Here is a 111,331-nt window from a genome sequence, read left to right on the forward strand (position 1 = left end):
GGTCCATCAGGTGACGAGCCCCGAAGCGGTGCGCCGCGTGCTGGTGGAGAACAACGGCAACTACGTGCGCGGCCCGCTCTACGAGCAGTTCGGCGTCGTCATGGGCAAGGGGCTGCTCACCACGGACGGCGAGTTCTGGCGCGGCCACCGCCGCGCGGTCCAGCCGGTGTTCCTCAAGAACGCCGTCACCGACATCATCCCCAACATCGTCCGCGCCACCACCGAGATGCTCGACGAGTGGGAGGGCAAGGCCGCCCGCGGCGAGCCCGTGGACCTGATGACCGAGATGCTCCGCCTCACCCTCGTCACCCTCAGCCGCTCGCTGTTCGCCTACGACATCAAGCCGTCGTCGCGCGTGCTGAAGCTCATCGTCGACGACGTGGTCGAGGTGATGTTCCGGCGCGGTACGGCCTCCGAGATGCTGCCCTCCTGGCTGCCCACCGACCGGCAGCGGAAGATCGCCCGCATCCACCGCGTCTTCGACCGCATCGTCGCCGACGTCCGCGCCGGCTACGCGCGCACCGGCCAGGGCCCGCTGATCTCCCTGATGGAACAGGCGGAGGACCCCACCACCGGCAGGCCCTGGACCGACCGGCAGATCCGCGACGAACTCCTCACCATCTACCTCGCGGGCCACGAGACCACCGCCGTCTCGCTCTTCTGGACCCTGCTCGCGATCGCCGAACACCCCCACGTCCAGGAGGAGGTGGACGGCGAGATCGGCCGCGTGCTCGGCGGCACCCTGCCGGACGCGCAGAGTGCCGACGGCCTCGCGTACACAAAGACGGTGGTGGACGAGAGCCTCCGGATGCACCCGCCCATCTGGATCTTCCCGCGCGCCGCGGTCGCCCCGGACACGCTCGACGGCTACGGCATCGAGGCGGGCTCCTCGATCCTGCTCTCGCCGCTGGTCTCGCACCACAACCCGCGCCACTGGGACAACCCGATGGCCTTCGACCCCCAGCGGTTCACCCCCGAGGCCGTCAAGGAGCGCCCCCGCATGGCGTACTTCCCCTTCGGGGCGGGCCCGCGGCAGTGCGTCGGCAACTTCATGGCCCTGCTCGAACTGCGCACCATCGTGGCCATGATCAACCAACGCTTCCGGATCAGCCGCATCCCGGGCGACTCCCTCCAGTACGGCTCCCCGGTCATCTCCCTCCGCCCACTGCGCGACGTCCTGGTCCACGTACACTCCCGCGACGTCAAAGCCACGCCCTCCACGAAGGGGAGCGCGCCACTGACCTGCCCGGTGCGGCACTGATCCCACGGGACGGGGGTCTGGGGGCGGAGCCCCCGGAAACGGAGCGTCACCCGCACCCGCGCACGAACAGGCGCATCAGACCCTGGAACCCGTACACCCCCATCCCCGGCGCCCCCAGCACCCCCGCGTCGACCAACGACTCCAGCAGCTCCTCCGCCTCCCGCACGCCCACCCCCAGGCACGCCGCCGCCGACTCCGGCGAGATGTCGGCCGCGTCCGTCCCCGCGAGCGCCCGCAGCGCCCACGCCCGCTCCGCGCCGAGCCGGTCGCGGTCGTCGGCGTACGCCGACTTCAGCGCCGCCCCGCCGGACTTCAGCTCCGTGAAGAGCCGGCCCTCGTCCGCCAGCCGGTCCGCCAGGTGTGCGACCGTCCACGCGGGGCGTTCCACGAGCCGCGCCGCCGCGCTGCTCAGGGCCAGCGGGAGCCGCCCGCACAGCTCCGCGAGCCGCGTCCAGTCGTCGTCGGGCGCCGTCCGGCGCCTGCGGCCCGAGGTCAGGGCGAGCAGCTCCCCGGCATCGGCGGGGGAGAGCACGTCGAGGGGCAGGTGATCGGTGACCAGCGGCACCGGCAGCGGTCGCCGGGCGGTGGCGATCACCCCGGCCGTGGGTGCCCCCGGGAGCAGGGGCGACAGCTGCGCCGCCGAGGCAACGCCGTCCAGGATCACCAGGATCCGCCTGCCGACCAGCAGCGAGCGGAACGCTGCGGAGCGCGCCTCCAGTCCGTCCGGGATGTCGCCGACACGCATCCCGCACGAGAGGAGGAACTGCCCGAGCACCGCCGCCGGTTCGGTGAGCGGCCCGTCCAGCCGGGCGTAGAGCTGGCCGTCGGGGTAGTGCTCCGCCACCCGGTGGGCCACGTGCAGGCCCAGCGCCGTCTTGCCCACCCCCGCGATGCCGGACACCAGGCACACCGGGACGCCCTGCCGGGCGGGCGCGGTCAGCGCGGCGGCCATGGTGGCGGCGGGCGCGTCCCGGCCGGTGAGATGCCGCAGGGCGGGCGGCAGCTGACCCGGGCGCACCATCCGCGGGCGCCCCGGCCCCGGCCCGCCGCCGGGGGAGTACAGCGGGGTGGCGCGCGGCTCGTCGTCGCGGTCGCTGTTGAGGATGCGCCGGTGCAGCTCCCGCAGCTCCGCGCAGGGCTCGATGCCGAGCTCGGCGACGAGCGCGCGGCGCGCCTCGGCGAACGCCCGGAGCGCGTCGGCCTGCCGGCCCGAGCGGTACAGCGCCCGCATCAGCAGGGCGTGCAGGCTCTCGCGCAGCGGGAACCGCCCGACCGCCGCCGAGAGTTCGGAGGTCAGCGCGGCATGCCGGCCGAGCTCCAGCTCCAGGGCCCAGCGCTCCTCCATGACGCCGATGCGCTGTTCCGCGAGGATCGGCCGGTTCTCCTGGGCCCAGGGGCCCGCGATGCCGCTGAGCGGTTCGCCCCGCCACAGCGACAGGGCCTTCTCGAAGAGCCCGGCGGCCCCGTGGAGGTCGCCGAGCTCGCGCCGCTCCCGCGCCTGGTCGACCGCGGAGGCGAAGGCGTGCACGTCGACGCCCCCTTTGTCGATGCGCAGTTCGTAGCCGCCCTGCCCGGAGGTGAGGACGCTGGGGTGGGTACGGGGGGTGCGCCCGGGCTCGAAGACCTTGCGGAGCCTGCTGGCGTAGGTGGAGACCAGGCCGGACGCGCACCCCGGTGGACGCTGGCCGTACATCCCGTCGATGAGCCGGTCCCTGGGCACCGGCCCGCCCTGGGCGGCGAGCAGCGCGAGCACGGTGCGCTGCTGGGGCGTTCCCAGGTCTATCTCCGCCTGCCCGCGCCAGGCGCGGACCGGCCCGAGAAGGCTGATGCGCAGGTCGTCGCAGGGGGCTTCCGTCGCGCGGCCGCCTCGTTCACCATTGCGGGGGTCCACGGCACCGAAGAGACGGGCGCCGACGGTCGGGGTCACTCGGACATTCACCATGGACCGGTCATATCCATGGGCGATCGACAGTTGATGAATGGACGGGTGTCCTATACATACGGCTGTCCACGACATACGGCCGTCCAAGCGCCGCCCACCGTACCGCCCCGGGGCCGGGCCGCTCGCGCCACGGCAGTGCCGCCCGTCACGCAAGCTTCACCTGCCGTCAGCCCGGCGGCGACCCGTACGCCGCCCGCGCCTCGGGGCCGGCCGCTACGGTCCGGTCATGACGGAAATCGACCCGCGGCGCACCGCACTCGTCCTCGTCGACCTGATGGAGCGCCTCGTGGCGCTGCCGCTCGCGCCGCGCGGCGGTGACGAGGTGGCCCGGACGGCGGGCGCGCTCGCGCGGCGGTTCCGGGCGGCGGGGGCGCCGGTCGTCGTCGTACGGGTGGAGCGGCCGGGCACCGCGGAGCAGCCGCCCGGGAGCGCGCTGCTGCCGGGGGTCGCGGAGCCCGGCGACATCGAGGTCGTCAAGCGGACCGTCGGCGCCTTCCACGGCACCGGTCTGGACGCCCGGCTGCGCGGGCTCGGGGTGCGCACGGTCGTGCTCGCCGGGATCGCCACCAACCTCGGGGTGGAGTCGACGGCCAGGTCCGCCGCCGATCACGGCTACGAGCTGGTCTTCGTCGAGGACGCGATGAGCGCCCTGACGGCCGAGGAGCACCGGGCGTCGGTGACCTTGGACATGCCGCGCCTGGGCACGGTGGTCACCGCGTCGGAGCTGAGGGTGGCGGGGTGAGACCGGGGCCGGCTCAGCCGGTCGCGTCGTCGCCCAGCATCCGGCGGAGCAGGTCGCGCAGCACCGTGCGCTCCTGTGCCGACAGGCCCGCCAGCGGTTCGCGCGCGAAGTTCAGCGACTCGCGGAGCCGCTCGGCCGTGGCCGTGCCCTCCGCCGTGGCGGCGGCGAGCTTGACGCGCCGGTCGTCGGGGTCCGGGCGGCGCTCGGCCAGCCCGCGGGACTCCAGGCGGTCCACGATCCCGGTCACATTGGACGGCTCGCAGCGCAGCTGCTGGGCGATCCGCCGCATGGGCTGCGGCTCGCCGGCGAGCAGGGCAAGCACCTTCGCCTGGGCTCCGGTGAGGGAGTGCCGGGCGGCCGCCTCCTCGTACTCCTCGTGGTAGCGCGCCACGACGGTCGCGATGAGGTCGACCACTTCGCGGGTCAGTGCGTCGGTTCGGGGGGCCATGGGCTCCAGAGTACTCCGTTGCTTGACAACATGAAATATCGAGGAGCATGGTTGTTTCAGTTGCTGAAACATTAGGAGGCCGCCTTCCATGTCCGCATCCCCCGTCACCGGTCGTGAATGGCATCTCGTCGCCCGCCCCCACGGCTGGCCGAAGCCCGAGGACTTCGCACTGCGCGAGACGGAGATCGCCGAGCCCGGCGAGGGCCAGATCCTGGTGCGCAACATCCACCTCTCCGTCGACCCGTACATGCGCGGCCGGATGAACGACGTCAAGTCCTACCTCCCGCCGTACGGGCTCGACCGCCCCATGGACGGCGGCGCCGTCGGTGAGGTCGTCGCCTCGAACTCCGACGCCTTCGCGGTCGGCGACCACGTCCTGCACGGCCTCGGCTGGCGCGAGTACGCGGTGGTCGACGCCAAGCAGGCCGTCAAGGTCGACCCGCAGGTCGCCCCGCTCTCCACCTACCTCGGCGTGCTCGGCATGCCGGGCCTGACCGCCTACGCCGGCCTGGTCGAGGTCGCCTCCTTCAAGGAGGGCGACGCCGTCTTCGTCTCCGGCGCGGCGGGCGCGGTCGGCAGTGAGGTCGGCCAGATCGCCAGGCTCAAGGGCGCCTCGCGCGTCATCGGCAGCGCCGGTACGGACGAGAAGGTCAAGCTCCTGACCGAGGAGTACGGCTTCGACGCCGCCTTCAACTACAAGAACGGCCCCGTCGCCGAGCAGCTCCGGGCGGCCGCCCCCGACGGCATCGACGTCTACTTCGACAACGTCGGCGGCGAGCACCTCGAAGCGGCCATCGACTCCCTCAAGCTGCACGGCCGGATCACCGTCTGCGGCATGATCGCGCAGTACAACGCCACCGAGCCGACCCCCGCCCCGCGCAACCTCACGTCGGTCATCGGCAAGCGGCTGCGCATGCAGGGCATGCTCGTCGCCGACCACCGCGACCTCCAGCCGCAGTTCGTCCAGGAGGTCGGCGCCTGGATCCGCTCCGGCGAGCTCAAGTACCGCGAGACGGTCGTCCACGGCATCGAGCACAACGTCGACGCGTTCCTCGGCATGCTGCGCGGCGAGAACACCGGCAAGATGATCGTCACCCTCGACGCCTGAGCCTCCCCCCACTCCCTTTAAGGAACTCCCATGCCCGTTCAGCCCGTAGAGGTCCTCTACACCGCCGTCGCCACCGCCGAGAACGGCCGTGACGGCCGCGTCGCCAGCGACGACGGCAAGCTCGACGTCGTCGTCAACCCCCCGAAGGAACTGGGCGGCAGCGGCGCCGGCACCAACCCCGAGCAGCTCTTCGCCGCCGGCTACAGCGCCTGCTTCCAGGGCGCGCTCGGCGTCGTCGCCCGCCAGGAGAAGGCCGACATCTCCGGCTCCACCGTCACCGCCGAGGTCGGCCTCGGCAAGACCCCCGACGGCGGCTTCGGCATCAAGGTCGCCATCTCCGCGACCATCCCGAACGTGGACGAGGCGCGCGCCCGCGACCTGATCGAGAAGGCCCACCAGGTCTGCCCGTACTCCAACGCGACCCGCGGCAACATCGAGGTCACCCTGACGGTGGCCTGACCGCCGCCGCGACGGCGCTCCAGCCGCACGCCCCGAGCCCCGGCCGCGAAGGCCGGGGCTCGGGGCGTTTTTATGGGTCGGGGCCTCCTCAGCCCGTGAACCCCGGCACCACCAGGCCGGATTCGTACGCGATCACCACCGCGTGGGTCCGGTTCTGCGCGCCGAGCTTGGTGAGTACGTTCCCGACGTGCGTCTTCACCGTCTCCAGGCTCACCGTGAGCGATTCCGCGATCTCCGGGTTGGACAGGCCGGTGGCCATCGAGCGCAGCACCTCTTCCTCCCGTCCCGTCAGCGCCGCCTTCGGCAGCGCCTCGGCGGAGTCCAGAGGGCGGGCGGCGACCATCCGGCGCAGTGCCGCCGGGAAGAGGATCGCCTCCCCCGCCGCCGCCACCCGCACCGCCTCCGCGATCTGCCGGACCGGATGCCGCTTGAGCACGAACCCGCTGGCCCCCGCGCCGAGCGCGGCGGTGACGTAGCCGTCGTTCTCGAAGGTGGTGATCACCACGACCTTCGGCGGTCCGGACGCCTCGGCTTCGGCGAGGAGTTGCCGGGTGGCCTCGATCCCGTTGCGGCGCGGCATCCGCACATCCATCAGGACCACGTCCGGCCGCAGCAGCCGCGCCCGCTCGACCGCCTCGACGCCGTCGGCGGCCTCCCCGACCACCGCGATCCCCGGCTGCGCCGCGAGCAGCATGCGCAGGCCGCTGCGGGTCACCTCGTCGTCGTCCGCGATCAGGAGGGTGACGGCCGCGCTCGCCTCAGGGCCGATCATGCGTGCAACCGTACCGGCAGCCGGACCGCCAGCCGCCAGTGCCGCGGCCCGTACGGACCGGCCTCGATCTCACCGTGCAGCAGCCGCACGCGCTCGGCCAGCCCGGGCAGGCCGTGCCCGGACGTCGGGAAGGCACCCGGGCCCGCGCCCGTGGCCCCGGTCCGGTTGACCACACTGAGCTCCAGCCCGTCCGGCGCGACCGCCACCCGGACCTCGATCGGAGCGCCCGACCCGTGCCGCAGCGCGTTCGTCAGCCCCTCCTGCAGGATCCGGTACGCCGCCCGGGACAGCGTCCCCTGGACCAGCGCCAACTCGCCCGACAGCTCCGGCTCCACCACCGCGCCCGCGTGCCGCAGCCGGTCCAGCAGCTCGGGCAGGTCGGCCAGGGTACGGGTCGGCGCCGTCTCCGCCTTCTCCTCGCGCAGCACGCCCAGCACGTAGTCCAGGTCCTCCAGCGCGGACCGGGCCGACTCCTCGATGCTGCGCAGAGTGGCCCGCGCCGCCACCGGGTCGGCGGAGAGCATCTCGCCCGCCACCGCCGCCTGGATTGTGGTCGCGGTCAGCGTGTGCCCGATCGAGTCGTGCAATTCGTGGGCCAGCCGGTTGCGTTCGGCCAGCCGCAGCTCCCGCTCGGCCGCCAGCGCGAGCCGCTCCGCCGACGACGGCCCCAACAGCCTGGGCGCCAGCCACCGCAGCGCGCTCGTCACCGCCGCGCACAGGGCCGCCGCCGACAGCACGCAGCCGAGCGCCGCCACCCAGCTCGGCCAGCCGCTCTCCGGCCGCACCGTCCAGCCGTTCACGCTCAGCCCCGCCTCGGCACCGGCCCAGCCCCCGGGGAGCAGCAGGCCCGCGATGAGCAGCGCGATGGCCACCTGCGCCCCCGCCCACCCCAGCGCCACGTGCAGCAGCAGCCACAGAGGAGTCCGCAGACGATCGGGAGAGGCCGGCCCGTCACCGGTCGGGCCCGCACGCCGGCGCCCGCCCACGGGGTCCGGCAACGGCACCCCCAGCATCCGCCGGGCGCACGCGATCAGCACCCGCCGCGTGGTGCGGGCCAGCCCGATCACGCCGATCAGTACGGCCCAGACCAGCAGGGTCAGCACGTACCGCACCCCCACCGGAGCGGATGGCCACGCCAGTGCCGGAAGCGTCGCGAAAGGCAGCAGCGGCAGGCTCGCCAGCGCGCCGCAATAGGCGAACAGCGCACCCGAATACGTGGAGCCGCGCAGCAGCGGCCGGATTCCCCTGATCATGATCAGGCCAGTATCGCCGGACAGCCGACCGGCGGCCTCCCTCGATCGGGGGAGCGTTTTCTCCCGCCTTCCCGCGATGTGCGCACCGGCCCCCGGAATTCACAATCGCCTCCTGACCAGTCGACGGGAGAACGGCCGATGAACACTCAAGAGATACAGACATCGAAGAACGGCCTGGCCACGGCCGCCATGGTGCTCGGCATCACCGGCCTGCTCACCTCGGTCGTCGTCATCGGCGGCCCGCTCGCCGTCATCGGCCTGATCCTGGGCATCGCCGCCCTGATGACGTCCGGGCGGACCGGCGCCGGCCGGCACAAGGCCGTCACCGCCGTGGTGACGTCGTCCCTCGCGATCGTGGTGTCGGGACTGGTCGCCGTCTTCATGGTCTGGTACGCGAACAAGACGCAGGAGTGCTATCGGCCCGACAGCCTTCACGAATACACACAGTGCGTCCGCCGGCACCTCACCGGAAAATGACCGGCTGCCCATCCTCCCCGGTAAGGACGAGCACCATCGTGCGAAACACCCGAACAGCTCCTCTTCTGGCCGTCGGCATCGCGGCGGCTTCCCTTTCGGCACTGACACCCGCAACGGCCTTTGCCACATCCGGTTCCTCTGCCACCAGGAATCCCCTGCGGCAGGAGCTCAAGTGGCAGCGCTGCGACGCGAACAGCCCCGACACCTTTCAGTGCGCCACGCTCGAAGTGCCGCTGGACTACAGCGATCCCGGTGGCAAAAAGCTCGACATCGCGATATCCCGGCTGAAGGCGAGCAGCGAGAAGGAACGCCGCGGCATTCTGCTGCTCAACCCCGGTGGTCCCGGCGGGCCGGGTCTGGATCTGCCTGTCGACCCGGGACTGAGGATCCCCGGAGAAGTGCGGCGACAGTACGACCTCGTCGGATTCGACCCGAGGGGCGTCGGACGGAGCTCTCCCGTCACCTGCGGCCTGACCGCGGACGAACAGAGCGAACACCCTTACAAGGACGGGACCTTCGCGAAGGACGTGGAGCGGGCACGCACGGTCGCCGAGAAGTGCCGGGCCGAGGCCGGTGACAGGCTGCCGCACCTCACCACCCGCAACTCCGCCCGCGACATGGACGCCATCCGTGCCGCGCTGGGCGAGAAGAAGATCTCCTACCTGGGGATCTCCTACGGCACCTACCTCGGCGCCGTCTACACGCAGATGTTCCCCCAGCGGGCCGACCGGTTCGTACTGGACAGTGCGACCGATCCCGCGCGGGTCTGGCGGGGAATGCTCCAGGACCAGGCGAAGGCGGCCGAGCGGGCTTTCACGCGATGGACCGAATGGACGGCCGAGCGGCACAAGACCTACGAATTGGGCAAAACCCCGGCCGAGGTTCGCAAGACCTTCTGGAACCTGATCGCGCAGGCGAACCGCGAGCCCGTCCCTTTCGAGGGGGCGACCTTCACAGGCGACGACATCCGCGCCAACAGCCGCGCCCTGTTCCACGTCCGGAAGGGCGCGGAATGGATCGCCGGGCTGAAGAACGCGGCCGGGAGCAAGAGCCCCGACTCCTCCGGCACGCCCGAGGAGGCCGACGACAACTACGCTTCCAGCGCCTGGGCCGTCATGTGCGCCGACACCCGCACCTGGCCGCACGGCCCCGAGCAGTACCGCCGCGACGCGATCCGCGACAAGGCCCGGTATCCGCTGTACGGCGACTTCGCGTCCGGCATCACGCCGTGTGCCTTCTGGAAGCCCGGCAGCGAGCAGCAGACCACGATCGACAACAAGGTCGGCGCACTGATCACACAGAACGAGTGGGATCCCCAGACACCCCTCCCCGCCGGCCGGGCCATGCACCGGGCCCTGCGCGGCTCCCGGATGCTCACCGTCGCCGGCGGGGAGGGACACGGCGTCCTCTACGCGCCCGGCGGCAACTCCTGCGCGGACGAGGCCGCCACGGCCTACCTGACCACGGGCAGGCTCCCGGACAAGGACGTGACCTGCCGAGTGCCGGCCGGGTCCGGGTGAGTTCGGATTCCGGGGTTGAAGTGGCTCGACTGTCGGCGAAATGACCCACGCGCTCGCCTCCGGCATGGACAGCGGGTGAGCATCATCCTTAGCGTCGTTGGCAGACGGCCCGACCGAGGCCGGACGTCAGGGGAGTTGGGCGCATGACGCTTACGCGGCTTACGGGTAGCGGTGACAGTGCGGAGAGGTGCAACCTGCCTGTGCTCTTGGACGGTGACGAGTGGCGAGCCAAGTTCCGAGACTTCCGAACGGAAGCATGGAGGCTCGAAACGCTGCCGGTATATCGGGTGCCGGATGAGGAAGAGGAAGTCCGGGAATTCCTCGCTGGTGGCCGGATCGACCCTCACGCCTACTCGGACGAGTACACGGACGACCTGAAACGGATCCGCAATGAGGGGAAGACCAAGGGTCGGGTCCACATCGTGACCCGGCCACTGTCGGACTACCTCCGGTACGAGTTCATGTACTACGAGCCTCACGTCCTGGCAGGCGAGGAGATTCGCATCCTGGATGTGACCGACCGGGAAAACCCGCTCCCCGACGTCCAGGACTTCTGGATGTTCGACCGGTCAACGGTCGTGCTCATGAACTATGAGCCGGATGGAACACAGGTCAACCGAGAGGTGTTCGAAGGCGACCCGGAGCCGTTCCGGGAAGCGCAGCGAGTTGCCCTGGCCGAGTCGGTGCCGTTCTCGGAGTACGTGAAGAAGCTTGACCTTTGATCCGGAACGGCCGGGGACTGTCTGGTGGGTCGTGTGCCCGCACCAACGACGGGGCGCCGCCCGGGCGGCGGTCGGGTCCGGGCCGTCACCTGTTCCTGGCGGACCACCGCTGGTAGCCGCCGTCGTTGCACCCGGCGGTGACGAGCCGGCCGTCCGGTCCCGCGTCCAGACACTGGTCGGCGCGATTGGCGATCATCGAGAACTGGTTCCACAGCTTCGCGCCGATGCCGCCGCTTCTGCGGTCACGCCACCAGATCGACTCGTAGCCCGCGTCGCAGGGCCACGCCCCGACGGTGTCGTCGTTGCTGGAGTTCATGCCCAGGCAGGTGTTTCCCTGGCCGTTGTACACGTATTGGACGTAGTCGTTGCCGAGTTCCTTCTCGTAGAAGGAGTTCGCGAGGCCGTTGTTGCAGGACCCGGCGTACATACCGCCGTTGTTGAAGGTGAGGCAGTGGCCGGTCGCCAGCTGCTGGACGTACACGTCGGGGCGGTCGGCGTGCGCCGTGCCCGACAGGACGAAGGTGAGTGCGGATCCCGCCGCGACCGTGGCGAGGAGTCGGGACTTGCTCGTGGCGATCCTCATGCTGATGACGCCGTCCCTTCCGGAAGTCGGTGAACCGGCTGTGCGGATGGGTCGAACCGGCCCATCCGGACCGAGGCGAGAGCACAGTAGCGCGTGGGTCGCTCAAGGGGCCAGGGAGCGGGAGAGGCGTCTGTGGCAATGGCCGTACTCGCCGTCTTCACCTCGGGCGTGAGCGGTCTCGGCGGTGTGGCGAACGCCTGCGCCTGACACCCTGACCTTGGTCGGTCGTACGGCGCAGGCTGAGGAGAGAACCATGTCAGGTGTATGCGAAAAGCCCGTTGGTGAGGACAGCCCGACCTCGGTGAAAGAGGCGGTCGGGTATGGCGCGCTCAACGTGCTGTTGTTCCTGATGCTTTCCTATCCGGGCGCGTCCTTCCTGCGGGAGCTCCTGGGATGGCGCGGCGTGGCGATCTCGCCCCTCCTTGCCGCTCTCGTCGTGTGGCCGGTCTCGGTCCTCGTCGTCTACACCGAGCCCCGGGCTCAAACCCGGCCGTGGTGGTCGCGGATAGAGAAGGCGTGGCGGTGGGCGGGCGCGGTGCTCTACGCCTGTCCGCCTCTGGTTCTGGCGCTTACGTTCCCCTTGGCGGTGGGCCGCGGCCTGCCTTCGGGAATCCCCACGCTGATCTCCCTCTCGCCGCCGATCGCTCTGGTGGCCTTCTTCATCCTGCGCAGGCGGTGGCGCGCTCGCCGAAATTTGCGATCCGGGTAGCCTTGCCTGTGTGAGAGACGTACGTGCGAACGGGCCCATGGGATTCCGGTAGCCCGTCAGGAACTACCTGGCGGTGGCTACCGACGGAGTATCCGTGGCACGCACCGCTCATCACCTTCCCCCTTCACTCGGCAACAGCGTTCCGCCCGACCGTGCTTGGCGTTCAGTAATCCTCTTCGACCTCCGCTACAGCTCGCGCAGCGTCGCCGAGGCCGCGCGCGACTCCCGGAGGGTCCGGCCGCAGGTCGTGCGGCGCGTGGTGGAGCGGGTGGTCGGCCTTAGAGGCTGCCGGCACGGCTGCCCTTGGCTAGGACACGGTCTTAGCTAAGCCGATACTCCCCAGCCGAAGCACAGGGGCAGGGTTTCCGGCCCGACATTCCCGAGCGGGGGCCTCCAGGTGACGGGTCCGGCGATGCGAGGTGAGCCCAGCCGACTGGTGAGCACGGTGAGGGCTTCGGTGAGTTCGGTATGGCCCAGCATTGCGCCGGGGCAGTAGTGCGGGCCGCCGCTGAAGACCAGGAGCGGTACCTCGCGCTTTACGCTGATGTTGAAAGTGTCGCCGTCGGGGAATACACGGGGGTCCCGGTGGGCGGGGTGCACGCCCAGGTAGATACTGGTTCCGGCGGGGATATGCAGGCTTTGGTAGCACAGGTCCTCGACCGCGGTGCGGGGGGTGCCGATCGCCCCGGTGGTGGGGCAGTATCGCAGGACCTCGTCCACCGCCTGCTCCGCCAGTTCGGGGTGTTCTTGCAGCAGCGTCCACTGCTCAGGGTGGCGGGCGAAGGCGACCATGGCCAGGGACAGCTGGTGGCTTACCGTGTTGGACCCGGCGCCCAGCAACTGGACGACGAGCGTCCGCAGCTCGCCTTCGTCCAGGCCCCCGTCCTGGTGTGTGCGCAGGAGGTGGGAGAGCACAAGGCCGCCGCCCGTCTCCTTCGCCCGCTCTCGGATTAGCGTCTCGACGTAGCCGGACAGCCCGGCCAGGCTCTCCTCCACGACAGGCAGCAGACTGGGATCGCAGTCGAGCGCAAAGATCAGACTGATGTCCTTGGACCGGCGCCGGATGAGGCCGTAGTCCTTGAGCGGGATCCCCAGCAGGTGGCAGATCACCGTGAGCGGCAGTGGATCGGCAAATGCCTCTACGAAGTCGCATGGCCCGGCGGCAGCGAGTCTCTCCGCCAGTCTCTCCGCAGTTGTGCGGATGAACGGCCGCAACTCGGCAACCCTGGGCGCCGCGAACCGCCTGGTGACCAACCCTCGCACTCGATGGAGGTCTGCACCGCTCCGACTCTGCACCGTCAGGGCAGCTGCGTCATGGAGCGGCCCGCTGGTCCTCCCGGCCCGCTCCACTACAAGGCTCATGTCCGAGATCAACCGCGGGTCGCGGAGCAGTTCAGCCGCCTCGGCATACCGCAGGACCAGCAGCCCTACGGGAGTACGGGCCGCCCAGCATTCCTCCCGCGCCGCCGCCACCACGGGATCCTCCCACGTGAAGCCGACGGCGGTAACATCCACAAACGGCAGATCCTCTACGGAGGAACGAGCCTGAGTTGGGAAAGACATCGCCGTCCTCCTCTTACCTCTCCCCGTAACCGCGAGCGGGGGAGTTTCCTTGTCACTGATCCCCGGAAGGCGTACCCCGATCAGGCTCCGCAACCGAGCTCTGCCCGGCACCCGTAATCCCTACGGAGGAAGAGAAACAGGCATTCAGATGAGGCGGGCTCGTCGGTCCAGCGATGTGTCTGAGCCCGAATCCACCGGCTGATCTCTGCGGTGAGAGAGTACTGGAACGAAGAGATGCCTTGTGACCTGCGATGATGGGGATTCCTACGTCTCCATCAAGCACAATCAGCAAGGCATCTCGTAAGTGCAGTCCTCTCACGGCTCCTCGGGCGTCTCGGTCGCGTTCGACGAGTCCAACCTGGTCGCGAACGCCGGGCTGGTGTCACTGGTCCGGCTGGCCGAGCGGCGCGGTCTGCCCGATCTGGTCGCCGACCGGCTGCGGATCACCAGTGTGGCCAACAGTGCAGGCGCGATGAACAGGCTGTTCGCCGGGGTCCGCGCGCCTTCCATCCTGGGCAGCTTCCTGCGCGCGTTCACCCACGCCCACGTCCGCCAACTCCACGCGGTGCACCGGGAGTTCCTGGCCCGCCTGGCCCACTCGACGCCCCTGCTGCCCGGTGTCGGACAGGTCGCTTTCGTGGATGTCGACCCGACCCACCGGCGCGTGTTCGGGTACGCCAAGCAGGGTGCCAAGGTCGGACGACTGAAGGGGCAGTGGACCTTGCATCCGATCCTGGCCACGCTCTCGACGCCGCTGGCCCGCCCCGTGATCGCGGCGGTCCGCCTGCGCAGGGGCAAGGCCGCCGACGCTCGCGGCGCCGGCCCGTTCACCGGCGAGGCCCTGGCCGCGGCCCGGCAGGCCGGCGCGACCGGCACTGTGGTCGTCCGCGCGGACAGCCAGTTCCACAACGCCGACGTGACGGCAGCGTGCCGGAGGGCGGGTGCCGCTTCTCGCTCACGGTGCGGATGAACCCGCACGTCGCCGCCGCGATCAGCGCCATCGACCAGGACGAGTGGACGGCGATCCGCTACCCGGACGCGTTCGTCGACCCGGACACGGGCGAACTGGTCTCCGACGCGGAGGTCGCCGAGGTCCAGTACACGGCGTTCACCGGCCGCAAGAAGGCCGAGCACGTCACCGCCAGGCTGATCGTGCGCCGGGTCCGCCGCCTGAACGCGCAGGTCGCGGCCGGGCAGGGCGAGCTGTTCACCGCCTGGCGCTACCATCCCGTCTTCACCGACAGCCCGTTCGAGATGCTCCAGGCCGAACTCCAGCACCGCCAGCACGCCACGATCGAGCAGGTCATCGCGGACGGCAAGAGTGCCGCGCTGGCCCACCTGCCCTCCGGCGACTTCCAGGCCAACGCGGCCTGGCTCACGCTCCGGGCGATCGCCCACAACCTGCTGCGGGCCGCCGGAGCCCTCGCCGGAACCTTCCACGCGAAGGCCATGACCGCAACCCTGCGCGCGCACCTGATCCACGTCCCGGCCCGAATCGCCCGCACCGCACGGAAGTTGGTTCTGCATCTTCCGAAGCGATGGCCCTGGCAGCACGCGTTCGTCGACCTGTTCACCGCCGCCCACGCACCACCGGCCAACTGACTGACCCGCCCCACCATCTGCCCGCGAGGGCCCGAGCCCCCTGAACCCGTGGAAGAGCTGGGCAGACCAGCGGGCACCGCACGCCCTCAAGCAGAGCAGAGCCCCGAAGCACGCGAAACGATCACTCCGGAATCACGCCGATGGATTCGGGCTGAGTGCCTCCGGGCCGGTAGCGGGCGACCTGTTGGCCCCATGCGGCGCTGCCACGAATGCCGTTTTGTGTACCTGCACCTCACGCGATGCCTCGCACAGCCCAGCCAGCCTCTGGCCGCATTTCCCCTAGCGGGGGCGTCGTGTGGCTCCCTCTGATTCACCCAAACAGCGCGGCCGAACGTGCTTGCGCTCAATTGCTGTAGGTGAATGGGAATATCACGCTTCCCCTTGAGGAGGAGTTTCTCATGCACCCTTACAGCCGGGGCGACGTCACTCCACCCTCGGGCGCCGCTCCGGTGGCGCTGGTGACTGGCTCATCGTCTGGTATTGGGGCCGCAGTGGTCAAGCGTATGGCTGCTGCCGGGATGCGGATTGTGGTGAACTCCGCGACCTCCGTCACAGCGGGGGAAAAATTGGCGGCTTCACTGCCTCAGGCCATCTATGTGCAGGGCGATGTGTCCGTCCACGAGGACACTGTCAGGCTGGTCGGGGCAGCGATATCCGAGTTTGGACACCTGGACATCCTGGTGAACAACGCAAGCACGACGCGATTCGTCCCGCTACACGATCTGGCGGCGGCAAATGCGGAGATCTGGCGGGAAATCCTCGCGGTAAATGTAATCGGGACATGGCAGATGACAGCGGCGGCATCCCCGTACCTGAAAGCCGCAGGAGCCGGCGCTGTCGTGAACATCACCTCGCAAGCTGGTGTGACGGCCAACGGCAGCTGCGTCCCGTACGCCGTCAGCAAAGCTGCGGTAAACCACATGACGCGTTTGCTCGCCAGAGTCGTCGGCCCGGAAATCCGGGTGAACGCAGTGGCTCCCGGCCTGATAGACACCCCCTGGTATTCCAGCCCGGCGGGTCAGGACTACTTTCACCAGGCCCGGAAGCACATCGAAGCCAGCGCCCCGCTGCGGAGAATCGGTACCGCAGAGGACGTGGCCGAGGCCGTCTTTGCTCTCGCGACCGCACCTTACATCTCCGGCGAGGTGCTTTTGGTGAACGGAGGCGGACATCTGGTCTGATCGCCAGAAATAACCACCCAATTCAGCCGGATGGGAATTCTATGATTGACCCGGAGATATTCGGCCACAATAAGCAAGAGTTCATCGAGGACCCCTACCCGTTCTACGCACAGATGCGCAGCAACCAGCCGATCTTCCGGTCGCCCCGGTTCGACGGCGCATGGATGCTCTTCCGACACCGCGACATGATCCGGCTCGCCATCGACCCGAGGCTTTCCAGCTCCCGAGCGCGGTTGCCTGCCGCCAAGATCCCTGTTCCCTGTCGTGCCGAGTTCGAGGACATGTTCACCGCGTTCGAGCGATGGATGGCCTTCAAGGACGGCGGCTGCCACAGGCAGCGGCGTCGGCAGGCGGTCTGGGCGCTGGCCTACCTCACGGAGGAACACCTCACACCCCTGGTCCGGGAGGTGGCAGGCCAGCTCCGGCAGCAGCTCAAGGCTGAACCGGCCGTCGACGTCATGGGGAGCTTCGCCGAACCCCTGCCCGCTCTGGTTATCGCGGAACTTCTCCGAGCTCCTGCCTCCATGGCGCCGGTGCTCAAGGGGTGGGCGGACGACATCGCCGACCTGTACGGCTCCACGGATCTGCGAGTCGAGGACATCCGCAGGATCCAGGGCAGCGCCCTGCACCTGCTGGACTACCTGCGCAGCCTTGCCACCACCGGCGACCCCGCCAGCATCCTGGCCCACATCCAAGCCCATAGCGTCGACGGCTACCGTCCCAGCCAGGACCAGGCCATAGCTCTGTGCATCCAGCTTATGTTCGCCGGCATGGAACCCACCCGCTACCTCGTCGGCAATGCTGTGCGGGCCCTGAACCAGCACCCCGGTCAGCTGGACTTGCTGCGACGGCAACCAAACCTCATGCCAGGAGCCGTTGATGAGTTCCTGCGCTACGACACTCCCGTGCAGTTCACCGCCCGCACGGCGGCCACGTCGTTCACGTACGAGGGACATCGCATCAGCGCCGGCGATCCGGTGCTGTTCTACACAGCTTCGGCGCACCGGGACCCTGAAGCATGGGACCGGCCCGACGACCTCGACATCACCCGCAGCCCTAATCCACATCTCGGGTTCGGCCGGGGCCCCCACTACTGCCTGGGCTCCACCTTCGCGCGGGTCGTCTGCCAGGAAGCACTGAGCGTATTGCTCGACGAATTCCCTGTCCTGCAGTTGCACAGGCCACAGGCTCTGGACTGGAACACCAACCTCGGATTCCGCGGCTACCGCTCGCTCTATCTCACACGGGGCGACCCGGTCATGGCCGCAGCACCGTAAAAGTCACCTCTTGTGGCCTTTATCGGCTTCCTGCCGCCGACCGCGGACGGATGCCCAGGAGCTCGTGCAACTGCTGCTCGGCCTCGGCCACGCACTCGCCGTCTTGGCCCAGCACCGCGTATCTCCACACGCCCTCTTGAATATGAGCGTCGGTGGTGAGGATGACTCGTGCCGGTGCGTTGTGATCGCCGAGCCCCGCCCTGTCAAGTCGGCGCACTGCCGTCTCGAAGCTCAGATCAAGACGCCCGCGCCGGGTGTCGCAGCGCCAGTGGCCGAAGCCACCCGGGGGACCGAGCCGCCGGGCCAGTTCCGCGACGTGTGTCGCGCCCGTTCGCCGCACGTTGGCCTCGGTGACCACGTATGAGTCACCCAACAAACCGCAGTCCAGACCGAACACCCCCCGGTAGCTGTACCCGTGAAGCCAGTCACCCACCATGAACGCCGCTTTTACCAGCCTCTCCTGCACCGGACGGTCGGCAGCCGGCGTCACCATTCCCGCCCAGCTGAGGTCCTCGACCCGCTGGTCACCGCCGAAGAGTTCAGACGGACCCTCGTCTGTGACCAGCATCTGCACGCTGGGCACTGCGTCAAAGGGAAGAAACTCCTCGAACACCCAGCCGTTGCAGCGCTCCGGTTGCCCCACCAATGCCCGCGTCAACTGGTGTGCGACGGGCTCGGCAGCATCTGCATGGATGACCGTGCTACCCCACCCACCCCCCGAGAGGTCGGGTTTCACGATTGCCGACTGACGATTCTGTAGGAATTCGCTCAGCTTCGCGACCAGTTCGGCCGCCGTCGCAGCCTGCCCTCCAGCCGCGATGGGGAGTCCGAGGGACTGGACGATCCGCCGAAAGTTGATCTTTGAGTTGAGCAGCCGGACCGCCTGGAGGGCCGTCTCGTCGGGAGGAGTCGAGTAGGGAAGTACGGGCATGTCCGATGCTCTGGCAAACGACGTCAGTCGCCGGTCCAGAATGCTCGGTGACAGCACGGCTCGAGCAGTGATCAGATCGAGTATCCCCAGCTCCGCGGCAAGGTCCAGCGCATGAACACCGCGGACCTCAAAAGGGGCAACAACGTCGACATCGGCCCGACCTCTGAAGGTGAGGCCAAGGACGCTTCCCACATAGTCCAAGAAGGCAGGGCTGCAAGGAGCACACGTCACCACGCAGTCTCCGGCCGCCGCCTGCCACAGCTCCCGAGTGGTGAGAGCGGCAATCTCGTGGAGGAACTCCGGCGTGGGGCCATCGAGAACCGAATGACTGACCGTATTCACTAGAATCGCCCTACTCGTACCCCTTCGCACGCGCAGCACCTCTCACGGTCTCACGGCTAAGCAATTTCCTTACAACAGCACCGCCAACTCCTTGGCTCGCGCGCCGAAATGATTCTCCGTCACACCTGGCACCACGACTGGTCAAGGACACACCCGATCATCAGTCACATGATCTGCCGCTGTAATGGTTAGTGCATCATCTCGCAACGTAGCAAAACAGCATCTGACCAGCTGCCCTGACCAGTGCGTGGGGGAGCGCCGGCCGGGGCACGGAACGGCTCTTGATCCGGGGGCTTGGGTGCCAACACGCGAGAACCCCACCCGCACGCCTCGGGGAGAGCCTGCCGGGCCGCCTGGACGTTGGACGATGACGAAGCTGCCATGACTCAGACGGGCCGATACCTCTCATGCGGAGTAGCCCGCTCCCACACGGCCTCGAACGCGTCAGCGCACAGCTTCACCACGCCGGGGTCATCAAAGGGTTCCGGGCCGGCGGAGGAACCCTCACCCGTGAAGTGATTGAACTTCCCGTGCGCACCGTCGAACACCCAGAAGTCGATGCCGGGCAGGGCAATGTCAGAGGCGCGACGACGGGGCAGCCAGCGCACCTGTTCGCCACCAGCGAGGTTCACCGGGCCGGTCACGTCGTACTCGAACCGGCAATAGTCCGACAGCGGTTCGCTCACGATACGAGCACGGCGTACCACCACCCCTCGCGCTGTCGCCTGCTTCATCAACTCAGTCCACCCCTGGTACTTGGCCACCGCTTCGGCGGTCCGCCCTTGTTGCCAGGCGATGAACCCCGGATCGTCCCGAATGTAGCTGTCCCTCATCTCCAGGTGGACAGCGCTCCGGGTGACGCCGGACCACTCGTCCTCAAGTGTTGCGGGCACTGCTCTCCTCGCTGTCCGGCTGGGGGATGTACTGCAACTTGACCTTGGGCAGACGGATGATCGTCTCGTGGTCGGGAACATCCGTCCCGTGACCGGGGATGGAGCCGCCCAAACGACGAAAGGGCCCCCGATCTCTCCCAGCCGGAACGGCCGGGGGCCGGGACGGGGCGGCTACCGCGACGGCGGGTCGAACACCCAGGGCTCGCTTTGGCTCGCGTAGCTCCGAAGCTGCGGTAACGACGTCAGAGCAGGTGATCGGCCTTGCCGGCTTTGATGTCCCGGATGAACGTGCGGAGCGCTTCGCGGGTGTCGGTGAGGTAGTGGTCCTCGGCGCAGTTGATGGCGATGTACGCGTTGCCGACGCCGTCGGTGCCTATCCGGAAGCAGTTGTTTCCGTCTCCGCAGAAAGGGTCTTCCCAGGCAATGTCGGGCACAGGTGCCCCCTCTCAGAGCAAATGGTCGGCCTTGCCCGCCTTGATCTCGTGGATCAGGGTGCGGAGCGCTTCGCGACTGTCGGTGATGTAGCGCTCCTCGGCGCCGTTCACCGCGATGTAGGCGTTGCCTGCGTCGTCGACGCCTATCCGGAAGCACGCGCTGGCCTCGGCGCAGAACGGGTCTTCCCAGGTGATCTCGGGCATGGGGGGTTCCTCAGAGTTGTCGAGCGATGTCGTGGATGAACCGGCGCGACGCCTCTGGATCCAAAGCAAGTCGTTCCATCCAGTCCAACTGATCACGGTACTTGGCGAGCTGGGCCTCGACATAGACAAATTCCGGGCCGTGCGTGCTGTCGATCTGAACAGTGTCGAGAGCCGGCACGGCCCCCTCGGCATACACCAGCGTCTGGCCCGATCCGGGGAAAGCCCCGCTGGCCACCGGTAGTACGCGCAGCACGATGTGGCTGAGCTCCGACATGTGCATCAGGTGTTCAAGCTGAGCGCGTACCACCGTCCTGCCGCCGAACTGCATGCGCAGCGCCGCCTCGTGAACGACGCAGTGGTACTCAGGGGGATCGTCCTGCATGAGCACCCGTTGCCGTTCCATCCTGTGCACCATCCGCAGCTCAAACTCGCGTTTGGGCAGCGGCGGGACGGCGACGTCGAAGATGGTGCGAGCGTGGTCGACGGTCTGCAGCAGACCGGGGATGTGTACGGTGTGCGCCGTCCGGAGCCGTGCGGCGTTGGCCTCCAGCTCCGCGATGTCGAGGAGACCGCCAGGGAGCGCGCCCCGATATCGCTCCCACCAGCCGGGGCTTTCCGGCTGTGCCAGTTTGGTGAGGGCGGTGACGTACGTGTCGTCGGAGCAGTCGCAGTGGCAGGCCCAACTGCGCAGTCGGTCAGCGCTGATGTTCCGCAGCCCACGCTCCATGTTGGAGATCTTGCTGCGGTCGACGCCCAGAAGCGAGGCGACGGATTCGGCGCTGACGCCCGACGCGACGCGCATCTTGTGTAGCTCCAAGCCGACGCGCTTCTGCCGCTCCGTGGGCGATGTCCTGGCGACCATGGCTTCCCTTCACGTTCGTGATGGGCAGCAGTCTGCCGCCTGCCAACACACACCATCCACCGATGGGGGCAATTTTGCCGATGGAGTCGCCAATTAGCCCCGCGCTTCGCTAACTTCAGTAGCGCGCCGCTTACGCACCGTGTGAGCCGGAAGCGCGCGCTGCCCAACACCCAAACCCCCCAACCCCGGAGCCGCCGTATGCCCATCGGCCTCTGCCCCCTCATCCTCCAGCCCGCCCCCAAGGCGGCGCACCCCCCACTGCCACCCGAAAAGCTCGCGTACAGCTTCACCGTCCCCGGTGAGCCCGAAGCCGTCGGGATCGCTCGCGACAACGCCCGTACGTCACTGCGCGCCCACGGGCTCAAGGACATCGAGGTTCCGGCGCTGCAGATCGTCGGTGAACTCACCGCCGCCGCAGCGCACTTCGCGCCGAGCCAGTCGCTCTATATCTCTCTCCGATGGCGCGAGGGCAGCCTCCGTACCATCGTTTGGGACCCTCACCCCCGCACGCACCACGACCCCGACGACACCAGGACGTGCGTGTCCCACCGCACGCGGCTGCTGCTGCTCCTCGGCTGTGTCGTGCGGGAGTGCGAGGGGACGTGGGGGCTCTCGGAGCCGGGGGAGACGAGCGAGGGTACGCGCGTGTGGGCCGATATCCCTCGTGCCGGGGCCACTTCCTACGCGCTGCGGCAGTTCTGAGGCGTCGCGCCCGCCCCGCCGGGACGGGCGCGTACGGCTCACTCCGTGCTGTCGGGGTGGGAGCGCAGGCCCACGCCCAGGACGCCTTCCCAGTGGGTCAGTTCCTCGACGAGGGGGAGGGCCGAGCCCTTGCCCTCCAGGCTCAGGACGACGCCGGCCTCCTTGATCTTGCCGCGTTCGCGGTTGTCGCCGCGGTCCTCGGCCTCCGCCTCGACGTGGACGTCGGTGACGCGGAAGCCGCGCTTGGTGCACAGCTCCAGGACGCGGCCGAGCAGGCCGCGGCGCGTGCGGTAGGAGAGGCGGAGCTCGACCGGGCCGACGTCGGGGGCGACCGACATCCGCTTCGTGATGACCGGGAAGCCGCGGACGACGAGGAAGTGCACGACGGTCGCGGCGACGCCGAGCAGGGGGAGCCCGCCGCCGCAGGCCATGCCGACGGCGCAGGTCAGCCAGATGGTGGCCGCAGTGGTGAGGCCGCGTACGGCGTCGCGGCGGACGAAGATGAGGCCGCCGCCGATGAAGCCGATGCCGGAGACGATCTGCGCGGCGACGCGGGACGGGTCGAGGCCGACGCCGGGGACCCCGGCCACGGCGTTGAAGCCGTGGATCGAGACCTCCATGAACAGCGCGCTGCCCACGCCGACGAGAGTGTGGGTGCGCAGCCCGGCGCTTTTCTGCTGTAACTCGCGTTCCAGCCCGACGAGGGAGGAGAGGAGCAGGGCGATGCCCAGCTCCACGAACTGACGGACCCCTTGGCCGCTGCTCGTATCGAAGAGCGGCGGCACGGCGATGTACTCGGCTATTCGCATCCGTCAATTGTGGCCTGAAATCGCCGTTGGGTGTGGCCAGTTGACGCCCCACTATCGCCCATGCCCGCGCAGTGGTTGTGTTCTGGCCCATGAGACCCAATGAGAAAGTCCTGATGTCGCTGGGAGCCGCGCTGCTGGTGTGCGTGGCGTCCCCGTCTCCCGCTCTCGCGGCCCCCGCTGCCGCCCCACAGGTCACGGTCGAGGAGCAGCGGCTCCCCGGTCCCGTGCCGCAGGAGATCCTGCGGCTGAGCGGGTTCGCCGACGTGGCGCCGGGTTTCGGCCGTGACCTGGCGGCGGCCCGTACGCCCGCGCAGGCCGGGCGCGTGGCCGTACGCGACGGGCAGCGGCTGTGGCGGCGCGCCGTGGACCGGGCGCAGGGGCGGGGCCCGGCCGGGGGCGAGCTGAGCCGGGACGACGACCGGCCGCTGTACTGGGCGCGGCTGGGCATGACGCGGACGCTCCGGGAGTGGAAGCCCGCCTTCTCTTTGTCCGGAAAGCAGCGCACGGAGCTGATCGACAAGGTGGAACGGTCCTCGCGCGGCCAGGACTCGATCGACCTGCCGCCGGGGCCCGGCGTGAAGCGCGTGCTGATCACCGGCTTCGACCCGTTCCAACTGGACGCCGACGCGCGGCGCTCGAACCCCTCCGGCGCGGCGGCGCTCGCCCTGGACGGCACGACGGTCCGGACCGCCGACGGCCCGGCGCGCGTCGAGGCGGTCGTCTTCCCGGTGCGCTGGGCGGACTTCGCGGACGGCACGGTCGAGCGGACGCTGCTGCCGTACTTCCGGCCCGGTCCGCGCCGCGTGGACCTCTTCACCACCATCAGCCAGGGCCGACCCGGCCGCTTCGACGTCGAGCGCACCAACGGCGCGTGGCGCGGCGGCTCCCCCGACAACGCCGGTGTCTCCCGTACGGAGACCGTGCCCGTACCGCCCGGCGTCCCCACCGTGCGCCCGCAGCCGCAGTGGACGTCGACGACCCTGCCGTACGCCGCGATCACGGCGACGCGGACCGGGCCGTACCCGGTGTACGACCACACCGCCGTCACCGAGATCCCGGCGGGCGGCACGGCCCCCGTCGTACGGCCGGACGGGCCGACGCCCGGATCCACGGCCCGCGAGGGCGGCGGGGGCGACTACCTCTCCAACGAGATCGCCTACCGCGCGACCCTGCTCCGCGACGCGGTACGGCTGCGGGTGCCGGGCGGCCATCTGCACACGCCGGTGCTGGAGTTCGGCGCGGGCAACACCGACCCGGCGAACGGGCGGGTCAGCGACCCCGAATTCGTACGGAACCGGCTCGCGATCATCGCGCAGACCCGGTCCGTGATCGCGGTGGCCGCGGGCGGCGCGGTTCGGCCATGATGGCCGGATGATCATCGCAGCAGCGCAGTTCCCGGCCCGGGCGCTCGACATCGAGGCCAATGCGGCCCGGATGGCCGGCTTCGTCACCGAGGCCGGCGAGCGGGGCGCCTCGGTCGTCGTCTTCGCCGAACTGGCCGTGACCGGCTACGAACTCGGGGCGATCGTGGCCGGCCAGGACCGCCTGACGACCGCCCCCGACGACCCCCGCCTCGCACCGGTCCGCGCCGCGTGCCGGGCGGCCCGCGTCACCGCCGTCGTCAACTGCGCGGGGCGCACGGAGGCGGGCCCCACGATCAGCTCGTACGTCTACGGGCCGGACGGCGAACTGCTCACCCGCTACGACAAGCAGCACGTGACCGACTCGGAGACCGCCGAGGGCTTCGTCCGGGGCACGGTCGACGGCTCCTTCACCCTCGACGGCGTCGGCTTCGGCCTCGGCATCTGCTACGACGCGCACTTCCCCGAGGCCGGGGCCTGCGCGGCGAAGGCGGGGTGCGGGGTGCTGCTGCTCAGCTCGCTCTACGGCGAGAGCGGGCGGGAGGCGTGGCCGACGGTTTTCCCCGAGCTGGCCCGGGCCAATGGTCTGTATGTGCTGCTGGCGAATCACTCGGGGCGGTCGGGGCCGTATGAGGGCTGCGGGCTGAGTGGGGTGTGGGGGCCGTCCGGGGCGGTTGCCGCGGTGGCGGCGGGCCGGGAGGAGGGGCTGGTGCTGGCGGAGGTGAGCGCCTGACTTCTCCCCGGCCCCGCCCCTTCCCGGCTGTGTCGATTTGCGGCTCCGCCGCGTGGGGGAGGCTCCGCCCCGGACCCCGGGTCAGGACTTCGCCGTGGCCCGTACGCCGAAGTGGACGTAGCGGCTGCCGTCCGCCAGCGCGTAGAAGACCACCGGGATCCAGCCGTCCTTCGCGCTGCGGCGCCCCGCGAAGACCGTCTTCGCCGGGGTGTCCGAGACCGGGGTCAGGTGCCAGACGAGGGGGTCGAAGGTGCCCGCCAGCCCGTCGGCGCCCTCGTACGTCAGCTGCAGGACGCCCTCGTCGGAGGGGCGGTCGGTGATGGTCATGAGGAAGCCCTCGCGCCGGTACGCGCCGGTGAACGGCTCCGTCCGCACGGCGGGCGGCTGCTCGGGCGGCCCGAACGCGGGCATGGTCACCCCGGCGAGCTCGGCGGTCAGTTCGCGGCAGAGCGCCTCGAAGACCTTGGGCGCGGCGCCGCCGCCGTTGGTCAGGAGGGCGATGGCGAGGCCCTTCTCGGGGATGGCGCGCAGATAGGCGAGCTGCCCGAACGTGCTGCCGTCGTGGCCGAAGCCGCGCGCGCCGTCCCACTCGAACAGGCCCCAGCCCAGGCCCCAGTGGGCGCCGAGGAACCACTGGTCGGGCATCTCGACCTCGCGGTTGAGCATGGCCGCCACGGCCGCGGGGGAGAGCACCCGGGTGCCGTCCGCCGCCGTGCCGCCGTCGACGAACATCCGGGCGAAGCGGACGACGTCGGCGGCGGTGGCGCTGATCCCGCCGTAGGGGCCGGCGGAGCGGGGCAGCATGTTCCACATCGGGGTGGGGACCGGGTCCTCGCCGGGGTCTCCCATGTGTCCCATCGCGGCCCGGAAGCGCAGCACTTCCTCGGGCAGGGTCATCGTGCGGTCGAGCCCGAGCGGGGTGAGGAGCAGCTCCTTGAGCGCCTCGTCCCAGGTCCTGCCGGTGACGACCTCGACGATCCGGCCGAGGATGTTGTAGGCGGTGCCGGAGTAGGACATGGTGGCGCCGGGCGGGTTGGTCATCCCGACGTGCCGCGCGGCCTCGACGTAGCGGGCCAGGCAGTCGTCGCCGCGGCCGCTGTCGTGGGCGAAGTCGCCCTCGATGCCGCTGGTGTGGTTGAGCAGCTGGCGCGGCGTGACCGTACGGGACGCCTCCGCGTCGGCGACGGCGAAGTCCGGCAGGACGTCCGCGACGGGCGCGTCCAGGTCGAGCTTCCCGGTGTCCGCGAGCAGCACCGCGAGGGCCGCGGTGTAGCCCTTGCTGATCGAGCCGATCTGGAACACCGAGTCGGTGGTCGCCTCGACGCCGGTCCGTGTGTGCAGGATGCCGCTCGCCAGCTCGTGGATCTCCCCGTCGGCCAGGACGGCCAGGGCGGCGCCGGGGATGCGGTGGGCGGCGAGGAGCTCGTCGAGCCGGGCCTGCCAGCGGGCGGTGTCGAAGCCCTCGGGGGCGGCCACGCCCAGTGCGCGGTTCACGACGCGGTCCACCTCGCGGTTGGTGCGGTCCATGAGCTTCGCCACCTCTTCGTCCACGAGCCTCGTCACCTCCCGGTACACGTTCTTCACCTCCTCGTCCACGACCCTCGACACTTCCTGGTACACGTTCTCGGGCATGACGTCTCCCCCAGAGGTGACTCGGTGCTGAACTCGGTGTTGAACTTCGGTGCCGGTCTCGGGTGATGCGGCCGGTGACTAGTCGGCCTGGCGCGGCCGCCTGCCGACGAGCCCGGCCAGGGAGGCCATGGTCGTCCGCGGGGGCTGCCGGAGGTCGCGGTCGGGGTTGATCAGGCGGCCGGCCAGGGAGCGGACCAGGAGGCCGAGGACGAAGCCGTACGCCGTCACCATGCCGTGCCCGTTCTCCTGGGCGAACCACATGCCCAGGCCGAGCACGGGCGCGCCGATGGCGAGCAGCATGTTCTTGCGCTCGCCGCCGCGCAGCAGGAGGGCGGCGGACAGCGTCGCGGCGAGGAAGTACGTCGCTCCCGAACTCCCGGCGAAGTTGCGGGGGTCGGTGCTGCCGCCGGTCTGCCCGAAGAGCGCGTCGATGTGCTCCGGCAGGAGGATGCCCGCGGCGAACAGGCCCACCATCAGGGGGCCGCCCCAGAACCACTCCGCGAGGGCCGCGATGACGGCGAGGGTGGCGATGTTCCAGGCCCCGCCGAGGAGGCCGCCGTTCTGCATGAAGACCGAGGTGACCACGCGCCACCAGCCGGACCTGGACGGGTCGCTGTCGAAGGCGTCCATCGCGCCCGACCAGCAGAGCTGCGTCACGACCCCGGCGAGTGCTATCCCGGTCAGCCCGACCGCGGCCCAGGGGACCCGGCGCCGGGTCACGGTGTCCTGCCCGACGAGGGCCAGACCCCCGTTGAGCATCAGAACCATCAGTGCCGCCGTGGTCACGTTGAACAGCAGTGCGCCCATCGCCACCAGCCCCCCTCGAACTCCGTGTGGATTGTGCTGGACACGACATTAGCCGGGTCCACGGCAAGATTCAAACACTGTTTGAAAATTACCGCTAGGGTGAGTTCCATGAAGCTGACCGCAGACCGGATCATCGACGCGGGCATGGCCGTGTTCGCCGAGTCCGGATACCACGGGTTGTCCATGCGACAGGTGGCGGAGCGCCTCGGGGCGCACGCCGGGAGCCTCTACTACCACGTGCCCAGCAAGAGCGCGCTGCTCCAGCTGATGGCGGACCGGGTATCCCGGCAGGCGTACGACGCGGGCAGCGCCGCACTGGCCGCCCTGCCCGGACAGGCCGACTGGCGCGACGAGATCGAGGCCCAGGCAGTGACCCTGCGCCAGACCCTCCTGCGGCACGCGGGCGGGGCCATCATGTTCGCCGACAGCCCCAAGGTGCTCAGCGCCGGAGCACTGTCGCTGATGGAACGCCTGCTGCGCACCTTCGGCGCCGCCGGCCTGCCCGACGCCCACCTCATCGTCGCCGCCGACACCCTGCTCAGCCACGTCACCGGCTACGTACTCCAGGAACAGAGCGAATCCCCCGCCGTCCCCACCGACCCCCAGCACATCGCCGACCTCCACGAACGCTTCCCCAAGACCGTGTCCGCCGCGACCGCGTACGACCAGGACGAGAAATTCGTCCGCAGCGTACGACTGCTGTGCGCGGGCATCGGAACGCTGATCGAGGCGGGCCGTTCCTGACAGCGCACCACTGGAGACCTTCCGCCCCCTCGGCGACCCTGGACGTCCGGCAACTCCCCGCCACCCGCAGCAGGAGGGCCTCATGTCCGACGACCGAGCCCGTACAGCCGCCGTGGAAGCCGCGCTCCGCGCGCTCGGCCTCGACGACAAGGCCCGGCTGCTCGCCGGGGACGGGATGTGGACGCTGCCCGCGATGCCGCGCATCGGGCTGCGGGCGCTCGTCATGTCGGACGGGCCGGTCGGGGTGCGCGGTGTGCGGTGGACCGCCGGGGATCCCTCGCTCGCGCTGCCCAGCCCCACCGCGCTCGCCGCCACCTGGGACCCCGAGCTCGCCCGCCGCGCGGGTCGCGTGCTCGCGCAGGAGGCGCGGCGCAAGGGGGTGCACCTGCTGCTCGCGCCCACCGTCAACCTTCACCGGTCGCCGCTCGGCGGGCGGCACTTCGAGGCGTACAGCGAGGACCCGTATCTGACGGCGGAGATCGGCACCGGCTACGTCCTGGGCGTGCAGGACGGCGGCGTCGGCGCGACGGTGAAGCACTTCGTCGCCAACGACGCCGAGACCGAGCGGTTCACCGTCGACAACCGCGTCCCCGAACGAGCCCTGCGCGAGCTCTATCTGGCCCCCTTCGAGGCCGTCGTCGAACGGGCCCGGCCCTGGGCCGTCATGGCCGCCTACAACCAGGTCAACGGCGTCAGCATGACCGAGAACCACCACCTCCAGAACGAAGTCCTGCGCGAGGAGTGGGGCTTCGACGGCTGCACGGTCTCCGACTGGCTCGCCGCCCGCGACACCGTACGGGCCGTCCGCGGCGGCCTGGACATCGCCATGCCGGGGCCGCGCACGGTCTACGGGCCCGCGCTCGCGGCCGCCGTGCGGGCGGGCGAGGTGCCGGAGGCGCTCGTCGACGCCGCCGCGCGCCGGGTGTTGCTGCTCGCGGCGCGCGCCGGTGTGCTGGACGGGGCACCGGCCGCCGTCACCCGGCCACCCGCGCCCCTAGACGGCGAGGCCCTCGCCCGGGAGATCGCCCGCCGCTCCTTCGTCCTCGTGCGCAACGAGGTCGTGGACGGCGCGCGCGCCCTGCCCATCGACCCCGCCCGCACCCGCCGCGTCGCCCTCCTCGGCGGCGCCGCGCGGGACGCCCGGATCCTCGGCGGCGGCTCGGCGCAGGTCTTCCCCGCCCGGGTGGTGTCGCCCCTCGACGGGCTGCGGGCCGCGCTCCCCGACGGCGTCCTCGCCTACGCGCCCGGCGCCGATCCCGGCGCCGAACTCATGGTCGCGGGACAGGGATTCAGCCTCACCGCCGTCTGCCGGGACGCCGCCGGCCGGGTCCTCGGCCGGGAGGAGATGGCGGACGGCGCCGTGCAGTGGGCCGGCGACCTGCCGGACGGCGTCACGCACGCCGCCCTGCACACCGTCGAGGCCATCGGCACCTTCACCCCGCGCGAGAGCGGCCCGCACTCCTTCGGCACCAGGGGGACCGGCGGGTTCCGGCTCACCGTGGACGGGCGGGTCCTCTTCGACGGCACCCAGGCCACCGGCCCGGACGCCGACCCCTTCGAGGCATTCCTGGGCGCGCCCGTACCGCGCGGCGAAGTCGCCCTGGAAGAGGGCAAACCGGTCGACATCAGCCTCGTGCACACCGTGACAAAACCGGCGAACGCCCCCATAGAAGCCGTGGCGTTCTCCCTCCTTCACCGTGAACCCCGGCGCGATCCGGACGCGTTGCTGGCGGAGGCCGTGGCCGTCGCGGCCGCCGCCGACGCCGCCGTCGTGGTCGTCGCGACGACCGAGCGCGCCGAGAGCGAGGGCTTCGACCGCACCACCCTCGCCCTGCCCGGCCGCCAGGACGAACTCGTCGCCAGGGTCGCCGCCGTCAACCCCCGTACCGTCGTCGTGGTGAATTCCGGCGCCCCCGTCGAATTGCCCTGGCGGGACGGAGTCGCCGCCGTCCTGCTCGACTGGTTCCCCGGCCAGGAGGCGGGTACGGCCCTCGCGGACGTGCTCCTGGGGGCCGAGGAGCCGGGCGGCAGGCTCCCCACCACCTGGCCGGCCCGCCTCGCGGACGCCCCGGTGACGGAAGTTGACCCACGTGAGGGTGAACTTGCTTATGGGGAAGGTGTGTTCATCGGATACCGTGCCTGGGAGAAGGCGCGGGCGGTCCCGGCTTACGCCTTTGGCCATGGCTTGGGCTACACCGACTGGTCGTACGAGGCGCTGGACATCCGGAGCGAGGGTACGGATGACCCGGTGGCCACGGTCCGCGTGCGCAACACCGGCACGCGGTTCGGCCGGGAGGTGGTCCAGATCTATCTCGCCGCCCCTCGGGGCGGCGAGGTGGAACGCCCGGTCCGTCGACTGGCCGGTTTCGCCTCGCTGGAGGCGGCGCCGGGCCGGACGGCGGAGGCGGCCATCGCCCTGGACCCCCGCGCCTTCGACGTGTGGGACGAGGCCGCGGCCGCCTGGCGGCGCCTCCCCGGCACGTACACCGCCGAGGCCGGCCGCAGCATCGCCGACCGCAGGCTGACCGCGCCCGTGCGGATCGACGGCCCGGCCGTCTGACACCGCGGGACCCGGCACGGACCGGGGCGGGGCCACCTGACCGGCCCCGCCCCTTCTCCGGTTTCTACGCGCTCACGCCGGTGGCCGCGCCGCCGTGATCGTGCGGTACGCCATGTCCGCCAGCTGCCGCTGACCGGACTTGCTGGGGTGGAACCAGTCCCACTTGCTCAGCTCCTCGCCCGTGAAGCCGTAGTCGTGCACGGAACCGTCGTAGCGGCACAGCCTGTCCCGGCGGCAGACGTCCGCGAGGACGGCGTTGTACTCCCCGACCCGCTTGTCGACCTGCGCCCGCCGCTCGGCCGAGGCCGCGTCCTCGGCGCCCGCGTCGCGCAGCATCGAGGGGCAGACGCCCAGATTCCAGACCGCCTTGGCAAAGCCGTTGGTCCGCCCCTGCGACCACAGCCGCTTCAGGTCCGGGACGGCGGCGACGTACAGCTGGGACGTGGGCAGGGCGGTGCGCAGCTCCTTGACCGACTGCTCGAAGTCCGTGCGGAAGGTGTCCACCGGCGTCATCTCGCCGACGTCGGAGCGGCACGCGTCGTTGGCGCCGAGCAACACCGTGACCAGCTGCGGCTTGTTGTCGACGGCGGCCCGCATCTGGGCGGGCAGATCGGACATCCGGGCACCGGTCTTCGCGTGGTTCCAGCTGCTCGTCTGCGGGGAGGCCAGCAGGCGGCGGGCGAGGCTGTCGACCTGGGTGCCGGTCGCCCAGGAGGCGTCCGGGCAGTCGGAGAGGATGGAACAGGCGTTGAAGCCACGGGTGATGGAGTCGCCGAGGGAGGCGATCGACTCGGGCCGGGTCTTCCACGCCGGGGCGGGGCTCGCGCTCGGCCGCGCCTCGGGCTCCGCGGCGGCGGAGCCGCCCTTGCCGTCGTCACAGCCGGTGACGAGGAGGCCCGCCACGGCCATGGCCGCGGCGGCCCGCACGGCCCCGCGCACCTTCCGTCCCGCGCTGCTCCGCATGGCTTCGTCCCCTCCGGCCGGGTGGATATCGGTACGGGTCCGACGGTACGTCACCGGAGGGGTGCCACCGCACGGTAGCTTTTCCCCGGGGGTGCTCGGGCAGGGCCCGGCAGATTCGCGCTCCGGTTATCGCCGTTTGGACAACACGTCACATCCTGTCCCTTTTCAGGAGATTTGCTCCCGATGGTGTTTACTGTTGGTAACCTCGCGAGCTGGTGCAGGAGTGGCCCTTGGGGCAGAATGTCTGTTGCTGTCCCAGGCGGGATCGGTACGGGTGCGAGGCCGCTGGGGAAGGCGAACCTCGAACCGCACTGGAGGTCCCGGTGACGACACGTGGAGTTCTCTACGTGCACTCCGCGCCGCGCGCGCTGTGCCCGCACGTCGAATGGGCCGTGGCGGGCGTGCTCGGCGTCCGCGTCACGCTCGACTGGATCAGACAACCCGCCTCACCCGGCACCTGGCGTGCGGAATTCTCCTGGCAGGGGCAGGTCGGCACCGCTTCCAAGCTCGCCTCCGCGCTGCGCGGCTGGCACCTGCTGCGCTTCGAGGTGACCGCCGAGCCGTGCGCGACCGCCGAGGGCGAGCGCTACAGCTCCACGCCCGAGCTCGGCATCTTCCACGCGGTCACCGGCATCCACGGCGACATCCTCATCCCCGAGGACCGGCTGCGGGCCGCGCTCGCGCGCGCCGGCCGGGGCGAGAGCAATCTGGCGGCCGAGGTGGCGAAGCTTCTCGGCAAGCCGTGGGATGACGAACTGGAGCCGTTCCGGTACGCGGGCGAGGGTGCGCCGGTCAGATGGCTGCACCAGGTGGTGTGACCCGGGGGGTGCCCCCGTGCGGGCAACGGCGCGCTCTTGCGCTCGAGCATGCTCCAGCGCCTAGCTTCGGGCCATGACCGAAACCACCTCAGTCACCGTTCTCGGTACGGGAATCATGGGCGCCGCCATGGCCCGCAACCTCGCTCGCGCCGGTCTCGACGTACGCGCCTGGAACCGCAGCCGGGAGAAGGCCGAACCGCTCGCCGCCGACGGAGTGCGCGTCACGGACAGTCCCGCGGACGCCGTGCGGGGCGCGGACGTCGTCCTCACCATGCTCCACGACGGGCCCGCCGCCCTGGAGGTGATGCGGGCCGCGCTGCCCGGTCTGCGGCCGGGGACCGTCTGGGTCCAGTCGACGACCGCGGGGCTCGACGGCTTCGACACCCTCACCGGCTTCGCCGACGAGCACGGCCTGGTCTTCGTCGACGCCCCGGTCCTGGGCACCAAGCAGCCCGCCGAGGCCGGGAAGCTGACGGTCCTGGCCGCCGGGCCCGCGGCGGCCCGTACGGTCGTCGCGCCCGTCTTCGACGCCATCGGCGGCCGTACGGTCTGGGCGGGCGACGACGCCCCGGCCGACGCGGCCACCCGGCTCAAGCTCGTCCTCAACAGCTGGGTGCTCACCGTCACCCACGGCACCGCGGAGGCCCTCGCCCTGGCCGAAGGGCTCGGCGTCGACCCGGCGGGCTTCCTGGACGCGGTCGAGGGCGGCCCGCTCGACATGGGCTATCTGCGGGCCAAGGCGGCGCTCATCCTCGGCGGCGGGTTCACCCCGCCCAGCTTCGCCACCACCACGGCCGAGAAGGACGCCCGGCTGATCGTGGCCGCGGGGGAGCGGGTGGGTGTGCGGCTGGATGTGACCGCGGCGGGCGCGGAGCGCTTCCGCAGGGCCGGTGAGCAGGGCCATGGTGACGAGGACATGGCCGCTTCGTATTTCGCCAGCTTCGACCGCTGACCGGCGGGAAAAGCGGAGCGGCCCGCCTCCGGAGGAACCGGGGGCGGGCCGCTCGCGCGTACGGGCGCGGGATCAGACCGAGCGGAGGGCGAGGACCACGTTGTGGCCGCCGAAGCCGAACGAGTTGTTGATCGCCGCGATCGGGCCCTCCGGGAGCGGGCGGGGCTCGTCGCGGACGATGTCCGCGTCGATGTCCTCGTCCAGCTCGTCGACGTTGATCGTCGGCGGGGCGATCCGGTGGTAGAGGGCGAGGACGGTCGCGACCGTCTCGATGCCGCCGGCGCCGCCCAGCAGGTGGCCGGTCATCGACTTGGTGGCGGACACCGCCACGTGGTCGAGGTCGTCGCCGAGGACCTTGCGCAGGGCCTTGATCTCGGCGGCGTCGCCCTGCGGGGTGGAGGTGGCGTGCGCGTTGAGGTGCACGATCTCCGAAGGCTTGAGGTCGCTGGAGTCGAGCAGGTTCTGCAGGGCAGCGGCGATGCCGCGGCCGGTCGGCTCGGGCTGCGCGATGTGGTGGCTGTCCGCGGACAGGCCCTGGCCCAGCACCTCGCAGTAGACCCGGGCACCGCGCCGCGCGGCGTGCTCGGCCGACTCCAGGATGACGACGCCCGCGCCCTCGCCGAGTACGAAGCCGTCACGGCCCTTGTCGTACGGGCGGGAGGCCTTCTGGGGCTCGTCGTTGTTCTTGGACATCGCCATCATGTTGGCGAAGGCCACGATGGGCAGCGGGTGGATGGCCGCCTCGGTGCCGCCGGCGACGACCACGTCGGCACGGCCGGTGCGGATCATCTCCACGGCGTAGCCGATCGCCTCGGCGCCGGACGCGCAGGCGCTGACCGGGGTGTGCACGCCCGCCTGGGCGTTCACCTCCAGGCCGACGTTGGCGGAGGGGCCGTTGGGCATCAGCATGGGCACGGTGTGCGGGGAGACGCGGCGGACGCCCTTCTCCTTGAGCACGTCGTACTGGTCGAGCAGGGTGGTCACACCGCCGATGCCGGAGGCGATGACCGTGCCGAGCCGCTCGGGGGCGATCGCGGCGTCCTCGCCCGCCTTGGCGGTGAAGCCCGCGTCGGCCCACGCCTCACGGGCGGCGATCAGCGCGAACTGCGCGGACCGGTCCGTCTTGCGGGTGAGCGGGCGGGGCAGGACGTCCTCGGGGTCCACGGCCGCGCGGGCCGCGATCCGGACCGGGAGCTCGGCGAAGCGCTCGCCCTCCAGGGGCTTGACGCCCGAGCGCCCGGCGAGCAGGCCTTCCCAGGTCGATGCGCTGTCGCCACCCAGCGGTGTGGTTGCGCCGATACCGGTGACGACCACGGTGCGATTGGTCGGGTTCACAGGGATTCTGTCTCCACGTGTAGAGGTGCTGGATCCGCCACCGCCGGGGTGGCGACGAACGCCTGGATCAGGCCTGGTGCTTCAGGATGTAGTCGGCAGCGTCACCGACGGTCTTGAGGTTCTTGACGTCCTCGTCCGGGATCTTGACCTCGAAGCGCTCCTCGGCGGCCACGACGACCTCGACCATGGACAGCGAGTCGACGTCCAGGTCGTCGGTGAAGGACTTGTCCAGCTTGACGTCCTCGACCGGGATGCCCGCGATCTCGTTGACGATCTCGGCGAGACCCTCGAGGATCTGCTCCTGGGTGTGAGCCATTGCGGCGCTCCTTCTATGTGCGGTGAAACTGCGTTATGGAAAAACTGCTGCTGAGGTGAGGGGCCGAGCGGCGACAGCCGCGCGGATTCTCGCCTAGGGGAGGGTAACGACCGTCGCGGCGTAGACGAGACCCGCCCCGAACCCGATGACGAGCGCGGTGTCCCCGCTCTTTGCCTGCCCCGTGGCCAGAAGTCGCTCCATGGCCAGCGGAATGGAGGCCGCGGACGTGTTGCCCGTGGTCTCCACGTCACGCGCGACCGTGACGCTCTCCGGCAGTTTGAGGGTCTTCACCATCGAGTCGATGATCCGCATGTTGGCCTGGTGCGGGATGAAGACGTCCAGGTCCTCCGGGCTGACGCCGGCGTCGTCCAGCGCCTGCTGGGCGACCTTCGCCATCTCGAAGACGGCCCAGCGGAAGACCGCCTGGCCCTCCTGGGTGATCGCGGGGAAACGGATCTCCTCCAGGGTCTGGCGGACCTCGTCGCCGTCGCCGCCGGGGAGGGGCGTCGTGCGGTACTCGTCCCAGCCCACGGTCTGCTTGATCGTGTGGGACTTGTCGCCCTCGGATCCCCAGACCGTCGGGCCGATCGCCGGCTCCTGCGAAGGGCCGACGACCACGGCACCCGCACCGTCGCCGAACAGGAAGGCCGTCGCGCGGTCCTCCAGGTCCGTCAGGTCCGACAGCCGCTCCACGCCGATGACCAGTACGTATTCGGCCGAACCCTCGACGATCAGGCCCTTGGCCAGCGTCAGTCCGTAGCCGAAGCCGGCACAGCCCGCGGAGATGTCGAACGCGGCGGGCTTGCCCGCGCCGATCTTGTGCGCGATCTCGGTGGCGATCGCCGGGGTCTGCTTGAAGTGCGAGACGGTGGAGACGATCACGCCACCGATCTGCTCGGGGGTGATGCCCGCGTCGGCGATGGCCTTGCCGGCCGCCTCGACCGACATCGCGGACACCGTCTCCTCGGGGCCCGCCCAGTGCCGGGTGGCGATGCCCGAACGGGACCGGATCCACTCGTCCGAGGAGTCGATGTACTTGAGGATCTCCTCGTTCGGAACCACTCGCGTCGGGCGGTATCCGCCCACGCCGAGGATGCGCGCGTAGGGGGCGCCCTTGCTGGGCCTGATCTTCGCGGTCATGCTCTCGGGGCTCCTTATTCGGCCGTGGTCGCGGCGGCGGTGGCGTACTCGGCGATCAGCTCGCGAGCCGCGTCCAGGTCGGCCGGGGTCTTGAGCGCGAGAGTCCGCACACCGGGCAGCGCGCGCTTGGCGATGCCCACGAGGGTGCCGCCGGGCGCGAGCTCGATGATCGCGGTGACGCCGAGCTCCTTGAAGGTGTCCATGCACAGGTCCCAGCGGACCGGATTGGCCACCTGGCCGACCAGCCGCTGCACGACCTCCGTGCCGGAGGCGACGACCGCGCCGTCCTTGTTGGAGACGTAGCGGGTGTGCGGGTCGGCGGGGGACAGCTCCCGCACGGCCGACTCCAGCACCTCGACGGCCGGGGCCATGTGCTCGGTGTGGAAGGCGCCTGCGACCTTCAGTGCGACGACGCGCCGGGTGCCCTCCGGCTTGTCCTCGGCGAGCGCGGCGAGCTGCTCCGCGGTGCCGGCGGCGACGATCTGGCCCGCGCCGTTCACATTGGCGGGCGTCAGGCCGAGCTTCTCCAGGTGCGGCAGGACGACGTCGGCGTCCCCGCCCAGCAGGGCGGACATGCCGGTCTCCGTCACGGCGGCGGCGTCGGCCATCGCGAGACCGCGCTTGCGCACGAGCTCCAGCGCGGCCCGCTCGGGGAGGACCCCGGCCAGGGCGGCGGCGGCGAGCTCGCCGACGCTGTGCCCCGCGGTGGCGCCCACCAGGCGGGCGAAGTCCTCGGCCGTCGGGAACAGCTGCCGGGCCGAGACCAGCGCGGAGGCCACCAGCAGCGGCTGGGCCACGGCGGTGTCACGGATCTCGTCCGCGTCGGCGTTCGTGCCGTAGTGGACCAGATCCAGGTCGATGGCGGCCGACCACTCACGGAGTCGGTCTTCGACACCGGGGAGGTCGAGCCAGGGGTTCAGGAAGCCGGGCGTCTGAGCGCCCTGGCCGGGGGCGACGAGTACGAGCACCCTCACACTCTCTCTCGTGGACGGCCTCGGCCACCGGTGGGGACAGGGACCAAGAACCGTCAGGGGAATTGTTGATGTCCAACAAAAGCCTAGAGCGGGGACTCCGCGTCTGCCAGGCGCCCCAGGATCAGCGCGACTCGGAGTGTGAAGGCCGAACGCACATCGGAGGGTGACCATCCGGTGACGTCCGTCACACGTCGGAGGCGGTATCTCACGGTGTTCGGGTGGACGAACAGCATCCGGGCCGCACCCTCAAGGCTACTTGCCTGCTCCAGATAGACGCTCAGGGTCTCCAGCAGGGCCGAGCCCGCTTCCTCGAGCGGTCTGTAGATCTCCTCCACCAGTTGCTCACGCGCGGTAGCGTCCCCGGCCATCGCGCGCTCCGGCAGAAGATCATCGGCGAGCACCGGCCGGGGGGCGTCCGGCCAGGCGGCGCACGCCTTCAGCCCCGCCGCCGCGGCCTGCGCGGAGCGGTTGGCCGCCAGCAGGTCCGACACCACGGGACCGGCCACCACCGGGCCCGCCGCGAACGGCCCGATCAGGGCCTTCGCCGCTTGCAGCGGGTTGTCCGAGCCGCCCGCGATCACCACCAGCCGGTCCCCGAGCACGCCCGTCAGGACCTGGAGCTTCGCGTGCCGCGACGCCCGCCGGATCGCCTCGACCGTCAGCTCGCTGTCCCCGTCGGGCGCCGTACCCAGCACCACCGCGACATGCGAGGGCGAATTCCAGCCGAGGGCCGCGGCCCGGGACAGGGCGCCCTCGTCGGCCTCGCCCGACAGCACCGCGTTGACCACCAGCGACTCCAGCCGGGCGTCCCACGCTCCGCGCGCCTCCGCGGCCTGGGCGTACACCTGAGCGGTGGCGAAGGCGATCTCCCGCGCGTAGACGAGCAGGGCCTCGCGCAGCACCGACTCGTCGCCCGGCGCGGCCACCTCGTCGATCGCCGACTCCATGACCTCGATGGTCGTGCGGACCATCTCCACGGTCTGGCGCAAAGTGATCGCCCGCGTCAGCTCGCGCGGGGCCGTGCCGAAGACGTCCGTGCTGATGGCCTGCGGCGTCTCCGGATGCCGGAACCACTCGGTGAACGCCGCGATACCGGCCTGGGCGACCAGGCCGATCCAGGAGCGGTTCTCCGGGGGCATCGCCCGGTACCACGGCAGCTGGGCATCCATCCGGGCGATGGCGGCGGCGGCCAGCGTGCCGGATGACTTCTCCAGACGGCGGAGGGTGGCGCTGTGCGGATGCGGGATGTTAGCGGCGGGTTCAGGCACGGGGACAAGCCTGCCTTATTCGGGTGCCGAGCGGGGTCGCCGGGCTACGGTAGCCCGATGACGCACGTGCGACGCGCCGTTCAACGAGCAGGTGAACGCTTCCTCGGCGGCGATCCGGAGGCCGGGATCGAGACCTGGCACGCGTTCTCCTTCGCCGGGTTCTACGACCCCGACAACGTCCGGTTCGGGCCCCTCGCCGCCTGCAACGAGGAGCGCCTCGCGCCCGGCGCGGGCTTCGCCGAGCACCCGCACCGCGACGTCGAGATCGTCACCTGGGTGGTCGAGGGCGAACTCACCCACGAGGACTCCACCGGCCACCGCGCGGTCGTCCGTGCCGGGGATCTCCAGCGGTTCAGCGCGGGCTCCGGGGCGCGGCACTCCGAGCGGAACGAGGGGGCGGTGCCGCTGCGCTTCGTGCAGATGTGGCTGACGCCCTCGGAATCCGACGGCGAGCCGTCCTACGAACTGCTGCCGCAGGTCCCGGACGGCGCGTATCCCCTGGCCGGGGCGGAGGCGGTCCTGCACGTGCGCCGGCTCGCGGCGGGGGAGCGGGTGTCCGTGCCGGACGCGCAGTGGGTGTACGTCCATGTCGTACGGGGTTCCGTGCGGGTGGACGGGGATGTGGTGGGGGAGGGGGATGCGATGCGCTTGTTCGAGGCGGTGGGGGTCGAGGCGTTCGCCGTTGACGCGGCCGAGCTGCTGTTCTGGGCGATGCACGCGGAGCCCCACTTCGGCTGACGCTTCTTCCTCGGCCCCCTGGGTGCGGGTTCGTTGCCGCCTGCGGCGGGGGCGCCCTGCGGGCGCGTCCTCAAACGCCGGACGGGCTGACAGCCAGCTCCGCCAGGACCGCGTCCGTCAGGGGTGGCCACGCCTGTGTTGCCCAAGGGCCGAAGGGGCGGTCCGTGAGGGCGACGCAGGCCGCGTTCGCCGTCGGGTCCACCCACAGGAACGTGCCCGACTGGCCGAAGTGGCCGAATGTGCGGGGGGAGGACGACGCCCCCGTCCAGTGCGGGGACTTGCCGTCGCGGATCTCGAAGCCGAGGCCCCAGTCGTTGGGGCGCTGGTGGCCGTAGCCGGGGAGGACGCCGGTCAGGCCGGGGAAGGCCACGGTCGTCGCCTCGTCCAGCGTCTGCCGTGACAGCAGCCGCGGAGCCTGGAGCTCCGCCGCGAAGCGGGCCAGGTCGTCGACGGTGGAGACGCCGTCCTTGGCGGGGGAGCCCTGGAGGTCCGTCGCCGTCATGCCGAGCGGTTCGAGCACGGCCTGCCGCAGGTACTCGGGGAAGGCGATGTCCGTCGCCTTGGCGATGTGGTCGCCGAGCACCTCGAAGCCCGCGTTGGAGTACAGGCGCCGCGTCCCCGGCTCGGCCGTCGGCCGGTGTTCGTCGAAGGCCAGCCCGGAGGTGTGGGCGAGCAGATGGCGGACCGTGGACCCGGCGGGGCCGGCCGGCTCGTCCAGCTCGATCGCGCCTTCCTCGACGGCGAGCAGCGCGGCGTACGCGGTGAGCGGTTTGGTCACGGAGGCCAGGGCGAAGCGGTGCGCGGTCGGCCCGTGGGCCCCCGCGAGGCTGCCGTCGGCCCGTACGACTGCCGCAGCAGCGGTCTCCACCGGCCAGTTGTCGATCTTCCGCAGGCTCTCCATGGGTGCGAGCCTAACCCGGTCAGGATTCCCCCAAGATCTCGCTTGCTTGGAGTGCACTCCAACTCTCTAGCGTTGTCCGTGTCGCAAGGGCTTTTCGACCGCGAACGGCCCGCGATGCGAGGGGGATCCGTATGACCGTTCTGGACCACGCGCCGGGAGAAGTGCAGGACCGGGCCGTGCCGTGCCGGCCGGGCCCGCAGCCCGGCCGCCCGCAGGGCCGCGACCGCTACACGATCAGCGAGGTGGCCGAGTACACCGGCCTGTCCGCACACACCCTGCGCTGGTACGAGCGGATCGGGCTGATGCCCCACGTGGACCGTACGCACACGGGTCAGCGCCGCTACACCGAGCGCGACCTGGACTGGCTGGACCTGGTCGGCCGGCTGCGGCTGACCGGGATGCCGGTGGCCGACATGGTGCGGTACGCGCAGATGGTGCGCGAGGGCGAACACACCGTCGCCGCCCGCGAACGGCTGCTGAGCGCGCACCGCGACGACGTACGGCGCCGCATCGCGGAGCTGCGGAGCACGCTCGACGTGCTCGACTACAAGATCGACATTTACGCCGACGCCCGACGCCGGGCGTCCGAAGGGGTCTGAACGCTGATGAGCAGCAACGACACGATCACCACCGCGAAGCTCGGCACCGGTGGCCCCGAGGTCGGAGTGCAGGGCCTCGGCTGCATGGGCATGAGCTTCGCCTACGGACCGACGACCGACGAGGCCGAGGCGCGGGCGACGCTCGAGCGGGCGCTCGAACTGGGCGTCACCCTCTTCGACACGGCCGACATCTACGCCTTCGGCCGCAACGAGGAGTTCATCGCGCCCTTCGTCCGGGCCCACCGCGACCGCATCACGCTGGCCACCAAGTTCGCCATCGTGCGGCGCGAGGACGACCCCTCGTACCAGGCCATCCGCAACGACCGCGCCTACATCCGCGAGTCGGTCGAGGGCAGCCTGCGCCGCCTCGGGGTCGACCACATCGACCTCTACTACATGCACCGCCGCAACCCCGACGTGCCCATGGAGGAGAGCGTCGGCGCCATGGCCGAGCTGGTGGCCGAGGGCAAGGTGCGCCACCTGGGTCTGAGCGAGGTGACGGGCGCCGAACTGCGCGCCGCCCAGGCCGTGCACCCGATCGCCGCCGTGCAGCAGGAGTGGTCGCTCTTCAGCCGCGACGTCGAGGTGAGCGTGGTGCCCGCGGCGCGCGAGCTGGGCGTGGCGCTCGTGCCGTACTCGCCGCTCGGCCGCGGCTTCCTGACCGGCTCGTTCGCCGACGCGGAGAAGGAGCTGTCGAGCGACGACTGGCGGCGCAGGCAGCCGCGCTTCACGGGCGACAACGCGGCGGCGAACGTGGCGCTGCTGGAGCCGGTGCGCGCGGTCGCCGAGGCGCACGGGATCACGCTGGGTCAGGTCGCCCTGGCGTGGGTGCAGCAGCGGGCCTCGGTGCACGGCCTGACGGTCGTTCCGATCCCGGGCACGCGCAAGCGGTCCCGGCTGGACGAGAACACCGCCGCCACCCGGATCGTGCTCACGGAGCAGGAGCTGGCGACCCTGGAGCCGATCGCCTCGCAGGTGGCGGGCGACCGCTACCCCGACATGTCCTTCACGGCGGTCGGCCGGGAGTAAGCGGTCGGCCGGGAGTAAGGGGCCGGGGCTGCGCCCCGGTCAGCGGTCCCCCGGGGCGACCAGCCCCGATTCGTACGCGAAGATCACGGCCTGCGCCCGGTCGCGCAGGCCGAGCTTCGCCAGGACCCTGCCGATGTGCGTCTTCACCGTCTGCTCCGCCACGACCAGGGACGCCGCGATCTCCTGGTTGGAGAGCCCGCGCGCGATGAGTTCGAGCACCTCGGTCTCACGCGGCGTCAGACCGTGGAGGCGCAGCGAGGGATCCCGCCGCCGCGCGGGCCGTTGCTGTGCGAAGTCCGCGATGAGACGGCGGGTCACCGAGGGGGCGAGCAGCGCCTCGCCCGCGGCCACGACCCGTACCGCGGAGATCAGATCGGCCGGCGGCGCGTCCTTGAGGAGGAAGCCGGAGGCGCCCGCGCGCAGCGCCTCGTAGACGTAGTCGTCGACGTCGAAGGTGGTCAGCATCAGCACCTTCGGCCGGTGCACCACCCCCGTCGGCGGGTCGAGGAGCTGCCGGGCGGCCTCCAGGCCGTCCATCTCCGGCATCCGGACGTCCATCAGGACCACGTCCGGGTGCGTGCGGCGGCTCAGCTCCACGCCCTGCCGTCCGTCGGGCGCGTCACCGACGACGTCGATGTCGGACTGCGCGGCGAGGAGCGCGGCGAAGCCCGCCCGCACCATGGCCTGGTCGTCGACGATGATCACCTTGATGGTCATGCGGTGGGTGTTTTCCTTTCGGAGCGCTGCTCGGGGGCGGGGGCGGGGCGACGGGAGGTGTCAGTCGAGCCCGGCGAACGGCAGCCGGGCCGCCACCCGGTAGCCGCCCTCCGGCAGCGGGCCGGTGTCCAGCGAGCCGCCGACCAGGCGCACCCGCTCCCGCATGCCGACGAGACCGTGGCCGGTGCCGGAGGACTCCAGCGGGGCGTCCGGCTTCGCCGCCGCTTCGTTGACGATCAGGACCATCAGGCTTTCCGCGTCCACGGACACCGACACCCGGGTCGGCGCGCCGGGCGCGTGCCGCACCACATTGGCCAGGGCCTCCTGCACGATGCGGTACGCCGAGAGGTCCACGGCCTGCGGCAGGGCGGCTGCGGCCGCGGCCACGTCCGGGGCGACCGTGAGCTCCACGGGCAGCCCGGACCGTACGGTCGCCTCGACCAGCTGCGGGATGCGGGTCACCCCCGGCTGCGGCGCGCGCTCGCCGCCGGGCTCCTCGCCGCTGTCCTCGCTGCGCAGGACGCCAAGCAACCGCCGCATCTCGGTCAGCGACTCCCGGGCGGTCGCCGCGATCGCGGTGAACTCCTCGCTCGCCGCGGGCGGCAGTCCGGCGATGCGGTACGGGGCGCTGTCGGCCTGCACGGTGATCACCGACATGTGGTGGGCGACCACGTCGTGCAGCTCGCGGGCGATGCGGGTGCGCTCCTCCAGCAGGGTGCGGCGGGCGCGCTCGGCCTCGCTGATGTGCTCCTGCTCGGCCAGCGCCCGCCGGGCGTCCCCCCGCCCGCGCAGCGCGCCGCCGAGCACCAGCAGGATGCCGCCGAGCACCTGGAGCGTCACCCATACGGCGGAGCCGCGCCCGGGGCAGAAGCTCTGGAAGGCCAGGCCCGCCGCCCCGGTGAGCCCCCAGGCGGCGGCCAGCGTGCGGGGCCGCTCGCGCAGCGCCAGCGCGAGGAACAGCAGCAGCATCCCGATGATCACCATCGGCGTCCACGGCCAGGGCCGGTCCGCGTTCGGCGGCACGGCGAGCAGCGCCGCCGCCCCCGCGACATCGCCGAGGAACGCGATCGCCCACGCGAGCAGCGGCCGCTTCACGGCGATGAACAGCGGCCCGACCTGGACGAACGCGAGCACCGTGGCGACACCGGGGTTCAGGCCGTATTCCCTGGTCAGGACGGTGGCGGTGACGGGCAGCAGGATCGCGGTGAAGAGGGCGGCGACGGCGTACGGCAGGAGGCGTACCCACCGCCTCCTGGCCTGGCCGAGGAGGGCGGCGGGGGGCTGTGGCGTGAAGAGATCGCGGGCGAAGCGGAGCGGTTGGATCATGGCGCTCTCAGCGTAGGCGCCGAGGGGCCGCCGGGACGTCACACCGGGGTGTGGACCCGGGCGTCATACCCAGGTATCAGCCGGCGCTTCACAGTTCGGCCAGCAGCTGTGCCTTCTTCGAGCTGAACTCGTCGTCGGTCAGGAGGCCCGCGTCGTGCAGCGCTCCCAGATGGCGGATCCGGTCCGCGATGCCGCCGGGGTCGGGGCGGGCGGAGGGCAGGCGCAGCGCGGCCACCGGGGTGGTGGACCGTACGGCCTCCAGGACCGCCGCCGCGAAGGGGAGGGATTCGTGGACGAGTCCGTAGCCCATGCCGAAGACGACCGCCGCCGGGTCCTGGTCGGCCTCGCCGGGGTACTCGTCCGGTGCCTGGCCGCGCCGCACCAGCCGCAGGCAGCCGCCCGCCGCGTCGGGTGAGCGCCACTCGACGCCCGACAGCTCGTCGAGGGGGAAGCGCTGGTCGCCCGCCTTCCACTTGGCGGAGGACGCGCCCGTCCAGAACCAGCGGAAGGCGACGGCCGCGCCGTCGAAGGACGCCTTGCCGTCGTATGCCTTGAAGGACAGGGGCGGGGCGGGCGCGGCCACCAGGTGGCGCTCGGCGGGGTCGGCGGCGCAGGGGCCGAGCGCGGACCGTATCTCGTCGGCGTAGTACCCCGCGAGGGCATCGCGCTCCGCGGGCAGCACCAGGCGGTAGGGGTCGCAGCCCTCCTTGAGCTGGCCGGCGGCCGCGTCCATCAGCGGGTCGGCGCCCGGTCTGGGCACAGCGCGCAGCACCACCGTGCCGCGCTTCCCCGGGACCTGTTCGACGGCCGCGAGCGCCTCGTAGGGGACGCGGCGCTCACCGAGAGCCTGGAGCAGCTTCGGTGTGCGGATCCCCCGTTCGAAGCGGATGAGCACGGAGTCGGTGTCGAACTCCCAGGCGGCGTGGAAACCGGCCAGCACATCACCCATGCGGCTCATCGTATGCGGCGGTCGGCCGCGCGTCGCTACGCGCGTCAAAGTGACGTACGGCCGTCCGGTCGGTGTCCGTCCAGGGACGGCCGGGCGCGGCGGACCCGTGGGAGCCCACTACGCCAGGTCGTCCGCGCAGCCGCTGGACGCCTTCGCGCAGCTGACCGCGGAGGGGAGGCCGACGCCGATGCCGGCGAAGTTGGCCAGGCTCGTCGTGCCGGGTTCGAAGTAGCCCGCGTGGCCTTCCGCCCCGCGCGAGGACAGCAGCCGCGCGCCGAAGCCCGCGGAGACCGGGTCCGCGCCGTGGCCGAGGCCGCCGACCTCCAGGTGGGGGACGCCCTGGATCCAGTCGTCGGGGTCGCGCATCGCCCATATCCGGGCGCTGGTGCGCAGCTCGGAGACGTGGTCGGCGCGCATGCCGGGGCTGCCCGCGACGGCCACGTCCGTGACCCGGGGCGACATGTCGCGGACGGCGACGCCGCACACCACGGAGCCGTAGCTGTGGCAGAAGAGCGAGACGGGCGCGCTGCCGGGCAGCGCCCGCACGAGCGCCCGCAGGCGCAGCGCGCCCTCGGTGGCGAGCTTGCCGGTGGCGGCGTCCATGCCGACCCCGGCGGGGGAGGTGTAGTCGGCCCAGGCGATGACGGCGGTCCGGGTGCCGGGGCTCGCCTTCCGCTCGGCGGCGTAGAGGGAGCGGGCCATGCCGACGGGCGCGGTGTACGCGCGCTGGGTCTTCTCGAAGGTGAGGACGTTGGTGTCGACGCCCGGCACCACCACGGAGACGCGCTCGGCGCGGTCGAGGTCGCCGGTGACCTCGGCGACCCGCCCGGCACCCGTGGGGTCGAAGGCGAGGATCTGCCGTCCGCCGTCCATCAGCGATTCGAAGCGGTGCATCCGGCGTTCCGCGTCCCGGCGCCCGGCGGGGGTCAGGTCGTTCTCGCGCATGCGGTGCTTCTCGACCTTGCGTGCCTGGTCGAGGGCTTCCCGGTTGGCGCGGTAGCGCAGGGTGAGCGGGGCGCCGTCGAGGTTGCCGACGACGAGGGGGTAGCGGTCGGCGAGCCGGTCGCGCTGGGCGCCGGTGAGGGAGCCGAAGAAGCGGGCCAGGGCGTCGGGGGCCGCGTCGGGGCGGGGGAGCGGGTGCCCCGCTATGGAGCCGTGCAGCCATGCGCTCAGCGCCGCCGTCCGCACGTCCTCGCCCGCTCTGTGGCTTCTGACCGCCGTCCAGCCGGTGGTCGCGAGCATGATGAAGACCACGGCCAGTGCGAGCAGTGCGCGCCACACGGCGGCCGTGGTCGTCCACGGGGCGGAGGGGGAGCCGAGCTCCGGGAAAGAAGTCACCGCCGAACACCCTAGGAGAAACCCGGCGCCGACCGTGAAGTCAGTGAGCCATCTCACGTTTGAAACGAGGGTGATTGTGGACTCGTTTGTGCTTCTCGATCAGTTGCGCCAGTTCTCCGCCAACGCCGGTCCCAGCTGGTCGAGATAGCGCGTGGTGATCTTCCGGAGCTCCTCGAGACCGGCGTTGCCGCGCTCGCCCCAGAGCTTGCCCGTCACCCGCATCACCCCGCCGAACGCCGCCACCAGCACCTGGGGTCTGGGGTCGGTCCGTACGTCCAGGCCCTCGCGCCGGGCGATCTCTTCGGCGAGCTCCTCCTCCAGCCGGGCCAGGCGGTGCAGATGGGCGGCGAAGAGCTGCGGGGTCGACTCGATCATCCGGTAGGTGCGCATGTGCAGTTCGAGCGGGACGACCGACTCGATGGCCTCCCCGACGCTGTCCCAGGAGGAGAGCACGGCGTTGCGCAGCGCGGTGAGCGGCGCCTCGGTGGCGGGCCGCTCGCGCAGCCTGGCGAAGAAGAAGGACTCCACCGAGTCCTGCACCGCCAGGGCGACCTCCTCCTTGTTCGCGAAGTAGCGGAAGAAGGTGCGCTGGGAGACGTCGGCGGCGTCGGAGATCTCGTCGACGGTCGTGCCGTCGAAGCCCTTCAGCGCGAACAGCTCAAGGGCGGAACGGATGAGGGTGTCCCGGGTGCGGCGCTTCTTCCGCTCGCGGAGCCCGGGCGGTGCGGCGCGGCCCGTCCCGTCCTCGATCGTATGCATCGAGCCTCTCCTCACACAGCGTTTTGGCTGCTCAGGATAGCTGTGACCGATCTGGCAGCGGCCGTCTCATGAAACCGCTGGTCAATTGTCAGAGGCTGCCATAATCTCGAAATATGACGTCTCAGACCACCGTCGCCGACGCGACGCCGGGTCTCGGACCCCGGAAGGGGTTACGGGGCCATCCCTGGCTGACACTGCTTTCCGTCGCGATCGGCGTGATGATGGTCACGCTCGACGGCACCATCGTCGCTGTCGCGAATCCCGCCATCCAGAAGGACCTCGGCGCCTCGCTCGCCGACGTCCAATGGATCACCAACAGCTATCTCCTCGCCCTCGCGGTCGCCCTGATCACCGCGGGCAAGCTGGGTGACCGCTTCGGTCACCGGCTGACCTTCCTCATCGGCACCACCGGCTTCGCCGCCGCCTCCGGTGCCATCGCGCTCTCCGACACCGTCTCGATGATCGTCGGCTTCCGGGTGCTCCAGGGCCTGTGCGGCGCCCTGTTGATGCCGGCGGCGCTCGGCCTGCTGCGGGCCACCTTCCCGGCCGAGAAGCTCAACATGGCCATCGGCATCTGGGGCATGGTCATCGGCGTCTCCACCGCGGGCGGCCCGATCCTCGGCGGCGTGCTCGTCGAGCACGTCAACTGGCAGTCGGTCTTCTACGTCAACGTGCCCGTCGGCGTCATCGCCCTCGCCCTCGGCCTGATCATCCTCAAGGACCACCGCGCCGAGAAGGCGCCCAAGTCCTTCGACCTGCCCGGCATCGCGCTGCTCTCCACGGCGATGTTCTGCCTGGTGTGGGCGGTCATCAAGGCACCCACCTGGCAGTGGGGCGACTCCAGGACCCTGACCTTCCTGGCCGCCTCGCTCATCGCCTTCGTGCTCTTCGCCGTGTGGCAGACCAGGGTCCGCGAACCCCTGCTGCCGCTCGGCCTGTTCCGCTCCGTGCCGCTGACCGCCGGCACGATCTTGATGATCCTGATGGCCTTCGCCTTCATCGGGGGCCTTTTCTTCGTCACCTTCTACCTCCAGAACGTGCACGGGATGAGCCCGGTCGACAGCGGTCTGCACCTGCTGCCGCTCACCGGCATGATGATCGTCGGGGCCCCCACGGCCGGCGCGGTCATCACCAAGATCGGGCCCCGCATCCCCCTGGTCGTGGGCATGCTCTTCACCGCGGCCGCCTGCTTCGGCACCGCCACGCTGGACACCGACTCCGGCACGGGCGTGATGTCGCTGTGGTTCGCGCTGTTCGGCCTCGGGCTCTCGCCGGTCATGGTGGGAGCCACCGAGGTCATCGTCGGCAACGCCCCCTTGCAGCACGCAGGTCTGGCCGGTGGCCTCCAGCAGGCCGCGATGCAGGTCGGCGGGTCGCTCGGCACGGCGGTGCTGGGCGCGGTCATGGCCGCCCGCGTCGACCATCTGCTGCCCGGCAAGTGGACCGCCGCCGGACTGCCCCCGGTCACGCACGAACAGCTGTCGGCGGGCTCCGACCTGGTCGCGATCGGCATCGCCCCGGTGCCACCGGGGACGGAGGCCGGGACCGCGCAGAAGATCACGACCGTCGCGCATGACACTTTCGTGTCAGGCATGAGCCTGTCGTTCACGGTCGCCGGAGTCATCGCGCTGGTCGCCGCCGCATTCGCCCTGTTCACCAAGCGTGGCGCGAACGCGGATGCCGCGGCGGGCGCCGCCGCGATCTGAGAATCCCCCCGGCCGCCGCTCCCTCGTGCCGTCTTCCCCTATCAGGGCCCCGCTCGCGGGGCCCTCTTGGCAGCGGCCGACCGGCGCGGACAAGATCGACGCAGCACGTCACCGATAACAGGGAGTGATGCATATGCGTACGATCCGTTTCGCCGCCCTCGCCGTGGGCGCCGCGGCCGGACTGGCCCTGGTGAGCGGGCCCGCCGCGACCGCGTCCCCGGCCGGGCGCCCCGGCGACTGCGCCGCCGGGCAGCTGTGCCTGTGGTCGAAGACGGACTACCACGGCGTGCGGACCACGAGCGAGCTCTCCAGGATCGGCATCGAGAGCTGTGAGACGTTACCGGCAGGGCCCGGAGCGGCCTCCTTCGTCAACCGCACCGGGCGCCCGGTCACCACCTACCAGAGCGCGACCTGCGCGGAGACCGGCGAGTTCGCCACCTACCCCTCGGGCTCGTACGTGCCGGAGTCCCCGTACGTGGTCCGTGCGTACAAGGTCTGGGAGAACTGAGCAGACAGCCGTGCCCCGGCAGGCGAGGCCTGCCGGGGCACGGGAAACGCTGACGCTGCCGACGACTACGCGTCGCCGCCCGCGGCGCCCGGGTCGGCCGCCGTGACGTCGAGGAGCTGGTAGCGGTCGACGGCCTGCTTCAGGGCAGAACGGTCGACCTTGCCCTCCTTGGCGAGCTCGGTGAGCACCGCGAGGACGATCGACTGCGCGTCGATGTGGAAGAAGCGGCGGGCCGCGCCACGCGTGTCCGCGAAGCCGAAGCCGTCCGCGCCCAGCGACTGGTACGCACCCGGCACCCAGCGCGAGATCTGGTCCGGAACCGCCCGCATCCAGTCGGACACGGCCACCTTCGGGCCCTCGGCACCGGCGAGCTTGGACGTCACGTACGGGACGCGCATGTCCTCCTCGGGGTGCAGGAGGTTGAACTCCTCCACCTCGATGGCGTCGCGGCGCAGCTCGTTCCAGGAGGTCGCCGACCAGACGTCCGCCTTGACGTTCCACTCGTCCGCGAGGATCCGCTGGGCCTCGACGGCCCACGGCACGGCCACGCCGGAGGCGAGGATCTGCGCCGGGATCGCGCCCTTCTCGCCCGCCTGGTAGCGGTAGAGACCCTTGAGGATGCCCTCGGCGTCCACGTCCGCCGGCTCGGCCGGGTGCTGGATCGGCTCGTTGTAGACGGTCAGGTAGTAGAAGACGTCCTCGGCGTTCTCGCCGTACATCCGGCGCAGACCGTCCTTGACGATGTGCGCCATCTCGTAACCGAACGCGGGGTCGTAGGAGACGACGCCCGGGTTGGTGGACGCCAGCAGCTGCGAGTGGCCGTCCGCGTGCTGGAGGCCCTCACCGGTCAGCGTCGTGCGACCGGCGGTGGCGCCCAGGACGAAACCGCGCGACAGCTGGTCGGCCATCTGCCAGAACTGGTCACCGGTGCGCTGGAACCCGAACATCGAGTAGAAGACGTAGACCGGGATCAGCGGCTCGCCGTGCGTCGCGTAGGCGGAGCCCGCCGCGATCAGCGAGGCCGTGCAGCCCGCCTCGGAGATGCCGTCGTGCAGCATCTGGCCGGTCGGCGACTCCTTGTAGGCGAGCAGCAGCTCGCGGTCCACGGACTCGTACTGCTGGCCGAGCGGGTTGTAGATCTTCGCGGACGGGAAGAACGCGTCCATGCCGAAGGTGCGGTACTCGTCGGGGGCGATCAGCACGAAGCGCTTGCCGATCTCCTTGTCCCGCATGAGGTCCTTCAGGATGCGGACGAACGCCATGGTCGTGGCGATCGACTGCTGCCCGGAGCCCTTCTTGGCGGTCGCGTAGACCTTGTCCTCGGGGAGGACCAGCGGCTTCGCGCGCACGACGCGGCTCGGCACATAGCCGCCCAGCGACTTGCGGCGGTCGTGCATGTACTGGATCTCCTCCGAGTCGCGACCCGGGTGGTAGTACGGCGGCAGGCCGGACTCCAGCTCCTTGTCGGCGATCGGGATGTGGAGACGGTCCCGGAAGCGCTTGAGGTCGTCGACCGTGAGCTTCTTCATCTGGTGGGTCGCGTTGCGGCCCTCGAAGTTCGGACCCAGGGTCCAGCCCTTGACGGTCTGCGCGAGGATCACGGTCGGCTGGCCCTTGTGCGCCTTGGCCGCCGCGTACGCCGCGTAGATCTTCTTGTGGTCGTGACCGCCGCGGCCCAGGTGCAGGATCTGGTCGTCGGACATGCCCTCGACCATCTTCCGCAGCCGCTGGTCGTCGCCGAAGAAGTGCTCACGGATGTACGCACCGGTCTCGGTGGCGTACGTCTGGAACTGGCCGTCGGGGGTGCTGTTGAGCTTGTTGACCAGGATGCCGTCGCGGTCCTGCGCCAGCAGCGGGTCCCAGGAGCGGTCCCAGACCAGCTTGATGACGTTCCAGCCGGCACCGCGGAACTGGGACTCCAGCTCCTGCATGATCTTGCCGTTGCCGCGGACCGGGCCGTCGAGGCGCTGCAGGTTGCAGTTGACGACGAAGGTCAGGTTGTCCAGGCCCTCGCGCGCGGCGATGGACAGCTGGCCGAGCGACTCCGGCTCGTCCATCTCGCCGTCGCCCAGGTAGGCCCAGACGTGCGACTTGGAGGTGTCGGCGATGCCGCGGGCCTCCATGTAGCGGTTCATCCGGGCCTGGTAGATCGCGCCGAGGGGGCCGAGGCCCATCGAGACGGTCGGGAACTCCCAGAAGTCCGGCATGAGCCGCGGGTGCGGGTAGCTGGACAGGCCGTAGGGGGCCTTGGACTTCTCCTGGCGGAAGGCGTCGAGCTGCTGCTCGGACAGTCGGTCCAGGAGGAAGGCGCGGGCGTAGACACCGGGGGAGGCGTGGCCCTGGAAGAAGATCTGGTCGCCGCCGTCGCCTTCGTCCTTGCCGCGGAAGAAGTGGTTGAAGCCCACGTCGTACAGCGACGCCGAGGAGGCGAAGGTGGCGATGTGGCCGCCGACGCCGATGCCCGGGCGCTGGGCACGGGAGACCATCACGGCCGCGTTCCACCGGGTCGCGTTGAGGACCTTGCGCTCGATCTCCTCGTTGCCGGGGAAGAACGGCTCGTCCTTGGTGGCGATGGTGTTGACGTAGTCCGTGCTGCGCATCTCGGGCACGGCCACGCGCTTCTCGCGGGCCCGCTCGATCAGGCGAAGCATGAGGTAGCGGGCACGTTCCCGGCCTCGCTCATCGACGGCTGCGTCGAGCGAGTCGAGCCACTCCTGGGTCTCTTCGGGATCGAAGTCCGGGACCTGGCTGGGAAGGCCGCCAATGATGATCGGGTTGCGATCGGATCCGGAAGCCACGCTGTTCCTTCGGTGTTCGGGTCGTGCTCAGCACGCGGTCAACTACGGTCTGCTGCTCTGTCGCGTCGGCTCCCATCGTGGACCGCGGCGACGGAAACGTCATCTCTACCGGGCGGTAACCACCACTTCATGAGACGACGTGTCAAGGGGTGGCCGAGTGGGGGCGGCCAAATCGCAACCATACGCTCCCTTTGGGAGTCGTCCGCGTACGGCCGTTCGGGCCTGTGGGCCGTAATCACACGGGGCAACTTCCCAAACCCGGCAGAATGCTGTGGCATGAATCACCCGCCCGTGCTCTTCCATGGTGGAGGTTGCGGTGGGAGAGCCGCTTCCGTCACCGTTTCGGCGGTCTCGGCGGCCGGGTACTTGCGCGAACGGTCCGGCACGTGTGGACTACGGCCAATGACTCGCGTATGCGGGGAACACAAGACACTTTCTCGAAAGATGACAGGAGGCAATAAGTGAGCGCGACCGCGGACCACGCGGAGGAGCGGACCAACCCTGCCGCCAGGCTGGGTTTCCAGCCCGGACAGGTGGTCCAGGAGATCGGCTACGACGACGACGTCGATCAGGAACTCCGCGAGGCCATTGAGGAAATCACCGGCCAGGATCTGGTCGACGAGGACTACGACGACGTGGCCGATGCCGTCGTCCTGTGGTTCCGCGACGAGGACGGCGACCTGACGGACGCGCTCGTGGACGCCATTGGCATGCTCGAGGACGGCGGGGACATCTGGCTGATGACCCCGAAGACCGGCCGCGACGGCTACATCGAGCCGAGCGACATCAACGAGGCGTCGCAGACCGCGGGTCTGAGCCAGACCAAGAGCATCAGCGTGGCCAAGGACTGGACCGGCACCCGCATGGTCGCCCCCAAGCGCTAGCGCCGGCCTTCGCAGAACCGCACCGCGCCCCCCGTCAGCACCGCTGCCGGGGGGCGCGCTGCGTGCGCCGGGGGCGCGGTGACAGACTGGCCGCACCACCCCGCCGGTGGCCGGGGCCGCCGAGGGAACGGGCCCCGGGGCCGGCACCCGTCGAGAGAGGGATGCGAACCCATGGCGATCGAGGTCGGCACCAAGGCTCCGGACTTTGCGCTGAAGAACCAGCACGGCGAGACCGTCCGGCTCTCCGACTTCCGCGGTGAGAAGAACGTCGTGCTGCTCTTCTACCCCTTCGCTTTCACCGGCGTGTGCACCGGTGAGCTGTGCGCCCTGCGCGACGAGCTCCCGAAGTTCGCGAACGACGACGTCCAGCTGCTGGCCGTCTCCAACGACTCGCCGTTCTCGCTGCGCGTCTTCGCCGAGCAGGAGGGCCTGGACTACCCGCTGCTCTCCGACTTCTGGCCGCACGGCGACGCCGGCCGCGCCTACGGCGTCTTCGACGAGGAGAAGGGCTGCGCGGTCCGCGGCACCTTCATCATCGACAAGGAGGGCGTGGTGCGCTGGACGGTCGTCAACGGCCTGCCGGACGCACGCGACCTGAACGAGTACACCAAGGCGCTCGCGGCTCTCTGATTACCTCGCCGAACCCTTATTCGGCGTTTTTCCCCGGCCGCCGGACCCGGTGCGCGACCCGGAACACGGCTCGGAGCGGAATCGCGGATTCCGCTCTGAGCGCACCCGGCGTGCGGGACCCGTGCGAGAAGCCTGTAATCGGTGGGAACCGGTCACTAGGATTCAAACGTTGATCGGATGCCATCGCACAAACGGGGGCGCAGGCCCTGCCCTCCCCCTCGAACCAATGGAGGATCCGTGGGAGTCAGTCTCAGCAAGGGCGGCAACGTCTCGCTGACCAAGGCGGCCCCCAACCTGACCGCGGTCATCGTCGGTCTCGGCTGGGACGCCCGTACCACCACCGGTACGGACTTCGACCTGGACGCCAGCGCACTGCTGACGAACGACCAGGGAAAGGTCGCCAACGACCAGAACTTCGTCTTCTTCAACAACCTCAAGAGCCCCGACGGCTCCGTCGAGCACCAGGGTGACAACCTCACCGGTGAGGGCGAGGGCGACGACGAGGTCATCAAGGTCAACCTGGCCGGCGTGCCCGCCGACGTCCACAAGATCGTGTTCCCGGTCTCGATCTACGAGGCCGAGGGCCGCCAGCAGAGCTTCGGCCAGGTGCGCAACGCCTACATCCGCGTGGTGAACCAGGCCGACAACACCGAGCTCGCGCGCTACGACCTCAGCGAGGACGCCTCGACCGAGACCGCCATGGTCTTCGGCGAGCTCTACCGCAATGGTGCCGAGTGGAAGTTCCGCGCCATCGGTCAGGGGTATGCCTCGGGTCTGCGCGGTATCGCCCAGGACTTCGGCGTCAACGTCTGACCGACACTGCCGCACGGCGTCCGGCGCCGCACGCCTCGCACCCTGGTTCCGCCGGGGTGCGTCGGCGTGCGGCGCCGGACGTGCATCGGACACCGTTCAACTCGGGGAGGAAGCAGGATCATGGGCGTCACGCTCGCCAAGGGAGGCAATGTCTCCCTCTCCAAGGCCGCACCCAATCTCACCAATGTCACCGTCGGTCTCGGCTGGGACGCGCGCTCCACCACCGGAGCCCCGTTCGACCTCGACGCCAGCGCCCTGCTCTGCGCCTCGGGCCGGGTCCTCGGCGACGAGTACTTCGTCTTCTACAACAACCTCAAGAGCCCCGAGGGCTCCGTGGAGCACACCGGCGACAACCTCACCGGTGAGGGCGAGGGCGACGACGAGTCCATCCTGGTCGACCTGACCAAGGTCCCGGCCGCCTGCGACAAGATCGTCTTTCCGGTCTCGATCCACGAGGCCGACCTCCGCGGCCAGAGCTTCGGCCAGGTCAGCAACGCCTACATCCGCGTCGTCAACCAGGCCGACGGCAGCGAGCTCGCGCGCTACGACCTCAGCGAGGACGCCTCGAGCGAGACCGCGATGATCTTCGGCGAGGTCTACCGCTATGGCGGCGAGTGGAAGTTCAGGGCCGTCGGACAGGGGTACGCGTCGGGTCTGCGGGGCATCGCCCTAGACTTCGGGGTCAACGTTTCGTAAAGCCGCGCGCGGCGCGGGGGAACCCCTTAGCGAAGGATTGGGTAGCCAGTGCTCCTGAAAACCTTTGGCTGGTCGTTCGCCATCACGGCGGCGGGACTGGCCTTGGCCGGCGTTCTCTGGGGGTGGCAGGGGCTGGCGGTCGTCGCGATCCTCTCCGTCCTGGAGATTTCGCTCTCGTTCGACAACGCGGTCATCAACGCCGGAATCCTCCGGAAGATGAACCCGTTCTGGCAGAAGATGTTCCTGACCCTGGGCATCCTCATCGCCGTGTTCGGCATGCGGCTGGTGTTCCCGGTCGTCATCGTGGCCATCACGGCGAAGCTGGGGCCGATCGAAGCGGTCAAGGTCGCCCTTCAGGACCATGAGCGCTACGAGTCGCTCGTCACCAGCGCCCACCCGGCCATCGCGGCCTTCGGCGGCATGTTCCTGCTCATGATCTTCCTGGACTTCATCTTCGAGGACCGGGACATCAGGTGGCTGGAATGGCTGGAGAAGCCGCTCGCCCGCCTCGGCAAGCTGGACACCCTCTCCATCGTCGTCTCGCTGGTGGTGCTGCTCGTCGCGGCCACCACTTTCGCCACGGCGGTGCCGGTCCACGGCGGTGAGGGCACGGTCGACAAGGCCTCGACGGTGCTGCTGGCCGGCATCGGCGGCCTGGTCACCTATCTGATCGTCGGCGGCGTCTCCGGTTTCTTCGAGGACCGCCTGGAGGAGGCCGAGGACGACGACGAGGAAGAGGGCGCGCAGAGCCCCGCGAAGAAGAGCGGCAACGGCGCGATCGTCGGTCTCGCCGGCAAGGCCGCGTTCTTCATGTTCCTCTACCTGGAGGTCATCGACGCGTCGTTCTCCTTCGACGGCGTCATCGGTGCCTTCGCCATCACCAACGACATCTTCGAGATGGCGCTGGGCCTCGGTATCGGCGCGATGTACATCCGTTCGCTGACGGTCTTCCTCGTCCGCAAGGGGACCCTCGACGACTACGTCTATCTGGAGCACGGCGCGCACTACGCGATCGGCGCGCTCGCTGTCATCCTCCTCGTCACCATCAAGTACGAGATCAACGAGGTCATCACCGGCCTGATCGGCGTGGTGCTGATCGGCCTGGCCTTCTGGTCCTCCGTGGTGCGCAACCGCCGCGCCCTGGCCTCCGGCGACGGCTCGGGAAGCAAGGCCGAGGTCTCCTCCGGGGTGTGACTCCGGCACATTTGAGGAACGCTCTGATCGGGGCGGCCGTGAGGGACACCTCGCGGCCGCCCCGCGGCATTTTCGGCTCACTCGGGGTGGGGGGCAGGGCAATGGCAATCTGGGACAAGCTCTTCGGCAACTGGGGGCGTGCGGGCGAGCAGCAGTTCGACTTCGGCGGTGCCAATGGCGCGGTCGAGCTGACCAAGCGGCACCCCACGTTCTCGCTCACCAAGCAGGGCGCGGTCACCGGCAACCTCCGGGTCAACCTCTCCTGGCGGATGCGGACGACCTCGGCCTTCGACGAGAGGGGCACGATGGGGGACGGGCTGCGCCACCCGCTGCGCAAGTTCCGGCCGGAGATGGTGCAGGCGCAGGGCCCCGCCTTCGTCAACGTGGACCTGGACCTCGCCTGCATGTACGAGCTCCAGGACGGCTCCAAAGGCGTGGTGCAGCCCCTCGGCACGATACTGGGCAGCCTCAACAGCCCGCCGTACGTCCAGCTCAGCGGCGACGACAGGTTCGGCTCCGGGTCCGGCGAGACGATCTACGTCAACATGGACCACCGCGCGGAGATCAAGCGACTGCTGATCTTCGTCTATATCTACGACGGCACCCCCGCGTTCGACCGTACGCACGCGATGGTGACGCTCTATCCCGGCAACGGCCCCCGGATCGAGATCCCTCTCCACGAACGCGCCCCCGAGGCCCGGTCGTGCGCCGTGGTGATGATCGAGAACAACAAGGGCGAGATCACGCTGCGGCGCGAGATGAAGTACGTCTACGGCTTCCAGGCGGAGCTGGACCGGCTCTACGGCTGGGGTCTGCAGTGGGGGCGCGGCTACAAGTCGAAGGTGTGACGGCGGGAGCGGCCTAGCGGTTCGGCTGGAACTGCGGGCCCTGCGGCGGCAACCGGAACCCGGGGTCCACCACGCTCCGCTGCTGCGGATAGCCGTACGCCGGCGGTACGGACGGCGGCACGGACGGTGGCGGGGGATACCCGTACCCCGGCTGGGGCACGGCCACGGGCGCGGGCGGGGTCGCAGGCCGGGGCTCGGCCGCCCGCGGGGCGGACTCCTCGGACTCCTCGACCGAGATGCCGAATTCCGTGGCAAGACCGACCAGCCCGGAGGCGTAGCCCTGGCCCATCGCCCGGAACTTCCAGCCCTCCCCGCGCCGGTACAGCTCGCCGCAGATCATCGCGGTCTCGGAGCCCGTCTCCGGCTGCACCTCGAAGAGCGCCACCGGCTCCCCGTCGGGCGCCCCGGCGTCGTACAGCAGCACGCACAGGTCCCGCACGAGCCCAAAGGGGCCGCCGTCCGCCGAGGCGGCCAGCACGATCCGGTCCACCGAGGGCTCCAGCGCCGCGAGGTCGGCCTCCACGGAGTCCGTGGCGCCCTCGACCAGCCGCTTCTTGGCCAGGTGGCGGACGGCGCCGGAGGGGTGGCGGGGCTGGTTGTAGAAGACGAAGTCCGCGTCCGAGCGCACGCGGCCGCCGTCGCCCACCAGCAGCGCGGAGGCATCCACGTCCGGAATGCCCGGGCCGGGGGTCCAGCGCAGCACGGCCCGTACGTTACGGGCGTCCAGCGGGATGTTCGACCCCTTCAGCATGGCGTGCGTCATGCCCGCAATCCTGCCTTCCCGTAGCGGCCGCGGACAACGCAGGGGCGGCCTGGGCCGTTCAACCATGCGGAGGGCCAGATTTTCATGCACTTGGGGAACTCTTGACCCCCTCCTGGACGTACGATAATCGGCCACGCTTTTCGCTGGACGGGCCGGCGGAAGCCGTGGCACACGGGGAGAGTAATGAGGCATTTCGAGCACCTTGCGCCCTCGGTGCGGAATGGGCTGTTCCATAGACAGCCCGCCGCCTTCGACGCGCACTCCCCGGCCGCCACGCTCGCCGTCGCCCTCGGCGCCACGCTCTACAGCCCCGCCACCCGGCCCGCCCTCGCCGAGGACGTCGTCAAGCAGGCCGAACGCGGAGTGGTCTCCATGGTCCTCTGCCTGGAGGACTCCATCGGCGACGCCGACGTGCCCCGCGCCGAGGAGAACCTCGTCCGCCAGTTCGCCCGGCTCGCCGACCTCGCCGCGACCGGCCGGAAGCTGCCCCTGCTCTTCATCCGGGTCCGCGAGCCCGACCAGATCACCGCCCTCGTCCGCCGCCTCGGCCCGGCCGGGCGGCTGCTGTCCGGCTTCGTCCTCCCGAAGTTCACCGAGGAGCGCGGCATCCCCTTCCTCGAAGAGCTCGCCGCCGCCGAAAGCGACTGCGGGCGGCGGCTGTTCGCCATGCCCGTACTCGAATCGCCCGAGCTGCTCCACCTGGAGACCCGCACCGGGACGCTCTCCGGCATCGCCCGCACCGTCGAGAAGTACCGCGACCGGGTGCTGGCCCTGCGGCTCGGTGTGACCGACTTCTGCTCGGCGTACGGACTGCGCCGCGCGCCCGACATGACCGCCTACGACGTCCAGCTAGTCGCCTCCGTCATCGCCGACGTCGTCAACGTCCTCGGCCGCGCGGACGGCAGCGGCTTCACCGTCACCGGCCCCGTCTGGGAGTACTTCAGGGCGCACGAGCGGATGTTCAAACCGCAGCTGCGCCGCACGCCCTTCGCCGGCCCCGCCGAGGAGCTGCGCACCGCGCTCATCCAGCACGACATGGACGGCCTGCTCCGGGAGATCCAGCTCGACCGGGCCAACGGCCTCCAGGGCAAGACCTGCATCCACCCCTCCCACGTCGCCCCCGTGCACGCGCTCTCCGTCGTCAGCCACGAGGAGTTCAGCGACGCCGAGGACATCCTGCGGCCCGAGCGCGAGGGCGGCGGAGTGATGCGCTCCGCCTATACGAACAAGATGAACGAAGTGAAGCCGCACCGGGCCTGGGCGGAGCGCACCATGCTCCGCGCCGAGGTCTTCGGTGTCGCGCGGGAGGACGTGAGCTTTGTGGAGCTGCTGGGCGCGAGCGTCGGGACGGCCGCGTGATGTGGTCGGGGAGCTGGGTCGAGGACCGGCTCGGCGTCGGTCTTGAGGGTGACCCCTCCCTCCGGGAGCTGCTGGGCCTGGCCCTGCGGCGCAACCCCAAGCGGGCCCACCTGCTGGTGTCCCACGTGCTCGGCAAGCACGTGCCCGTGGCGCCGTCCGCGGTCCACGGCTCGGGGGCCGGGCTCGGGCGCCGGGTCCGCGAGCTCCTCGGCGACGCCGACGCGGCGCGGGCCGTCGTCCTCGGCTACGCGGAGACGGCCACCGGCCTGGGCCACGCCGTCGCCGACGGCCTCGGCCTCGCGCCCTATCTGCACTCCACCCGGCGGCCCGTCCCGGGCGTGACCCCGGTCGGCGGCTTCGAGGAGGAGCACAGCCACGCCACGTCCCACCTGCTGCTGCCCGAGGACCCGGCGCTGCTGTCGGGCGACGGCCCGCTGATCCTCGTCGACGACGAGTTCTCCACGGGCCGCACGGTCCTCAACACGATCACCGCGCTCCACGCGCGCTTCCCGCGCGAGCGGTACGTGATCGTGGCCCTGGTCGACATGCGCGGCCCGGCCGACCGCGCGCGCCTGACCGGCTTCGCCGCGGAACTGGGCGCCCGCGTGGACGTCCTCGCCCTCGCCTCCGGCACGGTACGGCTCCCCGCCGGGGTGCTGGAACGGGGCCAGGCGCTGGTGGCGGAGCACGAGTCCGCAGGCGCCGCGCCCGCACCGCTCGGCAGGGCAGGGCACGCCACCCCGCAGCGGGTCGAGCTCGGATGGCCCGCCGGTGTGCCCGACGGCGGCCGGCACGGCTTCACCCCCGCCCACCGGTCCCGGCTGGAGGCCGCGCTGCCCGGCATGGCCGCCCGGCTCGCCGAAGCCCTCCCACGAGACGCCCGCCGCGTGCTCGTCCTCGGCAACGAGGAGCTGATGTACGCGCCGCTGCGGCTCGCCTGCGCTCTGGAGGAGGCGCTCGGCGGCTCCGCGGATCATGCGCACGGGCGCATCGGGACGGCGAGCGGCACCGCCACCGGCGTCGACGTGCGGTTCTCCACCACTACCCGGTCGCCCGTGCTCGCCGTCGACGACCCCGGCTACGCCATCCGTACGCGCATCGGCTTCCCCGCCCACGACGACCCCGCCGACGGACCCGGGCCCCGCTACGCGTACAACGTCGCGGGCGCCGGCTTCGACGCCGTCGTCGCCGTCGTCGACTCCCATGGCGACACCCCCGAACTCCACGCCCCTGGCGGCCTGTTGGATGCCCTCGCCCCGCACACCGGGCACGTCCTGCTCGCCGTCGTCCCCTCCCGCACCCCCGAGGCTGCCCCGGCCATGCCAGAACCGCTGCGCGGTCCCGCCTTCTCCTCCTACGCCCCCGAGGACGTCGGCTGGCTGCTCCAGGACCTCTCCGAGGTCACCCTCGAAGCGCCCACCGAGGAGCGCGAGGAGGCGATCCAGAGCGGCGGCGCGCACTACGCCGAGTCGCTGCCCGTCGAGTACCAGCCCAGCGCGGAGTACCAGGCGCTGTTCCGCGCCGCGCTCGACGCCTCCGCGTCCCGCATGGCGCGGGCCGTCGGCGTCGTCACCGAGACCGTGCTCGCCGAACGCTCCCCGCGCCCGGTGCTGGTCTCGCTGGCCCGCGCGGGCACCCCCGTCGGCGTGCTGATGCGCCGCTGGGCCCGGCACGCGTACGGCCTCGACCTGCCGCACTACGCCGTCTCCATCGTGCGCGGCCGCGGCATCGACCGCACGGCCCTGCGCTGGCTGGCCGCCCACCACGACCCTGCCGACGTCGTGTTCGTCGACGGCTGGACGGGCAAGGGCGCGATCACCCGCGAACTCGCCGACGCCCTGGCCGGCTTCGAGGGCTTCGACCCCCGCCTCGCGGTCCTCGCCGACCCCGGCCGCTGCGTGGAGACCTACGGCACGCGCGACGACTTCCTCATCCCCTCCGCGTGCCTCAACTCGACGGTGTCCGGCCTGATCTCGCGTACGGTCCTGCGCTCCGACCTCGTCGGCCCGCACGACTTCCACGGCGCGAAGTTCTACCGCGAGCTCGCGGGCGCCGACGTCTCGCGCGACCTGATCGAAGCCGTCGCCGCGCGCTTCCCCGACGCCCGGGAGCAGGTCGCCCTCGACGCGAAGGACATGGCCGCCGCCGACCGCACACCCACCTGGGAGGGCTGGGCCGCCGTCGAGCGCATCAGCGAGGAGTTCGGCATCCACGACGTCAACCTCGTCAAGCCCGGCGTCGGCGAGACCACGCGCGTCCTGCTGCGCCGCGTCCCGTGGAAGATCCTCGCCCGGCGGGGCGCGGGCGCGGACCTCGGCCACGTGCGGCTGCTGGCCGCCCAGCGCGGCGTCCCGGTGGAGGAGGTGGACGGCCTGCCGTACAGCTGCGTCGGCCTGATCCACCCCCGCTACACCCGCGGCGCGACCGGAGCGGACGGCACGGCGGTGGCCGCCCCGTGACCCTCCTCGTCGCCAGCGACCTCGACCGCACCCTCATCTACTCCGCCGCCGCGCTCGCCCTCGGGACGCCGGACGCGGAGGCGCCGCGCCTGCTCTGCGTCGAGGTGTACGAGAGCAGACCCCTCTCGTACATGACGGAGACCGCGGCGGGACTGCTCGCCGGCCTGGCCCGTACCGCCGCCTTCGTGCCCACCACCACCCGGACCCGCGCGCAGTACGGCCGCATCCGGCTGCCCGGCCCCGTACCGGAGTTCGCGATCTGCGCCAACGGCGGCGAGCTGCTCGTACGCGGCGAGTCCGACGCCGGCTGGCGGCGGGGTGTGGAGCGGACGCTGGCTGCCGAGTGCGCCCCGCTGGACGAGGTCCGCGCGCACCTGGTGCGCACCGCCGACCCGGCCTGGCTGCTCAAGGAGCGCACGGCCGAGGATCTTTTCGCCTACCTCGTCGTGGACCGGCCGCTGCTGCCCGGCGGCTGGGTCGAGGAACTCACCGAGTGGGCCCGCGCCCGCCGCTGGTCGGTCTCGCTCCAGGGCCGCAAGCTCTACGCCGTGCCGGAGCCGCTCACCAAGAGCGCCGCGGTCGCCGAGGTCGCCCGCCGCACGGGCGCGTCCGAGGTGCTCGCCGCCGGTGACTCCCTGCTCGACGCGGACCTGCTGCTCGCCGCCGACCGCGGCTGGCGCCCGGGCCACGGCGAACTCGCCGACGCGGGCTGGACCGCACCGCACGTGACCGCCCTGGAGACGCGGGGCGTGCTGGCCGGTGAGGAGATCCTGCGGGCGTTCGCAGGGGCGGCGTAATCTCGTCGGGAGTCCGGCCGTTGGCCGTTTCCGCCCCCGAGGAGCCTCACGTGACCGATTTCAAGGGCATCCGGATGACCCCCGAGCTGTACGAGTACGTGCTCGCCCACAACCCGCCGCTCCTCCCGTCGCAGCGGGCCCTCGTCGACATCACCCGCAGCGCGCTGCCCGGCGTCGCCGTCAAGCAGATCGCCCGGGAACAGGGCCCGTTGCTGGCCTTCCTCGTCCGGCTCACCGGCGCCCGGCACATCGTGGAGGTCGGCACCTTCACCGGCCTCTCGGCCCTGTCCATGGCCCAGGCGCTGCCCGCAGACGGCAAGTTGATCACCCTCGACATCTCCGAGGAGTGGACGGCCTACGCGCGCGACGCGTGGCATGGGGCGGGCGTCGCTGACCGCGTCGAGCTGCGGATCGGCGCCGCGCTCGACTCGCTGAAGGCCATGCCGGACGAGGCGCACATCGACCTGGCCTTCATCGACGCCGACAAGGAGGGCTACATCGACTACTGGGAGGAGCTCGTGCCGCGGCTGCGCCCCGGCGGGCTGATCGTGGCCGACAACGTCCTCTTCAGCGGGCAGGTCCTCACCCCCGGGACCTCGCGCACGGGCGCGGCGGTCGACGCGTTCAACGAGCACGTGGCCGCCGACAAGCGTATGGACTCCGTCATGCTGGCGGTCGCGGACGGCCTGACCCTCTCCCGCCGGGCCGCCTGACGGCGCGCCCCGTCAGCCGCAGCAACCGCCGCCGCAGCAGCCACCGCCACCACCGGCCCGGGGGGCGGGGGTTGCCGCGGCGGCGCCGGTGACGGCGACGGTCGACAGCAGCTTCACGGTGTCCGCGTGGCCTTCGGGGCAGGTGGCGGGGGCGGATGACTCGGCCATCGGGCGGTTGAGCTCGAAGGTGTCGCCGCAGGCTTTGCAGCGGTATTCGTAGCGAGGCATGTGCGAAGGATAACGGGCGGGTTTCCGGCCCGGTCCTGCTTCGCCCGAAGCGGCTGCGCCGCTTGTCCTTTCAGCGGCTGCGCGCTTCCCTGATGTCCTGGACCACGCGCGCCGCGGCCGTCCGTACCGCCTCCGTTTCCAGCAGGAAGTGCCACCAGTCGGGATGGCGGCCTTCGAGGCCCGCGACCGCCCGGTCCAGGCGGGCCACCGCCTCGTCCAGCGGGCGCGCGTGGCGCGGGTCCGGCGTGCTGCGGCCCGCCATGGCGAGCCGCTGCGCGTCCCGTACGGCGAAGCGGGTGCGCTCGACCTCCTTGCGGTGGTCGGACGACACCTCGTCCAGCCGCCGCAGCCGGTCACCGGCGGCGGAGACCGACTCGTCGGTGGTGTTCAGCAGGGCCCGTACGGTCGAGAGGCCGGCGAGCGCGTCCGGCCAGCGCTGTGCGTCGCGCGCGGTCTGCGCCTCCCGCAGCTTCGCCTCGGCCTGGGCGACGGCGCGCTCCGCCTCCTCGGGCACCCGCTGGAGGTCCTGCCAGCACGCGGCGCTGTAACGGCGGCGCAGCTCGCTGAGGACGGGGCCCACACCGGCGGCGCGCGTGGTGATCGCCTGGGCGCGGGTGCGCAGCGACACGAGCCGCTTGTCGAGGTCCGCGGCCTTCTGCGGCAGGCCCTCGGCCTCGCCGCGGATCACCTCGGCCTCGCGTTGCACCCGCTCGGCGCGGGCGACGGTCTCCTGTACGCCGTGCTGCCCGGCGCCCTGGTTGAGCTTGGTCAGCTCGGGGGAGAGGGCCACGAGCCGCGCGGCCAGGTCGTCGGCGCGCAGGCCCGAGGCCCGTACGGCGTCGAGCGCGTCGCTCGCGGCCAGGAGCTGCTGCCGGGCCCGCTCCACGGCGGGTGCGAGCCGTGCGAGCCGGTCCTCCGCGGACCCCAGCAGCGGCCCGAGGCCCGCCCCGAACCGCTCCAGGTCGGCCTTGACGCGCAGCAGCTCGTCCTTGGCGCGGGTCAGGTCCGTACGCGCGCGGGCCGCCGACGCGGCGTCCAGGTCGTCGCGGTCGAGGTCGTGGGAGTCGACGGCGGTGATGTAGGCGTGCGAGACCTCGTCGATGCGCTGCCCGAAGGCCGCGAAGTCGGCGGCCGCCTTGCGGGCGGCGGGCGAGGAGTCGACCGCGGTGATCGTCTCGATGGAGATCCGCAGGTCGCGCTGGGCGGTGTCCAGCTCGTAGAACGCCGCGGCCGCCGCGTCCTTAGCCGCCTGCGCGTCGGCCCGCTGCCCCTCGCCGCGGCCCCGGCCCCAGCGGCGCGTGCCGCCGCCGGCGAAGGACGCGGGCAGCGCCGCGGCGAACAGCACCACGGGAAGCAGCGCGAGCCCGGCCGTCTCCCGGGCCACGGCGGCCACCGCCGCCACGGTCCCACCGGCCCCCGGGGAGCGGAAACGGCGGCGTGCCGGTCGTACGGACTGCGCGATGGTCGCCGTCACTTGCCCTCTCCCGATGGATCGCCCCTGGCCCGGATGCCATTCTCCCACCCGCCGGGGACGAACACACCGGACGGTCAGCCCGCCGTGACGACCTTCACCTCGCCGTTGTCGCTGCGCGCGGAGACCGTGTGCCGGCTGGCGTCGTCGCGGGGAACGTCCACCTTCGTACCGCCGTTGTCGCTGTGCGCGTCGACCTTGTACGGGGCGCGGGGGAGCTCGATCCGGGTGCCGCCGTTGTCGTTGGTGGTCTCCACCCGGTCCGGGACCTGCTTCAGCGCGATCCGGATCGCCCCGTTCCCGGAGCGGGCCCTGACCTGGCGGGCCGTGCTGCCGGTGGCGGTCACGGCGCCGTTGGAGCTGGAGAGGTCGAGGGCGCCGCCGGAGTCGGCGACCCGGACCTCGCCGTTGTCGGAGGCGATCTTGAGGTCCTTGTCGAACCCGCTCGCCGTGACCCCGCCGTTCTTCTCCTTCACGGTGACCTCGACCCCGCGGGGGACCTCGATCCTGTGCTTCGAGCGGCAATCGGAGCTGATGCCCGAGCAGTGCATGCGCAGCTTCAGGGTGGACCCGTCCATCGCCCACGAGGTCTTCGAGGTCCCGCCGACGGTCCATCCGGCGAACCACCGGGTCACCTTCACGTCCTTGCCGTCGCCGGGCACCAGCTCCAGCTGCGAGTCGTCCGAGTCGACGGTCAGCTCCTGCCCGGAGAACGCGAACGCCCGGTCCTCAGGCTTGGCGTCGCCCAGGTCGGAGCTCCCGCACCCGGCCACGGCGACCCCGGCGAGCAGCACGCCACCGGCGACGAGGGACAACCGGGCGGCGGAACGCGTACGGGAACGGGCTTTCACGATGACTCCGTAAGGGCGGGTCGGGGCGCGGACGCCCATCACGCTACGGAGCGATCACCGCGCCCGGTATGAAGCCCGCTACCGGATCCAGGGTGGGGATAACCCCCGCGCCCCCTCCGCCCTGGTTTGTGAGGACCGGCCTCTTGCCATGTACTCTGTCTATTCGTTCCCGGGCGCATAGCTCAGCGGTAGAGCGCTGCTCTTACAAAGCAGATGTCGGCGGTTCAAATCCGTCTGTGCCCACCAGCGCGAAGACCCCCAGTCGATCACGGCTGGGGGTCTTCGGCATCTCCCTGGCGGTCGCCAGACCCGGCGGACCGGGCCCGAAGTCAAGACCGTCTCAACTCGGCCGCCGCATTGAAGGCCCTGGACATGCAGGCGAACCCCGAGACGGTGGTCAACCGCCTGCTGCCCAGTGATCACTCCAGGGAAATCGAGCCTGGCGGCTCTGCGAGCTGAGTCCCGGTCCTGTACGGGTTTCAGGGTCGCGAACACCACGCTGCGGCCCTGCCGTCCTGGTCCCAGGGCAGGACGCGCGCCACCGCCAGTCATGCCTGCCATGACGGCGGACCCGCCCTTGGCGTAGAAGTTCGTGCAAGTCGCTGGCGCGTTCAAGGTGAACCGGCGCAAGCTCGATCACGTCGAACGCCACTCCGGACATAGGAGGCACGGTATGGCTCTGCACAGGTTGGGCAAGGACCCCGAGAGCCCGGACGGCAAGTCGCCCACGGTGTACTACGACGACCAGACGGACAACTACGTGCTTCAGGGGTGGCGCGTCCTCGACGGGGAGAGGCTGGCCCAGATGAACATCCCCGATCATGAGACTGTAATCGAATTCCCGCGACGGATGATGCAGTTCTTCCCGGAGGTGAGCGGTGGCAGTACCGACGCTTGAGGAACTCCTGCGCCGGTGCGAGCGGTCCGCCGTCCATCTGGAGATGCGCGACGGCTACATGCGCGACGATCCGATGTTCGTAGCGTGGCAGGACGGGCACCGGGACGATCAGGGCGACCGAGAGTCGTGGTGGCGCCCATGGCTGACCCTCATCGAGGAGACCACAACCCGCGGTGTGGAGGTGCGCCGAGCCCGCGTCGTGAGTGAACCGGTCTCCGACTACGTGCAGTTCGAGTACGACGTCACATTCTCCAACGTCGCGGCAGGCGAGCAAGTTCGCTGGCTGCCTCGCCGTCGCGCCACTGACCTTGCCTTGCCGGGCAATGACTTCTGGTTGCTGGACGGCACCACGGTCATGGTCAACCACTTCGGCGGGGACGGGCAGTTCACGGGCGAGGAAGTCATCACCGAACCTGCGCTGATCAAGCTCTGCGCATCGGCTTTCGAAGCGGTGTGGGAGCGGGCGGTGCCCCACGAGGAATACCGGCCGGCCTGACCGTCACATGTCCTCATCGTCCAGCGTTCAGCAAGCCAGGCAAGCACTCGGCCAGCGCCTGCGCGAGGTCCGGAAGGATTCCGGTCTGACCGCGCGGGCGCTGGCCGCGCTCGCGGGGTGGCACGAGTCGAAGTGCTCCCGCATCGAGCATGGCCGCACCCCGCCCTCTGATGCCGATATCAGGGCCTGGACGCTGCACTGTGGGGCACAGGAGCAGGCCGCCGACCTGATCGCCACTGCTCGCAATATCGAGGGCATGTATGTGGAATGGCGGCGCACGGAGCGAACGGGACTGAAGGGCGCGCAGGAAGCCGCCCTGCCGCTCTTCGAACGAACCCGCCGCTTCCGTATGTACCAGTCATGGGTGGTCCCTGGCCTGCTACAGACAGCCGCCTACACCACAGCCGTGCTGAATACGATCGTGAACCTGCGGCAGACACCGGACGATGTAGCTGAAGCGGTGGCCGTCCGCATGGAACGGCAGCACGTTCTGCGATCAGGCCACCACAGCTTCGCCGTCCTCGTGGAGGAATGGGTGTTGCGGACCATGATCGGAGACACCGAGGTCATGGCTGGACAACTGGGGCACCTGATTTCTGTGGCTTCATTGCCGTCGGTAAGCCTGGGTGTCATCCCCATGGGCGCCCCGCGCGGTTCCGGGTGGCCGGTCGAGTCGTTCACCATGTACGACGACGACCAAGTGAACGTCGAGCTGGTCTCGGCACACTTGACGATCACCCAGCCGCGAGAGGTTCGTGACTACACGACGACGTTCAACGAACTCTCTGCCATCGCCCTGTACGGGGCCCCGGCAAGATCAATGATCACAGCGGCTATCGACTCTCTCGGGTGATCCGGCGGGCGATCACCACGCCCTCTGGCCGGTTCGGGTGCATCGTGTACGCGCGGGAGCTGACGGCCCCCGGGGAACCCTCCTGGGGCAACCGATGACGCCCCGGCCGAGCGCTGCCCGCGAGGCACTGTCCCGGGCGTTCGGCGCGCACGGCACTGACGGTGTGCTCGTGATCAGCCGGGACCTGGGCGAGACGGCCGATGGCCCCGACCCCACCACGGCACGCCAGATGTTCCCGGCCTGCGGCTGCCCCAGGTGCCGCACAGACCACCGCCCCTGCCCCGGCATCCACGTCTTACGCACTGACGAGGAGACACAGGCATGAACGGCGACGTCCCCGAGCGCCCCCAGGTCAGGGGAGGTGTCGTGTTGAGCATGGCGGGCGGCCCGCTGCCTGAGCGGTCCGGCGCGATCCGTCGAACAGCGCCCGGGCGCGGTACACATTCAGTACACATGAGGCCGCTTCGTCTGTGCCCACCAGCGGCATCCACGGATGACATCGAAGGCCCCCGGGTCACCCCCGGAAGAGGGCGGTGCCCCTGGCGTCGAGCCAGGACTGGTAGGCCGGGCTTCGCGTGGCCGCCTCCTCGTACGCCGCTTCCAGGTCGGTGAAGAGTGCGTCCAGTTCGGGGAGCGGGAGGGCGCACGCGCGGGCGGCGAGGGAGAGTTCGGCGGTCAGCGGGTCGCCGTGGAGGGGGCGGACGACCGTGCCGGGGGCCGGCTCGGCCGTGGGCTGGCAGGGGCGTACGGCCTCGCCGGAGGCGACCAGGTCCGCGGCGGTGGTGTTGTCGCGGACGTGGATCAGCCGGGGGTCGAGCCCGGTGGCGGCGAAGGCCCGGCACAGGGCGGCCCACTCGTGGTCGGCGGTCGGGTCCACGATCCAGGATTCGTCGGCGAGTTCGGCCAGCTTCACCACGGGCCGCCCGGCCGCCGGGTGCCCGGCGGCGAGGGCGACGAACTTCGGTTCGCGCGCGGTGAGCACGCGCCGCTCGACACCCGCGGGCACGGCCAGCGGGAAGCCCTCGGTCTCCTGCACGAAGGCCACGTCGAGCTGGTTGGTGGCGAGCAGTTGGAGAAGAGTGTTCGCCGATACCTCTATATGGATGGTGATATCCGCATCGGGGAACCGGGCGTGGATGCGGCGCAGCCACCCCGTCACCACCCGGCTGCCGACGCTGCCCACCCGCAGTCGCTCACCACCCGCGCCCACGGCGGCATTTCGCGCGGCCGTCACCAGGGCGGCCATCTCGGCGACGATGGGCCGCGCGCGGAGCAGGACGGTGTGGCCGAGCGGGGTGGGGCGGCTGCCCGTCTGGCCGCGGGTGAAGAGGAGGCCGCCCACGGCCCCCTCGATACGCCGGAGTTGAGTGGTCAGCGAGGGTTGTGTCATGCCGAGCTGGAGCGCGGCCTTCCGCACACTTCCGGTGTCGGCGATGGCGCAAAGCGCACGGAGGTGCCTGACCTCGAGCTCCACGGGGGGAGCATAACTGCACCTCGCACGTCACACCAGACACATCGGGGGGCAGGGTAGGTGATTGGACGGAGCTATGGCCGGTTGGCATCATCCGTACCACTGATAACTCGTCAGAGACTTCCCGGGACCAACAGTTCACCCGATGCGCCCCGGCCGACCCACCACCATTCGGTCAGGGCTCTCGGAACGAATGGAGTCCCCCACATGAATCGCTCCACCATGGTGCTCTCGGCCGCCCTCGGTCTCGGTCTGGCGGCGGCGCTGTCCGTCCCGGCCACCGCGGTGCCCGTGACCGAAGGATCGCACACCGTCACCAAGTCGTCCTACGTCGGCTCGGCGGCCGAGCAGGCGGGCAACAAGGCCTTCTTCGAGGCCGTGATGAAGTCCGCGAAGGCCAAGGCCGCCAAGTCCCCGGGCCTGCAGACCGTCACGGTCACCTACGACCCCAGCAACGCGCCCAGCTTCCAGCAGGAGATAGCGAACGCCGCGCAGATCTGGAACAGCTCCGTCCGCAACGTCCAGCTGCGGGCGGGCGGCAACGCCGACTTCTCGTACTACGAGGGCAACGACTCCCGCGGCTCCTACGCCCAGACCGACGGCCACGGGCGCGGCTACATCTTCCTCGACTACCAGCAGAACCAGCAGTACGACTCCACCCGCGTCACCGCGCACGAGACCGGGCACGTCCTCGGCCTGCCCGACCACTACCAGGGCCCGTGCAGCGAGTTGATGTCCGGTGGCGGCCCCGGCCCGTCCTGCACCAACCCCTACCCGAACTCGCAGGAGAGAAGCCGGGTCAACGCCCTGTGGGCCAACGGCCTGACGGCCTTCGACAAGGACGCCTTCACCAAGGTCCACTGATCGTCCGGGGTCCGGTGACCTCCGACACATGATCATCCAGCGGTCCGGCTCCCCCGTGGAGCCGGGCCGCTGTGCCCTTCCCGGGCGCCGCCCGCCCGCGAAGGGCGCATACTGAGGACAATGACGAAGCCAGCAGCGCACCGACGGTTCCTGCCCACCAGCCCCTTCAATGCTCCCGTCGCCCCAGCCCCGGTGAAGCGGTTCACCGTGGGGGACCGGGTGACCCACGACCGCTACGGCCTCGGCCGGGTCATCGGTGTCGAGGAGGACGTCGCCGTGCTCGTCGACTTCGCCTCCCGCCAGGAGCGCATCCCCGGCCCGTACACCAAGCTCACCAAGCTGTGAGCGCGAGTACGGCCGCCTTTGCGTACCCGCCCGCATAGGACGCGGCCGGGACGCCTTCGAGGCGGCCGCCGACGCGCTGCTGTCCTGGGGCATGCACCGGGCGATGCCGGGAGTGCGGATCACCGCCGCACCGCCGGCATCGCCCGGCGCCAGCGCGCCCGAGTCCCTGGCCGTCGGGTCATAAGGACGCTCATACGGATGCGGAATGCGGGCCTCGGCCCGGCGCCCTGGCCGGGTACGGCCGGAGCCGTAGCGGGCCCTACTGTGCCTGTGCCTCGCGGTGGCGGGGGTGCTTCATGACGAACGCCGCGCCCAGCCCGGCCGCGAAGAGGGCGAAGAAGGAGACGGCCGTGCCCAGCCAGCTGGCTCCCAGCCACTGGCCGCCGAAGTAGCCGAGGCTCACGCTGTACGCGGCCCAGGTCAGACCCGCCAGCGCCGACCAGGGCAGGAACTCCGCCACCCTGCGGTGCATGACCCCCGCGCCGAGGCTGACGACCGACCGCCCGGCGGGCGCGAAACGCGCCACGACCACGAGCGGACCGCCGCCGCGCAGCAGTGCCGTGCCGAGCTTGGCCTGGGCGGCGGTGAGGCGGCGGGAGCGGGCGATGGCGCGGTCGAAGCGGTCGCCGCCGCGCCACGCGAGGCGGTAGGCGACCATGTCGCCGAGCACGGAGGCGGTCGCCGCGCACATCACGAGTGCGAACATCTCGGGGAAGCCCGCGTGACCCCGGGCGGCGTCACCGACCGCGTCGGCGGCGGAGCCCGCGGCCGTGGTGGCGGCGGTGATCACCAGCACGCCGCTGGGCAGCACGGGAAGAAAGACGTCGAGGAGCACGGACAGCCCGACGATCACATAGATCCATGGGGTGTCGGCCAACGACCCCAACTGCTCCAGCACGTCCTGATCTCCCGGTACGGTCCCCCGCCGCGACGTCGCAGGGAGCGGCAGGGGCGGCCTTCACAACCGCACAGCGTACGCCTGGGGCTCCTGTGACATGTGCGCGGGGCCGGTGATGTTGTTTGAATCACGTGCCGGAGTTGTGCCGGTGTGTGCCGAACGGAAGGCGACCCGGGGGCCCGGCGGCGAGGCCGGACCCCCGGACGGATCACTGCTCGCGGCGGAAGAGGCGGTCCAGGGAGACCGCGCCGGGGCCGGTGAAGACGATCAGCAGGAACGCCCACGCGAACATCGCGGACGCCTCGCCGCCGTTCTGGATCGGCCACAGGGCCGTGCTCTGGTGCACGTTGAAGTACGCGTACGCCATCGAGCCGGAGGAGATCAGGGCCGCGCTGCGGGTGCCGACGCCCAGCAGTACGAGGATGCCGCCGACGAGCTGGATGACGGCCGCGTACCAGCCGGGCCAGGTGCCGGCCGCGATCGTGCCGCCGTGGCTGCCCGCGGCACCGCCGAGGATGCCGAACAGGGACGCCGCGCCGTGGCAGGCGAAGAGCAGGCCGACCACGGCGCGGAACGCCGAGAGGACGTACGGCCGGGCGGCGTCGAGCCGCTCGGTGAGCGTGATGGCCTGGGCCGTGCCGCCGGCGGCGGAAGTCGTGGCCGAGGGGGACGGAGCGGTCGTGGGGGGCATGGGGAGTGCTCCTCGTGTCGGGGACAGGAAACGACGAGGGGTACAGGTTAGGTTCGCCTAATCGTTACTTGCAAGTTCAAGCTCTTGATTCGTTGTGCCCGAGGGCAACCCGCAACACGTGCGCAACACGGCCCGCGCCACCGCGTCGGCGTCCGCCAGCGTCACCGAATTCACACCCGGGCGGGCGCCCGCGGCCGTCACCCAGCGCACCCCCTCCGTCGGCACGCCCACCGCGAACCGCCGCGGATGCGCCCGTCCCCGCGCGTCGACCAGCCGGTACGGGCTCGGCGTGACGTCCAGCCCGCCCGTCACATGGCCGTCCACCCGGTGCGCCCGGCACTGCCCCGTCCGCAGCAGGCCGGCCAGCAGCGCGTCCCCGGTGCGCCGCACGTCCGGCGCCGGCAGGCGCGCCTCGACGACCGTCGTCACGGACACCGCGGAGCCGGGCACCGCCACCGACCGCGCACCGAACCCCGGCCCGCCGCCGGGAGCCCCCGTCGTCACCTCCAGGCCCGGCCCCAGCACCTCCAGCACGCCCGCCTCGATCAGCGCGGCCGTCTCCTCGATCCGGCGGCGGGGCGGGCCGATCGACAGGAACGCGTTCAGCGGCGTGTACCAGCCGTCGAGGTGCTCCCGGTGCGAGGCGCCCGTGAGCCCTCCGTGGTCGACGATCTGCCGCAGCTCGTTGCGCAGGTCGCGCAGCACGTCCAGGGCCGCCTTGACCGGGTCGCGGACATTGCCGCCGCGTGCCCGTTCGGCGTCCCGGCGCAGATGCGCCAGCAGCCAGGCGCGGAAGTCCGCGGGCCCCTCGAAGCGCCGCCCGCCGTACGGACGGGCCACCGCCGCCCAGTCCCAGCGGTCGGCGGGCCCGATGCCGAAGCCGTCGAGCACCTCCCGTACGCCCTGCGGATCCCGGGCGAGCGCCGCCGCGAGGAAGCGGTCGCGGAACCGGGCGACCGGCAGCCCCCTGCCCGCGAGCAGTGTCGCGTAGTGCACCGCCTCGACCTCGGCGGCTACCAGCGGCCACACCTCGCCCAGGAAGTCCGGTGCGGCGCCGGACGCCGCGCGCTTGCGGAACCCGTCGACGACCTCCGGCGTCAGCAGCAGCGGGGTGTGCCGGGTGTACGGGCCCTTCTGGTTGTCGCCGCGCGCCTGGTACGGCACGCCGCGCCGCGACCCCGCGTACAGCCGCGGCTCCCGCCCCGACGGGCGGTAGACGAGCCCGCCGCCGCGCGGGGCGAAGCTCCCGCCGCGGCCGGTGGTGAGCAGGGCGAGGTGGTCGAAGAAGTTCAGCCCCAGGCCGCGCAGGAGGACCGCCTCGCCGGGGGACACCCCGCCGAGATCCACGTCCGCGGGGTTGGCGGGCGGGACGTGACGCAGGCCGTGGCGGGTCGCGTACGCCGACAGGCGGGCCTCCTCCCCGGTCGCGACCGCCGGCAGATGCCCCTGGGCGAGGACCACGGCCGAGAGCCCGCGCAGCGTGCGGCCGGTGTCGAGGGTGAGCGCCTGGAGCGGCGGCCACTCCTCCGCCGGGTCCTCCGTCAGGCATACGGCCCTCGCCCGGTGCGTCAGGACCACCACGTTCTCCGGCGCCGTCCGCACCGTCCTCGCGAAGGCCCACGCCAGATAGCGCCCGTAGCACGCCCGCGTCGGATAGTCGTCCGGCCCGACGGCCCCGCCCGCCCACTCGTGCAGGCTCGGCCCCGGCCGCACCGGCCCCGCGCACTCCACGCTCGCGTCGGTGAACACCGTGACCTGCGAGGCCACGGTGTTCATCAGCAGCCCCGCGGGCTGGTCGGCTCGCCAGACGCTCCCCGCCCCCGGCGGCGCGGGGTCCACCACGTGCACGGTCAGCCGGGCGCGCGGGGCGAGTTCGGGCACCGAGGCGCAGATCCGCTCCAGCACGCCGGTGCCCCGGGGGCCCGCGCCGACGACGGCTATCGCATGGTGCGCCACGGTGCTCTCCCGGGGGCCGAGGGCGAGAAGATCGGCCCATCATGGCCTCGGGGTGCGGCCCGTCGAACGGATTCCTCAATTCACCGGAACCGGGTCCGTGTGTAGTGGTTGACTTCCCCCTTACGAGTGAACCGTGCGTGGTGCCGCGCGGGGTGGGGAAGTCCTCGGTCTGTCCCTCAACTTCCCTGCGCTGAAAAGGAGTCCGCATGCGGCGACTCATCGCTGTCGTCCACGGGGTCGCGGCATGGTTCGGCTTCTCGGCGCGGTCGTGAGGGCGGATCCGCGCCGGAAACCTCCCGTCAGCAGCCGTTGAGCACGCGCTCCATCGCGCCCTTCTCGGCCGAGTCCACGCTCAGCTTGTAGTAGTGCTTCACCGTCACCCACATCTCCACGTACGTGCACCCGTAGGACTTCAGCGGCGGCATCCACTGCGCCGGGTCCTTGTCGCCCTTCGCCTGGTTCACGCGGTCCGTGACCGCGATGAGCTGAGGCCGGGTCAGGTCGTTGGCGAAGGCCTGTCGCTGGGCGGTGGTCCACTTGTCGGCGCCCGAGCGCCACGCCTGCGCGAGCGGCACGATGTGGTCGATGTCGAGGCTCTGCGCGTCGGTCCACGTCGCGCCGTCGTACGCGGAGGTCCAGGTGCCGGACACCGCCGCGCACTTGGCGTCCTGTTTCACGTTCTCGCCGTCGCGCTTGAGGACGACCTCACGGGTGTTGCACTGTCCGGACTGTGTGATCCAGTGCGGGAACTTCGCGCGGCTGTAGCCGTCCATGGACCCTTCGGGCTGGACGGTGAGCTCGCCCAGGTACGTACGGGCCGTCGCCGCGTCGGCCGGTGCGGGCGGGGCGGCCTGTGCGGCGGGTCCGCTGAGGACGAGCGAGCCGACGAGCGCGGCGAGCCCGCCCGCGACGGCCGCACGACGCGCGTAGACGTTCCGCAGGGAAGTGGGGATGCGCATTCCGGGCATGGGAACTCCCTTGAGGTGGGGGTGGCCGGTGAGGTGCGGCCAGGATGTCGACGGCCGGTGTCCGGGGGGTGTTGGCCAGGTAACAGCGTGACGACGCGGCCATGTCAAAGCAAGGGGTTGCGAACGTGAAGTTCGCCCTGACGGTGCGCCATGCACGGGAGCCCGAAGGCGAGTTCACCCGGGTCAGGGGCCGGACGGCGGACCCGTACCGCCCGCCGTCGCGGGTGCGTACGGCCCGACCACCCGGCACGGCCTAGGGTGGCCGCGTGCTCGCCGCCGCCGCTCTCCTGCCCGTCAACGCCACCCTCGGGGTGGTCCTCGCCGTCCTGCTCGTCGCCGCCGTGGGCGTTGCCGCCCTCGCCCGGCTGGCCGACGGGCGGGAGCGCGGCTACGCCCGCGCGATCGCCGTCGCCGGACTGCGCGCCGCCGTCCAACTGGCCGCCGTCTCCGCCCTGATCGGCTGGGTCGTCCACGCGCTGCCGCTGCTCCTGTGCTTCGTCCTGCTGATGTTCGCCGTGGCCGTACGGACGGCCGGGCGTCGCATCACGGACAACGGCACCTGGTGGTGGGCGGCCGCGCCGATCGGCGTGGGCGTGCTGCCGGTGGTCGTGGTGCTGCTGCTCACCGGGCTCGTCCCGCTCAAGGGCATCGCCCTGATCCCGATCACGGGCATCCTCATCGGCGGCGCGCTGACGGCCACCGTCCTCGCGGGCCGCCGCGCGCTGGACGAGCTGCGCACCCGGCACGGCGAGGTCGAGGCCGGCATGGCCCTCGGCCTGCTCGACCGCGAGGCGCGGCTGGAGATCGCCCGCCCGGCGGCCTCCGACGCCCTGCTGCCGGGCCTGGACCAGACGCGCACCGTGGGTCTGGTCACACTTCCCGGCGCGTTCGTGGGCATGCTGCTGGGCGGGGCCTCGCCGACGCTCGCGGGGGCGGTGCAGCTGTTCGTCCTGGTCGCCCTGATGGCCGTGCAGGCGGTGGCGGTCGCCGTCACGCTGGAACTGATCGCGCGGGGGAGGCTGCACCGGGACGGGGGCCGGAGCGAGGGCCGGGGCGGTCGCCGGTGGCCCGGCTTCAGGCGATCACGTACCCTGAACGGAGCAGAAGGGGAGTAGCTCTTCGCCGGACCGTCGACATACTGCTGGGTTCATCCCAGCCGGCGCCCGGAGGCAGACGGGAAATCTTCCGTAGGCCAGCGAGACCTTCGGCCGCAGTGTCCATGACGCTGCCGTGCCGAAGCGACCCCTGAATTCCCGCAGGTCTCTCGGTACGGCAGTCCGAACCGATCGAGGAATCGCCCTGTGTTCAGCTTCACCGTCGCCGCCCTGGTCTTCGGCGTGATCTTCCTTGCCGAGCTCCCCGACAAGACGGCCCTCGCCTCCTTGATGCTCGGCACCCGCTACCGCGCCTCGTACGTCTTCGCGGGCGTCGCCGCCGCCTTCCTCGTCCACGTCGTCCTGGCCATCGCCGCGGGCAGCCTGCTGACCCTCCTCCCGCACCGGATCCTCCAGGTGATCGTCGGCCTCGCCTTCCTCGCGGGCGCGGCCGTCCTCCTCTTCAAGAAGGACGACGACGAGGAGGAGATCGCCAAGCCCGCCGACCAGTCCTTCTGGAAGGTCTCCGGCGCGGGCTTCATGCTGATCCTCGTCGCGGAGTTCGGCGACCTCACCCAGATCATGACCGCGAACCTCGCCGCCCGCTACGACGACCCCGTCTCGGTCGGCATCGGCGCGACGCTGGGCCTGTGGGCGGTGGCGGGCCTGGGCATCGTGGGCGGCCGCACGTTGATGAAGTACGTACCGCTGGCACTGATCACGAAGGTCGCGGCGCTGGTGATGCTGGCGCTGGCGGGGTTCAGCCTTTATGAGGCGGCGGTGGGGTGATCCGCTCAGCCCTCGCCGAGGAGATTGGTGATCAGCTTCCGCAGCCGCCCCTCACGGACGACCGCCACGCCGTGGACGAGCTGGGCGCCGTAGACGACGGCCGTCCCGGCGGGCGGCGCGCTGGTCCAGCGGGTGCGGGGGACGCCGCTCAGCGCGGCGGTGGCCTCGGGCCCGGCGTGGTGCGATATCTCGCGGGCGAAGCGCGTGCCGGGCACGAAGCTGCTGCCCGGCCCCGCGACGCGCTCGGTCCACAGCGCGTCGGAGGAGGCCGTCTCGACGTAGAACTCCCCTCCGCGTTCGGCCTCTTGGAGGTGAAAGGCGACGCGCGCGACCCGCTGCGGCCGCGCGTCGGGCTCGCCCACGCCGTGGAGGTGCGGCTCGATGCTGTCCCCAGGGCCGAGGTCGTGGTAGTCCCACGGCGTGGCGCCGGCCACGGACGGGAACACCCGGCGTATGGCGGGCAGCGCCCGTTCGATGCCGACGGCCAGGATCTCCTGGACCTCCTCGGGCGCGACCAGGCCGTCGCTGGGCCGGGCGGGCGCCCAGCCGGTGGCCACGAGGTGCTCGTCCAGGAGCTTGGTGAGCCGGTCGCTCTCGTCGGGGGTGAGGAAGCCTTCGACGGTGTGCACAGCCAGGGTCTCGGTCATGTGGATCACGGTTGGACTCCTCTCGTCGCGCGCGTCATTCGCGGAGAACGGTGCCTCGCATTCCAGCGCGGAACGGCCGGGCTGCCAAGGGCCGCGCCGGACGAGCGGAGGCAAAGGGGGCGCACGCGGGCACAGTCGTGGGTGCCGTCGTTCGTGACGAGCCTCTTCGGTCGGTTCGCGGATTGCCCGGTTGAGCGGGCTCGTTGTCACGGCTTCGTCGCGATTGATGGCTTGTCACGGTGACCGTTGCGGAGTCGTACTTCCGCGAAAGGTTCCCACTCGTACATCTGGTGGTCGCGGTTGAGGACGATGAGCTCAACGCTCTCGATACGGGCGGTCGCGGGCTTCGTGACGACTCGTGAGAGGGCGTCGACCACGGGCTGCACCAGGCCGTCGGCGTTGCTGTAGGCGATGGTGACGTGCGGGACGAAGCCGTCCTCCGGCTCCGGCACGTCGGACCTGACGTCACCGATCGCCCCGCGCAGGGCTCGTCGCACGTCTGCCGGAGGCCGGGCGGGCGAGGCCTCCCAGCGGATCGCTTCGGGTGTGATCCCGGGGTGGTGCAGCGTGAGGTCGAAGGCGGGGTGCCCGTCCAATCTCCGAGCTGCCGCGTCGACGACGGCTCGCGCGTCTTTCTCCGGCACCTCGTCGGTGAACCCGAGCCCTTGGGTCGTCAGATGCAGCCACTGATCCGGTACCGGGTCCAGCCCGGGGAGGTTCCGGAGCCCTCGGCGGTAGTCGGCTGCCAGCCGGTGCACATCGGTGGCGTCCCGGAACGTGAAGTGCCACGTATAGAAGCGCCGGCCCACTCGCCAGCCGGGACGCCACCACCAGTGGTCGGCCATGCGGTCGTCGCTCATGGCCCGGATCCAAGCAGCCCGGACCTCGTCCGGCGAGAGGGCGTGCTCCTGTTCAATGCGTGCGCGGGCGGACGGGCGCGCGGGTGGCTGCCTGCCGGGGCCACCACAAGCCCCGGCAGGCGGGCAGCGCGAGCCCGAAGAATGCCCCGCACTGCGCGCACCAGGGCAACCCGTTCTCGGGGTCGGTGGGGCAATCGGCGGCGCAGTGTGGGCACTTCTCCATGGGACCTGCTCTCGGAATCAGGCGCTCAGGTCGAACTCTCCGGCTTTCACAGCGTCGGTGAGCGTCCTCCACGCATCCGCTGTCATCGTGACGATGGTCTCGGGCCGCTCGCTGTCGCGCAACGCCACCACGCCTGGCACATTGACAGCGATTTGAGGGCAGTTGTTGACCCTCTTGTCTCGGCAGGCCGACGCGCTCACGAAGGTGAAGTCGGGGCGGTGGCTCATGTGCCTGTCCTTTCGCTGAATGGCGGGGAGTTTTTCCGCGTGGCGCGCACTGAGCCGAAGTGCGCGCTGATCTCGGTGCGGACGGCCTGTACGCGAGCGGCGTCACCGACGTGTTGCGCCCACTTCAAGGCGTTGTCGAGTACGACGCATTCGGCGCAGGCGGGCTTCGGCGGTCTGGGTGCGGCGGAGGGTCCGCCGCTGAGCGGCTCGGAGACGGCGGGGACTCGCGTGGTGGTACCAGCACCAATGAGTTCTGACCGCCGGGGCCTTCTTGTTCTCGCACCGCTGGGAACGTCGGGTGCGCGAGCCGTCCACCGGCCACAATGATCACGTTGGGTAGCGGCTCAACTGCGAAGCTACTAACAGTTTTTCTGCGAGTCAAGAGAATCTGCGACTACCCTCACTTCGAGTGTTCTGGGAACCTTGGTGCGACCCGAGGGGAGAGTGGGCATGGCCGCAGGCTTTGGGCTGGTCGTACGTTTCACGCTGCATGACGCCGACGCCGCACGCGGTTTCGACGAGTTGGTGGCGCGGACCTTGGAGGGGATCCGGACGTGTGAGCACGGCACAGTGGTGTATGTGAATCACCGCGTGACGGGGGAGCCGAACGTGAGGGTCTTCTATGAGCTGTACGAGGACCGGGCGGCGTTCGACAGTCATGAACAACAGGCGCACACCAGGCACTTCCTCGAGGAGCGCGAGAAGTTCGTCGCCGACACGGAAGTGACATTCCTGGAACAGATCGACGGAAAGGTGTGAAGGGGCCGGTGAGACCCGAAGGGCGGCGTGTGTTCGGCGCGCGGGTGGCGGAGTTGCGTGTCCGGCGCGGCCTGACCCAGCGGGAACTGGCCGACGCCATCGGCCGTACGGCCAGCTGGCTGTCCCAGGTTGAGCGTGGCGTCCAGCCCGTCAACAGACTGGATGTCCTGCACATGCTGGCCGACGGCCTCGGAGTGCCACTGCACGAGTTGCGTCCCGACGCGCCGCCATCGGATCAAGCGGATGAGTCGGCTCCTGAGCCGAATGACCTCGACCGCGCCCGGCTGCTGATCTCGGGCCACCCGGCTCCCGGCACCCTCCTCGACTCCGGGAGTCCGTACGAGGGCCCCTCGTTCGCCGAACTTCGCTCTGCTGTTGACGACGCTTGGTCTCTTGCGCACGGTGACCGGTTCGCGGAGTTGAGCGCATTGCTCAGCTCGCTCATCCCTCATGTGGAACGCGCGGCACGGGCAGTGGAGGAGCGCGACCGTGCTGAGGTGTACGGCTTGCTGGCCCGCGCCTATCAAGCGCTTTCGGCGGCTTTCGTCCGTCAGAACGAGCCGGACGCGGCTTGGGTGGCGGCGGACCGTTCCATTGCCGCCGCGGAACGGTCCGGCCATGTGATGGGCGTCTTCGCGGGAACCTTCCGGCTTGCCCACGCCTTCGTCAGGCTCAAGCGCTACGACCAGGCCGAACATACGGCTCTGTCCGCCGCGAACGCGCTCGGAGCGTACGCGGCGCGCACCGAGGCGCCCTTGCCGGAGGTGCTCTCCCTGCTGGGTTCCTTCCAGCTCGCACTTGCCCTCGTGCATGCACGAACAGGCAACCGTGCGGACGCCCGTCGCGAGACGGCGAACGCCCGTCGAACGGCCGGGCTCCTCCGGGAGGACCGCAATGACCACAACCTGGAATTCGGCCCGACGAACGTCGAGGTCCAGGCGGTCTCCATTGCTGTCGACTTGGGGGATGCCGGTGAAGCGCTCGACATCAGCGAGCGCTTGGACGCCTCCGGTCTCTCCGCGGAACGTCAGGCGCGCCTTGCGCTGGACGTCGGACGAGCGCACGCGCAACTGCGGCATGTGGAAGAGGCGCTCACCTGCTTCCTCGGCGCTGAGCGGCTGTCTCCCGAGATGGTCCGCACGCATGTGGCGGCAAGGGCGGCGATCCGGGACCTGATGCTGATAGTCGGCCGCACGGCCTCTCCTGAGCTGCGGGCGCTCGCGCGGCGCGCGGATGCGATGTCTTGAGACCGATCATGGCGTCCGAAGAGGAAAGGGATGTTCGCTCGATGATGGATCGGAGCACGGCAGTTCCCCCGCGGTCGTTCCGTCTGCTGCGACGGAGGGGTTCGGGCGGCGTGTACGCACGCTTGGCGGAACTCGGTTACAAGCCCGTCCACTTCCGGGAGGAAATCCGTTGCCGGATGCCGTCCGGCGGTGAAGCCGAGCAGCTTGCTCTCTCGCCGGGAACGCCGGTCATTCTGATCTGCCGCACCGCTTTCGCCGAGGGCGTCAAGGCTGTCGAGGTGAACGAGATGACCCTCGACTCGGCTTCGTATGTGCTGGAGTACGAGTTCGATGGTCGGCGCTGACCGGGCTCACTCCCCGAAACAGCCGTCGCCCCTGCACTCCGTTTCCGTGGCAGGCGCCGTCGTCCGCGACGACGGCCGCATGCTCGCGATCCGTCGTGCCGACAACGGGCGGTGGGAGCTGCCGGGCGGTGTGCTGGAGATCGAGGAAGCGCCGGAGGGCGGGGTCCGGCGTGAGGTGCTGGAGGAGACGGGCGTCGAGGTCGAGGTGGGGCGGCTGACAGGCGTGTACAAGAACATGGCGCGTGGGATCGTCGCCCTTGTCTTCCGGTGCCACCCTGTGGGCGGCACCGCTCAGACCTCCGACGAAGCCGCCGCTGTCTCCTGGCTGACGCCCGACGAAGTGGCAGCGTCCATGACGGAGGCGTACGCCGTAAGACTCCTGGACGCGATCGGCGACAACCCGCCATATGTGCGCATCCATGACGGGCAGCGGCTCGTGACGAGCTGAGTCACCTCATCCCCGGGGGAGCCCCCTTCACGCCCCCACCACCCCGTCGATCCCCTCGCGCAAAAGATCCGCGTGCCCGTTGTGGCGCGCGTACTCGTGGATGAGGTGCAGCATCACCAGGCGGAGCGACACATCCGCGTTCCAGCGTGGCTGATGGCCCGTCATGTCCAGGGATTCCGCCGCCAGTTCGATGCGGCGCGCGTGCTCGACCTCCGTCTGCCAGGCGGTGAAGGCCTCCGAGCGGGTGGACGTGGTCGCGTCGTACGCCGCCTGGTAGTCGCCCTCGTCGGACCAGACCAGGGGGACGTCCTCGGCGTTGATCACGCGGCGGAACCAGGTGCGTTCGACCTCCGCCATGTGGCGCACCAGCCCGAGCAGCGTCAGTGTCGACGGTGGCATCGAGCGGCGGCGCAGGTCCTCGTCGGAGAGGCCGTCGCACTTCATGGCGAGCGTCGCGCGGTGGAAGTCGAGGAAGGCGCGCAGCGTTTCCCGCTCGCCGCCGGTGAGGGGCGGCCCTGTGCGGTCGGTGGTTTCCATGGTTTGATCCTTTCGCCGGCGAAAGGGCTCACCTTAAGTCGCACGTGAGGTGTCGCGCCGCTCTATTTCCGGTAGAGCGCCCGGCACCGGGCAATATCGACCGGCCCCTCCTCCGGCAGCGGCAGGAAGTGGTCCACCTGCCACGCCTGTGTGCTGCGCGCCGTGCGGTTCGGTGCGGTGACCCACGGCGCGTAGACGCGGAAGGCGCGCTTCCCGCCGGTGCCGTCGGTCGAGACGATGTCCCGTTCGCGGAGGACTTCGCGCGGGAAGACGAACTGGCCGAAGCCGTGGTCGTCGCGGGTGCTGATGACGAAGAGGTCGACGGGGTCCGCCGCGTCGAAGGGCTGGATCGGTCCGCCCGGGGACCGCTTCCACACGGTGACGAACTGACCGGCCTTGGTCGGCGTCGTCTTGGCCGCGCGGAACCTGACGGAGAGCCTGTCCAGGGTGAAGGCGCACGCCCCGTACTCCGCGCTCTCGGCCTCGGGCACCGGCTCGGAGCAGGTGAATCCGCTCGGGTCGTACGCCAGCGCCTTCGCCGCGAGCAGGTCGGGGTGCGGGCGGGGTGCGGGGGTGGTGGTCATGCCCCCATCCTGCCCGCAGGGCGTCAGCCCTCGAAATGCAGTGTGATCCCGCCGCCCGGCAAGGTCTCCACGCGTACCCGCGTCAAGTCCGCCACCGCGACATCCGGCGCGTGGGCCGCCGCGCGCGGGCCGATGCCCACGACGCGCATGCCGGCCGCCTTGCCCGCCGTGATGCCCGCCTCGGAGTCCTCGAAGACGATGCAGTCCTCGGGGGCGAAGCCGAGGTGGGCGGCGCCCTTGAGGAAGCCCTCGGGGTCGGGCTTGCTGGCGCCCACGGACTCCGCGGTGACCCGGACGTCCGGCATCGGGAGGTCCGCCGCGCCCATGCGGGCCTCGGCGAGGCCGCGGTCGGCGGAGGTGACCAGGGCGTGGGGGAGGCCGGCGAGGGCGGCCATGAAGCCGACGGCGCCCGCGATCGGCACGACGCCGGTGACGTCGGCGGTCTCGGCCGCGAGCATGCGGCGGTTGTCGGCGTGGTTCAGCTCCATCGGGCGGTCCGGGAGCAGGACGGCCATGGTCGCGTAGCCCTGGCGGCCGTGCACGACCTTCAGCACCTCGGCGGCGTCCAGGCCCTGCTCCTCGGCCCAGGCGCGCCAGCAGCGCTCGACCACGGCATCGGAGTTGACGATCGTCCCGTCCATGTCCAGGAGCAGGGCGCGGGCGGTGAGCGTGGTCATCGGCTACTCCAGGGCGCGGGAGAGAAGACAAGCGGCTCCGCCCGCCGGTCAGGGAATACGGGCGGAGCCACTTTGTTCCTTAACGATACAAAAACTACCCCGGAACCTCCAACAGGCCAGGTCCAGCCTTGATCACCGGGGGTCCGAGGCGGGGTCGGGGGCAGGAGGGAAAACAGCCAATGGGCTACCCCGGCTATCCGGGCGCGCCGATCCGGAACACGATGGGAAGCGGACAGCCGGCAGCCGCACCCCAGGAGCCAGCCCATGGCGGACGAGACCCCGGCCCCCTCCGCGGCCGCCGCGGAGCCCGCGGCCGTACCCGGCGCGGGTCAGCCCCGGCGCACCGTGCTCGTCGCGATCGGCGCGCTGCTGCTCGGCATGCTGCTGGCGGCCCTGGACCAGACGATCGTCTCCACCGCGCTGCCCACCATCGTCAGCGACCTCGGCGGCCTCGACCACCTCTCCTGGGTCGTCACCGCCTACATGCTCGCGTCCACGGCCGCGACCCCGCTGTGGGGCAAGCTCGGCGACCAGTACGGGCGCAAGAAGCTCTTCCAGACGGCCATCGTCATCTTCCTCGTGGGCTCCGCGCTGTGCGGCCTCTCCCGCAACATGGGGGAGCTCATCGCCTTCCGCGCCCTGCAGGGCCTGGGCGGCGGCGGGCTGATGGTGCTGTCGATGGCGATCGTCGGCGACATCGTGCCGCCGCGCGACCGCGGCCGCTACCAAGGGCTGTTCGGCGCCGTCTTCGGCGGGACGAGCGTGCTCGGCCCGCTGCTCGGCGGGCTCTTCGTCGACCACCTGAGCTGGCGCTGGGTCTTCTACATCAACCTGCCCATCGGCGTCGTCGCGCTCGGCGTGATCGCCGCCGTCCTGCACATCCCCGTCCGCCGCACCCCGCACCGCATCGACTACCTCGGCACCCTCCTCATCGCCGTCGTCGCCACCTGCCTGGTGCTGATGACCTCGCTCGGCGGCGTCAGCTACCCCTGGTCGTCCTGGCAGATCATCGGCCTCGGGGTGCTGGGCGTGGCGCTGCTGGTGCCGTTCGTGCTCGTGGAGCGGCGCGCGGCGGAGCCCGTACTGCCGCTGAAGCTGTTCCGGATCCGGACGTTCGCGCTCTGCTCCGTGATCGGCTTCGTCGTCGGCTTCGCCATGTTCGGCTCCATGACCTACCTGCCGACCTTCCTCCAGGTCGTGCAGGGCGTCTCGCCCACCCTGTCCGGGGTGCACATGCTGCCGATGGTGGCGGGGATGCTGATCTCCTCCACCGCCTCCGGGCAGATCGTCAGCCGCACCGGCCGCTACAAGGTCTTCCCCATCGCCGGGACGGGGCTGACCGCCATCGGCCTGCTCCTGCTGCACCGGCTGGAACCGGCCAGCAGTACCGGCGAGATGAGCGTCTATTTCTTCGTCTTCGGCTTCGGGCTCGGCCTCGTCATGCAGGTGCTCGTGCTGATCGTGCAGAACTCCGTGGGCTACGAGGACCTGGGCGTCGCCACCTCCGGCGCCACGTTCTTCCGGTCCATCGGCGCGTCCTTCGGCGTCTCCATCTTCGGCACGATCTTCACCAACAAGCTCGGGCCCCGCATCGCCGACGCCCTCGCGGGCGCGCACCTGCCGCCCGGCGTCACCCCGGGGCAGCTCAAGTCCGACCCGCGCGCCGTCTCCGCGCTGCCCGCCGGGCCCCGGGCGGGGGTCCTCGACGCCTACTCCACGTCGATCACCGACGTCTTCCTCTACGCGGTGCCCGCCGTGCTCGTGGCCTTCGCCCTCGCCTTCTTCCTCCGCGAGGAGCCGCTGCGGGGCAGCGTCACCGCCCCCGACACCAGCGAGGTCCTCTCCAGCAACCCCGTCGAACGCACCTCCCACGAGGAGTGCGCCCGCGCGCTGTCCCTCCTCGGCAGCCGCGAGGGCAAGCGCCGGATCTACGAGGAGATCACCGAACGGGCGGGGTTCGACCTCAAACCCGCCGCGAGCTGGATGCTGCTCCGCATGAACCGCTACGGATCCGCCGAACCCGCCCTGCTCGCCGAGCGCGTGGACATCCCCTTGCGGATCATCACCGAGGCGGCGGCGCAGCTGGAGTCGCGGGGCCTGGCCGTACGCGAAGGGCTGCCGCTGATCCTCACCGACGAGGGGCGGCAGGTCGCCGAACGCCTCTTCCGCGCCCGCGAGGAATCGCTCGCGGACCTCCTGGGCGACTGGTGGTCGAAGGACCGCCCCACCGACCTCCAGCAGCTCGTGCGCGAACTCAACGCGGAGCTGTGCGGCTCCGACTCCGAGCAGCCCCACAACGGCCCCGCGAAGCGGGACCACGACCCGCGCCCGTGATCACAGCTCCTTGCCGAGCCAGACCTCGGTGTACGGGCCCTCGTTGTACCGCGGGATGTGCGTGAAACCGTGGCGGAGGTAGAGCGCCACCGCCTCCACCAGATCCTTCCGGGTGTCCAGCACGATCCGCTCCGCGCCCCGCTCACGGGCCACCGCCTCGGCCGCCGTGAGCAGCGCGGACGCCCCGCCGAGGCCCCGCTTCGCGGGCCGTACGTACATCCGCTTCAGCTCGGCCGTCCGCCCGTCCAGCATCCGCAGGCCCAGGCAGCCGCCCTGCTCGCCGCCGTGCCGCCCCACCAGCAGCACACCGCGCGGCGGTGCGAGGTCGTCACTGGGGTCCTCGGCGAGATAGCCGTCGATCTCCTCGGCCGTGCACCGGCGGCCGTCGTGCAACAGGTGCCAGCGGTCGGCGACGTCGGTGAGGTACTCCCGCAACAACTCGGCGGAGGCGGGCGCCCCGACGGGCTGCGGCGCGATGTCCCACACCCGGGGGACGCGACGGTCATCGGTCGTGCGTTCGGTCATGCGGGCATGGTGGCACGCGGCCGATCTCCCGCGGCGGCCTTTTTCCGGCGGCACGAACCCGCCGTTGGAGGTGACAGGCGTCCGGATCCGGCCAGTTGTGGGACCTTGTCAGGTGACCTGGGGGTGACATGCGTCTGTTCTTCAGGACTCAGTAAGGTCTCAAACAGCCCTACGAGGGTGACCGAGCCGGGGCGACTGGAGGAGCTGCGGGGCGTGGCGAATGCACAGAGGGGCGGCCTCGGGAGCCTGCCCGGCGCGGGGTCACGGACGGTCCTGGCTCTGGCCGCACTGTGGTTGCTCGCGGGGATACTGGCCGTCCGTCAGGCCGCGGTGGTGCTCCGCCTCCCCCCTGAACGCCGCCTGACCGACCTCGAACGCTGGATCGGTGACAACGGTGTCCTCCATGTGAAGGGCTCGCTCTACGACACCGACAAGTTCACCGGTACGCCCTTCGCCGGGCTCGTGCTCAAACCGCTGACCAAGGCCGCGGAACAGAGCCTCGGCATCGGCTGGACGCTCGGCACCCTGCTGCTCGTCGTCGCCCTCGCCCTCGTCGCCGCCCGCTCGCTGCCCGCCCCGGTCACCCGCCGCACCGCCCTGCTCGCCACCCCCGCGGCGATCATCCTGGCCGTGCTCTCGCTGCCCGTACGCAACACCTTCACCCTCGGCCAGACCAGCATCATCCCCGTGCTGCTGGTGCTCCTGGCCTGCTGCCTGCCGCGCCTGGCCCGCGGCTCCGGGCCCGCCTCCGGGATCCTCGTCGGCGTCGCCGCGGCGCTCCAGCCCGCCGTGCTGCTCTTCGCCGTGCTGCTCTGGCTGACCGGGCGGCGCCGCGCCGCCGCCGCGTCCGGCGTCACCTTCGCCGTCGGCACGGCCGTCGCCTGGCTGGCCATGCCGGACGACTCATGGACGTACTGGTTCCACCACATCGCCGGGGCCGGCCTCGGCGAGGCGCCCGACGGCCTCGCCAACCAGTCCCTGCACGGGCTGCTGTTGCGCATCGGCCTGCACGGCCCCGCCGAGCTCGTGCTCTACGGCCTGCTCGCCGTCGCCGTCGCCGTGCTCGGCCTGCGCCGTGCCGCCCGCTACGCCCTCGACGGCCAACTGCTCCTGGCCACCGCCCTCACCGGCTGCGTCGCGGTCGCCGTCTCGCCCACCGCCTGGCAGCACCAGCAGCTGTGGATCCTGCTCGCCGTCGTCGGCCGGGTCGGCAGGCGCCGCGCCGACCGGCTCGTCTGGCCCGTTCTGGTCGTCCTCGTGATGACGCTGACCAGCACGGTCCTCATGCCCGACAACCCCTTGCTGCGGCCACTCGGCGACAACGCGCCGCTGCTCGCCGCACTCATCGCCGCCTGCGCGGTGCCCTTCCTGCCGCGCACGTCACCGCTGTGGGACCGGCCGCTGCCGACGCCCGCGACCGAGCCGCAGCCGGGCCGGTTCTCCTGGGTGCCGCTGTTCCGCTTCTGGAAGCGGCCGTTGAGCCGGCCGAACGTCTTCCTGGAGCTGATGCTGATACGGGTCGGCTACTGGGCGTACTCCTTCATCCGCGCCAACGCGCCCGACGAGCGGACCCTCGCGGAGTCCCACGGCCGGCAGATCCTCGGCGCCGAGGAGTTCCTGCACATCGACGTCGAGCACCGCTTCAACCACTTCGTGGCGGGCGTCGACTGGCTCGCCGACAGCATGGACTACTACTACGGCACCTTCCACTTCCTGGTGCCGGTCTCCCTGCTCGGCTATCTCTACGTGCGCCGCCCGGGCACCTACCGCTGGGCCCGCACGGCGCTGTCCATCGCGACGCTGATGGCGCTCGTCGGCTTCTGGGCCTACCCGCTGGCCCCGCCGCGCCTGATGCCGGGCCGCGGCTTCATCGACACCGCCAACGGCCCGCAGGACCTCGCCAACCCCGACTTCGGCGCGCTCACCGATCTCTCCAACCAGTACGCGGCCATGCCGTCGCTCCACATCGGCTGGTCCCTGTGGTGCGGCGTCGTGATCGCGGTGGTGGCGCCCAAGGTGTGGATGAAGTGGCTGGGAATGCTCTACCCGTTGATGACCTTCTCCGTCATCGTCGGCACCGCCAACCACTACGTCCTGGACGCGGCCGGCGGCGCGTTCGTGGTCATGTCGGGCTTCGCCGTCCAGTACGCGCTGACCGGGCCCGGCCGCCGGGCGCCGGGGAGGGTGCCGGGGGCGCGGAGCGAGAGCGACGCGCTGGCCGCCGCGGAGGCGGCGGAACCGGCGCGGTCCAAGGGCTGAACGCTCCCGCCCCGCTCGGCCCCGGAGGTCAGCTGGTGACGGTGATCTGCTGGGACGGGTCCGTGACGTCCGTGACCTGGTAGGTCGCGTTGAACACCGAGGACGTCGCCGCCGTCGGGCAGCCGAATCCGCCGGTGACCTGCACCGGGACCGTGCCGTCCGTGACGGTGAGGGTGGACGGCGAGCCGTTGGCGAAGGTCGTGTTCAGGTTGGCCGCCGCGGCGGGCGCCGCCGTCACCGTGCAGTTGGCCAGGCCGGCGGTCTGCAGGACGAAGCCGCCGCTGGGGATGGTGAGGGTGGCGGCGGGCGTGTCCGCGTTCTGCATGGCCACGCCCCAGGCGCCGGAGGTCGTGACGGATACGGTCACGCCCGGGAGGTTGGCGGTGCACGAGGAGTACGTGGGCGAGTTGAGGCTGCTGACGACCGGGCCCGCGTCGTTGTGGTTGCCGGGGGCGCTCGGTATCTGGTTGCTCGCGTCCCCGCCGCCCGCGGTCGGCTGCGAGGTGGAGACGTTACAGGTCACGGTCACGGAACCGGCCGTGAACGTGGCGCTCCCCGTGAGCGTCGCCGCGAAGTAGTGCCCCGCGGGCGTGACGGTCGTCGGCCCCGCGTCATCGACACTCCGCGCGTCGGCGGTCCCCGCACCGCCCAACCCGAGCGTGGCGACGAACGCGAGCCCGGCTCCGGAGGCGAGCAGGGCACGGCTGCGGAATCTACGAGCGGTCATCGGAACTCCTCTGGTGCGGAAGGTGGGGACGGGGCTGGTGGTCGACGTCCCGGACGGGGCCGGACCTGGGCGGCTGCTGTGCCGGTGTCCACGGCCCGATCTCGGCCGAGGGCCCGGCGGGCGGCCGGGCCGCGGGAGTTGGCGGGCCGGTGCCGGGTGGGTTCGGCGGGGGTGGGGGCGGGGTGCCGGGCGGAGGGGTGGCGGGTGCGTCGGGCGCAGGGCCTCCGGCGGTAGGGCCACCCCAGGCCGGTCCGGGCTCGGCGTCCGGGCCGCCGGCCGCGGGGCCGTCCGGGCTGCCGGGGCCTCCGGCGGCAGGGCTGCCGCCCGGTACCCCGGGCTCGCTGATCGGTCTCTCGCCGGCGTCAGCCGGCTGCGGCAGCGGTTGCCAGGCGAAGACCATCGCTCCGCCGACCACCCCCATGAGCGTGCCGATCAGGAAGCCGCCGAGGTTGGACATCACCAGCGTGGCCGCCGCGACCATGACGGTGACGATCCCGGCGAGGGTCCGGTACTGCGGTGCGAACCACGCGCTGAGGCCCATCACGATCATGACCAGGCCCATGAGGACCGACGGGATGCCCGCGATCCCCTGGTGCAGCATGACCTTCAGTGGCGCCAGCGGAATGGCGCAGATCTCCGCCCCGGCGAGCACGGCCGCCAGCCCGCCCCAGAACGGCCGCCCCTTGCGCCACTGGCGCCACGCCGCCCAGGGGTGCCGCCGTGGCCGGCCGGACTCGATGCCGGCCGCCACGTCAGAAGCACTCCTGCTTGCCCTTGGCGATGCTCATGCTCAGGCCGGAGAGGGTGAAGGTGCCCGCGTTGGTCGCCCAGGCGACCTGCCGCATGTCGTTGATCTTCACATGGTCCGCCTGCTGGGCGAAGAGGTCCTGGAGGCCCTGCGCGCCCTTCGGCCCCTTGTCGACCGTGGAGGCGTCGCGCCCGATCTCGATGTTCTTGAACTCGGCGTTGCCGCTGAGCTGCGTGGCGTCCAGGAACAGGTCGGACGCCTTGACCGGGTCCTTGCCCCGGCCGGCGTGCAGGTTCAGCGAGATGTCGCCGATCAAGGGGAGATGGGTGACCACGGACTGGCACAGGTCCTTGATCTCCGCCTTCTTGACCGCGGTGACGGCCACGGGCAGCAGCTGGCCCCGGACGTTGGTGTCGATGCTGCCGTACTGCGCGAAGCCATCGCCGTCCAGATTGCCGGCGCTGACCTTGAACTCCTGCCCCGACACGGCGAACGAGGCCGCCAGTGCCCCGTCGGCGAGCGCGATGGCGAGCGCGGCCGTGGCCGCGAAGCCGGGCACGGCCAGCACGGCGAACTTCCGCCACCTGACGCGTCCCGTCACCTGTCTTCCTTGGGCGTCCTTCATGCGATGTCCTCTCGGAGAGCCGCGTGTGAGCGGGTGAGTGGCGTGACGAACGTGCCTGGCCCGGAGGTGTACCCGAGAGTAAGTCCACCGGTGTCCACGGGCAAGGTCTTGGTACGGACCGATTCCGGTCCAGGCAAAGGAAGTTGACTGGACGTCAGTGAGTGGGCCCGCTACGCGTAGCGCACCCGCAGTTCCTTGATGCCGTTCAGCCACGCCGACCTCAACCGCCGTGGTTCACCGGCGAGTTCGATGTCCGGCGCCGCGTCCGCGATCGCGTTGAAGACGAGGTCGATCTCCAGCACCGCCAGCGACTTGCCCAGGCAGAAGTGCGGACCGCCGCCACCGAAGCCCAGGTGGGGGTTCGGGTCCCGGGTGATGTCGAAGACCTCGGGCCGCTCGAAGACCTCGGGGTCGTTGTTGGCGGAGGCGTAGAAGATGCCCACCCGCTGCCCCGCCCCGACCGCCGCGCCCCCGAGCTCCGTGTCGCGCGTCGCCGTCCGCTGGAAGGAGACGACCGGCGTCGCCCACCGTACGATCTCCTCCGCCGCCGTCGCGGGCCGCTCGCGCTTGAAGAGCTCCCACTGCCCGGGGTGGGTGAGGAAGGCGTGCATGCCGTGGCTGATGGCGTTGCGGGTGGTCTCGTTGCCCGCGACGGCCAGCAGCAGCACGAAGAAGCCGAACTCCTCCGAGGCGAGATTGCCCTCGTCCTCCGCGGCCACCAGCCGGCTGACGATGTCCCGGGCCGGACACTTCTTGCGCTCGGCGGCCAGGTTCATCGCGTAGGAGATGAGCTCCATCGCGGCCGTCGCGCCGACCTCCTCGGTGATGGCCAGCTCGGGGTCGTCGTACGCGATCATCTTGTTGGACCAGTCGAAGATCCGCGCCCGGTCGCCCTGGGGGACGCCGACGATCTCCGCGATGGCCTGGAGCGGGAGCTCGCAGGCGATGTCCGTGACGAAGTTGCCGCCGCCCCGCTCCAGGGCCTCCGCCACGATCGCCCGCGCGCGCCCGCGCAGCGCGCCCTCCAGGGCCCGGACCGAGCGCGGGGTGAAGCCGCGCTGGACGATCTGGCGCACGCGGGTGTGCTCGGGCGGGTCCATGTTGAGCATGATGAGCCGCTGTACGTCGATCTGTTCGCGCCGGATGTGCTCGTGGAAGCGGATGACGGCCGTGTTGGCGGCGGAGGAGAAGACCTCCGGCCGGGTGGAGACCTCCCTGACGTCCGCGTGCCGGGTGACCACCCAGTAGCCGTCGTCGTCGAAGCCCGCGACGCCGTGCGGCTGGGCGTTCCACCAGACCGGTGCCGTACGCCGCAGGGCGGCGAATTCCGGGAGCGGCACCCGCTGTTCGTAGAGGCCGGGGTCGGTGAAGTCGAACCCTCCGGGCAGCGCTGGACAGGACATCGGCCACCACCTCCGTACACCTGACGGTCCATCAGGCGTGCCCCGAAGGTAATGAGGGGGCCGTGGAGTGGCAAGGCCGGGGGCGCCATCTGTTGCGGAGCCCGAGGGTGCGCCACCCTTGCGTACCGGGGGTAGCAGTCATAAGACTGCGAACGGAACTAGAACGCGTACCAGTTCGGCGGGGGACTGCTCAGGGCCACCGGGAGGCCTTCGAGTGCATGGCACAGCGCCGGGGGCCGCCGGGAGCCTCCGGATGCCACGAAAGGACGCATCATGGCCGCGGAACCCGTCATCGTCGAAGCCGTGCGCACCCCCATCGGCAAACGCGGAGGGGCGCTCGCCAATCTCCACCCCGCCTATCTGCTGGGCGAGACCTATCGGGAGATCCTCGCCCGCACCGGGATCCAGCCCGACTGCGTCGAGCAGATCGTCGGCGGCACGGTCACCCACGCCGGGGAGCAGTCGATGAACCCGGCCCGCACCGCCTGGCTCGCGATGGGCCTGCCCTACGAGACCGCCGCCACCACCGTCGACTGCCAGTGCGGCTCCTCGCAACAGGCCAACCACATCGTCGCCAACATGATCGCGAGCGGTGTCATCGACGTCGGCATCGGCTGCGGCGTCGAGGCCATGTCGCGCGTCCCGCTCGGCAGCGGCTCCAAGCACGGGCCCGGCAAGCCCTTCCCCGACGAGTGGAACGTCGACCTGCCCAACCAGTTCGAGGCCGCGGAGCGCATCGCCCGCAGACGCGGCCTCACCCGCGAGGACGTCGACACCCTCGGCCTCCTCTCCCAGGAGCGCGCCGCCCGCGCCTGGTCCGAGGAGCGCTTCAAGCGCGAGACCTTCGCCGTGCAGGTCCCGACGACCGAGGAGGAACAGCTCGCCGGGCAGGGCATGTGGCGCCTCGTCGACCGCGACCAGGGGTTACGCGACACGGACATGGAGGCGCTCGGCGGGCTGAAGCCCGTCATGCCCACCGCCGTCCACACCGCAGGCAACTCCTCCCAGATCTCCGACGGCGCCTGCGCCCTGATGTGGGCCTCCAAGCGCATGGCCCGCGCCCTGCGGCTGCGGCCCCGCGCCCGCGTCGTGGCCCAGGCCCTCGTCGGCGCCGACCCCCACTTCCACCTCGACGGCCCCATCGACGCCACCCGCGCCGTCCTCGGCCGCGCGGGCATGTCCCTCAAGGACATCGACCTCGTGGAGATCAACGAAGCGTTCGCGTCGGTCGTCCTCTCCTGGGCCCGGGTCTTCGACCAGGACCTCGAAAAGGTCAACGTCAACGGCGGCGCGATAGCCCTCGGCCACCCCGTGGGCGCCACGGGCGCCCGTCTGATCACGACGGCGCTGCACGAACTGGAACGCGCCGACAAGGAATTCGCCCTGATCACGATGTGCGCGGGCGGGGGACTGGCGACGGGCACGATCATCCAGCGGCTGTGAGGGCCGGATCGAGGCCGCGGCATCCCGTCCGGCGATCAGCGCACCGGCCGGACCATGACGTTCTCGTCCAGTCCTTCGGCCAGATCGCGCAGGAGGGTCAGCGCCGCCCTGATGGAGGGGCGGCTGCCCGCCTGCCGACGCCATACCGCGTAGATCCTGCGGCCCGGGGCGGGGTCCAGGGGAATGGCGCGCACATTATGGGGCAACGGCCCCCGGCCGAGCCGGGGGACGAGTGCCGCTCCCACTCCCGCGGCCAGAAGCGCGATCTGTGACTGGAACTCCTCCACGTGATAGGCGACGTCGACGGGCAGTCCCCGGTCGGTGAAAGTGCGTTCCAGCCAGCTGTGGCACATGGCCCCGGGAGAATGGCTGATCCAGCGCAGGCCCATCAGGTCGCCCACGTCCAGCCGGGGCCGGTCGGCGAGCGGGTGGTCCGCGTGGAGGAGGACGTCACCGACGTCCTCACCGATCTCATAGGTCGCCAGCCCGCCGGGGACCATCAGGGGAACGTTGTGCCAGTCGTGCACGATCGCCAGGTCGATTTCCCCTTCGGCGACCAGGCCCAGCGCACTGGACGGATCGGCCTCCAGCAGCCGGCAGTCGAGGCCGTTGTGCAAACGGCCGAGCTCGGCCAGCATGGGCGGAATCAGAGATCTGCACGCGGTCGGGAAAGCCGCCAACTTCATTGTGCCGAATGGCACTTGCCGCTGGGTCTCCAGTCTCGACTCCGCCTGTTCCAGCAAGGCGGTGACCTGCCGCGCCGCCTCCACCAGGGTTTCGGCGGCCGGAGTGAGCGTCACATGCCTGGCATGCCTTTCCAGCAGGGCCGTATGTGTTTCGCGTTCCAGCTTGGCGATCTGTTGCGAGACGGCCGACGGGGTGAAGCCCAGGGCCGCCGCCGCGCCGGTGATGGAACCGTGGACGGCTACCGCATGCAGGGCCCGTAGCCGGTTGATGTCGAGCATGAAGCCACACTAAAGCATGCCCTTCATGAACTTTTACGGTACACCCAGCTTTTCGAGCCGAATCCCGTAGTACCGTGACGCTCAGGAATTCCGGCGGTCGGCAGTCTGCCTCTCTTTACATACACACATCGCCCCTCCTTCAAACATTTTAGGAAGCCCCGGTGGAGCACCCGGAAAACGGTCCGACAGCAGTTATCGTCGACGGTTATGCGACAGGAAATTATCTGCCTGCGGCATTCAAACGACATGGAGCCCAGGTTCTCCATGTGTTCAGCAACAGGTCGGTCCGTAACGCGCTGGCGGTCCCGGATATCTCCCCGTATGTCACGTCACTCGACGCCGACGACGAGGAAGCGCTGATCGAAGAGCTGCGCCGGTGGTCACCCGCGTGCGTCGCGACCGGCAGCGAGATGGGCGTCGAGCTGTCCGACCGGTTGAGCGAACTCCTGGGTCTCGAGGGGAACGGCACCGAGCATTCCGCGGCCCGGCGCGACAAGTACGAAATGCTGGAGACGCTGCGCCGCTCCGGAATTCCCTGCGCCCGGCAGTTCAAGAGCTCCGACCCCCGTGAGCTCGCGGACTGGGCCGACGGGCTGGACTCCTACCCCGTCGTGGTGAAGCCGATCAGTTCCACCGGATCGGACGGCGTGACCTTCTGCGGCGACCGGGCCGCGGTCCTGTCCGCCGCGCAGAGCATTCAGGCCTCCGCGGACCTCTTCGGCCGCCACAATGCCGAGGTCCTGGTGCAGCAGCGCATGGACGGCACCGAATACATCGTGGACGCGGTGAGCTGCCGGGGCCGGCGTTTTCTCAGCGGCGTGTGGCGCTACGAGAAGCGCATGCTGGATTCGGGCCGCCGAATCTACGACAAGGATGTGCTGCTTTCTCCCGACGAGCCTCTGGTCGAAGAACTCAAGTCCTACGTCTACACGGTGCTGGATACGCTCCGCATCGATTACGGCGCGGCGCACGCCGAGGTCATGATGACCGAGGACGGCCCGATGCTGGTGGAGGTCGCGGCGCGCACCAACGGGAATTCCCACCCGGAATTTCACGACGCCTGCATGGATGCCAACCAGGCCGATCTCGTCGCCCTGGCCGCCGTGGACCCGGAGTCCTTCCTGCAGAAATACGCGGGACGGGATTACCGGAAGCTGGCGGAGGGCGTGGTGCACAACGCCATGACATCCCTGGACGGAAAGATTTCCGGATTCGACGCGGACGCGGTGGCCGCGGTCAGCTCTCTCGATTCGGTCTTCAAGGTCATCGTGAAGCCGTCCGTGGGGGACCGGATCATTCCCACCCAGGATCTCTCAAGCAGTCCGCTGCGGATCTTTATGACCCACCAGTCCCGCGACAACATCCTGGACGACTACGAGCGCATCCAGCAGATTAAGGACCGGATATTTCTACTCTCGTAACTCCGGAGCCGCCGCTGGCCACGGGGAAGAGGCCCCTGCTGGCGCTCATGGCCACCAGACTGGTGTCGTTCATCGGCGTCGCGGCCTATTTCATCCTGAGCTCGTGGCTCGCGCTGCAATGCGGCGCCGGAACGCGCGGCCAGGCACTGCTGGCCGGGGCGCTCGCCCTGCCCTCCCTGGCACTCGGCCTCTACGGCGGGGTGCTGATCGACCGCTGGGAGCGCCGCAAGCTCGCCCAGTGCGCCGAGGTGCTCCGGGCGGTCGCGGCGGGCGGGCTCGCCCTGTTCGCCTCGACCGGCGAGCTGGAAATGTGGCACCTGTTCGTCACCACCTTGATCATCGGTGTCGGAAACGCCATCACGCTCCCCTGCTACGGGGCGCTCCTGCCGGCCGTCTCCGTGGACGACCGACTCGTCCGCACCAACGCCCAGTGGCAGATCATGACGCAGATCGGCACCATTGCCGGAGCTCTCGTCGGCGGAGTCCTCGTCGGCGCCCAGGGCGGATCCGCGCTCTGGATGCCGGCCGCGGCGTACCTGGGAGCGGCGGCACTGCTCTTCCTCGTCCCCGCCGTCAAGCCGGCGCGCAGAGAGGTGAAGATCGGCCTGGTGGCCGAATTCCGGTCGGCGTTCACCGTTCTCAAGGCGGACCGGAAGCTGCTGCTGGTGACCGCGTTCTCCGTGGCCCCGGTGGGCTTCCTGGCCGCCGCCAACACCCTGCTCGCCCCGTTCGCCCAGAACGACCTCGGCACCGATGCCGCCGGGTTCGGGGTGCTGGACAGCGCCTGGGGCATCGGAGCCCTGGTGGCCGGCGGGCTGGTCTCCCGGATGTTCGGGGAGCGCAACTACGCAAACCTGTCCAAAGCGCTATTCCTCACAGGGCTGTTCGCGGTCCTGTTCTCGCTCGCCCCCGGCTTCCGCTCGGGGCTTGCCGCCGGAGTGCTGCTGGGTCTCTTCCTCAGCTGCGCCAACATCATGTTCCCGGCGTTCGTCCAGCGCGACGCCCCTCCGGCCGACCTGGGCAAGATACTCAGCACGGTCTTCGCGGCGTCCTCCGCGGTGCAGCTCTTCTTCGTCGCCTGGGTCGGCATCGCCGGGACCTCGGTATCGGCCCGCGTCATCCTGCTCGTGCTCGCCGTCCTCATGACGGCCATGGGCGTGCTGCTGCACTGGCTGCTGCGCGACTCGGGCGAGACCGCCCCTTCTTCCTCCTGACACCACCAGTTCAACGCGCCGTCACGGCGCTCACCAGCGGGGCTCGGAACCGCGCGGGAACCCTTTGCGGTCACCGGCGTTCATGAGCTCGCATTTGCAAGGGAAAAAGAACCACCATGCCACAGGGCGCTTCCATGTTCACTTCTGCACCGCAGGAGATAGACCACTCCATAGCGCTTGAACAGCTCCGCGAGGTGCTGTCCAAGGAGAACTACGAGGGAGCGGTCAAGTGCGCCATGCGGCTGTACAACGCGCTCCCGGACCGGGTGAACCTGAGCCGCAACGTCGTGATGGTCGCATACGGCGGCGGCAAGGACAGCTCCTACACCCTGGCCTTCGTCCGGGGAATGCAGCTCATCATCTCCCAGATCCACGGTTCGACGTTCCGCATGCGCGTGGCGACCAACCGGCACGCGGGAATGCCGCAAGCGGTGATGGACAACATCGACCGCGCGTACCAGGCGCTCCACCTCTATAACGACCCCAGTGCGGAACTCCTTCTGATCGACGGTCAGCTGGTGCGCGAGTTCGACGCGAACCTGCCGCAGACCACCGATGTCGTGGACCGGAACCGGATCGACATCCTGATGACCGGCCACCGCACCGCGGCCGATGCCCGGCCGACCTTCTGCAACGCCTGCAATCTCAGCATGGTCAACTCTTTCGGCCTCGCCGCCGGTCACAATGGCGGAGTCGACCTCATCATCACCGGCGACTCGCAGCAGGAGCAGCGGGACTACTACCTGTGGGTCTCGCGACTCGCCCGCAAGTTCGGCCTGCAGGCACCGCGCGGGATGCGCACCAGCTTCCAGGGATTCCTCGCCGCGCTGAACAACATTTCCCAGGCGTACTTCACCGACATTCACGGTGACCAGGCCCCCGACGTGATCGCCGAGCACGCCATCACCACGGACGTGCGCACCGGCCTGGAGTTCTTCTCCATCTACGACGACACCGCCTATGCCTCGGGCGACCACTGGGAACTCCTGACGGAGTACCTGGGCTTCCGCTTCGACGACATCGCCTTCAGCTTCACCGAGTCCGACTGCGGAAATCCCGCGCTCATGGCACACCTGCGTGCCCTCAAGTGCGAGCGGCGCTACGGACAGACGTACGCCGAGGGCCTCGACGAGTACGTCGACTTCGCGATCTCGCTCATGCACAAGAAGGAATTCCCGCCGCAGCTCGTCGAGATCATGCGCGAGCGCTACGCCGGTGAGGGAACCGCCGAGCGCATGCGCACGGCCATGAACACCTACGCGGCCGAGGCGTACGGAGTCACCGAGGAGCAGCTCGTCTCCATGGTCTACGCCCCGTTCACCGAGAAGGGGCTCGGGCTGGACGACTACCTCGCCCGCGAGCAGCCCGCACTGGTGGAGAGCACCCCGCTCGTCCACCAGCTCCTGGGCGGCAGCTTCGACCCGGACGGAGCGGACGAGAAGGCGGTGGCCGCCCGGCTGGAGGAGCTGACCGGTCTCGAGCTGAGCCGGCTCCGCGTGCTCTACGGCAGCTCCCTGCGGCTGCCCTCCACGGAGTCCAAGGGCCTCCAGCTGATCGACGCCATCCTCGACGGCGACCCGCACAAGGCCGTGGTCCAGACGCGGCAGACCCCCGGCGGTCCGCTGGTCCCCGAGCTCCTGTCGGGCCGCTGACGTGGAAGCCGCAGTCACCGGCTCCGACTTCGTCCAGCTGGGGGCGACCCGCGACGGGCTCGACCCCTACCTCGACTGCGCCCGCCGGCGTTCGCTCCGTGCCGTACTGGTCGAGACGCCCGCGTACCTGCGCTGGCGCAAGCTGCTCGGCCGGCGGCCGTTCGACCTGGAGATCGGGGTCGAGGAGCCGCAGGACCCCGAGCAGGTGCGCGAGGCGCTCGCCGCCGCCCAGGTGCGGCCGGCCCTGCTGCTGTCGGGCTTCGAGCGCTACGTCTACACCGCCTTCTCCCTGGCGCGCTCGCTGCGCGCCCTGCCCTGGCCGTCGGTGGGCGAGGACTTCCGGCCGCTGGACAAGCAGGAGCTGCGCTCCGCCGTCCACCGCGTCGCCGGCCATCTCGCCCAACCGCGTCACCTGCTCCTGGGGGCGGAGACCGGCGGGGAGACCGAGGAGATCGGCTACCCGCAGGTGATCAAGCCGGTCGACGGGGGCGGCGGGCTCGGCGTCCTCCTCGTCCGGAGCGCCGACCGGCGGCCCGCCGCGCTCAAGTACATCGAGAGCCTGGCCAATTACGGCGGCGGCGAGTTCACCGGGGTCGTCACGGAGGAATTCGTCGAGGGGCCGGAAGTCTCCCTGCAGGGTGTGGCCCACGCCGGGAAGCCGATACTGCTGAGCGTCTGCGAGAAGCTCACCGCGGTCGAGGACATTCCCGACGCGTCCGGGCTGGCGGGCTTCCGCGAGGTCGGACACATCGCACGGCACGGGAACACTGTGAGCCCGGAACTCCTGGAGCTCGCGCAATCCTGCCTCGACGCCACCGGATACCGCGAGGGCCCCTTCCACATCGACGCCATCCTGGGGCCGGACGGACCCGTGCTCGTGGAGATGGGATTCCGGCTCTCCGGCGGCAGCCTGGTCGCCCTGATCAAGCAGGCGACCGGTGCCGACTGGGCCGAACTGGTATTCCGCATCCACCTGGACGGCGAGGACCCCGGCCAACTCGTCGAGCCGGACGGGACGAAGAGCATCGGCCAGATCCGGGCCGTCTCGGAGGACCAGCTGACCGCTGCCGCCGAAATCGCCCCCGCCGGATGTTCGGTGCAGGTCCTTCCCGTCGGGCCGACGCCCTCCTTCGCGGAACTGACCGCCGACGAACTCACCATTCTCGCTTCGGACATCACGCGACACAGCGGATCCGTCGGACGAGTCCTTGTCACCAGTGCGCAGGACGGCGATGTCCGCTCCGTGCTCTCTTCACTAGCCGAAAACCGAAGGCGAGACTGACCCACCATGTGCCGACTCATCCTGGCCACCGGGGAGTTCTCCGCAAGCGAGATCCTCGGGGCCGCCGAAGCGATGAGCTGTGGCCGCACCGCCAACCACGACGGCCCCACCCAAGTGCATCCGAACGGATGGGGAGCGTTGTGGCGCCGGTCCGATGACCCTCAGGGCATCGGGACACACCGGGACGTGCGACCGCTCACGGAAAGCCACCACGAATCCCCGGTGGCGGAACTGAAGACCGACTTCCTCGCCGTCCACGCACGCCACGCGACCCTGGCGAAGAACCACGGCATGCAGTTCACGCACCCCCTGACGCGGGAAGGGGAAACCACCTGGCATTTCATGCACAACGGTTTCCTCCCGACCGTCCACCGGAATCTCGGGATGCCGGAGTCGGAGTTCGACTCGCGCGAATACTTCGACTACATCGTCCCCGACGGGAGCCGGCGGCTCGACGAGCAGGAGACGCTCGCCCGGCTGCGCGCCATCGCGCCCGGTGGAAGCTCCGGCAACGCCATCGCCGTGAACCGGGACTTCGCCTACGTCATCCACTGGTCGACGCCCGGCTCTTCCCGAAGCTACTTCGGCATGTCCCGGCTGCGGACCGAGCGATACACCGTGATCGCCTCGGAAATCATTCCCGACCTCGCTCCGGCGGACCGCTGGGAACCCCTCCCGGCCGACAGCCTCACCGAAATACCGCTCGACCGCGCCGCGCGTCCTGCCCGCCAAGGAGAAACCATCAATGCGTGACATCGACACGTGGGACCGCGTGGTCATCGACGCCACCGCGCAGCAGCCCGATCACGAACTGCTGCGCAAGCTGGTGACCGGGGAGATCCCCGTCGTGGTCCTGCGCAACCTCCTGCCCGCCGACGCGTTCGCCAAGAACCGGGAGCGCGTCGGGGAGCTCTTCTCCAGCGCCTCCACGACGAACTACGCCAACGGCACGCTCACCACGATCGGCCCGTACCTCGCCAAGTACCTGTCCGGCCTGGACACCTACTTCCAGGAGAGCAAGGAAGCGGGGGCGATGCTCGACAGCGTCTCCTTCGACCTGGCCGACCAGGTGCGTGACGGCCTGCGCAAGGCCTTCGGCCTCGACTCCCTGGAGCCGGCCCGCGAGCCCGACGGGCGGGAGTACGCCGCCTCCGTCGTCCGCATCCACGCGGACGGCGTGCGCAACCCGCTGCACAACGACAACATCATGCGGGACGCCGCCGACACGGGCCTCGTGCTGGCCGACCTCGCCTACCAGCTGAGCTGCGTCGTCTGCCTGCAGGAGTGCGAAGAGGGCGGCGAACTGCGCATCTACCAGCGCCCCTGGCAGCTCGACGACGAGAAGTTCAAGATCGACGGCGGGCTCGGCTACGACGAGGCCGTGGTGGACGGCCACCCCGGCCACGAGTTCAAGCCGCAGGCCGGCGACGTCTACGTGATCAACCCCACGCAGTACCACTCGATCGAGCGGGTCTTCGGCTCCGACCGGATCACCATGGGCTTCTTCATGGGCTTCGCCGACGAGGAGCTGGACTCCGCGGTGGTGTGGGGATGACCGAACCGTCGACGGCCTCGCCCGAAGCAACCGACGCCGAGCCCGAGCTCGAGCCGGCCTCGCAGAAGCTCCTGCGTCTGCTGCAGGAGGGCGGCGCCCGCTACCGGCTGATCGAGCACGAGCCGGAGGGCCGCACCGATGTGGTCAGCGCCATCCGGGGCAACAGCCCCGACCAGGCGGCCAAGTGCATCGTGGCGCGGGTCAAGAAGACCAAGAAGACCTCCCACTACGTCCTGGCCGTGGTGCCCGGCGACACGCGACTGGCGCTCGACCGGATCGCCGAACTGTGCGAGGCCCGCTACGTCTCCTTCGCCGACCAGCCGACCGCCGAACGCCTGACGGGCTGCGCCACCGGGACCATCGTGCCCTTCGCGTTCGACCCGCGGCTGGAGCTCATGGTGGACCCCGGCCTGCTGCGGCACCGGGAGATCTTCTTCAACGCCGGAGAGCTCCACCAGTCCCTGGCCCTGGACACCGAGGACTACGTCCGCCTGGCCGAACCCCGAGTGGAATCCATCGCCGAGAAGGCCCCGGCGGCCTCCGAGGACTGAGGCTCCCGGACAGTGGCCCGCACGCGTCACACACGACGCGCGCGGGCCATTTCCGCGTGGCTCGTATGCGCCGGGCGGTGATGTGCGCGCGGGTGCGGCGTGGCTAGGGTGCGCGGGTCCGGTCCGACCTACGCGAGGGCAGGGGTGGCGAATGGCTGCGGAAGAGAACGCCGGGGCGAGACTGACGATCGAGGCCAGGGGGGTGTTGTCCGCCGTCCGCGGGAGTGAGTACAACTACCCGTCCGTGGTGGTACGCAACGTCGGCACCGAGTGGATCGGGCCGGTGCGGATCACCGTCGAGAACCTGCGGAAGAGCCGGATGCGTTTCATGGACCCTCAGCTCACCATGTCCCGCTGGGAACACGAGGGCACGCCGCAGGAGGAGGTCCTGGGCGGCGCGGTGTCACCCGGCCAGGACTCGGAATTCGAGACGCTGACGTGCGAGTCCGTCGCACTCAACCTCGACTGCAAGCCGGGCCAATGGGTCGTGCTCTACCCCCGCGTGAGCGCGGGTTATCCCGGACGCCAGAACCCGCCCGGCATCTTCGACTTCACGATCGATTCGGCCGACGGTTCGGAGCGTCTTGGCCACTCCCAAGTGGTCGTCTTCATCAGCTGACGCCGCCGCCGGGCCATGGCCGGGCCTCCACGACTGCACGTAGAGCGGCGTAGCCGAACACTGCCGGGCCGACGAGGACAGCCTCGTCGGCCCGGAAGTGTGCTGTCGCCCACGCTCGGGGAACGTGCGGCGGATCGCGCCTGCTAACCGGCGGCAGGCGCGATGAAGCGCGGGGTCCAGAACTGGTTGGGGCGGCCATCCGGCTTGCCGAGCCTGATCTGGGCGCCGATGTGTTCGGCCGTCAGGTACTGCTCCTTGTCGTTGAAGATGGCGAATCCCCGCGGGGTCGGGTTGATCACCCATTCCACCGGCTGGGTGTTGTTGACCCAGAGGAGGTCGTCCTGGGCGCTGTCCGTGAGGACGGGCGTTGCCTCGTCCTCCTGGAACGCGGGACGGATGATGTACCGGCCCGGCAGCCCGGAGTCGGCGACGCGGTGGATGCGCCACTGCTGGGCGGGGCCCGGGTACGGCTGCTCCTGGGGGGCCGCGATCACGGGGGAGCCGTGGTCGACGGCATGCGGGGTGGAGGTCAGGACGATCTGGAACCCGATGTGGGCACCGATGACGAAGATTCCGTCGGGCAGGAGCTGGGACATGAGCTCTCCTTAATCTCCCCGGAAACCGGGTGGGACGGCGGCATTCCCCGCCGTCCTGCACACCGACGAGCTTGGTAGCCGTGTGGGGCCCGTCACAGGGCACATCACGCCATGCGTGGCCGTGGCTCCGAAAGGCCCGGGCACGCCGCCGAACAAGCCAATGACGCCCCGCGGGAGAATTCGCCCGCCTGTGCGGCCGGTGTCGAGGACCCGTGGTGAGGGCCGGGGGAGACGGATCCGGAAGCCGCGGCGCAATCGGCCGGAAACACCGGACTGGACATCCGTATGCGGTCTGCCCAGCCATACCCTCTTGCGGTCGCCGGCCGGCCCTTGCCGGGGAGCTTCATGCTGTAGGTGACCTGGGTGGCACCGTAACCGCAGTCCGATTCACGATCGATTCGCCCAACGGTCCGGAGCGCCTCGGCTACGGCGAAGTGGCCGTCCTCCGACGCTTCGTCGACGGCCTTGGCCCAGCGGGTGTGACGTCCAGGCCTTGCGTCCTACCTCGATCAGAAGACGTTCCAGGCGGCTTGCGAGTCGCCTTGGCGTAGTGTGCCGAGGCGGTGCATGAGCTGCCGCTCGGCGCGGGTGTCGCCGGAGTCGGCTCGCCTGATGAAAGAGCCGAGCGTGTGCAGGTCGCGTATTCGCGTGAGCACCGCAAGCCCGGGCCAGGAGCTCGGATCGTATCCGTACGCCCGGGTGAACTCGCGCAGCTCCTGAGTGGAGCGCCCGAACCGGGCCGCTCCTTGAAAGACGTTGGCCAGATCGAGTTCCCGGGGACCGAAGGCTGCGTCGTCCCAGTCCCCGAGCCGTACGGAGTTCCCGTCCCAAAGAGTGTTGCCGGGGTAGGCGTCCCCGTGTACGAGACCCGTGCCCAAGGGGAATTCGAGATCCGCATAGGCGGTGGTCAGTTCGGTGATGCAGCCTGCGAGCCATGTGCGCGCCCCGGGTGTCAGGGTCTGGCTGGTGGCGACGGCATCACCCAATGAAGTCAGTGGGCGGAAGTGCGGCAAGTGGATCGGCGCAGGCGGCAGATCGTGGAGTCTCCGCAGCAGCGTGCCCAAGTGCCCGGGTGAGGGAAGAGCGCGGTCTTGCTGGGGATAGTGCTTCCAGAAAGTGACGATGGAGGGCGGGCGACAAATGGGCTGGGGAACGTCCATGGGCTCGACCGAGGGAAACCCCTGAGAAACCAGCCATCGGGTCAGTTCGATCGAGGTGGCGATGCGGTCGGCCTTCACTGACGGACTGACACGCGCGACAGCGCCCCATTCCGGCAGGAGGTATACGGAATTGGCGTGGTTGCGTACCGGCATCAGGTCACCGGAGGGGAGACCGAGATCGCGGCATGCCGCGCGGACAACTTCCTCGGGGCTTGCTTGCGTCGTCGTCATCATGGCGAACGTACCGGGTCGTGGGCGGCCATCACCTCATACCCCCGAGTAAGCTCCGCGAGCTCGCGGGTGGCGGGGTTCCGCGCGATCGCAGGGCTGCGCAACATGGCCTCGACGCGGCCGAGTCCGTTCCCGAGCTGGCGGATCCGTAGGCCGGTCGGCATGGAGACGATCTCTTCCATGAGCTCGGCAGCCTGGGCGAGTTCACCTTGGGCGAGTCGGGCGGTGATGATGTCCACCCGGGCCAGTGACTCGTCACCGTAGGAGCGCTCTTCAGGTGGGCCCGCAGCGTATTCCCTGATGGCTTCACCGGAGAGCTGCTCAGCCCGGGCGTGATCGCCGAGCAGGCTGTAGACGCTGCCGGTGTAGTACTTCTGCTTGGCCGCCGGGAACGACAGCAGGCCGCCGAACTGGGTGAGCTCGTCATGGACCGGGCTCTCCTCTCGCGCGGTGTACATGCGGTCCAGTGATGCCAGTGCACGGGCCCGGTCACCGAGACGTGCGGCGGTACGCGCTTCGATCGCGGCAATGCGGATGCGGGATTCTCCGGCGGGGGCGAGCGCTGCGGCCTCTTCGGCGAACTTCAGTGCCATCCGGGCTCGCGGCGACCATTCGGCGATCAACGCGTAGGTGCCGCGCGTCCACGCCCGCAGGCCTGTGTGATCGGCCTGCCCGGCGCAAGCCCACGCCGTACGGACCTGAGCCAGGGCCGAGCGTTCGTCTCCGAGATTCTGGGAGGCGTGCGCGAGCAGAAGACACGTGGTTCCCGCGAGCATGAACAGATCCCTTGTCTGCGAGGGCCGCTGGCGTCCCTGGATCAAACCGAAGATCCGGTCTCGCACTGTGACGAGGTCCTGGAAGAGCGGGGTCAGTCGAGCGTGCACGTAGGCAGTGGCGATGCGCCCGATCTCCATTGACAGAAACTCCAGCTCATCGTCGTCGACGTTGCTGAGCATGGCTTGCTCGGTGAACGCGAGGGAGCTGGAGGCGGCTTCCGCAGCCAGGCGTAACCCGGTGATGTGCGGATCGGTTGAGTTGTCCGTCGTGTGAGGAGCCCGAGTGGGGGAGGCCCGGAGCGGGAGCGGGGCAAGTTCGGCCGGGGTGCCCAGCGCTTCAAGAAACGCGATGGCCCTGGGGAGTTCCGTCAGCCGCACGGTTCCGGACTCCAGTTTGGACCAGTACGACTGCTGCTCTCCGGCTATACGGGCCAGGTCTTCCTGTCGCAGTCCGGAATGGCGTCGCAGGGCTCGGCACAGTGAACGGAAGTCGAGAGCAGACAGCGCCTCTCGGACCTCGGGCTCTTCCCACACCGTGACCGGCAGTGCCACCGGAGCTGCCGGCCGGACGAGAGGCTGCCGCTCGCATGCCCCGCAGAGGTCCCCATCCACGTTGTACCGGCTCAGTCGGCATCCGCATGCTCCACACTTCCGCTCACTCTTCATGCGATCCCCTTTCGTGGTTTCGCCTGGCCTCCCCGCACCACGCTACTGATCCTGGCAGTGGCTGATATCCCCGACGCGGATATCTCATCCCTTCCGGGATATCCGGATGAGCATGTGCGCAACAGGTGCAACTTCTCTAGAAGTTGGTGTGCGGCCGACGCGAACCGACGTCTACTGCATCACAACGTGGAGGAGTCGACCATGCCTGTTTTTCCTCACACCGGTCACACTGGGGGAGGCCTTACCTACGTGCAGCCGTCGAGCGAAGTCACAAGGGTCGGGCAAGCCGCGATCGAGGACGTCATCCGTGAAGCCACGGCGATGCACCAACTGCTCCCGTCGTTCGGCCGCGTGATGGCGCAGACCGATCGGCTCCGTGACTTCATCGAGGCGACGGCCCCTGAGGTCGAAGCAACCGCCCGGGAACTTCCGGAGACCGACCCGGTCAGGCTGGCGGCGCTGGCCGCGGTGAAGGAGGCTCGCTACCGGCTGGGCCTCGGCCCCGGTGACGGCTACGACTCGGCGGTCACGTGGGCGAGAAGCCTCGGGAGGGCCGCTGATGAGCTCATTCATCATGAGCGGCAACTTTCCGTCTCGTAGGGCCTCTTGTGACATCGCCGTCCAGGTTGAGAGCCGCGGCCAACCTGGGCGACGATGCCACAGGCTCGGGCAGGCTGTGAGGCGTGGAGCAGCAGGATGGGAGACCTTCCGTCAGCCGCAAGAACCGGAGAGCTGCGGTGCGGCAGTCATCTCCCGTGCCAGGTCCGAGAGCCAGTGAGGGGAGTCCGGCGTACGGGCGATCTCGCGCAAGGTCGCCCGCAGCCTGCGGCGGCTGCGTCCGGAGGCGACTTCCTCAAGCAGAGGGGGGATCGACAGCAAGGTCGATTCGCATTCGCGCCATGCCTGGCCGGACGCGTATGCGGTCAGCAAGGCGACGCTGTAGTAGAGGATCACCCGCCGGTTCGAGTTGCTTTCTGTCGCGAGATCAAGGGCGCGTTGCAACTTGGGCACCGCGGCGTTCGGCTCTCCGAGTGCCAGCAGTGATTCGCCTTCGTGCCCCGAGAGTTCGCGTTCGTCCACCCACCAGGTCCACGAAGGGTCGCGGGTGGTGATCGAGTCTTCCAGCCCGCTCCTCGCGGCGGCGAACTCCCTCATCGCCCGCCGGCGAGAGCCTGTATCCGCGAGTGCTCGCGCTTTGCGTATCCGTGCCAGCAACGCCACGCGTGGGGGAACCCTGGAATCGGAGAGAACGTCGTCGGCTATGCGAAGCGATTCGTCCGGCCGGTGATACTCGATGCTGTGCATCGCGAGCATGTCCAGGGCGAACCACTTCATGGGCCGGTCCCCGGCGTGACGTGCCAGCATCTGTGACTCCACGAACGCCGCGCGAGACGATTCCCGCTCGCCCGCGTCGAACAACAGCCAGCCGGCGATTTGTGCCACCTCGGCCACCGTGGAGACGTATTCCGCATGTGAACCGTCAGGGATCAGACCACGGTCGAGCTTGCGTCGCCCCGTTCGCCACACCTGAACGGCGGTGGCGGCTATGGCGTCACCGCCATGCCTGTTGTCGTGGTCGAGTAAGCGGCCGATGGCGGTGCGCATGCGCTCGATATCCACGTCGGAGCTGTTCATGGAGCCTGGCCTACCCGACGTCACGGGGGCCGTCAAGGATCTTTCGGTGACCAGGAGTTGCGGTGCTATCCGTTCGTGAATTCCACCGGCGCGTCGAACGCCGCTCGGCGCGTCGCCCTGCGCAGGGCCTTGAGGATGGTGGGGCCCAGGGTGAGGGTCGCGGTGATCGTGACGATCGCGCGGGGGACGTCCCAGCCCAGGGATGTGGTCAGGCAGTAGGCGAGGAAGCGGGTGAGGTTCTCCGGCAGGGGGTCGCCCGGGACGAAGGAGACGCCTGTGGCCAGGGAGCCGATGTAGGGCCAGCCCTGGAGGTTCATGATCGTGCCGTAGCAGAGGGAGGACAGCGCGCCGTACCCCGCGAGCAGCAGTACCTCGCGGCGGCCCCGCAGCCGGTCGGGGCCCGGGAGGAGGCCCGCGCCCATCGACACCCAGCCCATCGCCAGCATCTGGAACGGCATCCACGGCCCGACCCCGCCTGTCAGCAGCGCCGACGCGAACATCGAAACCGAGCCGAGGACGAAGCCGAAGCCCGGGCCCAGGACCCGGCCCGACAGGACCATCAGGAAGAACATCGGCTCGATCCCGGCCGTGCCCGCGCCCAGCGGCCGCAGGGCCGCGCCCGCCGCCGCGAGCACGCCGAGCATCGCGATGGCCTTCGCGTCCAGACCGGTGTCGGCGATCGTGGCCGCCACGACGGCCAGCAGCAGCGGGAGCAGCGCGGCGAACAGCCACGGCGCGTCCTTGGAGTGGGCGAGCCCGGACGCCGAGTCGGCGAGCAGTGGCCAGCCGAAGGCCGCGATCCCTATCAGGGAGATGAGGACGAGTGCCGCGACGGAGCGGGGCCCCAGGCGGACGGCCCGGGCCTGCCGGTCGGTGACGGTGGCGGGGCGGCGGCCTCGTGGAGTGCCCCGCTCGCCCGCGGCCGGGCGCGGTGGCCGGGCGGTCTCCTCGCCTCCGGGGTTCTTCCTCACGCCGTCGCCTCCGGAGCTTCCAGTGCCGCCTGCACCTGAGGCACCGTCAGCCACGGCAGCGGTGCGAGGATCTTCGCGACCTGAGGGGCGAACGCCGGGGACGCGACCACGACCTCCGCCGTCGGGCCGTCCGCGACGATCTCGCCGTCGGCGATGACCACCACCCGGTGGGCCAGCTCCGCCGCCAGCTCCACGTCGTGCGTGGCCAGGACGATCGCGTGGCCGTCGGAGGCGAGCCCGCGCAGGATCTCCACCAGGCGCTCCTTCGCCGCGTAGTCGAGGCCGCGCGTCGGCTCGTCCAGGAGGATCAGCGGCGGGCGGGCCGTCAGCACCACGGCGAGCGCGAGCGCGAGGCGCTGGCCCTCGGACAGGTCCCGGGGGTGCGTCGCGTCGGACACGCCGGGCAGCAGGTCGTCGACCAGCGCCCGGCACGTACCGGGCTCCGCCCGCGCGTCGCCGTCCGCCGCCTCGCACTCCGCGCCGACCGTGTCCGCGTACAGCAGGTCGCGCGGCTCCTGCGGTACGAGGCCGACGTGGCGCAGGAGTTCGGCGGGGGATGTGCTGTGCGGCTTCAGGCCGCCGACGCGTATGGAGCCGGTGGTGGGGCGGTGCGTGCCGACGAGGGTGCGCAGGAGGGTGGACTTGCCGGCCCCGTTGCGGCCCATGAGGGCGATGGTCTCGCCGGGGTTCACGGTGAGGTCGACGTCGCGCAGGGCGGTGAGGTGGGTGTGGCGGATGGTGAGGCCGGTGGCTTGGGCCGGGGGGTTGTCCCCGGAATTGGGGGCAAGCCCCCGAGCCCCCGTGACGGCCTCGTGAGGGAGCCCCGAGGACGCCAGCCGCTCCTTCAGCGAAGCTGAACGGCGCCGCGCGTCGCGTACCGACAGTGGCAGGGGCGACCAGCCCGCCAGTTTGCCCAGGGCCACCACCGGTGGGTGGACCGGGGAGATCGCCATGATCTCCGCCGGGTCGCCGATGACCGGTGCCGTGCCGGGCGCGGGCAGCAGGATGACCCGGTCCGCGTACTGCACGACCCGCTCCAGCCGGTGTTCGGCCATCAGCACGGTCGTGCCCAGGTCGTGGACGAGGCGCTGGAGCACGGCCAGCACCTCCTCCGCCGCGCCCGGGTCCAGCGCGGACGTCGGCTCGTCGAGTACCAGCACCTCGGGGTGGGTGGTCAGCACCGAGCCGATGGCCACGCGCTGCTGCTGGCCGCCGGACAGGGTGGCGATGGGCCGGTCGCGCAGGGTGGCAAGCCCCAGCAGGTCCAGGGTCTCCTCGACCCGGCGGCGCATCACGGCGGGCGCGACGCCGAGGGACTCCATGCCGTACGCGAGCTCGTCCTCGACCGTGTCGGTGACGAAGTGGGCGAGCGGGTCCTGGCCCACCGTGCCCACCACGTCGGTGAGTTCGCGCGGCCGGTGGGTGCGGGTGTCGCGGCCTGCGACGGTGACGCGGCCGTGCAGCGTGCCGCCGGTGAAGTGCGGTACGAGTCCGCTGACCGTGCCCAGCAGCGTCGACTTGCCGGCCCCCGACGGGCCGACGAGCAGGCAGAGTTCGCCCTCGGGCACGGTGAGGTCCACCCCGCCGAGCGCGGGTGCGGCGGTGTCGTCGTAGGTGACCGACACCTGCTCGAACCGGATCACTGAGGGTCCTCCTCGGACGGGGTGCGGGTGGCGGGGGCCGGCGCCGCGAACGCCGGTATCAGGCCCAGCAGGACGGACACCGCCGGCCACAGCGGCAGCTCCGGTGCCGTCAGGGGGACGGCCGGCGGGTGGAGGGCGGCGGGCGCGTAGGAGTTCGCCCGGATCATCAGGACCGCGACCGCCACGCCCGAGCCGGAGACCAGCCAGGCGCGTACGCCCCAGCGGTCCGGACGGTAGCGCGTACGGACCGACCGGCGGCCGCCCAGCCACAGCCCGGCCAGCGCCGCGGCGAGCCCGGCGGCCAGCACCGGCAGGCCGTAGCCCGCGCCCACGTCGCCGAGCAGCCCGTACGTGCCGGCGCAGACGCCCAGCAGGCCGCCCAGCGTCAGCGCGCTCGTCGTGTGCCGGACGGCGGGCGGGACCTGGGCGGTGCGGCCGTAGCCCCGCGCGTCCATCGCCGCGGCCAGCGCCACCGAACGCTCCAGCGCGCCCTCCAGCACCGGCAGCCCCACCTGGAGCAGGGCCTTGACCCCGCGGTCCGGACGGCCGCGCAACCGGCGTGCGGCGCGCAGGCGTTGGACGTCGGCGACGAGGTTCGGGGCGAAGGTCATGGCGACGACGACCGCCACCCCCGCCTCGTAGAGCGCGCCCGGCAGGGACTTCAGCAGCCGGGCCGGGTTGGCGAGCGCGTTGGCCGCGCCGACGCAGATCAGCAGGGCGGCCAGCTTCAGCCCGTCGTACAGCGCGAAGACCAGGCCCTCGGCCGTCACCCGGCCGCCGATCCGCACGCCCCGCGCCCAGTCCGGGAGCGGCACTTCGGGGAGGGTGACCAGGACGTGCGTGCCGGGGATGGGGGAGCCCAGCACAACCGCGAACACCAGCCGGATGCCGATGACGACCAGCCCGAGCTTGAGGAACGCGCCGTACGAGCGGGCCCACGGCGCGTCCGTGCGCCGCGCCGCCACGACGTAACCGGCGACC

General features: G+C 70.6%; 110 protein-coding genes, 1 tRNA gene and 2 pseudogenes (2 of these 113 only partly in view). 58 read left to right on the top strand and 55 right to left on the bottom strand.

Translation table 11 applies throughout. From position 1 onward, the window contains the following. On the top strand, window positions 1-1,261 hold the 3' portion of the coding sequence (locus ABD269_RS18970) for a cytochrome P450 (protein ID WP_344119303.1). It extends 164 nt beyond the left edge of the window; 1,261 of the gene's 1,425 nt are visible here — the last part of the coding sequence; its start codon lies off the left edge, out of view; it ends in the stop codon at window positions 1,259-1,261. A gap of 46 nt (window positions 1,262-1,307) precedes the next feature. On the opposite strand, the gene ABD269_RS18975 is transcribed toward ABD269_RS18970, so the two are convergent. Further along, window positions 1,308-3,203: an AfsR/SARP family transcriptional regulator gene (locus ABD269_RS18975; protein WP_344119305.1), complete on the bottom strand. Its 1,896-nt coding sequence runs from the start codon at window positions 3,201-3,203 to the stop codon at window positions 1,308-1,310. A gap of 226 nt (window positions 3,204-3,429) precedes the next feature. Between ABD269_RS18975 and ABD269_RS18980 the strand changes: the two genes are divergently transcribed. After that, complete coding sequence (locus tag ABD269_RS18980) at window positions 3,430-3,945, top strand: isochorismatase family protein (protein ID WP_344119307.1); 516 nt, start codon at window positions 3,430-3,432, stop codon at window positions 3,943-3,945. 13 nt (window positions 3,946-3,958) lie between these two features. Here the strand turns inward: ABD269_RS18980 and ABD269_RS18985 are convergent, their stop codons facing one another. After that, entirely contained in the window at window positions 3,959-4,393 is a 435-nt protein-coding gene (locus ABD269_RS18985; RefSeq protein WP_344119309.1) for a MarR family winged helix-turn-helix transcriptional regulator, read from the bottom strand. Between the two features lie 88 nt (window positions 4,394-4,481). Here ABD269_RS18985 and ABD269_RS18990 point away from each other — a divergent pair, with 88 nt between their 5' ends. Together ABD269_RS18990 and ABD269_RS18995 are read left to right on the top strand one after the other, a co-directional pair. Then, window positions 4,482-5,501, top strand: coding sequence for an NADP-dependent oxidoreductase (locus ABD269_RS18990; protein WP_301887617.1), 1,020 nt, complete (start codon window positions 4,482-4,484; stop codon window positions 5,499-5,501). A gap of 30 nt (window positions 5,502-5,531) precedes the next feature. Further along, window positions 5,532-5,960, top strand: coding sequence for an organic hydroperoxide resistance protein (locus tag ABD269_RS18995; protein ID WP_301887616.1), 429 nt, complete (start codon window positions 5,532-5,534; stop codon window positions 5,958-5,960). 88 nt (window positions 5,961-6,048) lie between these two features. Here ABD269_RS18995 and ABD269_RS19000 read toward each other — a convergent pair whose 3' ends face one another. Beyond that, entirely contained in the window at window positions 6,049-6,732 is a 684-nt protein-coding gene (locus ABD269_RS19000; RefSeq protein WP_344119313.1) for a response regulator transcription factor, read from the bottom strand. Further along, on the bottom strand, window positions 6,729-7,985 hold the full coding sequence (locus ABD269_RS19005) for a sensor histidine kinase (protein ID WP_344119315.1): 1,257 nt from the start codon (window positions 7,983-7,985) through the stop codon (window positions 6,729-6,731). Before ABD269_RS19005 ends, ABD269_RS19000 begins: the two co-directional genes overlap by 4 nt. A gap of 138 nt (window positions 7,986-8,123) precedes the next feature. Here ABD269_RS19005 and ABD269_RS19010 point away from each other — a divergent pair, with 138 nt between their 5' ends. The 3 genes from ABD269_RS19010 to ABD269_RS19020 all read left to right on the top strand — a co-directional run bounded on the left by ABD269_RS19010 (window position 8,124) and on the right by ABD269_RS19020 (window position 10,704). Beyond that, the gene (locus ABD269_RS19010; RefSeq protein WP_344119317.1) at window positions 8,124-8,462 is read left to right on the top strand and encodes a DUF4190 domain-containing protein; all 339 of its coding nucleotides are present in this window, start codon (window positions 8,124-8,126) and stop codon (window positions 8,460-8,462) included. Window positions 8,463-8,500: 38 nt separating this feature from the next. Beyond that, the gene (locus ABD269_RS19015) at window positions 8,501-9,982 is read left to right on the top strand and encodes an alpha/beta hydrolase (protein WP_344119319.1); all 1,482 of its coding nucleotides are present in this window, start codon (window positions 8,501-8,503) and stop codon (window positions 9,980-9,982) included. 200 nt (window positions 9,983-10,182) lie between these two features. Further along, the gene (locus ABD269_RS19020) at window positions 10,183-10,704 is read left to right on the top strand and encodes a DUF6879 family protein (RefSeq protein WP_344119508.1); all 522 of its coding nucleotides are present in this window, start codon (window positions 10,183-10,185) and stop codon (window positions 10,702-10,704) included. 85 nt (window positions 10,705-10,789) lie between these two features. Here the strand turns inward: ABD269_RS19020 and ABD269_RS19025 are convergent, their stop codons facing one another. Further along, entirely contained in the window at window positions 10,790-11,287 is a 498-nt protein-coding gene (locus ABD269_RS19025; protein ID WP_344119321.1) for an RICIN domain-containing protein, read from the bottom strand. Window positions 11,288-11,540: 253 nt separating this feature from the next. Here ABD269_RS19025 and ABD269_RS19030 point away from each other — a divergent pair, with 253 nt between their 5' ends. Then, the gene (locus tag ABD269_RS19030; RefSeq protein ID WP_344119323.1) at window positions 11,541-11,996 is read left to right on the top strand and encodes a hypothetical protein; all 456 of its coding nucleotides are present in this window, start codon (window positions 11,541-11,543) and stop codon (window positions 11,994-11,996) included. 324 nt (window positions 11,997-12,320) lie between these two features. On the opposite strand, the gene ABD269_RS19035 is transcribed toward ABD269_RS19030, so the two are convergent. Continuing rightward, window positions 12,321-13,106: a cytochrome P450 gene (locus ABD269_RS19035; RefSeq protein ID WP_344119325.1), complete on the bottom strand. Its 786-nt coding sequence runs from the start codon at window positions 13,104-13,106 to the stop codon at window positions 12,321-12,323. Between the two features lie 757 nt (window positions 13,107-13,863). On the opposite strand from ABD269_RS19035, the pseudogene ABD269_RS19040 reads away from it, so the two are divergent. The 3 genes and pseudogenes from ABD269_RS19040 to ABD269_RS19050 all read left to right on the top strand — a co-directional run bounded on the left by ABD269_RS19040 (window position 13,864) and on the right by ABD269_RS19050 (window position 17,619). After that, window positions 13,864-15,161: pseudogene (locus ABD269_RS19040) on the top strand (IS1380 family transposase). A 398-nt stretch (window positions 15,162-15,559) separates the two neighbouring features. After that, window positions 15,560-16,342 carry an SDR family NAD(P)-dependent oxidoreductase gene (locus ABD269_RS19045; RefSeq protein WP_344119327.1) on the top strand — a complete coding sequence of 261 codons (783 nt, stop codon included), beginning with the start codon at window positions 15,560-15,562 and terminating at the stop codon, window positions 16,340-16,342. A 41-nt stretch (window positions 16,343-16,383) separates the two neighbouring features. Beyond that, the gene (locus ABD269_RS19050) at window positions 16,384-17,619 is read left to right on the top strand and encodes a cytochrome P450 (RefSeq protein WP_344119329.1); all 1,236 of its coding nucleotides are present in this window, start codon (window positions 16,384-16,386) and stop codon (window positions 17,617-17,619) included. A gap of 19 nt (window positions 17,620-17,638) precedes the next feature. Here ABD269_RS19050 and ABD269_RS19055 read toward each other — a convergent pair whose 3' ends face one another. From ABD269_RS19055 to ABD269_RS19075, 5 genes are all read right to left on the bottom strand, one after another. Further along, window positions 17,639-18,931: a preATP grasp domain-containing protein gene (locus ABD269_RS19055; RefSeq protein WP_344119331.1), complete on the bottom strand. Its 1,293-nt coding sequence runs from the start codon at window positions 18,929-18,931 to the stop codon at window positions 17,639-17,641. A 347-nt stretch (window positions 18,932-19,278) separates the two neighbouring features. Further along, window positions 19,279-19,785, bottom strand: coding sequence for a DUF6879 family protein (locus tag ABD269_RS19060; protein ID WP_344119333.1), 507 nt, complete (start codon window positions 19,783-19,785; stop codon window positions 19,279-19,281). Between the two features lie 242 nt (window positions 19,786-20,027). Next, complete coding sequence (locus ABD269_RS19065; protein WP_344119335.1) at window positions 20,028-20,219, bottom strand: hypothetical protein; 192 nt, start codon at window positions 20,217-20,219, stop codon at window positions 20,028-20,030. Between the two features lie 12 nt (window positions 20,220-20,231). After that, window positions 20,232-20,423 carry a hypothetical protein gene (locus ABD269_RS19070; RefSeq protein WP_344119337.1) on the bottom strand — a complete coding sequence of 64 codons (192 nt, stop codon included), beginning with the start codon at window positions 20,421-20,423 and terminating at the stop codon, window positions 20,232-20,234. A gap of 10 nt (window positions 20,424-20,433) precedes the next feature. Further along, on the bottom strand, window positions 20,434-21,285 hold the full coding sequence (locus tag ABD269_RS19075; RefSeq protein WP_344119340.1) for a helix-turn-helix domain-containing protein: 852 nt from the start codon (window positions 21,283-21,285) through the stop codon (window positions 20,434-20,436). Between the two features lie 198 nt (window positions 21,286-21,483). On the opposite strand from ABD269_RS19075, the gene ABD269_RS19080 reads away from it, so the two are divergent. After that, window positions 21,484-21,987: an ATP-binding protein gene (locus ABD269_RS19080; RefSeq protein ID WP_344119342.1), complete on the top strand. Its 504-nt coding sequence runs from the start codon at window positions 21,484-21,486 to the stop codon at window positions 21,985-21,987. A gap of 38 nt (window positions 21,988-22,025) precedes the next feature. Here the strand turns inward: ABD269_RS19080 and ABD269_RS19085 are convergent, their stop codons facing one another. Then, window positions 22,026-22,796, bottom strand: a complete 771-nt coding sequence (locus ABD269_RS19085; RefSeq protein WP_301887628.1) for an MgtC/SapB family protein — start codon at window positions 22,794-22,796, stop codon at window positions 22,026-22,028. Window positions 22,797-22,885: 89 nt separating this feature from the next. Here ABD269_RS19085 and ABD269_RS19090 point away from each other — a divergent pair, with 89 nt between their 5' ends. Next, window positions 22,886-24,160, top strand: a complete 1,275-nt coding sequence (locus ABD269_RS19090) for a pyroglutamyl peptidase (RefSeq protein ID WP_344119344.1) — start codon at window positions 22,886-22,888, stop codon at window positions 24,158-24,160. 7 nt (window positions 24,161-24,167) lie between these two features. Next, on the top strand, window positions 24,168-24,890 hold the full coding sequence (locus ABD269_RS19095; protein WP_344119345.1) for a carbon-nitrogen hydrolase family protein: 723 nt from the start codon (window positions 24,168-24,170) through the stop codon (window positions 24,888-24,890). Between the two features lie 81 nt (window positions 24,891-24,971). Here ABD269_RS19095 and ABD269_RS19100 read toward each other — a convergent pair whose 3' ends face one another. Both ABD269_RS19100 and ABD269_RS19105 read right to left on the bottom strand, forming a co-directional pair. After that, window positions 24,972-26,522: a serine hydrolase domain-containing protein gene (locus ABD269_RS19100; protein ID WP_344119347.1), complete on the bottom strand. Its 1,551-nt coding sequence runs from the start codon at window positions 26,520-26,522 to the stop codon at window positions 24,972-24,974. Between the two features lie 78 nt (window positions 26,523-26,600). Beyond that, entirely contained in the window at window positions 26,601-27,329 is a 729-nt protein-coding gene (locus ABD269_RS19105; protein ID WP_344119510.1) for a hypothetical protein, read from the bottom strand. Between the two features lie 108 nt (window positions 27,330-27,437). On the opposite strand from ABD269_RS19105, the gene ABD269_RS19110 reads away from it, so the two are divergent. Then, window positions 27,438-28,073: a TetR/AcrR family transcriptional regulator gene (locus ABD269_RS19110; protein WP_344119349.1), complete on the top strand. Its 636-nt coding sequence runs from the start codon at window positions 27,438-27,440 to the stop codon at window positions 28,071-28,073. Window positions 28,074-28,155: 82 nt separating this feature from the next. Next, complete coding sequence (locus ABD269_RS19115) at window positions 28,156-30,633, top strand: glycoside hydrolase family 3 protein (RefSeq protein ID WP_344119351.1); 2,478 nt, start codon at window positions 28,156-28,158, stop codon at window positions 30,631-30,633. A 72-nt stretch (window positions 30,634-30,705) separates the two neighbouring features. On the opposite strand, the gene ABD269_RS19120 is transcribed toward ABD269_RS19115, so the two are convergent. Continuing rightward, the gene (locus ABD269_RS19120; protein ID WP_344119352.1) at window positions 30,706-31,596 is read right to left on the bottom strand and encodes an SGNH/GDSL hydrolase family protein; all 891 of its coding nucleotides are present in this window, start codon (window positions 31,594-31,596) and stop codon (window positions 30,706-30,708) included. A 323-nt stretch (window positions 31,597-31,919) separates the two neighbouring features. On the opposite strand from ABD269_RS19120, the gene ABD269_RS19125 reads away from it, so the two are divergent. Further along, window positions 31,920-32,414, top strand: coding sequence for a DUF3145 domain-containing protein (locus ABD269_RS19125; RefSeq protein ID WP_116211498.1), 495 nt, complete (start codon window positions 31,920-31,922; stop codon window positions 32,412-32,414). 73 nt (window positions 32,415-32,487) lie between these two features. Beyond that, window positions 32,488-33,366 (top strand): NAD(P)-dependent oxidoreductase, encoded by an 879-nt coding sequence (locus ABD269_RS19130; protein WP_344119355.1) that lies wholly within the window; start codon window positions 32,488-32,490, stop codon window positions 33,364-33,366. Window positions 33,367-33,438: 72 nt separating this feature from the next. Here ABD269_RS19130 and fabF read toward each other — a convergent pair whose 3' ends face one another. The 5 genes from fabF to ABD269_RS19155 form a co-directional block, all read right to left on the bottom strand. Beyond that, window positions 33,439-34,701: a beta-ketoacyl-ACP synthase II gene (fabF, locus tag ABD269_RS19135; protein ID WP_301887643.1), complete on the bottom strand. Its 1,263-nt coding sequence runs from the start codon at window positions 34,699-34,701 to the stop codon at window positions 33,439-33,441. A 67-nt stretch (window positions 34,702-34,768) separates the two neighbouring features. Then, window positions 34,769-35,017, bottom strand: a complete 249-nt coding sequence (locus ABD269_RS19140; RefSeq protein WP_116211495.1) for an acyl carrier protein — start codon at window positions 35,015-35,017, stop codon at window positions 34,769-34,771. A 93-nt stretch (window positions 35,018-35,110) separates the two neighbouring features. Continuing rightward, window positions 35,111-36,157, bottom strand: coding sequence for a ketoacyl-ACP synthase III (locus tag ABD269_RS19145; RefSeq protein WP_344119358.1), 1,047 nt, complete (start codon window positions 36,155-36,157; stop codon window positions 35,111-35,113). A gap of 14 nt (window positions 36,158-36,171) precedes the next feature. Beyond that, entirely contained in the window at window positions 36,172-37,125 is a 954-nt protein-coding gene (locus ABD269_RS19150) for an ACP S-malonyltransferase (protein WP_344119360.1), read from the bottom strand. An 89-nt stretch (window positions 37,126-37,214) separates the two neighbouring features. Then, on the bottom strand, window positions 37,215-38,399 hold the full coding sequence (locus tag ABD269_RS19155; protein ID WP_301887646.1) for a PucR family transcriptional regulator: 1,185 nt from the start codon (window positions 38,397-38,399) through the stop codon (window positions 37,215-37,217). Between the two features lie 57 nt (window positions 38,400-38,456). Between ABD269_RS19155 and ABD269_RS19160 the strand changes: the two genes are divergently transcribed. Further along, window positions 38,457-39,137 (top strand): pirin family protein, encoded by a 681-nt coding sequence (locus tag ABD269_RS19160; RefSeq protein ID WP_344119363.1) that lies wholly within the window; start codon window positions 38,457-38,459, stop codon window positions 39,135-39,137. Between the two features lie 70 nt (window positions 39,138-39,207). On the opposite strand, the gene ABD269_RS19165 is transcribed toward ABD269_RS19160, so the two are convergent. Further along, the gene (locus ABD269_RS19165; RefSeq protein WP_344119365.1) at window positions 39,208-40,038 is read right to left on the bottom strand and encodes a serine hydrolase domain-containing protein; all 831 of its coding nucleotides are present in this window, start codon (window positions 40,036-40,038) and stop codon (window positions 39,208-39,210) included. Window positions 40,039-40,169: 131 nt separating this feature from the next. Between ABD269_RS19165 and ABD269_RS19170 the strand changes: the two genes are divergently transcribed. Then, the gene (locus ABD269_RS19170; RefSeq protein WP_344119367.1) at window positions 40,170-40,637 is read left to right on the top strand and encodes a MerR family transcriptional regulator; all 468 of its coding nucleotides are present in this window, start codon (window positions 40,170-40,172) and stop codon (window positions 40,635-40,637) included. Window positions 40,638-40,643: 6 nt separating this feature from the next. Next, complete coding sequence (locus ABD269_RS19175) at window positions 40,644-41,666, top strand: aldo/keto reductase (protein ID WP_344119369.1); 1,023 nt, start codon at window positions 40,644-40,646, stop codon at window positions 41,664-41,666. A gap of 39 nt (window positions 41,667-41,705) precedes the next feature. On the opposite strand, the gene ABD269_RS19180 is transcribed toward ABD269_RS19175, so the two are convergent. The 5 genes from ABD269_RS19180 to ABD269_RS19200 all read right to left on the bottom strand — a co-directional run bounded on the left by ABD269_RS19180 (window position 41,706) and on the right by ABD269_RS19200 (window position 46,755). Next, window positions 41,706-42,383 carry a response regulator gene (locus ABD269_RS19180; RefSeq protein ID WP_301887651.1) on the bottom strand — a complete coding sequence of 226 codons (678 nt, stop codon included), beginning with the start codon at window positions 42,381-42,383 and terminating at the stop codon, window positions 41,706-41,708. Between the two features lie 60 nt (window positions 42,384-42,443). Then, entirely contained in the window at window positions 42,444-43,709 is a 1,266-nt protein-coding gene (locus tag ABD269_RS19185; protein WP_344119372.1) for a sensor histidine kinase, read from the bottom strand. Window positions 43,710-43,797: 88 nt separating this feature from the next. Next, entirely contained in the window at window positions 43,798-44,658 is an 861-nt protein-coding gene (locus ABD269_RS19190) for a DUF4429 domain-containing protein (RefSeq protein WP_344119374.1), read from the bottom strand. Between the two features lie 117 nt (window positions 44,659-44,775). After that, window positions 44,776-45,996: an alpha/beta hydrolase gene (locus ABD269_RS19195; protein ID WP_344119376.1), complete on the bottom strand. Its 1,221-nt coding sequence runs from the start codon at window positions 45,994-45,996 to the stop codon at window positions 44,776-44,778. Between the two features lie 99 nt (window positions 45,997-46,095). After that, on the bottom strand, window positions 46,096-46,755 hold the full coding sequence (locus tag ABD269_RS19200; protein WP_344119377.1) for a TetR/AcrR family transcriptional regulator: 660 nt from the start codon (window positions 46,753-46,755) through the stop codon (window positions 46,096-46,098). Window positions 46,756-46,868: 113 nt separating this feature from the next. Between ABD269_RS19200 and ABD269_RS19205 the strand changes: the two genes are divergently transcribed. Together ABD269_RS19205 and ABD269_RS19210 are read left to right on the top strand one after the other, a co-directional pair. Further along, the gene (locus ABD269_RS19205; protein WP_344119379.1) at window positions 46,869-48,461 is read left to right on the top strand and encodes an MFS transporter; all 1,593 of its coding nucleotides are present in this window, start codon (window positions 46,869-46,871) and stop codon (window positions 48,459-48,461) included. A 127-nt stretch (window positions 48,462-48,588) separates the two neighbouring features. Continuing rightward, on the top strand, window positions 48,589-48,969 hold the full coding sequence (locus ABD269_RS19210; protein ID WP_425572924.1) for a peptidase inhibitor family I36 protein: 381 nt from the start codon (window positions 48,589-48,591) through the stop codon (window positions 48,967-48,969). 65 nt (window positions 48,970-49,034) lie between these two features. Here ABD269_RS19210 and aceE read toward each other — a convergent pair whose 3' ends face one another. Then, window positions 49,035-51,767 (bottom strand): pyruvate dehydrogenase (acetyl-transferring), homodimeric type, encoded by a 2,733-nt coding sequence (aceE, locus tag ABD269_RS19215; protein ID WP_301887661.1) that lies wholly within the window; start codon window positions 51,765-51,767, stop codon window positions 49,035-49,037. Window positions 51,768-52,228: 461 nt separating this feature from the next. On the opposite strand from aceE, the gene ABD269_RS19220 reads away from it, so the two are divergent. The 6 genes from ABD269_RS19220 (at window position 52,229) to ABD269_RS19245 (ending at window position 56,832) form a co-directional block, all read left to right on the top strand. After that, complete coding sequence (locus tag ABD269_RS19220) at window positions 52,229-52,651, top strand: DUF3052 domain-containing protein (RefSeq protein ID WP_116211480.1); 423 nt, start codon at window positions 52,229-52,231, stop codon at window positions 52,649-52,651. A gap of 171 nt (window positions 52,652-52,822) precedes the next feature. Beyond that, window positions 52,823-53,281: a peroxiredoxin gene (locus ABD269_RS19225; RefSeq protein WP_344119383.1), complete on the top strand. Its 459-nt coding sequence runs from the start codon at window positions 52,823-52,825 to the stop codon at window positions 53,279-53,281. Between the two features lie 237 nt (window positions 53,282-53,518). Then, window positions 53,519-54,094: a TerD family protein gene (locus tag ABD269_RS19230; RefSeq protein ID WP_301887664.1), complete on the top strand. Its 576-nt coding sequence runs from the start codon at window positions 53,519-53,521 to the stop codon at window positions 54,092-54,094. A 120-nt stretch (window positions 54,095-54,214) separates the two neighbouring features. Continuing rightward, window positions 54,215-54,790: a TerD family protein gene (locus tag ABD269_RS19235; protein ID WP_116211477.1), complete on the top strand. Its 576-nt coding sequence runs from the start codon at window positions 54,215-54,217 to the stop codon at window positions 54,788-54,790. A gap of 48 nt (window positions 54,791-54,838) precedes the next feature. Further along, a complete protein-coding gene (locus tag ABD269_RS19240) occupies window positions 54,839-55,984 on the top strand; it encodes a DUF475 domain-containing protein (protein ID WP_344119384.1) in 1,146 nt (381 codons plus the stop codon). A 101-nt stretch (window positions 55,985-56,085) separates the two neighbouring features. Further along, window positions 56,086-56,832, top strand: a complete 747-nt coding sequence (locus tag ABD269_RS19245) for a TerD family protein (RefSeq protein WP_344119385.1) — start codon at window positions 56,086-56,088, stop codon at window positions 56,830-56,832. A 13-nt stretch (window positions 56,833-56,845) separates the two neighbouring features. Here ABD269_RS19245 and ABD269_RS19250 read toward each other — a convergent pair whose 3' ends face one another. Further along, window positions 56,846-57,595 (bottom strand): TerD family protein, encoded by a 750-nt coding sequence (locus tag ABD269_RS19250; protein ID WP_344119387.1) that lies wholly within the window; start codon window positions 57,593-57,595, stop codon window positions 56,846-56,848. A 183-nt stretch (window positions 57,596-57,778) separates the two neighbouring features. Here ABD269_RS19250 and ABD269_RS19255 point away from each other — a divergent pair, with 183 nt between their 5' ends. From ABD269_RS19255 to ABD269_RS19270, 4 genes are all read left to right on the top strand, one after another. After that, window positions 57,779-58,954 carry an HpcH/HpaI aldolase/citrate lyase family protein gene (locus ABD269_RS19255; RefSeq protein WP_344119388.1) on the top strand — a complete coding sequence of 392 codons (1,176 nt, stop codon included), beginning with the start codon at window positions 57,779-57,781 and terminating at the stop codon, window positions 58,952-58,954. Continuing rightward, window positions 58,954-61,413, top strand: coding sequence for a phosphoribosyltransferase (locus tag ABD269_RS19260; RefSeq protein WP_344119512.1), 2,460 nt, complete (start codon window positions 58,954-58,956; stop codon window positions 61,411-61,413). The genes ABD269_RS19255 and ABD269_RS19260 overlap by 1 nt, the downstream gene beginning before the upstream one ends. Further along, complete coding sequence (locus tag ABD269_RS19265; protein ID WP_344119390.1) at window positions 61,410-62,210, top strand: HAD family hydrolase; 801 nt, start codon at window positions 61,410-61,412, stop codon at window positions 62,208-62,210. The genes ABD269_RS19260 and ABD269_RS19265 overlap by 4 nt, the downstream gene beginning before the upstream one ends. 74 nt (window positions 62,211-62,284) lie before the next feature. Then, window positions 62,285-62,923 carry an O-methyltransferase gene (locus tag ABD269_RS19270; protein ID WP_344119514.1) on the top strand — a complete coding sequence of 213 codons (639 nt, stop codon included), beginning with the start codon at window positions 62,285-62,287 and terminating at the stop codon, window positions 62,921-62,923. A gap of 12 nt (window positions 62,924-62,935) precedes the next feature. On the opposite strand, the gene ABD269_RS19275 is transcribed toward ABD269_RS19270, so the two are convergent. The 3 genes from ABD269_RS19275 to ABD269_RS19285 all read right to left on the bottom strand — a co-directional run bounded on the left by ABD269_RS19275 (window position 62,936) and on the right by ABD269_RS19285 (window position 65,473). Beyond that, entirely contained in the window at window positions 62,936-63,151 is a 216-nt protein-coding gene (locus ABD269_RS19275) for an FmdB family zinc ribbon protein (RefSeq protein WP_301887673.1), read from the bottom strand. Window positions 63,152-63,221: 70 nt separating this feature from the next. Then, on the bottom strand, window positions 63,222-64,535 hold the full coding sequence (locus tag ABD269_RS19280) for a hypothetical protein (RefSeq protein WP_425572931.1): 1,314 nt from the start codon (window positions 64,533-64,535) through the stop codon (window positions 63,222-63,224). A 164-nt stretch (window positions 64,536-64,699) separates the two neighbouring features. Continuing rightward, entirely contained in the window at window positions 64,700-65,473 is a 774-nt protein-coding gene (locus ABD269_RS19285; protein WP_344119392.1) for a DUF4097 family beta strand repeat-containing protein, read from the bottom strand. Window positions 65,474-65,644: 171 nt separating this feature from the next. On the opposite strand from ABD269_RS19285, the gene ABD269_RS19290 reads away from it, so the two are divergent. The 4 genes from ABD269_RS19290 (at window position 65,645) to ABD269_RS19305 (ending at window position 67,720) form a co-directional block, all read left to right on the top strand. Next, window positions 65,645-65,719, top strand: a tRNA-Val gene (locus ABD269_RS19290). Window positions 65,720-66,146: 427 nt separating this feature from the next. Beyond that, entirely contained in the window at window positions 66,147-66,371 is a 225-nt protein-coding gene (locus ABD269_RS19295) for a hypothetical protein (RefSeq protein ID WP_344119394.1), read from the top strand. 43 nt (window positions 66,372-66,414) lie between these two features. Then, window positions 66,415-66,867 (top strand): DUF6879 family protein, encoded by a 453-nt coding sequence (locus ABD269_RS19300; RefSeq protein ID WP_344119518.1) that lies wholly within the window; start codon window positions 66,415-66,417, stop codon window positions 66,865-66,867. Between the two features lie 7 nt (window positions 66,868-66,874). Further along, window positions 66,875-67,720, top strand: a complete 846-nt coding sequence (locus ABD269_RS19305; protein WP_344119396.1) for a helix-turn-helix domain-containing protein — start codon at window positions 66,875-66,877, stop codon at window positions 67,718-67,720. Window positions 67,721-68,234: 514 nt separating this feature from the next. On the opposite strand, the gene ABD269_RS19310 is transcribed toward ABD269_RS19305, so the two are convergent. Next, the gene (locus ABD269_RS19310) at window positions 68,235-69,194 is read right to left on the bottom strand and encodes a LysR family transcriptional regulator (protein WP_344119398.1); all 960 of its coding nucleotides are present in this window, start codon (window positions 69,192-69,194) and stop codon (window positions 68,235-68,237) included. A gap of 204 nt (window positions 69,195-69,398) precedes the next feature. Between ABD269_RS19310 and snpA the strand changes: the two genes are divergently transcribed. The 3 genes from snpA (at window position 69,399) to ABD269_RS19325 (ending at window position 70,584) form a co-directional block, all read left to right on the top strand. Continuing rightward, complete coding sequence (snpA, locus tag ABD269_RS19315) at window positions 69,399-70,055, top strand: snapalysin (RefSeq protein ID WP_301887678.1); 657 nt, start codon at window positions 69,399-69,401, stop codon at window positions 70,053-70,055. Window positions 70,056-70,175: 120 nt separating this feature from the next. Next, window positions 70,176-70,400 carry a hypothetical protein gene (locus ABD269_RS19320; RefSeq protein WP_116211464.1) on the top strand — a complete coding sequence of 75 codons (225 nt, stop codon included), beginning with the start codon at window positions 70,176-70,178 and terminating at the stop codon, window positions 70,398-70,400. Next, window positions 70,312-70,584 carry a DUF1990 family protein gene (locus ABD269_RS19325; protein WP_344119401.1) on the top strand — a complete coding sequence of 91 codons (273 nt, stop codon included), beginning with the start codon at window positions 70,312-70,314 and terminating at the stop codon, window positions 70,582-70,584. The genes ABD269_RS19320 and ABD269_RS19325 overlap by 89 nt, the downstream gene beginning before the upstream one ends. A 75-nt stretch (window positions 70,585-70,659) precedes the next feature. Here the strand turns inward: ABD269_RS19325 and ABD269_RS19330 are convergent, their stop codons facing one another. From ABD269_RS19330 to ABD269_RS19345, 4 genes are all read right to left on the bottom strand, one after another. Next, entirely contained in the window at window positions 70,660-71,298 is a 639-nt protein-coding gene (locus tag ABD269_RS19330; RefSeq protein WP_301887679.1) for a DedA family protein, read from the bottom strand. A gap of 208 nt (window positions 71,299-71,506) precedes the next feature. Next, window positions 71,507-71,989, bottom strand: coding sequence for a DoxX family protein (locus ABD269_RS19335; protein WP_301887680.1), 483 nt, complete (start codon window positions 71,987-71,989; stop codon window positions 71,507-71,509). Window positions 71,990-72,046: 57 nt separating this feature from the next. Further along, entirely contained in the window at window positions 72,047-73,945 is a 1,899-nt protein-coding gene (locus tag ABD269_RS19340; protein ID WP_344119405.1) for an FAD/NAD(P)-binding protein, read from the bottom strand. A gap of 299 nt (window positions 73,946-74,244) precedes the next feature. Beyond that, window positions 74,245-74,886, bottom strand: coding sequence for an HNH endonuclease family protein (locus ABD269_RS19345; RefSeq protein ID WP_344119520.1), 642 nt, complete (start codon window positions 74,884-74,886; stop codon window positions 74,245-74,247). Between the two features lie 293 nt (window positions 74,887-75,179). Here ABD269_RS19345 and ABD269_RS19350 point away from each other — a divergent pair, with 293 nt between their 5' ends. Together ABD269_RS19350 and ABD269_RS19355 are read left to right on the top strand one after the other, a co-directional pair. Continuing rightward, window positions 75,180-76,028: an ABC transporter permease gene (locus ABD269_RS19350; RefSeq protein ID WP_344119407.1), complete on the top strand. Its 849-nt coding sequence runs from the start codon at window positions 75,180-75,182 to the stop codon at window positions 76,026-76,028. 186 nt (window positions 76,029-76,214) lie between these two features. Further along, window positions 76,215-76,796 (top strand): TMEM165/GDT1 family protein, encoded by a 582-nt coding sequence (locus ABD269_RS19355; protein WP_344119408.1) that lies wholly within the window; start codon window positions 76,215-76,217, stop codon window positions 76,794-76,796. Between the two features lie 5 nt (window positions 76,797-76,801). Here the strand turns inward: ABD269_RS19355 and ABD269_RS19360 are convergent, their stop codons facing one another. The 3 genes from ABD269_RS19360 to ABD269_RS19370 all read right to left on the bottom strand — a co-directional run bounded on the left by ABD269_RS19360 (window position 76,802) and on the right by ABD269_RS19370 (window position 78,753). Beyond that, window positions 76,802-77,443 carry a hypothetical protein gene (locus ABD269_RS19360; protein WP_344119409.1) on the bottom strand — a complete coding sequence of 214 codons (642 nt, stop codon included), beginning with the start codon at window positions 77,441-77,443 and terminating at the stop codon, window positions 76,802-76,804. A 206-nt stretch (window positions 77,444-77,649) separates the two neighbouring features. Further along, window positions 77,650-78,303, bottom strand: a complete 654-nt coding sequence (locus tag ABD269_RS19365) for a 2'-5' RNA ligase family protein (protein ID WP_344119410.1) — start codon at window positions 78,301-78,303, stop codon at window positions 77,650-77,652. Between the two features lie 240 nt (window positions 78,304-78,543). Further along, complete coding sequence (locus ABD269_RS19370) at window positions 78,544-78,753, bottom strand: DUF397 domain-containing protein (protein WP_344119412.1); 210 nt, start codon at window positions 78,751-78,753, stop codon at window positions 78,544-78,546. 450 nt (window positions 78,754-79,203) lie between these two features. On the opposite strand from ABD269_RS19370, the gene ABD269_RS19375 reads away from it, so the two are divergent. The 4 genes from ABD269_RS19375 to ABD269_RS19390 are packed head-to-tail and all read left to right on the top strand — an operon-like array spanning window position 79,204 to window position 81,551. Beyond that, on the top strand, window positions 79,204-79,512 hold the full coding sequence (locus ABD269_RS19375; protein WP_301887689.1) for a putative quinol monooxygenase: 309 nt from the start codon (window positions 79,204-79,206) through the stop codon (window positions 79,510-79,512). 8 nt (window positions 79,513-79,520) lie between these two features. After that, a complete protein-coding gene (locus ABD269_RS19380; protein ID WP_344119414.1) occupies window positions 79,521-80,759 on the top strand; it encodes a helix-turn-helix domain-containing protein in 1,239 nt (412 codons plus the stop codon). A 41-nt stretch (window positions 80,760-80,800) separates the two neighbouring features. Continuing rightward, a complete protein-coding gene (locus ABD269_RS19385) occupies window positions 80,801-81,103 on the top strand; it encodes a UTRA domain-containing protein (protein ID WP_425572933.1) in 303 nt (100 codons plus the stop codon). Continuing rightward, complete coding sequence (locus ABD269_RS19390; protein ID WP_301887691.1) at window positions 81,090-81,551, top strand: NUDIX hydrolase; 462 nt, start codon at window positions 81,090-81,092, stop codon at window positions 81,549-81,551. The genes ABD269_RS19385 and ABD269_RS19390 overlap by 14 nt, the downstream gene beginning before the upstream one ends. Window positions 81,552-81,578: 27 nt before the next feature. Here the strand turns inward: ABD269_RS19390 and ABD269_RS19395 are convergent, their stop codons facing one another. The 3 genes from ABD269_RS19395 to ABD269_RS19405 all read right to left on the bottom strand — a co-directional run bounded on the left by ABD269_RS19395 (window position 81,579) and on the right by ABD269_RS19405 (window position 83,349). Then, complete coding sequence (locus ABD269_RS19395) at window positions 81,579-82,088, bottom strand: DinB family protein (RefSeq protein WP_344119417.1); 510 nt, start codon at window positions 82,086-82,088, stop codon at window positions 81,579-81,581. Window positions 82,089-82,150: 62 nt separating this feature from the next. Continuing rightward, entirely contained in the window at window positions 82,151-82,672 is a 522-nt protein-coding gene (locus ABD269_RS19400; protein ID WP_344119419.1) for a MepB family protein, read from the bottom strand. A 23-nt stretch (window positions 82,673-82,695) separates the two neighbouring features. Continuing rightward, window positions 82,696-83,349 carry an HAD-IA family hydrolase gene (locus tag ABD269_RS19405; protein ID WP_344119421.1) on the bottom strand — a complete coding sequence of 218 codons (654 nt, stop codon included), beginning with the start codon at window positions 83,347-83,349 and terminating at the stop codon, window positions 82,696-82,698. A 264-nt stretch (window positions 83,350-83,613) separates the two neighbouring features. Here ABD269_RS19405 and ABD269_RS19410 point away from each other — a divergent pair, with 264 nt between their 5' ends. Further along, on the top strand, window positions 83,614-85,683 hold the full coding sequence (locus tag ABD269_RS19410; protein ID WP_344119423.1) for an MFS transporter: 2,070 nt from the start codon (window positions 83,614-83,616) through the stop codon (window positions 85,681-85,683). Here the strand turns inward: ABD269_RS19410 and ABD269_RS19415 are convergent, their stop codons facing one another. Continuing rightward, window positions 85,684-86,208, bottom strand: a complete 525-nt coding sequence (locus ABD269_RS19415; protein WP_344119425.1) for a GNAT family N-acetyltransferase — start codon at window positions 86,206-86,208, stop codon at window positions 85,684-85,686. It abuts the gene before it with no gap. A 213-nt stretch (window positions 86,209-86,421) separates the two neighbouring features. Between ABD269_RS19415 and ABD269_RS19420 the strand changes: the two genes are divergently transcribed. After that, a complete protein-coding gene (locus tag ABD269_RS19420; protein WP_425572926.1) occupies window positions 86,422-88,467 on the top strand; it encodes a bifunctional glycosyltransferase 87/phosphatase PAP2 family protein in 2,046 nt (681 codons plus the stop codon). A gap of 28 nt (window positions 88,468-88,495) precedes the next feature. On the opposite strand, the gene ABD269_RS19425 is transcribed toward ABD269_RS19420, so the two are convergent. From ABD269_RS19425 to ABD269_RS19440, 4 genes are all read right to left on the bottom strand, one after another. Beyond that, entirely contained in the window at window positions 88,496-89,194 is a 699-nt protein-coding gene (locus ABD269_RS19425) for a hypothetical protein (RefSeq protein ID WP_344119427.1), read from the bottom strand. Beyond that, on the bottom strand, window positions 89,181-89,945 hold the full coding sequence (locus ABD269_RS19430) for a DUF6114 domain-containing protein (RefSeq protein WP_344119429.1): 765 nt from the start codon (window positions 89,943-89,945) through the stop codon (window positions 89,181-89,183). Before ABD269_RS19430 ends, ABD269_RS19425 begins: the two co-directional genes overlap by 14 nt. 1 nt (window position 89,946) lies before the next feature. Continuing rightward, on the bottom strand, window positions 89,947-90,567 hold the full coding sequence (locus ABD269_RS19435; RefSeq protein ID WP_344119431.1) for a DUF6230 family protein: 621 nt from the start codon (window positions 90,565-90,567) through the stop codon (window positions 89,947-89,949). 170 nt (window positions 90,568-90,737) lie between these two features. Beyond that, window positions 90,738-91,970, bottom strand: coding sequence for a cytochrome P450 (locus ABD269_RS19440; RefSeq protein WP_344119433.1), 1,233 nt, complete (start codon window positions 91,968-91,970; stop codon window positions 90,738-90,740). A gap of 273 nt (window positions 91,971-92,243) precedes the next feature. Here ABD269_RS19440 and ABD269_RS19445 point away from each other — a divergent pair, with 273 nt between their 5' ends. Further along, on the top strand, window positions 92,244-93,413 hold the full coding sequence (locus ABD269_RS19445) for a steroid 3-ketoacyl-CoA thiolase (protein ID WP_344119435.1): 1,170 nt from the start codon (window positions 92,244-92,246) through the stop codon (window positions 93,411-93,413). Between the two features lie 35 nt (window positions 93,414-93,448). On the opposite strand, the gene ABD269_RS19450 is transcribed toward ABD269_RS19445, so the two are convergent. Further along, window positions 93,449-94,378 (bottom strand): LysR family transcriptional regulator, encoded by a 930-nt coding sequence (locus tag ABD269_RS19450; RefSeq protein WP_301887709.1) that lies wholly within the window; start codon window positions 94,376-94,378, stop codon window positions 93,449-93,451. Between the two features lie 161 nt (window positions 94,379-94,539). On the opposite strand from ABD269_RS19450, the gene ABD269_RS19455 reads away from it, so the two are divergent. From ABD269_RS19455 to ABD269_RS19490, 8 genes are all read left to right on the top strand, one after another. Beyond that, a complete protein-coding gene (locus tag ABD269_RS19455) occupies window positions 94,540-95,799 on the top strand; it encodes an ATP-grasp domain-containing protein (RefSeq protein WP_344119438.1) in 1,260 nt (419 codons plus the stop codon). 47 nt (window positions 95,800-95,846) lie between these two features. After that, the gene (locus tag ABD269_RS19460; RefSeq protein ID WP_344119440.1) at window positions 95,847-97,013 is read left to right on the top strand and encodes an MFS transporter; all 1,167 of its coding nucleotides are present in this window, start codon (window positions 95,847-95,849) and stop codon (window positions 97,011-97,013) included. 134 nt (window positions 97,014-97,147) lie between these two features. Then, window positions 97,148-98,665, top strand: coding sequence for a PqqD family protein (locus tag ABD269_RS19465; RefSeq protein WP_301887712.1), 1,518 nt, complete (start codon window positions 97,148-97,150; stop codon window positions 98,663-98,665). Window position 98,666: 1 nt separating this feature from the next. Then, window positions 98,667-99,947: an ATP-grasp domain-containing protein gene (locus ABD269_RS19470; protein ID WP_344119443.1), complete on the top strand. Its 1,281-nt coding sequence runs from the start codon at window positions 98,667-98,669 to the stop codon at window positions 99,945-99,947. A gap of 72 nt (window positions 99,948-100,019) precedes the next feature. After that, window positions 100,020-100,700, top strand: a complete 681-nt coding sequence (locus ABD269_RS19475) for a class II glutamine amidotransferase (RefSeq protein ID WP_301894498.1) — start codon at window positions 100,020-100,022, stop codon at window positions 100,698-100,700. Then, window positions 100,693-101,502 (top strand): 2OG-Fe(II)-dependent halogenase WelO5 family protein, encoded by an 810-nt coding sequence (locus ABD269_RS19480; protein ID WP_301887714.1) that lies wholly within the window; start codon window positions 100,693-100,695, stop codon window positions 101,500-101,502. The genes ABD269_RS19475 and ABD269_RS19480 overlap by 8 nt, the downstream gene beginning before the upstream one ends. Continuing rightward, window positions 101,499-102,053 (top strand): YbaK/EbsC family protein, encoded by a 555-nt coding sequence (locus ABD269_RS19485; RefSeq protein ID WP_344119446.1) that lies wholly within the window; start codon window positions 101,499-101,501, stop codon window positions 102,051-102,053. The genes ABD269_RS19480 and ABD269_RS19485 overlap by 4 nt, the downstream gene beginning before the upstream one ends. A gap of 151 nt (window positions 102,054-102,204) precedes the next feature. After that, entirely contained in the window at window positions 102,205-102,672 is a 468-nt protein-coding gene (locus tag ABD269_RS19490; RefSeq protein ID WP_344119448.1) for a hypothetical protein, read from the top strand. 143 nt (window positions 102,673-102,815) lie between these two features. On the opposite strand, the gene ABD269_RS19495 is transcribed toward ABD269_RS19490, so the two are convergent. From ABD269_RS19495 to ABD269_RS19505, 3 genes are all read right to left on the bottom strand, one after another. After that, window positions 102,816-103,268: a hypothetical protein gene (locus ABD269_RS19495; protein ID WP_344119450.1), complete on the bottom strand. Its 453-nt coding sequence runs from the start codon at window positions 103,266-103,268 to the stop codon at window positions 102,816-102,818. A gap of 509 nt (window positions 103,269-103,777) precedes the next feature. Further along, window positions 103,778-104,662 carry a phosphotransferase enzyme family protein gene (locus tag ABD269_RS19500; RefSeq protein ID WP_344119451.1) on the bottom strand — a complete coding sequence of 295 codons (885 nt, stop codon included), beginning with the start codon at window positions 104,660-104,662 and terminating at the stop codon, window positions 103,778-103,780. Beyond that, window positions 104,659-105,987: a helix-turn-helix domain-containing protein gene (locus tag ABD269_RS19505; RefSeq protein ID WP_344119453.1), complete on the bottom strand. Its 1,329-nt coding sequence runs from the start codon at window positions 105,985-105,987 to the stop codon at window positions 104,659-104,661. Before ABD269_RS19505 ends, ABD269_RS19500 begins: the two co-directional genes overlap by 4 nt. A gap of 171 nt (window positions 105,988-106,158) precedes the next feature. Here ABD269_RS19505 and ABD269_RS19510 point away from each other — a divergent pair, with 171 nt between their 5' ends. Further along, window positions 106,159-106,701 carry a DUF6415 family natural product biosynthesis protein gene (locus ABD269_RS19510; RefSeq protein WP_344119455.1) on the top strand — a complete coding sequence of 181 codons (543 nt, stop codon included), beginning with the start codon at window positions 106,159-106,161 and terminating at the stop codon, window positions 106,699-106,701. Between the two features lie 111 nt (window positions 106,702-106,812). Here the strand turns inward: ABD269_RS19510 and ABD269_RS19515 are convergent. The 4 genes and pseudogenes from ABD269_RS19515 to ABD269_RS19530 form a co-directional block, all read right to left on the bottom strand. Continuing rightward, a pseudogene (locus ABD269_RS19515) lies at window positions 106,813-107,877 on the bottom strand (NsdA family TPR-like regulatory protein); the annotation flags it as partial. Then, a complete protein-coding gene (locus ABD269_RS19520) occupies window positions 107,802-108,707 on the bottom strand; it encodes an ECF transporter S component (protein WP_425572929.1) in 906 nt (301 codons plus the stop codon). The pseudogene ABD269_RS19515 and the gene ABD269_RS19520, both read right to left, overlap by 76 nt. After that, window positions 108,704-110,350, bottom strand: a complete 1,647-nt coding sequence (locus ABD269_RS19525; protein WP_344119459.1) for an ABC transporter ATP-binding protein — start codon at window positions 110,348-110,350, stop codon at window positions 108,704-108,706. Before ABD269_RS19525 ends, ABD269_RS19520 begins: the two co-directional genes overlap by 4 nt. Further along, window positions 110,347-111,331: the 3' portion of an energy-coupling factor transporter transmembrane component T gene (locus tag ABD269_RS19530; protein WP_344119461.1), read on the bottom strand. 272 nt of this gene lie beyond the right edge of the window; the window shows 985 of its 1,257 coding nt (coding positions 273-1,257); its start codon lies off the right edge, out of view; the stop codon is at window positions 110,347-110,349. The genes ABD269_RS19525 and ABD269_RS19530 overlap by 4 nt, the downstream gene beginning before the upstream one ends.

Origin of the sequence: Streptomyces blastmyceticus (assembly GCF_039521185.1) — a bacterium.
GTDB lineage: Bacteria > Actinomycetota > Actinomycetes > Streptomycetales > Streptomycetaceae > Streptomyces > Streptomyces blastmyceticus.

What these genes read in the sequence shown, in the direction of transcription:
- ABD269_RS18975 (WP_344119305.1), bottom strand. Translation starts at nt 3,203, where the DNA reads ATGGTGAATGTCCGAGTGACCCCGACCGTCGGCGCCCGTCTCTTCGGT.
- ABD269_RS18980 (WP_344119307.1), top strand. Translation starts at nt 3,430, where the DNA reads ATGACGGAAATCGACCCGCGGCGCACCGCACTCGTCCTCGTCGACCTG.
- ABD269_RS18985 (WP_344119309.1), bottom strand. Translation starts at nt 4,393, where the DNA reads ATGGCCCCCCGAACCGACGCACTGACCCGCGAAGTGGTCGACCTCATC.
- ABD269_RS18990 (WP_301887617.1), top strand. Translation starts at nt 4,482, where the DNA reads ATGTCCGCATCCCCCGTCACCGGTCGTGAATGGCATCTCGTCGCCCGC.
- ABD269_RS18995 (WP_301887616.1), top strand. Translation starts at nt 5,532, where the DNA reads ATGCCCGTTCAGCCCGTAGAGGTCCTCTACACCGCCGTCGCCACCGCC.
- ABD269_RS19000 (WP_344119313.1), bottom strand. Translation starts at nt 6,732, where the DNA reads ATGATCGGCCCTGAGGCGAGCGCGGCCGTCACCCTCCTGATCGCGGAC.
- ABD269_RS19005 (WP_344119315.1), bottom strand. Translation starts at nt 7,985, where the DNA reads ATGATCAGGGGAATCCGGCCGCTGCTGCGCGGCTCCACGTATTCGGGT.
- ABD269_RS19010 (WP_344119317.1), top strand. Translation starts at nt 8,124, where the DNA reads ATGAACACTCAAGAGATACAGACATCGAAGAACGGCCTGGCCACGGCC.
- ABD269_RS19025 (WP_344119321.1), bottom strand. Translation starts at nt 11,287, where the DNA reads ATGAGGATCGCCACGAGCAAGTCCCGACTCCTCGCCACGGTCGCGGCG.
- ABD269_RS19030 (WP_344119323.1), top strand. Translation starts at nt 11,541, where the DNA reads ATGTCAGGTGTATGCGAAAAGCCCGTTGGTGAGGACAGCCCGACCTCG.
- ABD269_RS19045 (WP_344119327.1), top strand. Translation starts at nt 15,560, where the DNA reads ATGCACCCTTACAGCCGGGGCGACGTCACTCCACCCTCGGGCGCCGCT.
- ABD269_RS19050 (WP_344119329.1), top strand. Translation starts at nt 16,384, where the DNA reads ATGATTGACCCGGAGATATTCGGCCACAATAAGCAAGAGTTCATCGAG.
- ABD269_RS19070 (WP_344119337.1), bottom strand. Translation starts at nt 20,423, where the DNA reads ATGCCCGAGATCACCTGGGAAGACCCGTTCTGCGCCGAGGCCAGCGCG.
- ABD269_RS19075 (WP_344119340.1), bottom strand. Translation starts at nt 21,285, where the DNA reads ATGGTCGCCAGGACATCGCCCACGGAGCGGCAGAAGCGCGTCGGCTTG.
- ABD269_RS19080 (WP_344119342.1), top strand. Translation starts at nt 21,484, where the DNA reads ATGCCCATCGGCCTCTGCCCCCTCATCCTCCAGCCCGCCCCCAAGGCG.
- ABD269_RS19085 (WP_301887628.1), bottom strand. Translation starts at nt 22,796, where the DNA reads ATGCGAATAGCCGAGTACATCGCCGTGCCGCCGCTCTTCGATACGAGC.
- ABD269_RS19090 (WP_344119344.1), top strand. Translation starts at nt 22,886, where the DNA reads ATGAGACCCAATGAGAAAGTCCTGATGTCGCTGGGAGCCGCGCTGCTG.
- ABD269_RS19095 (WP_344119345.1), top strand. Translation starts at nt 24,168, where the DNA reads ATGATCATCGCAGCAGCGCAGTTCCCGGCCCGGGCGCTCGACATCGAG.
- ABD269_RS19100 (WP_344119347.1), bottom strand. Translation starts at nt 26,522, where the DNA reads ATGCCCGAGAACGTGTACCAGGAAGTGTCGAGGGTCGTGGACGAGGAG.
- ABD269_RS19105 (WP_344119510.1), bottom strand. Translation starts at nt 27,329, where the DNA reads ATGGGCGCACTGCTGTTCAACGTGACCACGGCGGCACTGATGGTTCTG.
- ABD269_RS19110 (WP_344119349.1), top strand. Translation starts at nt 27,438, where the DNA reads ATGAAGCTGACCGCAGACCGGATCATCGACGCGGGCATGGCCGTGTTC.
- ABD269_RS19115 (WP_344119351.1), top strand. Translation starts at nt 28,156, where the DNA reads ATGTCCGACGACCGAGCCCGTACAGCCGCCGTGGAAGCCGCGCTCCGC.
- ABD269_RS19120 (WP_344119352.1), bottom strand. Translation starts at nt 31,596, where the DNA reads ATGCGGAGCAGCGCGGGACGGAAGGTGCGCGGGGCCGTGCGGGCCGCC.
- ABD269_RS19130 (WP_344119355.1), top strand. Translation starts at nt 32,488, where the DNA reads ATGACCGAAACCACCTCAGTCACCGTTCTCGGTACGGGAATCATGGGC.
- ABD269_RS19140 (WP_116211495.1), bottom strand. Translation starts at nt 35,017, where the DNA reads ATGGCTCACACCCAGGAGCAGATCCTCGAGGGTCTCGCCGAGATCGTC.
- ABD269_RS19145 (WP_344119358.1), bottom strand. Translation starts at nt 36,157, where the DNA reads ATGACCGCGAAGATCAGGCCCAGCAAGGGCGCCCCCTACGCGCGCATC.
- ABD269_RS19160 (WP_344119363.1), top strand. Translation starts at nt 38,457, where the DNA reads ATGACGCACGTGCGACGCGCCGTTCAACGAGCAGGTGAACGCTTCCTC.
- ABD269_RS19165 (WP_344119365.1), bottom strand. Translation starts at nt 40,038, where the DNA reads ATGGAGAGCCTGCGGAAGATCGACAACTGGCCGGTGGAGACCGCTGCT.
- ABD269_RS19170 (WP_344119367.1), top strand. Translation starts at nt 40,170, where the DNA reads ATGACCGTTCTGGACCACGCGCCGGGAGAAGTGCAGGACCGGGCCGTG.
- ABD269_RS19175 (WP_344119369.1), top strand. Translation starts at nt 40,644, where the DNA reads ATGAGCAGCAACGACACGATCACCACCGCGAAGCTCGGCACCGGTGGC.
- ABD269_RS19180 (WP_301887651.1), bottom strand. Translation starts at nt 42,383, where the DNA reads ATGACCATCAAGGTGATCATCGTCGACGACCAGGCCATGGTGCGGGCG.
- ABD269_RS19185 (WP_344119372.1), bottom strand. Translation starts at nt 43,709, where the DNA reads ATGATCCAACCGCTCCGCTTCGCCCGCGATCTCTTCACGCCACAGCCC.
- ABD269_RS19190 (WP_344119374.1), bottom strand. Translation starts at nt 44,658, where the DNA reads ATGGGTGATGTGCTGGCCGGTTTCCACGCCGCCTGGGAGTTCGACACC.
- ABD269_RS19200 (WP_344119377.1), bottom strand. Translation starts at nt 46,755, where the DNA reads ATGCATACGATCGAGGACGGGACGGGCCGCGCCGCACCGCCCGGGCTC.
- ABD269_RS19205 (WP_344119379.1), top strand. Translation starts at nt 46,869, where the DNA reads ATGACGTCTCAGACCACCGTCGCCGACGCGACGCCGGGTCTCGGACCC.
- ABD269_RS19210 (WP_425572924.1), top strand. Translation starts at nt 48,589, where the DNA reads ATGCATATGCGTACGATCCGTTTCGCCGCCCTCGCCGTGGGCGCCGCG.
- ABD269_RS19225 (WP_344119383.1), top strand. Translation starts at nt 52,823, where the DNA reads ATGGCGATCGAGGTCGGCACCAAGGCTCCGGACTTTGCGCTGAAGAAC.
- ABD269_RS19235 (WP_116211477.1), top strand. Translation starts at nt 54,215, where the DNA reads ATGGGCGTCACGCTCGCCAAGGGAGGCAATGTCTCCCTCTCCAAGGCC.
- ABD269_RS19245 (WP_344119385.1), top strand. Translation starts at nt 56,086, where the DNA reads ATGGCAATCTGGGACAAGCTCTTCGGCAACTGGGGGCGTGCGGGCGAG.
- ABD269_RS19250 (WP_344119387.1), bottom strand. Translation starts at nt 57,595, where the DNA reads ATGACGCACGCCATGCTGAAGGGGTCGAACATCCCGCTGGACGCCCGT.
- ABD269_RS19255 (WP_344119388.1), top strand. Translation starts at nt 57,779, where the DNA reads ATGAGGCATTTCGAGCACCTTGCGCCCTCGGTGCGGAATGGGCTGTTC.
- ABD269_RS19260 (WP_344119512.1), top strand. Translation starts at nt 58,954, where the DNA reads ATGTGGTCGGGGAGCTGGGTCGAGGACCGGCTCGGCGTCGGTCTTGAG.
- ABD269_RS19270 (WP_344119514.1), top strand. Translation starts at nt 62,285, where the DNA reads ATGACCCCCGAGCTGTACGAGTACGTGCTCGCCCACAACCCGCCGCTC.
- ABD269_RS19275 (WP_301887673.1), bottom strand. Translation starts at nt 63,151, where the DNA reads ATGCCTCGCTACGAATACCGCTGCAAAGCCTGCGGCGACACCTTCGAG.
- ABD269_RS19295 (WP_344119394.1), top strand. Translation starts at nt 66,147, where the DNA reads ATGGCTCTGCACAGGTTGGGCAAGGACCCCGAGAGCCCGGACGGCAAG.
- ABD269_RS19300 (WP_344119518.1), top strand. Translation starts at nt 66,415, where the DNA reads ATGCGCGACGGCTACATGCGCGACGATCCGATGTTCGTAGCGTGGCAG.
- ABD269_RS19305 (WP_344119396.1), top strand. Translation starts at nt 66,875, where the DNA reads ATGTCCTCATCGTCCAGCGTTCAGCAAGCCAGGCAAGCACTCGGCCAG.
- snpA (WP_301887678.1), top strand. Translation starts at nt 69,399, where the DNA reads ATGAATCGCTCCACCATGGTGCTCTCGGCCGCCCTCGGTCTCGGTCTG.
- ABD269_RS19320 (WP_116211464.1), top strand. Translation starts at nt 70,176, where the DNA reads ATGACGAAGCCAGCAGCGCACCGACGGTTCCTGCCCACCAGCCCCTTC.
- ABD269_RS19335 (WP_301887680.1), bottom strand. Translation starts at nt 71,989, where the DNA reads ATGCCCCCCACGACCGCTCCGTCCCCCTCGGCCACGACTTCCGCCGCC.
- ABD269_RS19360 (WP_344119409.1), bottom strand. Translation starts at nt 77,443, where the DNA reads ATGACCGAGACCCTGGCTGTGCACACCGTCGAAGGCTTCCTCACCCCC.
- ABD269_RS19365 (WP_344119410.1), bottom strand. Translation starts at nt 78,303, where the DNA reads ATGAGCGACGACCGCATGGCCGACCACTGGTGGTGGCGTCCCGGCTGG.
- ABD269_RS19370 (WP_344119412.1), bottom strand. Translation starts at nt 78,753, where the DNA reads ATGAGCCACCGCCCCGACTTCACCTTCGTGAGCGCGTCGGCCTGCCGA.
- ABD269_RS19375 (WP_301887689.1), top strand. Translation starts at nt 79,204, where the DNA reads ATGGCCGCAGGCTTTGGGCTGGTCGTACGTTTCACGCTGCATGACGCC.
- ABD269_RS19385 (WP_425572933.1), top strand. Translation starts at nt 80,801, where the DNA reads ATGATGGATCGGAGCACGGCAGTTCCCCCGCGGTCGTTCCGTCTGCTG.
- ABD269_RS19390 (WP_301887691.1), top strand. Translation starts at nt 81,090, where the DNA reads ATGGTCGGCGCTGACCGGGCTCACTCCCCGAAACAGCCGTCGCCCCTG.
- ABD269_RS19395 (WP_344119417.1), bottom strand. Translation starts at nt 82,088, where the DNA reads ATGGAAACCACCGACCGCACAGGGCCGCCCCTCACCGGCGGCGAGCGG.
- ABD269_RS19400 (WP_344119419.1), bottom strand. Translation starts at nt 82,672, where the DNA reads ATGACCACCACCCCCGCACCCCGCCCGCACCCCGACCTGCTCGCGGCG.
- ABD269_RS19405 (WP_344119421.1), bottom strand. Translation starts at nt 83,349, where the DNA reads ATGACCACGCTCACCGCCCGCGCCCTGCTCCTGGACATGGACGGGACG.
- ABD269_RS19410 (WP_344119423.1), top strand. Translation starts at nt 83,614, where the DNA reads ATGGCGGACGAGACCCCGGCCCCCTCCGCGGCCGCCGCGGAGCCCGCG.
- ABD269_RS19415 (WP_344119425.1), bottom strand. Translation starts at nt 86,208, where the DNA reads ATGACCGAACGCACGACCGATGACCGTCGCGTCCCCCGGGTGTGGGAC.
- ABD269_RS19425 (WP_344119427.1), bottom strand. Translation starts at nt 89,194, where the DNA reads ATGACCGCTCGTAGATTCCGCAGCCGTGCCCTGCTCGCCTCCGGAGCC.
- ABD269_RS19435 (WP_344119431.1), bottom strand. Translation starts at nt 90,567, where the DNA reads ATGAAGGACGCCCAAGGAAGACAGGTGACGGGACGCGTCAGGTGGCGG.
- ABD269_RS19440 (WP_344119433.1), bottom strand. Translation starts at nt 91,970, where the DNA reads ATGTCCTGTCCAGCGCTGCCCGGAGGGTTCGACTTCACCGACCCCGGC.
- ABD269_RS19445 (WP_344119435.1), top strand. Translation starts at nt 92,244, where the DNA reads ATGGCCGCGGAACCCGTCATCGTCGAAGCCGTGCGCACCCCCATCGGC.
- ABD269_RS19450 (WP_301887709.1), bottom strand. Translation starts at nt 94,378, where the DNA reads ATGCTCGACATCAACCGGCTACGGGCCCTGCATGCGGTAGCCGTCCAC.
- ABD269_RS19460 (WP_344119440.1), top strand. Translation starts at nt 95,847, where the DNA reads ATGGCCACCAGACTGGTGTCGTTCATCGGCGTCGCGGCCTATTTCATC.
- ABD269_RS19465 (WP_301887712.1), top strand. Translation starts at nt 97,148, where the DNA reads ATGTTCACTTCTGCACCGCAGGAGATAGACCACTCCATAGCGCTTGAA.
- ABD269_RS19475 (WP_301894498.1), top strand. Translation starts at nt 100,020, where the DNA reads ATGAGCTGTGGCCGCACCGCCAACCACGACGGCCCCACCCAAGTGCAT.
- ABD269_RS19480 (WP_301887714.1), top strand. Translation starts at nt 100,693, where the DNA reads ATGCGTGACATCGACACGTGGGACCGCGTGGTCATCGACGCCACCGCG.
- ABD269_RS19485 (WP_344119446.1), top strand. Translation starts at nt 101,499, where the DNA reads ATGACCGAACCGTCGACGGCCTCGCCCGAAGCAACCGACGCCGAGCCC.
- ABD269_RS19490 (WP_344119448.1), top strand. Translation starts at nt 102,205, where the DNA reads ATGGCTGCGGAAGAGAACGCCGGGGCGAGACTGACGATCGAGGCCAGG.
- ABD269_RS19495 (WP_344119450.1), bottom strand. Translation starts at nt 103,268, where the DNA reads ATGTCCCAGCTCCTGCCCGACGGAATCTTCGTCATCGGTGCCCACATC.
- ABD269_RS19500 (WP_344119451.1), bottom strand. Translation starts at nt 104,662, where the DNA reads ATGATGACGACGACGCAAGCAAGCCCCGAGGAAGTTGTCCGCGCGGCA.